90 protein-coding genes, 2 tRNA genes, 4 pseudogenes and 1 riboswitch (1 of these 97 running past the window's edge) are annotated in these 115,343 nt (G+C 70.9%); of the genes and pseudogenes, 39 read left to right on the plus strand and 57 right to left on the minus strand.

Annotated features, from left to right (window positions below; genetic code table 11):
* Positions 1-401 precede the first annotated feature (401 nt).
* Positions 402-614, plus strand: a complete 213-nt coding sequence (locus ACZ5NH_RS30570; RefSeq protein ID WP_468779764.1) for a hypothetical protein — start codon at positions 402-404, stop codon at positions 612-614.
* Positions 615-630: 16 nt separating this feature from the next.
* Here the strand turns inward: ACZ5NH_RS30570 and ACZ5NH_RS30575 are convergent.
* Both ACZ5NH_RS30575 and ACZ5NH_RS30580 read right to left on the minus strand, forming a co-directional pair.
* Positions 631-1,844, minus strand: a pseudogene (locus ACZ5NH_RS30575) (IS110 family RNA-guided transposase).
* Between the two features lie 413 nt (positions 1,845-2,257).
* Positions 2,258-3,517, minus strand: a complete 1,260-nt coding sequence (locus ACZ5NH_RS30580; protein WP_468779766.1) for a zinc-dependent alcohol dehydrogenase family protein — start codon at positions 3,515-3,517, stop codon at positions 2,258-2,260.
* An 886-nt stretch (positions 3,518-4,403) separates the two neighbouring features.
* Between ACZ5NH_RS30580 and ACZ5NH_RS30585 the strand changes: the two genes are divergently transcribed.
* On the plus strand, positions 4,404-5,057 hold the full coding sequence (locus ACZ5NH_RS30585) for a delta-60 repeat domain-containing protein (RefSeq protein WP_468779768.1): 654 nt from the start codon (positions 4,404-4,406) through the stop codon (positions 5,055-5,057).
* Positions 5,032-5,742 (plus strand): hypothetical protein, encoded by a 711-nt coding sequence (locus ACZ5NH_RS30590; RefSeq protein WP_468779770.1) that lies wholly within the window; start codon positions 5,032-5,034, stop codon positions 5,740-5,742. Before ACZ5NH_RS30585 ends, ACZ5NH_RS30590 begins: the two co-directional genes overlap by 26 nt.
* 68 nt (positions 5,743-5,810) lie before the next feature.
* Here the strand turns inward: ACZ5NH_RS30590 and ACZ5NH_RS30595 are convergent.
* Together ACZ5NH_RS30595 and ACZ5NH_RS30600 are read right to left on the minus strand one after the other, a co-directional pair.
* Positions 5,811-5,985 (minus strand): annotated as a pseudogene (locus ACZ5NH_RS30595) (site-specific integrase); the annotation flags it as partial.
* Positions 5,986-6,052: 67 nt separating this feature from the next.
* Positions 6,053-8,350: a hypothetical protein gene (locus ACZ5NH_RS30600; RefSeq protein WP_468779772.1), complete on the minus strand. Its 2,298-nt coding sequence runs from the start codon at positions 8,348-8,350 to the stop codon at positions 6,053-6,055.
* A 222-nt stretch (positions 8,351-8,572) separates the two neighbouring features.
* On the opposite strand from ACZ5NH_RS30600, the gene ACZ5NH_RS30605 reads away from it, so the two are divergent.
* On the plus strand, positions 8,573-8,929 hold the full coding sequence (locus tag ACZ5NH_RS30605; protein ID WP_468779774.1) for a hypothetical protein: 357 nt from the start codon (positions 8,573-8,575) through the stop codon (positions 8,927-8,929).
* Between the two features lie 662 nt (positions 8,930-9,591).
* Here ACZ5NH_RS30605 and ACZ5NH_RS30610 read toward each other — a convergent pair.
* Positions 9,592-9,678 (minus strand) — tRNA-Leu (locus tag ACZ5NH_RS30610).
* Positions 9,679-10,125: 447 nt separating this feature from the next.
* Between ACZ5NH_RS30610 and ACZ5NH_RS30615 the strand changes: the two genes are divergently transcribed.
* Both ACZ5NH_RS30615 and ACZ5NH_RS30620 read left to right on the plus strand, forming a co-directional pair.
* Positions 10,126-10,896, plus strand: a complete 771-nt coding sequence (locus tag ACZ5NH_RS30615; protein WP_388631970.1) for an ABC transporter ATP-binding protein — start codon at positions 10,126-10,128, stop codon at positions 10,894-10,896.
* On the plus strand, positions 10,896-13,424 hold the full coding sequence (locus ACZ5NH_RS30620; protein WP_468779776.1) for an ABC transporter permease: 2,529 nt from the start codon (positions 10,896-10,898) through the stop codon (positions 13,422-13,424). Before ACZ5NH_RS30615 ends, ACZ5NH_RS30620 begins: the two co-directional genes overlap by 1 nt.
* A 59-nt stretch (positions 13,425-13,483) precedes the next feature.
* Here ACZ5NH_RS30620 and ACZ5NH_RS30625 read toward each other — a convergent pair whose 3' ends face one another.
* A complete protein-coding gene (locus ACZ5NH_RS30625) occupies positions 13,484-14,776 on the minus strand; it encodes a class I SAM-dependent methyltransferase (protein WP_468779778.1) in 1,293 nt (430 codons plus the stop codon).
* A gap of 252 nt (positions 14,777-15,028) precedes the next feature.
* Here ACZ5NH_RS30625 and ACZ5NH_RS30630 point away from each other — a divergent pair, with 252 nt between their 5' ends.
* Positions 15,029-15,625: a hypothetical protein gene (locus tag ACZ5NH_RS30630; protein ID WP_468779780.1), complete on the plus strand. Its 597-nt coding sequence runs from the start codon at positions 15,029-15,031 to the stop codon at positions 15,623-15,625.
* 105 nt (positions 15,626-15,730) lie between these two features.
* Here the strand turns inward: ACZ5NH_RS30630 and ACZ5NH_RS30635 are convergent, their stop codons facing one another.
* The 9 genes and pseudogenes from ACZ5NH_RS30635 to ACZ5NH_RS30675 form a co-directional block, all read right to left on the minus strand.
* Positions 15,731-17,110, minus strand: coding sequence for an NAD(P)/FAD-dependent oxidoreductase (locus tag ACZ5NH_RS30635; protein WP_388631982.1), 1,380 nt, complete (start codon positions 17,108-17,110; stop codon positions 15,731-15,733).
* 443 nt (positions 17,111-17,553) lie between these two features.
* Positions 17,554-18,510 carry a Ppx/GppA phosphatase family protein gene (locus ACZ5NH_RS30640; protein WP_468779950.1) on the minus strand — a complete coding sequence of 319 codons (957 nt, stop codon included), beginning with the start codon at positions 18,508-18,510 and terminating at the stop codon, positions 17,554-17,556.
* A gap of 204 nt (positions 18,511-18,714) precedes the next feature.
* A pseudogene (locus ACZ5NH_RS30645) lies at positions 18,715-19,116 on the minus strand (DUF501 domain-containing protein); the annotation flags it as partial.
* Positions 19,117-19,146: 30 nt separating this feature from the next.
* Positions 19,147-19,623, minus strand: coding sequence for an FtsB family cell division protein (locus ACZ5NH_RS30650; RefSeq protein ID WP_468779782.1), 477 nt, complete (start codon positions 19,621-19,623; stop codon positions 19,147-19,149).
* A 118-nt stretch (positions 19,624-19,741) separates the two neighbouring features.
* Complete coding sequence (eno, locus tag ACZ5NH_RS30655; RefSeq protein ID WP_388631987.1) at positions 19,742-21,049, minus strand: phosphopyruvate hydratase; 1,308 nt, start codon at positions 21,047-21,049, stop codon at positions 19,742-19,744.
* 349 nt (positions 21,050-21,398) lie between these two features.
* A complete protein-coding gene (locus ACZ5NH_RS30660; RefSeq protein ID WP_388631990.1) occupies positions 21,399-22,079 on the minus strand; it encodes a transglycosylase family protein in 681 nt (226 codons plus the stop codon).
* 4 nt (positions 22,080-22,083) lie between these two features.
* Positions 22,084-22,256: riboswitch (cyclic di-AMP (ydaO/yuaA leader) on the minus strand.
* Between the two features lie 182 nt (positions 22,257-22,438).
* Positions 22,439-23,509 carry a transglycosylase family protein gene (locus ACZ5NH_RS30665; protein ID WP_468779785.1) on the minus strand — a complete coding sequence of 357 codons (1,071 nt, stop codon included), beginning with the start codon at positions 23,507-23,509 and terminating at the stop codon, positions 22,439-22,441.
* 320 nt (positions 23,510-23,829) lie between these two features.
* Positions 23,830-24,942 (minus strand): serine hydrolase domain-containing protein, encoded by a 1,113-nt coding sequence (locus tag ACZ5NH_RS30670; protein WP_468779787.1) that lies wholly within the window; start codon positions 24,940-24,942, stop codon positions 23,830-23,832.
* Between the two features lie 72 nt (positions 24,943-25,014).
* Entirely contained in the window at positions 25,015-25,683 is a 669-nt protein-coding gene (locus ACZ5NH_RS30675) for a DUF4097 family beta strand repeat-containing protein (RefSeq protein WP_468779789.1), read from the minus strand.
* Positions 25,684-25,925: 242 nt separating this feature from the next.
* Here ACZ5NH_RS30675 and ACZ5NH_RS30680 point away from each other — a divergent pair, with 242 nt between their 5' ends.
* Positions 25,926-26,660, plus strand: coding sequence for a GbsR/MarR family transcriptional regulator (locus ACZ5NH_RS30680; protein WP_468779791.1), 735 nt, complete (start codon positions 25,926-25,928; stop codon positions 26,658-26,660).
* 117 nt (positions 26,661-26,777) lie between these two features.
* Positions 26,778-27,497: a DUF899 family protein gene (locus tag ACZ5NH_RS30685; protein ID WP_468779793.1), complete on the plus strand. Its 720-nt coding sequence runs from the start codon at positions 26,778-26,780 to the stop codon at positions 27,495-27,497.
* On the opposite strand, the gene ACZ5NH_RS30690 is transcribed toward ACZ5NH_RS30685, so the two are convergent.
* From ACZ5NH_RS30690 to ACZ5NH_RS30720, 7 genes are all read right to left on the minus strand, one after another.
* Positions 27,491-28,801, minus strand: a complete 1,311-nt coding sequence (locus tag ACZ5NH_RS30690) for a cytochrome P450 family protein (RefSeq protein WP_468779795.1) — start codon at positions 28,799-28,801, stop codon at positions 27,491-27,493. The genes ACZ5NH_RS30685 and ACZ5NH_RS30690 overlap by 7 nt on opposite strands.
* Positions 28,798-29,877 (minus strand): nucleoside triphosphate pyrophosphohydrolase, encoded by a 1,080-nt coding sequence (locus tag ACZ5NH_RS30695; protein WP_388632010.1) that lies wholly within the window; start codon positions 29,875-29,877, stop codon positions 28,798-28,800. The genes ACZ5NH_RS30690 and ACZ5NH_RS30695 overlap by 4 nt, the downstream gene beginning before the upstream one ends.
* 148 nt (positions 29,878-30,025) lie before the next feature.
* Positions 30,026-30,679, minus strand: a complete 654-nt coding sequence (locus tag ACZ5NH_RS30700; protein WP_451555028.1) for a SurA N-terminal domain-containing protein — start codon at positions 30,677-30,679, stop codon at positions 30,026-30,028.
* Between the two features lie 215 nt (positions 30,680-30,894).
* A complete protein-coding gene (locus ACZ5NH_RS30705) occupies positions 30,895-31,722 on the minus strand; it encodes a glycoside hydrolase domain-containing protein (protein WP_468779798.1) in 828 nt (275 codons plus the stop codon).
* Between the two features lie 121 nt (positions 31,723-31,843).
* A complete protein-coding gene (locus ACZ5NH_RS30710; RefSeq protein WP_468779951.1) occupies positions 31,844-33,358 on the minus strand; it encodes a protein kinase domain-containing protein in 1,515 nt (504 codons plus the stop codon).
* A gap of 17 nt (positions 33,359-33,375) precedes the next feature.
* Positions 33,376-34,032, minus strand: a complete 657-nt coding sequence (locus ACZ5NH_RS30715) for a hypothetical protein (RefSeq protein WP_468779800.1) — start codon at positions 34,030-34,032, stop codon at positions 33,376-33,378.
* Positions 34,033-34,143: 111 nt separating this feature from the next.
* A complete protein-coding gene (locus ACZ5NH_RS30720; protein WP_468779802.1) occupies positions 34,144-36,456 on the minus strand; it encodes an N-6 DNA methylase in 2,313 nt (770 codons plus the stop codon).
* Between the two features lie 185 nt (positions 36,457-36,641).
* Here ACZ5NH_RS30720 and ACZ5NH_RS30725 point away from each other — a divergent pair, with 185 nt between their 5' ends.
* From ACZ5NH_RS30725 to ACZ5NH_RS30740, 4 genes are all read left to right on the plus strand, one after another.
* A complete protein-coding gene (locus ACZ5NH_RS30725; protein WP_468779803.1) occupies positions 36,642-37,346 on the plus strand; it encodes a hypothetical protein in 705 nt (234 codons plus the stop codon).
* A gap of 184 nt (positions 37,347-37,530) precedes the next feature.
* Positions 37,531-38,241, plus strand: a complete 711-nt coding sequence (locus ACZ5NH_RS30730) for a hypothetical protein (protein WP_468779805.1) — start codon at positions 37,531-37,533, stop codon at positions 38,239-38,241.
* Between the two features lie 69 nt (positions 38,242-38,310).
* Positions 38,311-40,095 carry a M48 family metallopeptidase gene (locus ACZ5NH_RS30735; protein ID WP_468779807.1) on the plus strand — a complete coding sequence of 595 codons (1,785 nt, stop codon included), beginning with the start codon at positions 38,311-38,313 and terminating at the stop codon, positions 40,093-40,095.
* A gap of 74 nt (positions 40,096-40,169) precedes the next feature.
* The gene (locus tag ACZ5NH_RS30740; RefSeq protein ID WP_468779809.1) at positions 40,170-41,294 is read left to right on the plus strand and encodes a hypothetical protein; all 1,125 of its coding nucleotides are present in this window, start codon (positions 40,170-40,172) and stop codon (positions 41,292-41,294) included.
* Between the two features lie 62 nt (positions 41,295-41,356).
* On the opposite strand, the gene ACZ5NH_RS30745 is transcribed toward ACZ5NH_RS30740, so the two are convergent.
* The 4 genes from ACZ5NH_RS30745 to ACZ5NH_RS30760 all read right to left on the minus strand — a co-directional run bounded on the left by ACZ5NH_RS30745 (position 41,357) and on the right by ACZ5NH_RS30760 (position 49,522).
* Entirely contained in the window at positions 41,357-42,070 is a 714-nt protein-coding gene (locus ACZ5NH_RS30745) for an HNH endonuclease family protein (RefSeq protein ID WP_468779811.1), read from the minus strand.
* Positions 42,071-42,327: 257 nt separating this feature from the next.
* On the minus strand, positions 42,328-45,861 hold the full coding sequence (gene mfd, locus ACZ5NH_RS30750; RefSeq protein ID WP_468779813.1) for a transcription-repair coupling factor: 3,534 nt from the start codon (positions 45,859-45,861) through the stop codon (positions 42,328-42,330).
* Positions 45,862-46,157: 296 nt separating this feature from the next.
* A complete protein-coding gene (locus tag ACZ5NH_RS30755; protein WP_468779815.1) occupies positions 46,158-48,737 on the minus strand; it encodes an ABC transporter permease in 2,580 nt (859 codons plus the stop codon).
* On the minus strand, positions 48,734-49,522 hold the full coding sequence (locus ACZ5NH_RS30760) for an ABC transporter ATP-binding protein (protein WP_468779817.1): 789 nt from the start codon (positions 49,520-49,522) through the stop codon (positions 48,734-48,736). Before ACZ5NH_RS30760 ends, ACZ5NH_RS30755 begins: the two co-directional genes overlap by 4 nt.
* A gap of 429 nt (positions 49,523-49,951) precedes the next feature.
* On the opposite strand from ACZ5NH_RS30760, the gene ACZ5NH_RS30765 reads away from it, so the two are divergent.
* From ACZ5NH_RS30765 to ACZ5NH_RS30775, 3 genes are all read left to right on the plus strand, one after another.
* Positions 49,952-51,457 carry an MFS transporter gene (locus ACZ5NH_RS30765; protein ID WP_468779819.1) on the plus strand — a complete coding sequence of 502 codons (1,506 nt, stop codon included), beginning with the start codon at positions 49,952-49,954 and terminating at the stop codon, positions 51,455-51,457.
* Between the two features lie 210 nt (positions 51,458-51,667).
* Complete coding sequence (locus tag ACZ5NH_RS30770) at positions 51,668-52,174, plus strand: DUF485 domain-containing protein (RefSeq protein ID WP_468779821.1); 507 nt, start codon at positions 51,668-51,670, stop codon at positions 52,172-52,174.
* The gene (locus ACZ5NH_RS30775; protein WP_468779823.1) at positions 52,171-53,850 is read left to right on the plus strand and encodes a sodium/solute symporter; all 1,680 of its coding nucleotides are present in this window, start codon (positions 52,171-52,173) and stop codon (positions 53,848-53,850) included. The genes ACZ5NH_RS30770 and ACZ5NH_RS30775 overlap by 4 nt, the downstream gene beginning before the upstream one ends.
* A 6-nt stretch (positions 53,851-53,856) precedes the next feature.
* Here ACZ5NH_RS30775 and ACZ5NH_RS30780 read toward each other — a convergent pair whose 3' ends face one another.
* The 6 genes from ACZ5NH_RS30780 to ACZ5NH_RS30805 form a co-directional block, all read right to left on the minus strand.
* Positions 53,857-54,744 carry a DivIVA domain-containing protein gene (locus tag ACZ5NH_RS30780; RefSeq protein WP_388632050.1) on the minus strand — a complete coding sequence of 296 codons (888 nt, stop codon included), beginning with the start codon at positions 54,742-54,744 and terminating at the stop codon, positions 53,857-53,859.
* Between the two features lie 150 nt (positions 54,745-54,894).
* Positions 54,895-55,212: an EthD family reductase gene (locus tag ACZ5NH_RS30785; RefSeq protein WP_388632052.1), complete on the minus strand. Its 318-nt coding sequence runs from the start codon at positions 55,210-55,212 to the stop codon at positions 54,895-54,897.
* On the minus strand, positions 55,209-55,766 hold the full coding sequence (locus ACZ5NH_RS30790; RefSeq protein ID WP_468779826.1) for a dihydrofolate reductase family protein: 558 nt from the start codon (positions 55,764-55,766) through the stop codon (positions 55,209-55,211). The genes ACZ5NH_RS30785 and ACZ5NH_RS30790 overlap by 4 nt, the downstream gene beginning before the upstream one ends.
* Positions 55,767-55,877: 111 nt before the next feature.
* Positions 55,878-56,804 carry an RNA polymerase subunit sigma-70 gene (locus tag ACZ5NH_RS30795; protein WP_468779827.1) on the minus strand — a complete coding sequence of 309 codons (927 nt, stop codon included), beginning with the start codon at positions 56,802-56,804 and terminating at the stop codon, positions 55,878-55,880.
* A 64-nt stretch (positions 56,805-56,868) separates the two neighbouring features.
* Positions 56,869-59,880 carry an SUKH-4 family immunity protein gene (locus ACZ5NH_RS30800; protein WP_468779829.1) on the minus strand — a complete coding sequence of 1,004 codons (3,012 nt, stop codon included), beginning with the start codon at positions 59,878-59,880 and terminating at the stop codon, positions 56,869-56,871.
* A gap of 10 nt (positions 59,881-59,890) precedes the next feature.
* Positions 59,891-60,919, minus strand: a complete 1,029-nt coding sequence (locus ACZ5NH_RS30805) for an SMI1/KNR4 family protein (protein ID WP_388632063.1) — start codon at positions 60,917-60,919, stop codon at positions 59,891-59,893.
* Positions 60,920-61,217: 298 nt separating this feature from the next.
* On the opposite strand from ACZ5NH_RS30805, the gene ACZ5NH_RS30810 reads away from it, so the two are divergent.
* Positions 61,218-61,733 (plus strand): YwqJ-related putative deaminase, encoded by a 516-nt coding sequence (locus ACZ5NH_RS30810; RefSeq protein ID WP_468779831.1) that lies wholly within the window; start codon positions 61,218-61,220, stop codon positions 61,731-61,733.
* Between the two features lie 62 nt (positions 61,734-61,795).
* Positions 61,796-62,290, plus strand: a complete 495-nt coding sequence (locus tag ACZ5NH_RS30815) for an SUKH-3 domain-containing protein (RefSeq protein ID WP_451006573.1) — start codon at positions 61,796-61,798, stop codon at positions 62,288-62,290.
* 53 nt (positions 62,291-62,343) lie between these two features.
* Here ACZ5NH_RS30815 and ACZ5NH_RS30820 read toward each other — a convergent pair whose 3' ends face one another.
* Positions 62,344-63,657 (minus strand): sensor histidine kinase, encoded by a 1,314-nt coding sequence (locus tag ACZ5NH_RS30820; RefSeq protein ID WP_468779833.1) that lies wholly within the window; start codon positions 63,655-63,657, stop codon positions 62,344-62,346.
* A gap of 166 nt (positions 63,658-63,823) precedes the next feature.
* On the opposite strand from ACZ5NH_RS30820, the pseudogene ACZ5NH_RS30825 reads away from it, so the two are divergent.
* The 7 genes and pseudogenes from ACZ5NH_RS30825 (at position 63,824) to ACZ5NH_RS30855 (ending at position 69,557) form a co-directional block, all read left to right on the plus strand.
* Positions 63,824-64,683, plus strand: a pseudogene (locus tag ACZ5NH_RS30825) (helix-turn-helix domain-containing protein).
* Positions 64,684-64,698: 15 nt separating this feature from the next.
* Positions 64,699-64,774 (plus strand) — tRNA-Gln (locus tag ACZ5NH_RS30830).
* A gap of 130 nt (positions 64,775-64,904) precedes the next feature.
* A complete protein-coding gene (glmU, locus tag ACZ5NH_RS30835) occupies positions 64,905-66,353 on the plus strand; it encodes a bifunctional UDP-N-acetylglucosamine diphosphorylase/glucosamine-1-phosphate N-acetyltransferase GlmU (protein ID WP_468779835.1) in 1,449 nt (482 codons plus the stop codon).
* 153 nt (positions 66,354-66,506) lie between these two features.
* On the plus strand, positions 66,507-67,487 hold the full coding sequence (locus ACZ5NH_RS30840) for a ribose-phosphate diphosphokinase (RefSeq protein ID WP_451554220.1): 981 nt from the start codon (positions 66,507-66,509) through the stop codon (positions 67,485-67,487).
* 209 nt (positions 67,488-67,696) lie between these two features.
* Positions 67,697-68,293 carry a 50S ribosomal protein L25/general stress protein Ctc gene (locus tag ACZ5NH_RS30845; protein WP_388632078.1) on the plus strand — a complete coding sequence of 199 codons (597 nt, stop codon included), beginning with the start codon at positions 67,697-67,699 and terminating at the stop codon, positions 68,291-68,293.
* A 90-nt stretch (positions 68,294-68,383) separates the two neighbouring features.
* On the plus strand, positions 68,384-68,989 hold the full coding sequence (gene pth, locus ACZ5NH_RS30850) for an aminoacyl-tRNA hydrolase (protein WP_388632081.1): 606 nt from the start codon (positions 68,384-68,386) through the stop codon (positions 68,987-68,989).
* 52 nt (positions 68,990-69,041) lie between these two features.
* Positions 69,042-69,557 (plus strand): hypothetical protein, encoded by a 516-nt coding sequence (locus tag ACZ5NH_RS30855; RefSeq protein WP_388632367.1) that lies wholly within the window; start codon positions 69,042-69,044, stop codon positions 69,555-69,557.
* 571 nt (positions 69,558-70,128) lie between these two features.
* Here ACZ5NH_RS30855 and ppc read toward each other — a convergent pair.
* Positions 70,129-72,861: a phosphoenolpyruvate carboxylase gene (gene ppc / locus ACZ5NH_RS30860; protein WP_468779838.1), complete on the minus strand. Its 2,733-nt coding sequence runs from the start codon at positions 72,859-72,861 to the stop codon at positions 70,129-70,131.
* Positions 72,862-73,161: 300 nt separating this feature from the next.
* Between ppc and ACZ5NH_RS30865 the strand changes: the two genes are divergently transcribed.
* Positions 73,162-74,169, plus strand: coding sequence for an acyl-CoA desaturase (locus ACZ5NH_RS30865; RefSeq protein ID WP_388632089.1), 1,008 nt, complete (start codon positions 73,162-73,164; stop codon positions 74,167-74,169).
* The gene (locus ACZ5NH_RS30870; protein WP_067049993.1) at positions 74,166-74,843 is read left to right on the plus strand and encodes a TetR/AcrR family transcriptional regulator; all 678 of its coding nucleotides are present in this window, start codon (positions 74,166-74,168) and stop codon (positions 74,841-74,843) included. Before ACZ5NH_RS30865 ends, ACZ5NH_RS30870 begins: the two co-directional genes overlap by 4 nt.
* Positions 74,844-74,859: 16 nt before the next feature.
* Here the strand turns inward: ACZ5NH_RS30870 and ACZ5NH_RS30875 are convergent, their stop codons facing one another.
* Together ACZ5NH_RS30875 and ACZ5NH_RS30880 are read right to left on the minus strand one after the other, a co-directional pair.
* Entirely contained in the window at positions 74,860-75,243 is a 384-nt protein-coding gene (locus tag ACZ5NH_RS30875; RefSeq protein ID WP_388632092.1) for a VOC family protein, read from the minus strand.
* 2 nt (positions 75,244-75,245) lie between these two features.
* Positions 75,246-76,058, minus strand: a complete 813-nt coding sequence (locus ACZ5NH_RS30880) for a trans-aconitate 2-methyltransferase (protein WP_468779841.1) — start codon at positions 76,056-76,058, stop codon at positions 75,246-75,248.
* Between the two features lie 87 nt (positions 76,059-76,145).
* Between ACZ5NH_RS30880 and tamR the strand changes: the two genes are divergently transcribed.
* Positions 76,146-76,643, plus strand: coding sequence for a MarR family transcriptional regulator TamR (gene tamR / locus ACZ5NH_RS30885; protein ID WP_353599108.1), 498 nt, complete (start codon positions 76,146-76,148; stop codon positions 76,641-76,643).
* Here tamR and ACZ5NH_RS30890 read toward each other — a convergent pair.
* The 4 genes from ACZ5NH_RS30890 to galT form a co-directional block, all read right to left on the minus strand.
* Positions 76,602-77,375, minus strand: coding sequence for a LuxR C-terminal-related transcriptional regulator (locus tag ACZ5NH_RS30890; protein ID WP_468779843.1), 774 nt, complete (start codon positions 77,373-77,375; stop codon positions 76,602-76,604). The two genes, tamR and ACZ5NH_RS30890, sit on opposite strands and share 42 nt — an antisense overlap.
* 364 nt (positions 77,376-77,739) lie before the next feature.
* Positions 77,740-78,894, minus strand: a complete 1,155-nt coding sequence (gene galK / locus ACZ5NH_RS30895) for a galactokinase (RefSeq protein WP_450984086.1) — start codon at positions 78,892-78,894, stop codon at positions 77,740-77,742.
* A complete protein-coding gene (galE, locus tag ACZ5NH_RS30900; RefSeq protein WP_468779845.1) occupies positions 78,894-79,856 on the minus strand; it encodes a UDP-glucose 4-epimerase GalE in 963 nt (320 codons plus the stop codon). The genes galK and galE overlap by 1 nt, the downstream gene beginning before the upstream one ends.
* Positions 79,853-80,914: a galactose-1-phosphate uridylyltransferase gene (gene galT, locus ACZ5NH_RS30905; RefSeq protein WP_468779847.1), complete on the minus strand. Its 1,062-nt coding sequence runs from the start codon at positions 80,912-80,914 to the stop codon at positions 79,853-79,855. The genes galE and galT overlap by 4 nt, the downstream gene beginning before the upstream one ends.
* Before the next feature lie 180 nt (positions 80,915-81,094).
* Between galT and ACZ5NH_RS30910 the strand changes: the two genes are divergently transcribed.
* Together ACZ5NH_RS30910 and ACZ5NH_RS30915 are read left to right on the plus strand one after the other, a co-directional pair.
* The gene (locus ACZ5NH_RS30910) at positions 81,095-82,786 is read left to right on the plus strand and encodes a sodium:solute symporter family protein (RefSeq protein ID WP_468779849.1); all 1,692 of its coding nucleotides are present in this window, start codon (positions 81,095-81,097) and stop codon (positions 82,784-82,786) included.
* Positions 82,787-82,807: 21 nt separating this feature from the next.
* Positions 82,808-83,152: a hypothetical protein gene (locus tag ACZ5NH_RS30915; protein WP_468779851.1), complete on the plus strand. Its 345-nt coding sequence runs from the start codon at positions 82,808-82,810 to the stop codon at positions 83,150-83,152.
* Positions 83,153-83,244: 92 nt separating this feature from the next.
* Here the strand turns inward: ACZ5NH_RS30915 and ACZ5NH_RS30920 are convergent, their stop codons facing one another.
* From ACZ5NH_RS30920 to rsmI, 10 genes are all read right to left on the minus strand, one after another.
* Positions 83,245-83,928, minus strand: coding sequence for a helix-turn-helix transcriptional regulator (locus ACZ5NH_RS30920; protein WP_468779853.1), 684 nt, complete (start codon positions 83,926-83,928; stop codon positions 83,245-83,247).
* A gap of 237 nt (positions 83,929-84,165) precedes the next feature.
* Entirely contained in the window at positions 84,166-85,974 is a 1,809-nt protein-coding gene (locus tag ACZ5NH_RS30925) for an outer membrane protein assembly factor BamB family protein (protein WP_468779855.1), read from the minus strand.
* A gap of 111 nt (positions 85,975-86,085) precedes the next feature.
* Positions 86,086-87,948 carry an outer membrane protein assembly factor BamB family protein gene (locus ACZ5NH_RS30930; protein ID WP_468779857.1) on the minus strand — a complete coding sequence of 621 codons (1,863 nt, stop codon included), beginning with the start codon at positions 87,946-87,948 and terminating at the stop codon, positions 86,086-86,088.
* Positions 87,949-88,256: 308 nt separating this feature from the next.
* Positions 88,257-90,065 (minus strand): ABC-F family ATP-binding cassette domain-containing protein, encoded by a 1,809-nt coding sequence (locus tag ACZ5NH_RS30935; RefSeq protein ID WP_468779859.1) that lies wholly within the window; start codon positions 90,063-90,065, stop codon positions 88,257-88,259.
* A 188-nt stretch (positions 90,066-90,253) separates the two neighbouring features.
* The gene (locus ACZ5NH_RS30940) at positions 90,254-91,147 is read right to left on the minus strand and encodes a 4-(cytidine 5'-diphospho)-2-C-methyl-D-erythritol kinase (protein ID WP_468779861.1); all 894 of its coding nucleotides are present in this window, start codon (positions 91,145-91,147) and stop codon (positions 90,254-90,256) included.
* Positions 91,144-92,013, minus strand: coding sequence for a 16S rRNA (adenine(1518)-N(6)/adenine(1519)-N(6))-dimethyltransferase RsmA (rsmA, locus tag ACZ5NH_RS30945; protein ID WP_468779863.1), 870 nt, complete (start codon positions 92,011-92,013; stop codon positions 91,144-91,146). The genes ACZ5NH_RS30940 and rsmA overlap by 4 nt, the downstream gene beginning before the upstream one ends.
* Before the next feature lie 102 nt (positions 92,014-92,115).
* Entirely contained in the window at positions 92,116-93,468 is a 1,353-nt protein-coding gene (locus ACZ5NH_RS30950) for a ubiquitin-like domain-containing protein (protein WP_468779865.1), read from the minus strand.
* Between the two features lie 151 nt (positions 93,469-93,619).
* Complete coding sequence (locus ACZ5NH_RS30955; protein ID WP_388632134.1) at positions 93,620-94,516, minus strand: TatD family hydrolase; 897 nt, start codon at positions 94,514-94,516, stop codon at positions 93,620-93,622.
* 47 nt (positions 94,517-94,563) lie between these two features.
* Positions 94,564-94,965, minus strand: coding sequence for a hypothetical protein (locus tag ACZ5NH_RS30960; RefSeq protein WP_388632136.1), 402 nt, complete (start codon positions 94,963-94,965; stop codon positions 94,564-94,566).
* Positions 94,966-95,310: 345 nt separating this feature from the next.
* Complete coding sequence (gene rsmI, locus ACZ5NH_RS30965; protein ID WP_468779868.1) at positions 95,311-96,159, minus strand: 16S rRNA (cytidine(1402)-2'-O)-methyltransferase; 849 nt, start codon at positions 96,157-96,159, stop codon at positions 95,311-95,313.
* A gap of 124 nt (positions 96,160-96,283) precedes the next feature.
* On the opposite strand from rsmI, the gene ACZ5NH_RS30970 reads away from it, so the two are divergent.
* Entirely contained in the window at positions 96,284-98,032 is a 1,749-nt protein-coding gene (locus tag ACZ5NH_RS30970) for a dolichyl-phosphate-mannose--protein mannosyltransferase (RefSeq protein ID WP_468779870.1), read from the plus strand.
* Positions 98,033-98,045: 13 nt separating this feature from the next.
* Here the strand turns inward: ACZ5NH_RS30970 and ACZ5NH_RS30975 are convergent, their stop codons facing one another.
* The gene (locus ACZ5NH_RS30975; protein WP_468779873.1) at positions 98,046-98,819 is read right to left on the minus strand and encodes a DUF4389 domain-containing protein; all 774 of its coding nucleotides are present in this window, start codon (positions 98,817-98,819) and stop codon (positions 98,046-98,048) included.
* A gap of 178 nt (positions 98,820-98,997) precedes the next feature.
* On the opposite strand from ACZ5NH_RS30975, the gene ACZ5NH_RS30980 reads away from it, so the two are divergent.
* The gene (locus ACZ5NH_RS30980; protein WP_468779875.1) at positions 98,998-99,351 is read left to right on the plus strand and encodes a VOC family protein; all 354 of its coding nucleotides are present in this window, start codon (positions 98,998-99,000) and stop codon (positions 99,349-99,351) included.
* 397 nt (positions 99,352-99,748) lie between these two features.
* Entirely contained in the window at positions 99,749-101,416 is a 1,668-nt protein-coding gene (locus tag ACZ5NH_RS30985) for a penicillin-binding transpeptidase domain-containing protein (RefSeq protein WP_468779877.1), read from the plus strand.
* 45 nt (positions 101,417-101,461) lie between these two features.
* On the opposite strand, the gene ACZ5NH_RS30990 is transcribed toward ACZ5NH_RS30985, so the two are convergent.
* On the minus strand, positions 101,462-101,800 hold the full coding sequence (locus tag ACZ5NH_RS30990; RefSeq protein WP_388632186.1) for an SsgA family sporulation/cell division regulator: 339 nt from the start codon (positions 101,798-101,800) through the stop codon (positions 101,462-101,464).
* Positions 101,801-101,976: 176 nt separating this feature from the next.
* Between ACZ5NH_RS30990 and ACZ5NH_RS30995 the strand changes: the two genes are divergently transcribed.
* The 3 genes from ACZ5NH_RS30995 (at position 101,977) to ACZ5NH_RS31005 (ending at position 104,289) form a co-directional block, all read left to right on the plus strand.
* The gene (locus ACZ5NH_RS30995) at positions 101,977-102,441 is read left to right on the plus strand and encodes a MarR family winged helix-turn-helix transcriptional regulator (protein WP_468779879.1); all 465 of its coding nucleotides are present in this window, start codon (positions 101,977-101,979) and stop codon (positions 102,439-102,441) included.
* Between the two features lie 139 nt (positions 102,442-102,580).
* Complete coding sequence (locus tag ACZ5NH_RS31000) at positions 102,581-103,045, plus strand: organic hydroperoxide resistance protein (RefSeq protein ID WP_451555894.1); 465 nt, start codon at positions 102,581-102,583, stop codon at positions 103,043-103,045.
* 83 nt (positions 103,046-103,128) lie between these two features.
* The gene (locus tag ACZ5NH_RS31005) at positions 103,129-104,289 is read left to right on the plus strand and encodes a serine hydrolase domain-containing protein (RefSeq protein WP_468779953.1); all 1,161 of its coding nucleotides are present in this window, start codon (positions 103,129-103,131) and stop codon (positions 104,287-104,289) included.
* Between the two features lie 9 nt (positions 104,290-104,298).
* Here ACZ5NH_RS31005 and ACZ5NH_RS31010 read toward each other — a convergent pair whose 3' ends face one another.
* The gene (locus ACZ5NH_RS31010; protein ID WP_468779881.1) at positions 104,299-104,574 is read right to left on the minus strand and encodes a DUF1876 domain-containing protein; all 276 of its coding nucleotides are present in this window, start codon (positions 104,572-104,574) and stop codon (positions 104,299-104,301) included.
* Between the two features lie 71 nt (positions 104,575-104,645).
* Positions 104,646-105,575 carry an NAD(P)-dependent oxidoreductase gene (locus ACZ5NH_RS31015; RefSeq protein WP_468779883.1) on the minus strand — a complete coding sequence of 310 codons (930 nt, stop codon included), beginning with the start codon at positions 105,573-105,575 and terminating at the stop codon, positions 104,646-104,648.
* 574 nt (positions 105,576-106,149) lie between these two features.
* Here ACZ5NH_RS31015 and ACZ5NH_RS31020 point away from each other — a divergent pair.
* Complete coding sequence (locus ACZ5NH_RS31020) at positions 106,150-107,562, plus strand: arylsulfotransferase family protein (protein ID WP_468779885.1); 1,413 nt, start codon at positions 106,150-106,152, stop codon at positions 107,560-107,562.
* Positions 107,563-107,598: 36 nt separating this feature from the next.
* Positions 107,599-108,282 (plus strand): maleylpyruvate isomerase N-terminal domain-containing protein, encoded by a 684-nt coding sequence (locus ACZ5NH_RS31025; RefSeq protein WP_468779887.1) that lies wholly within the window; start codon positions 107,599-107,601, stop codon positions 108,280-108,282.
* Between the two features lie 34 nt (positions 108,283-108,316).
* On the opposite strand, the gene ACZ5NH_RS31030 is transcribed toward ACZ5NH_RS31025, so the two are convergent.
* From ACZ5NH_RS31030 to ACZ5NH_RS31040, 3 genes are all read right to left on the minus strand, one after another.
* Positions 108,317-108,832: a YbaK/EbsC family protein gene (locus ACZ5NH_RS31030; protein ID WP_468779889.1), complete on the minus strand. Its 516-nt coding sequence runs from the start codon at positions 108,830-108,832 to the stop codon at positions 108,317-108,319.
* 129 nt (positions 108,833-108,961) lie between these two features.
* Positions 108,962-111,187, minus strand: a complete 2,226-nt coding sequence (locus tag ACZ5NH_RS31035; RefSeq protein WP_468779891.1) for an MMPL family transporter — start codon at positions 111,185-111,187, stop codon at positions 108,962-108,964.
* Between the two features lie 109 nt (positions 111,188-111,296).
* Positions 111,297-111,902, minus strand: a complete 606-nt coding sequence (locus ACZ5NH_RS31040; protein ID WP_468779893.1) for a TetR/AcrR family transcriptional regulator — start codon at positions 111,900-111,902, stop codon at positions 111,297-111,299.
* A gap of 196 nt (positions 111,903-112,098) precedes the next feature.
* Here ACZ5NH_RS31040 and ACZ5NH_RS31045 point away from each other — a divergent pair, with 196 nt between their 5' ends.
* Positions 112,099-115,343: the 5' portion of a S41 family peptidase gene (locus ACZ5NH_RS31045; protein ID WP_468779895.1), read on the plus strand. Its footprint extends 253 nt past the window's final position; only the first 3,245 of its 3,498 coding nucleotides appear in the window; the start codon lies at positions 112,099-112,101; its stop codon lies off the right edge, out of view.

Here is a 115,343-nt window from a genome sequence, read left to right on the forward strand (position 1 = left end):
CTACGAGCGCAAAGCCGAACACTTCATGGCCTTCACCGCCATCGCCTGCAGCCTCATCTGCTACCGCAGACTCACCAAATGAGACGAGGTCTTAATGACGCAGTCAAGCGTCGTTGCCCACGTCGAGGGGCACCACCTGGTCCAGAGCTGACCGACGTCGATGGTCCGCCGAGGTCGGCTCGACTACCCTGCGCGTGTGCGTGCTGAAGAGATCTCCCGCTGGATCGCGGATCACGATGCTTCGATTCAGCACGATCGAGCTTGCTTCAGCGTTCGATGCTTACCTCTGCACCCTCCCGTGGGCGGGCAATGGCATTGACTGGCGAGACTTGCCGTGTCGGTCCCTCGGGCTTCATGGCGTCTCAGATGATGAGGCAGTGGAGTGGGCAAGAGTGACTCCTATGGGCGCCCACGATCACGTCCTGTTGATCGACTCCGCGTCCGAGCCGGGCGTCATCTGTGCTTTCGACGATGCGCTGCGCGACTTCGAGCTGCTGTCGAATCGTCCAGAGCTCTACATGTGCGGAGTGGATCTCGTGGGCGGGCAGCCCGAACCGACCTTTGGACACTTCATCGAGCGGCGCGCGTTCATGACCCTCAACGCGCGACTGTGAGGCGCAGCCGGCGAGCTCAGCCTTCCGTGGAGGCGACCGCCCTTGCCGGTGGTGTGATTGTGAAGGGCCGGTTGTCGCGGAGCAGGGCCCACAGGACATCGACTCGTCGGCGGGCGAGGGCGATGACGGCGGGGATGTGCTTGTGGCCCTCGGCTCGCTTCTTAAGGTAGTAGGTGCGGTTGGGGCCCTCGCGGATGATGCTGGTCTGGGCAGAGAGGTAGAACACGCGGCGAAGGCGGCGGCTGCAGCGCTGGGATCGGTGGAGGTTGCCGGTGCGACGTCCGGAGTCTTTGGCGACCGGGACCAAGCCGACGGTGGAGGCGAGATGTCCGGCGTCGGGGTAGCTCGCCAGGTCGCCCGCGGCAACGAGGAACTCAGCTCCAAGGATCGGCCGCATGCCTGGCATCGACTCTATGACGGCGGCCTGCGGATGGGTGGGGAAGGCGTCGCTGATCTGCCGGTCGAGCTGCTTGAGCCGTTCGTCCAGGGCCAGTATCTGCGCGGCGAGGTCTGCGGTGATGCCCGCGGCCGTGTCCTGGCCGGGCAGTTGGATGCGTTGGGCGTGCGCCGCTGTGAGGGCGGTGGCGGCGACCGTTTCGGAGTGGCGCACGCCTCGGGCGGCGAGCCAGCGGGTCAGACGGGTTTGGCCGCAGCGGCGTAGGGCGGTGGGGGTCTGGTAGCCGGTGAGTAGGACCAGGGCGCCCTTGTGGTCGGCGTAGTCGAAGGCCGCTTCCAGAGCGGGGCTGAGGCCGGTGAGCACGTCGTGGAGGCGGTTGAGCAGACGGACCCGGTCGGCGATCAAGTCGGAGCGATGGGTCGTGAGCAGGGCCAGGTCAGCGGCGAGGTTCGTGGGGACCTCGACGGGGGCGAAGTCCCGTCGCAGGCGAGCGGTGTCGGCGATGACGTAGGCGTCGCGGGCGTCGGTCTTGGCCTCGCCCCGGTAGGCGCCGGACATGCGGTTGACCGTCCGACCAGGACGTAGACGACCGGCTGCCCGTGGCCGGCGAGCAGGGCCAGCAGCAGGGCGGGCGCGGTGCCTGTGAGGTCCACCGCCCATCGAACCTCGCTGGACAGTGCGAGGATTTCACTCAGGCCGGCCAGGATGACGGCCTCGTCGTTGCTGACTTTCCGGCTCCAGACGGTGGTGCCCATGTCGTCGATGGCGACCCACCAATGGTGGGCCTTACTGGCGTCGATACCGACCCATAAACGGGGCCTTTGTGTCGTCATGTGGGGTCTCCTCGGGCTGCGGAACAGCGTGCCGTTGGGCCGAGGACACCCCGCCGTCAGCTCCGTAAACAGCGACCGATTCGCACATCTCGATCAGCGGCCCGGGCGTCCCGAAGAGCAGGGCGGCCACTCCACCGGAGCCACCGGGGGCAAGCGACTTTAGAGCCACACCCCACTCTTCCGGACCGCCAAACACCTTACGGAGCGGCTTTGGGCTGGAGTTTCAATGACCGAGTCAAGCCGATGAGGCACCGTCCAACAGCGAGGACGGCGCACGTTCCCAGGGGCGTCTGTGCCTCAGCCGACGAACGTCAGCCACGACGGCGGCTACACCGGCCGATCACGCGCGCGTGTGCCTCTCTCCACCCTCACGGGCCTCAGCCACGCTGCCGGTGCACCGGCCGGGCCGCGTCCTACCTGTCGCCTTCGTCCCGGCCATCCTCGAAGACGAAAAGCGGTTTTGCGCCATGTGCGGGTGCTTCGGCGAACGAGATGGCTTCAGTGAAGCGTTCGAGCGGGAACGGCTCGCCTTGGGGGATGCTCAGCACTTCATCAGCGACGAGACTGCAAACCTCGGATAGCGCGCGCAGCGCATCCGCAGGTGAGGCAGTGCCGAACCAGCGGTTCAGCCAGAAGCCACGGACTGCTTTGGTCTCGTAGATGACCGAGCGTGCCTGCAGCGGGATCGTCAGTGCTGCCGGGTCAGTCTGCCGATGGGTGGAGAGCGCGCCGTAGACCACCACCTCTCCTCCCGGAGCCAACGCCTGGGACACCTGGGCACCCACGTGGCCCGCGACACAGTCGATGGCTTTGCGCACGCCAGCTGACCCTGCAATCTCGGCCACACGCTGCACCAGGTCCTCGTCCTCAGTGCAAATGACCTCGTCACCACCAAGCGCCCTGATCTCCTCGACGGCATCGCGCCGCCGCACGACATTGATCGTGCGAATACCCAGATGCCTGGCCAGCTGAATGACAAGCCGGCCGACGGTGGAGCCCGCGGCCGTCTGCAACAACCATTCACCCGGCTGTACGTCGAGTTCGCGAGTCACCAGGAGCAGCGCGGTCAACGGGTTGACGGCGAGCTGACAGGCGCTGGAGTCGCTCAGATGATCGGGGACCGGCAGGAGCCTTCGTGTATCGGCAACAAGGTATTCCTGCCAAGTGCCGGCCACATGCGGCCCGGGTACCGCCGGGACAACAACGGCCACCACGCGCTCGCCGATCTTCAGTCCCTCGGTATCCGGGCCCAGGGCCTCAATACGGCCCACGCATTCCATGTGACCCCCGACAGTGGGAAACTCGGGGGAGAAACCGTAGCGGCCACGCAGCACGTGCAGATCACTGGCGTGAATCGGAGTCGCCTTCACGCGGATCAACGCCTGACCGGCCTCTGGCGCGGGAACAGGACGAGATTCCAGCCGCAGGACATCGGCTGGCTCGCCAACCTTTCCGGCTACGAGCGCGCGCATGGATTGTGGCATGAGTGACCTTTCGTCTCTCAGCGCCTGACGAACTCGGCGGGCGTTCTGGACAGGAACAATGCCGGTGGCGGCAACCTCGTCGGCGACCAGGCTCCGGACCTTTCTTTCTAGACGGAGCAGGCCCGTGCGCAGAGCGTCATCGGCGTCAGGTCGCCTCTGGGCCTTTACCGACTCGCCCAGCATGATCATGTGAGCGAGCTGGGTTCGTGCGGCCTACTGAGGTCCGTTGATCAGGACCGCTCGCCGCAGCGAACTGATCTGAGGTCAGAGTGGAGGATCGGCGAACGGATCGGATGCCTGAAGGTGTCGGCGAGATTCTTGACGAGCGTCTGTGTGCTGTCAGTCATCATTGATCACCTCGATGGACTGAACCCCGGGCGCATGCCCTGCCAAGTCCGCCGCACGCACCGCACCCGAGATCCCCTGGAGTCCCCGACATCACGCTAAGCGCCACTGACAGGCTCTGCAATTCAGCCTCCGACGGCTCCACCTGGTCGCCAGTCCGTATTGCCGCAGGCGAAGGCGCGAGGTCGGCGGAGTCTTAATGACCGAGTCAACCCGTCGGAGTGCTGGTTCCTTCTTCCCATCCCCCCGCGTCGTCGCGTTCCCCAATGACGTCGGCCAAGCCAAGTCAGAGGGGCCGGAAGCGGCCATGGGCACTATCGCGGCATGGGCGGATGGGCACGAAGAGGGTGCCTGGGCCGATCAAGCGCCGTCTGGGCGAGCTTGGCCGGACCAAGGCGCGCCATTGGGGACACGAAGAGAAGAAGCGGTAGTTGTCTAGGCGCCAGGTCGCCGGGACGACCTGCGTTCGCCCCGTCCCCGCCATGAATGGGCGCACGAGGTACCCCCCGAGGAAAAGTCGCCGCTGCGATGACCGCTGGATGTGGGTGGCCTACGGCGGCCGGAAGATGAAAGGCAGCTTGAAAGGAGATGCCCAGGTTTCTTCTCGACCTGCTCTTCGCGTTCAGACGTACCAGATGCGCAAGAGGCGGGCAGCGGGTGAGACACAGCCGGGTTGGGGTAGTAGCGGGCCCTGGGTGCGGCGCTGGTGTTGTTCTGCCCTGGGGTCGCGGTGGCCGCTCCGGGCGATCTGGATCCCACTTTCGGCACCGGCGGCAAAGTCCTCACCGACTTCGGCGGCAACGACTTTGCCACTGCAGTGCAGGCCGACGGCAAGATCATCGCCGTTGGCCAGAGCGACGGGGCCGGCGACTTCGACTTCGCGCTGGCCCGCTACAACACCGACGGCAGCCTGGACACCACTTTCGGCACCGGCGGTAAGGTCACCACCGACTTCGGCAGCACCGACGGGGCTCGCGCAGTAGTGGTGCAGCCCGATGGCAAGATCGTCGCCGTCGGCTTCACCCTCGCGGGTGGCATCTCCGACTTCGCGGTGGCCCGCTACAACACCGACGGCAGCCTGGCCCCCACCTTCAACGGCACCGGCGCCCTGACCACCAACTTCGGCGGCAACGACACGGCTTCAGGGTTGGCGCTGCAGAGCGACGGCAAGATCGTCGCCGTCGGCACGACCGATGCGTTCGGCGGCGAGGACTTCGCGCTGGCCCGTTACAACACGAACGGCAGCCTGGATTCCACCTTCGGCACCGGCGGCAAGGTCATCACAGACTTCGGCACCCGCGGCAACGACGTGGCTTCGGGGGGCGCTGCAGACCGACGGCAAGATCGTCGCCGCCGGGTTGACCACCGCGGGCGGCAACGCTGACTTCGCGCTCGCCCGCTACAACACGAACGGCAGCCTGGATTCCACCTTCGGCACCGGCGGCAAGGTCATCACAGACTTCGGCACCCGCGGCAACGACGTGGCTTCGGGGGTGGCGCTGCAGACCGACGGCAAGATCGTCGCCGCCGGCCGAAGCAACGCAAGCGGCACCTTCGACTTCGCGCTGGCTCGTTATCAGGGCGGTGGCGTCCCCCAGCCCTCCCTGACCATCAGCAAGACCCACACAGGGAACTTCATCCCAGGCAGGGTGGGCGTCTACACCATCACCGTCGGCAACAACGGGACCGCCCCGACCAACGGCACCACAGTCACCGTCCACGACGCCCTCCCGGCAGGACTCACCGCCACCGCCATCACCGGCAACGGCTGGCGCTGCACCCAGTCGACTCTCACCTGCACCCGCACCGACGTGCTGGCCGCCGGGAGCAACTACCCACCCATCACCCTGAGGGTCCGCGTCGCCCGCACCGCCACCGACACGGTCACCAACACCGCGACCGTCAGCGGAGGCGGCGACGGCACCGCTACCGCCACCGATCCGACTGTCATCGACCCGGATCCGTGCCACCCCAGGCCAAGCCACCACAAGCCCCACCACCACAAGCCGAGCCACCACAAGCCGAGCCACCACAAGCCGGGCCACCACGCGTCCCACGGCAGGAAGTAGCCCACACGGAAGAAGCCCCCTACCTGCGGGTTCGCCGCTGGTAGGGGGCTTTTCGGTGGGCGTGGGCCGTGTCTTGGGGCGTGCATGCCGTTCTCACGGGACTCGGCGTACGACTCGACCGGCTTCCTCTCGGGGATCAGCCCAGCCTTGGCGAGTGCCCGCTTCCATATCTCTCGTCGAGGACGTACGCGATACGTGGCCGCCGCGCGGTCCGGTGAAGATCAGCCACTTGGTCATGGGAGGCCGGACCGCTTTTACTCGGGTGCCATGGACCGGAGCCGGCCACCAACCGTCACCGCACTGCCCGGCCTCATGAGGGGCTGCCGGGGCGGACGGTGAGGTAGGTCCACTGGCTCCACACGCTGCCGGTCTGTGCGCCCCTGGCTGGCGGCGTGTAGTGGCCGCGGATGCGGTAGTGGTCACTGCTGGCGAAGAGCTTCAGAGCCCGGCCGTAGCCGTACCAGCCGTCGGAGTACAAGGGCACACAACTCTGCAAGGTGACCTGGTGCCAGGCCCCCGAGTAGTAGTGCTCGACGTACACCGACATACAGCCGCCGGACTGATGGGGAGTGACCTGCAGGTTGAAGCCCATGTTGACTTCGGACTTGTAGAAGACCTGGTAGGTGGTGGATCCGATGCGTGTGGTCTCCGTCGGCCACTGCATCTCCGTCCGGACCGTCGGCGTGAGGGTCGCACTGGTGGTCACCGTGCGCGGCGCGTAGCGGTAGTCCCCCGCGAAGGCCGCGCTGAAGACGGTGTTGCGGGTGATCTTGTAGTACGCGACGAGGTTCCCGTGCGCGTCGACCTTGCCGCTCTTGAGCTGCGTCCGCGACTTGCCCGCGGGCTGGTCGTACAGCGTCACGGAGCCGGAGTTGTATGTGGTCCCCAGATGCGCGGTGACCTTGACGGTCGCGCCGGAGTGGTACGACTTCGCGTCGGTCGCCACACTCAAGGTCGGATTGGCTCGGGACACCTGCACCTTCGCCGACGCCGTGACCGGGAGGTAGGAGGTGCCACCGTCGTAGGTGAAGGCGTACGTGTTCGCGCCGCCGAACTGCGGGGTGTCGTGGAAGGCGAAGTTGCCGTCGGCGGCGACGGGCACGGTGCCCACCGAGTAGCCGGAGGGGTGCGCCAGGTCGGTCTTGACGACGTGGACCGCGCCGGTCGTCACATGCGCATGCGGCCAGGTGAGGTGACCGGTGACGGTCATCGGTGCGGCACGGTCGCCGGCGGAGGGAGCAGTCAGCGCCATGGTGGGCGCGTACTTCGCGATGGGGATGTCGAAGGTCTGGCCGGCCGGGGCGTAGTGGCCACTTCCGGAGTAGTCGACGCGGAAGCTCAGTTGACCGGCGAGGGGGGCGGTGCCGGTGACGTGGTAGACGCCGAACCAGTCGGCCGCATTCGCCGGGGTCGTCGTCGGGTCTGGAATGAGCACGCCGTCCGGATCGGCGTCGTCGTAGCGCGTGATCCGTACAGTGCCGGGAATCATGGATTCTCCGGCTCTGAGGCTGAGGGGCGAATCGAACCCCGCCCGGAACGAATAGGCCTCGCCGGGGGCGATCGGATCGGTCGCGCTTCCGTAGAGCCTGACCGACGCGATTTCCGGGGTACGAGCGACGTGGAGCGTCGGTGTTCCCCCGGAGGCGTCCACGGCCACACCATAGAGCCGGCTCTCGTCCGGTGCCCAGGCAACGCCATGTGCGGCCGAGCTCAGCGGATAGCCGAACTCGTACTCGTTGTAGTAGCCCACGCCCGTCTCCGGAAGCGCCTCGAGCCCGTCGTCGCCGCCCGCTACGGTGCCGTCCGGGGCCACGGCGACAGACTTGGCGGGCACCACCGTGGCGAAGAATCCGTCAACCGCCAGATCCGAAGTGCGGTACCGACCGATGCTCGCATTCTGCGATGACGACACCGCCAGGTGCAGCCCGTCCGCAGTGACCGCGAGGTCGCCCAAGTCGGGGAAGGGCAGCGCCTTCGCCGCCTGCCGGGTCAGGGCACCCCCCTCCGCCCGGTACGTGACGAAGGCGGACGTGTCGCCCGTCTGCACGGCAGCCGCGAGTACGCCGGAGGGCATCGGGGTCGTCGCCAGCAGCGGCGACCCTGCCCAACTGTCTGAACCCTGCGCCAAAGTGACCGTACCGGCTCTGTCGACGGATCCGATGCCGCCAACGCCTGCTGTGCCGTAGCCGAACCAGAGGGTGCCCCCGGCGACGGCCAGCGAGTCCGGATGGGTGCCCGCGCCCGTGCCGTAACGAGCCGACTCGGTCAGGTTCTCCGTGTTGATCGCCGCGATCGCGTCCTGGTCCGGGAGAGCCGCGTACAGCGCGGATCCGTCGTCGGAGAGGGCGAGACCGGTGGCACCCGGCTCACCACTGATCATCGTCGGGTTCCCGCCGTCGAGGTCTGTGACGAGGATGCCGTCGGTGCCGGCGCCGCCGCTGATGAACAGGTGTCCGTGCGGAGCGTCCACGACCATGTGAGCGAAGTGCGCGATCGGCAGCGGTATGTCGGACGCCGCGTATGAGTCGACCGCGCCGGGACCGATGACAGTCGTCAGTCCCACGAGCAGCGCTGCGGCGGTTGGCGGCGAGAATCGCGCCAGCTTCATGAAAGGCCCCCACATGACTTTCACGATCAAGGGGCGCAACCTAGCACGGGGAAGGTCGGGCCCCGACAGCGGGTGGGGTGGAGGTCAGGAGCCGGTTCGCGGCACAAGTGCCGTCGCTTCCCAAGCTGATGGTGCCCTCGGCTGAGAGACCGTCCATTGTGCCTACCTTGCCTGTTCTACCAGCAATGCCGGCCTGTCAGTGCGGTGTGAGAGCCTCCGGGCATGAGCTACGACTTGGCTGTGTGGGAGGGCGCGCGCCCGGCGGACGACAGGGCGGCCGGGCGAACTTTCACGGCCCTCTATGACCGCTACGTCGACACGGAGGATGAACATCCCCCGACCGAGCGCATTGCGGCTTACGTCGCCGCGCTCCTGGAGCGGTGGTGCGATTTGACCGAGGACGTCGAGGACACCTCCCCCTGGTCGACGGGGCCGCTGATCGGAGAGGCAAGCGGCCCGCTTGTCTACTTCCCGATGCGGTGGAATATGGCTGAGGAGTCTTCCACCTATGCGGCGGCCCTCGCGGACTCCATGGGCCTGATCTGCTTCGACCCCCAATACAACAGGCTCAGGCCTTGAAGTTGGGAGGCGGCTTGGGGCGCGCTGCTGTCTCAGTTTCCATTCTCTCTAGGGTCATGGATCGGAAGACTTCTGACATCCACGGCTGACATTGAGGTGGTGCTCCCGCGCCTCGGCGTCTGCGACGTCTGCGGCGAACCCCCCGAAGCACACCCCTGGGTGTTCGGCCGTCACCACGGCGACCGCCGCCGGGCCTCGTAAGGCGCGGCCGCACAGCATCGAAAAGAGGGCGCGATGACGCCTTGCTCAACGCAGAGCACGCCGTCCGGCCATACGAACGCTCCCAGGGCCCGGCCGGTCTGACGCACCTGCGCGTAACGCAGGGCGTTGCCAGGCCGCCGGGGAGTCTCTGGAGATGTTGTCCGAGTCTGCTCCACCACGTGGCGCCCAACGGTCGACCATGGCCTGTGTCGTGGGGCCGGGGGTCGACAAGCCCCGTAGCTGCGCGGTGCGCCCCCGGCGCTGCCCTTAGCGCACCGTAGGAGCGACTGCCTCTGTCGGTCACTAAGCGTCACCGAATCAGCGGGGCGCAAGCTGACGAAGGATGCCGCGAAACGGCTCGGCGGCGCGCTGCGGGAACCGTAATTGCAACCAGAACTGCAACCAGCGGGCCACTTCCGGGTCACCCCGAGGGCGGCCCGCCTCCTGCGTAGCAGACGAGGTGGTGCCCGGAGCCGGACTTGAACCGGCACGCCCGCGAAGGGGCAGCGAGGTTTAAGCTCGCCGTGTCTGCATTCCACCATCCGGGCAGGCCATGGGCTCCGCTACGAGGTTCGAGCCTATCGGGACGCATCCCCCGAACAGCGGAAGGGCGGACCGATGTTGTCTTATTTTATTGACGTCTGAGGGTGCATCAGCCCGTGGAACGGGCCATCCGCACTTGCCAACAGCCTGACGTGACGTGGGTACGGCCGTACGTGGAATGACGGAATTTCACCGTCCGAACGAGGGTGTTCCACCCGTTCTCGACATCGTCGGACAGCGGTTCGAGGGCGAGTCGAGGGCGAGTCGACGGCGATCCGGGGCGGTGCCGGTCTCAGGGTCCGCCGTCCTCCCCAGGTATGACGCCGCGCTCTTCCGTCCGACCCGAGTCGGCCTCCGGAACCGGAACAGCGACTGACTACACGCGCGCTGTGTGCCGGGACGATGGAGCGGTCCCCTTGGAACACACGTCGTCCTGACAGGAGCACCGTCCCGTGACCACCACACCCACCGCCGGCCGGACCACCGCCGTGGCCGCACGCGCCACGGAGCTGTCGAAGATCTACGGGCAGGGTGAGACCCGGGTGGTCGCCCTGGACCGGGTCTCCGTCGACTTCCGGCAGGCCGAGTTCACCGCGATCATGGGCCCGTCCGGCTCCGGCAAGTCCACCCTGATGCACTGCGTGGCCGGCCTCGACACCTTCTCCTCCGGCTCGGTGCGGATCGGCGAGACCGAGCTGGGCTCCCTGAAGGACAAGCAGCTCACCAGGCTCCGCCGGGACAAGATCGGCTTCATCTTCCAGGCCTTCAACCTGCTGCCGACGCTGACCGCCCTGGAGAACATCACCCTGCCGATGGACATCGCCGGGCGGAAGCCGGACAAGGCCTGGCTGGACCGGGTGATCTCGATGGTCGGCCTGTCCGGGCGGCTCAGCCACCGGCCCTCCCAGCTCTCCGGCGGCCAGCAGCAGCGTGTCGCCGTCGCCCGCGCCCTCGCCTCCAAGCCGGAGATCATCTTCGGTGACGAACCGACCGGAAACCTCGACTCGCGCTCCGGCGCCGAGGTCCTCGGCTTCCTGCGCAACTCCGTGCGCGAGCTGGGCCAGACCGTCGTCATGGTGACGCACGACCCGGTGGCGGCGGCGTACGCGGACCGCGTGGTCTTCCTGGCGGACGGCCGGATCGTCGACGAGATCCACGGGCCCACGGCCGACTCCGTCCTCGACCTGATGAAGCAGTTCGACGCGAAGGGCCGTACCTCCTGATGTTCCGCACCGCCCTGCGCAACGTCCTCGCGCACAAGGCCCGGCTGCTGATGACGGTGCTCGCCGTCATGCTCGGCGTGGCCTTCGTCTCCGGGACGCTCGTCTTCACCAACACCATCTCCGACGCCTACCAGAAGAGCTCCGCCAAGGGCTTCGACCGGGTCGACGTCGCCGTACAGCCCAAGTACCAGGATTCCAGCGGCGACAAGGTCGGCAAGCTGTCCGACCTGACCCGGGCCACGCTGGACAAGGCCGCGAAGCTCCCGGGCGCCGCCTCCGCGACCGGTGTCGTCAGCGGCTTCACCGCCGTCGCCGGCAAGGACGGCAAACTGGTCGGCGGCGACTGGCAGTCCAACGGCGGCAACTACTGGGGCACCAAGGACGCCCGGTACCCGCTGGTCAGCGGCCACGCCCCGCGCGGCGCGGGCGAGGTCCTGCTCGACTCCAGGACCGCGGAGCGGGCCGGCTACCGGGTCGGCGACACCGTGCGCCTGTCCGTGAACGGCCCGGTCCTCACCCCGACCCTCGCCGGCATCTTCACCACCGACGACGGCAATGTGTCGGCGGGCGGCAGCCTCGCGCTGTTCGACACACCGACCGCGCAGCAACTGTTCGGCAAGAAGGGCACCTTCGACGAGATCGACGTCAAGGCAGCGGCCGGCACCAGCCAGACCGCGCTGAAGGCCGAGCTGGACAAGGCCCTGCCCGCGCAGATGGTGGAGACCACCACCGGCAAGCAGCTCGCCGACGCCCAGGCGAAGCAGATCGCCGACTCGATGAGCGGCCTGAAGCAGGCGCTGCTGGTGTTCGCGGGTATCGCGCTGTTCGTCGGCACGTTCATCATCGCCAACACCTTCACCATGCTGGTCGCCCAGCGCACCCGGGAACTGGCCCTGCTGCGCGCGGTCGGCGCCTCCCGCCGCCAGGTGACCCGCTCGGTGCTGATCGAGGCGTTCGCGGTCGGCGCGGTCGCCGGGGTGGCGGGGCTCGCCGCCGGCATCGGCATCGGCGCGGGCCTGCGCTCGCTGCTGGGCTCCTTCGGCGCGAGCGTGCCCGACGGGCCGCTGGTGATCAGCCCCGGCACCGTGGTGGCCGCCCTCGCGGTCGGCATCCTCATCACCATGCTGGCCGCCTGGCTGCCCGGCCGCCGGGCCGCGAAGATCCCGCCGGTGGCGGCGATGAGCAGCGTGCACGCCAAGGCCACCACCAAGTCGCTGGTGCTGCGCAACACGCTCGGCGCGCTGTTCGCGGCAGCCGGCGTCGCGGTGGTCCTCGCGGCCACGACGATGAACACCGACTCCGCCCAGGGTCCCATGGGCATCGGCGCGGTCCTGCTCATCATCGGCGTGTTCATCCTGACCCCGCTGCTGTCCCGCCCGCTGATCGCGGCCGCCGCCCCGCTGCTGCGCGCCTTCGGCGTCTCGGGCAAGCTGGCCCGCCAGAACTCGGTGCGCAACCCGCGCCGTACGGCGGCCACCGCGTCCGCGCTGATGATCGGCCTGACCCTGATCACCGGGATGACGGTGATGGCGGGCAGCCTGCAGACCGCCATCGACAAGATGGCGTCCTCGGCGATCCGCGCGGACTACGTCGTCTCGATGGCCAACCGCTCCCCGCTCTCCCCCGACGTGGCGACCAGGCTCGCCGCCGCCGACGGCGTCACCGCCAGCAGCCCGCTGCGCAACGCCGCCTCCCGCATCGACGGCAAGACCGAGTTCCTGACCGGGGTCGACGGCTCGTCCATCGGGAAGCTGACCGATCTGAAGGTGGACGAGGGCACGTTCGAGGTGGGCGGCTCGCAGACCGTCGTGGACAAGGACCGGGCCAAGGAGTACGGCTGGACGCCCGGTTCGCACTTCACCGCGCACTTCGAGGACGGCAAGGCCCGGACGCTGACGGTCGCCGGTGTCTACGAGGGCAACGACATGATCAACGGCATCATGCTCGACAACAAGGTCCTCACCCCGCACCTGAAGGACCCGGCCGACATGCAGGTCATGGTCAAGACGGCGAACGGCCCCTCCGACGCGACGAAGACCCGGCTGACCAAGGTCCTCGGCACCAACCCGGCGATCAAGATCCAGGACAAGCAGGACATCTCCAACAGCATCGCGCAGATCTTCACCACGATGCTGAACATGCTCTACGGCCTGCTCGGCATGGCGGTGATCGTCGCGGTCCTCGGCGTCATCAACACGCTGGCCATGTCGGTGTTCGAACGCGCCCAGGAGATCGGCATGCTCCGCGCGATCGGCCTGGACCGCAAGGCGGTCAAGCGGATGGTCCGCCTGGAGTCCCTGGTGATCTCCCTGTTCGGCGGCGTGCTCGGCATCGGCCTCGGCGTGTTCTTCGGCTGGGCGGCCGGTCAGCTGCTGGGCACGAAGATGCCGACGTACGAACTGGTCCTGCCCTGGGGCCGGATGGCGGTCTTCCTGCTGCTGGCGGGCACGGTCGGCGTCCTCGCCGCGCTGTGGCCGGCCCGGCGCGCGGCCAGGCTGAACATGCTGGCGGCGATCAAGGCCGAGTAGCGGTGGTACGACGGTGAAGGGGGCCCCGGGCAACGGGGCCCCCTTCTGCCGTACCCGGTTCAGGTGTTCCAGGTGCGGGTGCGCAGCGGCAGCCCGGACGCGCCCGACTCCGGGGTGCGGACCGCCAGGACCTGGTTGACGCCGATCCGGTTGCGTTCGAAGGCGAGCGCGGAGGCGGCCATGTACAGCCGCCAGACGCGGGCGCGGCCGGGGCTGGTGAGGCGGACCGCGCGGTCCCACTCCCCCTCCAGGTTGGCGACCCAGCGGCGCAGGGTGCGGGCGTAGTGCTCGCGGATCGACTCCACGTCCCGCACCTCGAACCCGGCGCGCTCCAGCTGGGTGACGGTGGTGCCCACGGGCGCGAGTTCGCCGTCGGGGAAGACGTAGGCGTCGATGAACGGGTCGACGGCGTACGCCGACTCGTCGTGCTGGGGGCGGCGGGCGATCTGGTGATTGAGCAGCCGCCCGCCGGGCTTCAGCAGGTCGTGCAGCCGGCGGGCGTACTCCAGGTACCGCTCGGCGCCGACGTGTTCGGCCATGCCGATGGAGGAGATGGCGTCGAAGGGGGCGTCCTTGACGTCCCGGTAGTCCTGGACCCGGATCTCCACCCGGTCGGTCAGCCCCTCGTCGGCGACCCGCTTTCGGGCGTACGCCGCCTGCTCCTGCGACAGCGTGACCCCGACGACGCTCACCCCGTGCTCACGGGCCGCGTGGATCGCCATCGAGCCCCAGCCGCAGCCGACGTCCAGCAGCCGTTGACCGGGCTTCAGGCCGAGCTTGGCGCAGACGAGTTCGAGCTTGTCCCGCTGGGCGGTCTCCAGGGTGCCGGCGTCCTCCCAGTAGGCGCACGAGTACACCATCGAGGGGCCGAGCACGATCTCGTAGAAGTCGTTACCGACGTCGTAGTGGTGGCTGATCGCCTGCTTGTCGGTGCGCCGGGTGTGCAGATGCCGGCGCGGTCTGCGGACCTCCTCGCGCGGCGGGGCGGGCGGCAGCGGCGGCCCGGCCAGCTTCAGCAGTTCGCGGCCGGCGGCCCGGACGGCGGGGTCGCGCAGGGACCGGAGCAGGCCGGGGGCGTCCTCGCCGCGCTCCCAGACGTGGCCCGCCAGGGCGTCGAGCGCGCTGTACAGGTCGCCTTCGATGTCCAGGTCGCCCGCGACCCAGGCGCGGACGAGGCCCAGCTCGCCCGGTTTGAACAGCATGCGGCGCAGGGCCCGGCGGTTGCGCAGGACGAGCGCCGGCGCGTCCGGCGGCCCGGCCTGCGACCCGTCCCAGGCACGGATCCGTACCGGGAGCGGGGCTCCCAGCCCTTGCTCGGCAAGACTCCTCAGCCGCGACGCGGCGTCAGTCATGGCGCACACCTCCAAGACGAGATCCCGGATGCCGGTAACCACGTAAACACCGTTGGCCCTCCGGCGCAGTCCCGCAAAGGAGTTACAAGTGGGAAAAACAGCTGTATGGGCCACGCGGATGGGGGCGGAGTGTGCGCGAAGCCGCGCCGTCGGTCAAGCCACGACTTGCAGGGGCATGACGCGTACCGGAAGGCCGGGCCGTAATGGATGGCGTACCCGGCTTCCCCTTCTCCTCATCGGATGTGCATTGCCATGGTTCGTCTTTCCAAGTTCCACCGTCTCGCCCTGCTCACCGCCTCGACGGCGGTGATCACCGGAGGTGTGCTGTCGCAGGGCAGCGCGTTCGCCGCCACGCAGTGGCAGAAGATCACCGACTCCCCGAGCGGCATCACCGTCCGGCTCCCCGGAAAGCCCGTGGTGCAGAAATACAGCGATCACGGAGTCAACAGCCGCGACTACGTGGTGCCGACCGGATACGGAGCCCTGGGCTTCTCGGTCTTCGACGGGCCCGGCAAGGCCCCGGACAAGCCGTGGGATCTCAGAACGGGTCTCAAGGCCGCGGTGGACGGTTACAACAGCGGCGACACCAGCGCCCGGCTGCACAGCACCGACGTCCATGCCGGCACCAAGGACGGCGACCGGTATCTGGAGGCCAGGCTCGTCGGCGCCGAGGGCAGGGTGGGGCACATCCGCCTCGTCGACCACGGCAAGCAGTCGATCGTGGTCATGACCGTCGGCACCGGCAGGCAGCGGGCCGCCGTCGACCGGGACTACCGGCAGGTGCTCGACAGCATCAAGACCCCGCACCACGCGCCCCGGCAGGTCGCGGAACCCGCCGTGTCCACCTGACCGGAGTGTGTCGCCGGCCTCGGCGGCAGGCGCGCCGGCACGCCGAAGGGGCCGCCCGCACCACGGATGGCAGGCGGCCCCTTCGGCGTGTTCACCCGACCGGGGTCAGGAGGCCTTGGCCTTCTCCTCGGTCTTGGCGGCGGCGACCGGCGCCGGCTTCGCGGCCTCGTAGAACTCCTCACGCGGGTTCTCCATGGCGCCCAGGGAGACGACCTCGCGCTTGAGGAACATGCCGAGCGTCCAGTCGGCGAAGACGCGGATCTTGCGGTTCCAGGTCGGCATCGCCATGCCGTGGTAGCCACGGTGCATGTACCAGGCGAGGCGGCCCTTGAGCTTGATCTTCATCTTGCCCATGACGATCATCGCCACGCCCTTGTGCAGGCCGAGACCGGCGACCGCACCCTTGTTGGCGTGCTCGTACTCCTTCTGCGGGAAGCCCCGCATACCGGAGACCACGTTGTCGCCGAGGACCCTGGCCTGGCGCAGCGCGTGCTGGGCGTTCGGCGGGCACCAGGCGTTCTCGTTGCCCGCCTTGCGGCCGACGAGGTCCGGGACCTGTGCGTTGTCACCGGCGGCCCAGATGTAGTCCGTGCCCTTGACCTGGAGGGTCGGCTCGCAGTCCACGTGGCCGCGCGGGCCGAGGGGCAGACCGAAGCGGGCGAGGGCCGGGTTCGGCTTGACGCCGGCCGTCCACACGATCGTGTTGGCGTCGACCTCGAGGCCGTTCTTCAGCACCACGTGGCCGTCGACGCAGGAGTCCATGGAGGTGGAGAGGTAGATCTCCACGCCCCGGCTCTCCAGGTGCTCCTTGCCGTACTGGCCGAGCTTGGGGCCGACCTCGGGGAGGATCTTGTCGGCGGCGTCGACGAGGATGAAGCGCATGTCCTCACGGGACACGTTCTTGTAGTACTTGGCCGCGTCCCGGGCCAGGTCCTCGACCTCGCCGATGGTCTCCGCACCCGCGAAGCCACCGCCGATGAAGACGAAGGTGAGCGCCTTGCGGCGGATCTCCTCGTCGGTGGTGGAGTCGGCCTTGTCCAGCTGCTCGAGGACGTGGTTGCGCAGACCGATGGACTCCTCGATGCCCTTCATGCCGATGCCCTGCTCGGCGAGGCCGGGGATCGGGAAGGTGCGGGAGACCGCGCCGAGCGCGATCACGAGGTAGTCGAAGGGCAGCTCGTACGCCTCGCCCACCAGCGGGGCGATCGTGGCGACCTTGCGGTCCTGGTCGATGGTGGTGACCCGACCGGTGAGGACCTCCGCCTTCGGCAGCACGCGTCGCAGCGGGACGACGACGTGGCGAGGGGAGATGTTGCCGGCGGCGGCTTCGGGGAGGAAGGGCTGGTAGGTCATGTACGACCGGGGGTCGACGACCGTGACGGTCGCCTCTCCGTAGCGCATCTTCTTGAGAATGCGCCGAGCTGCGTACAGGCCTACGTACCCACCGCCTACTACGAGGATCCTGGGACGCTCCGTGGTGCTCATGCCATCGAGTATCCACCCGCCTTGGAGGGGGTGCTCGTGCGCCCCTTCACAAGGTCTGACAGGGGCTGTGCTACACTCCGCGACCCACGTGACTCAGGTCATGGCGGGCGAGCGGAACCGCAGCCCCCTTTGGGCCATTGTCAATGCCGCGTGAGCTGCCTCTCCGGGTCGGCGGGGCGGCGGTGAGGGTGCCGTGACATCCCCGGAACGACCCTTTCCGCGGCCGCCCGCATCCTCCATCTGAACATGTTCAAACGACCTTTGGGCCCCCGGAAGGGCCAACCGGCACCCTTTCGCGGCCCGACCGGGCCGAATTCCTTGTGAAGAACTTCACGAACTTTTCCGGAGCGGTCGCGACGAAGGGGCCCCGAAGGGCCCCCCATGCCGCTCAAACGTTATCCGACCTGCTCAGCAGATGACTACCCACGGGTAACAAAAGAGAGCTACGCCACCGACCACGCGATGCCGTCGAGGATGTCGTGCTCGCTCACCACGACCTCCTCGGCGCCGGTCCGCTCCATGATCGCGAGCAGTACGAGGGCGCCCGCGCCGATGACGTCGACCCGGCCCGGATGCATGGACGGGATCGCGGCGCGCTCGGCGTGCGTGGAGCGCAGCAGCCACTCGGTGATCTCGCGCACCCGGTCGCGGGAGACACGGGAGTGGTGGATGCGCGCGGAGTCGTACTCCGGCAGTTCCTGCGCGATGGCCGAGACGGTGGTGACGGACCCGGCGAGGCCCACCAGCGTGCGCGCCTCGCGCAGCGGGACGGTCTCCTCGGCGAGGTCCAGAGCCGCCTCGATGTCCGCCCTCATGGCGGCGATCTGCTCCTCGGTGGGCGGGTCGCTCACCTTGCCGTCGTGCACCAGGTGCCGCTCGGTCATCCGCACACAGCCGACGTCCACGGACCGCGCCGCCCGGACCTGCTCGTCGCCGACGACGAACTCGGTGGAGCCGCCGCCGATGTCCACCACCAGGTACGGCTTGGCGAGGTCGGCCCGTCCCTCGAGTTCCTTGGTGGCCCCCGTGAAGGAGAACCCGGCCTCCTGGTCGCCGGAGATCACCTCGGGCTCGACGCCGAGGATGTCCACGACTCCCCGTACGAAGTCGTCCCGGTTCTCGGCGTCCCGGGAGGCGGAGGTGGCGACGAACCGCACCTCGGCGGCGCCGAGTTCGCGGATGACCCCGGCGTACTCCCGGCACGCGGCGAAGGTCCGCTCCAGCGCCTCCGGTACCAGCCGGCCGGTGCGGTCCACGTCCTGGCCGAGCCGCACGATCGTCATGCGCCGGTCCAGCTCCAGCAGTTCGCCGGTGGCCGGGTTGACGTCGGCGACCAGCAGCCGGATGGAGTTCGTGCCGCAGTCGACGGCGGCGACCCGGGAGAAGCCCTCCGGAACCATCGGCCGGTGGGCGAAGAAGCCGCTGCGGACCTCTGCGGGGTCCCACACAGCACCCTCCTCACCGGGGTGCTCGTCCGCCGGATCGGGAGCCTGGAGCGGCTGCACGCACGGTCCCTTGCGCCACCACTCCGGCAGCATCGCGATCGCCTCGTCGCCGAGCGGGTTCACGCCCGGACCGGCGGCCAGCGAGTGCGCCACCAGCACGTGCAGGCACTTCACGCGGTCGGGCATGCCGCCCGCGCTGGGGAAGCCCTCCAGGACCTCGATCTCGTCCCGGCGCCGGATGTAGTCCTCGTGCGCGGCCCGGTAGGCGGCGGCCAGTTCCGGGTCGGTCTGCAGCCGCTCCGTCATCTCCTTCATGACGCCGTCCGCCTCCAGCGTCCCGATCGCCGAGGCGGCGCGCGGGCACGTCAGGTAGTACGTCGTCGGGAAGGGCGTGCCGTCGGGCAGCCGGGGTGCCGTCTCCACGACGTCCGGCTGACCGCACGGGCAGCGGTGTGCGATGGCCCGCAGGCCCCGCGGCGGGCGGCCGAGTTGCTGCTGGAAGGCCTCGACGTCGGCGTCGGTGGGCTCGGTGCGCTCAGTGGGCGGCGGGGGCGTTTCCATGACTGCTTTCTCGTCAGGCTTTCTGTCGGTTCACTGGTCGGAGGCGTCGGACTTGTCGACGCCGTCCCAGACGTTCGCGTACCAGGGCCGGCGGGCGGCCCCGAGGTCGGCGCGGGACTGCTTGGCCGCGCCCGGGTCGATCACCACGTACCCGGTCTCCCCCGGCATCACGTAGTGCAGCCGGCGCCGGATCTGCTGCTCGGCGTAGGAGTCGTCCTGCCAGCGGGCCTTGAGGTCGCGCAGCTGCTCGACCCGCTTGCTGGCCTGCTCCTGCTGTTGCTGGAGGTCGGAGATCTGCGCGCGCTGGGAGACGTACTGCCGCATCGGATACGCGAGCGCGACGATCAGGGAACACAGCACCAGCGCGAGCAGCGCCGCACGCCCGGTGAGCCGGGAGCGGCGGGCCTGGCGCCTGGTCTGGGAGCGGTACACGCGGGCCGCCGTCTGCTCGCCGAGCAGCCGCAGCCTGGTCGTGGTGGAGAAACGGTCCCGGTCCTTCACGGCCATCTGGCTTCTCCCGCCTCCCCTTGCCGGTGTCCTTCACACGTGCGTACGTCCCCGGACACGGTACGGGACCGGGTACGGGGACGTACGTACGACTGGCTAAGACTTGGCCCGGGTCGGCTCAGCCCTTGGAGATCTCGTGGTTCCCCTTGAAGCGCGGGAAGGCGCTGCGGCCGGCGTACACCGCGGCGTCGTCGAGGATCTCCTCGATGCGCAGCAGCTGGTTGTACTTGGCGACGCGCTCGGAGCGGGCCGGGGCGCCGGTCTTGATCTGGCCGCAGTTGGTGGCGACGGCGAGGTCGGCGATGGTGACGTCCTCGGTCTCGCCGGAGCGGTGGGACATCATGCACTTGAAGCCGTTGCGCTGGGCCAGCTCGACGGCGTCCAGGGTCTCGGTCAGCGAGCCGATCTGGTTGACCTTGACCAGCAGGGCGTTGGCGGTGCCCTCCTCGATGCCGCGGGCGAGGCGCTCGGGGTTGGTGACGAACAGGTCGTCGCCGACCAGCTGGACCTTGTCGCCGAGGCGGTCGGTGATGACCTTCCAGCCGGCCCAGTCGTCCTCGAACAGCGGGTCCTCGATGGAGACGAGCGGGTAGGCCGCGACGAGCTCCTCGTAGTACTCCGTCATCTCGGCGGCGGAGCGCTCCTTGCCCTCGAAGAGGTACTTGCCGTCCTTGTAGAACTCGGAGGCGGCCACGTCGAGCGCGAGGGCGATCTGCTCACCGGGGACGTACCCGGCCTGCTTGATCGCTTCGAGGATCAGGTCCAGGGCGTCACGGTTGGAGCCCAGGTTCGGGGCGAAGCCGCCCTCGTCGCCGAGGCCGGTGGACAGGCCCTTGGACTTCAGGACGGACTTGAGGGTGTGGTAGACCTCGGCGCCCCAGCGCAGGGCCTCGGAGAAGGACTCCGCGCCGATCGGGGCGATCATGAACTCCTGGATGTCCACGTTGGAGTCCGCGTGCGAGCCGCCGTTGAGGATGTTCATCATCGGCACCGGCAGCAGGTGCGCGTTGGGGCCGCCCAGGTAGCGGAAGAGGGGGAGGTCGGACGCCTCGGAGGCGGCGTGGGCGACGGCGAGGGAGACGCCGAGGATGGCGTTGGCGCCGAGGGAGCCCTTGTTGTCGGTGGCGTCCAGGTCGAACATGGCCTGGTCGATCAGGCGCTGCTCGGTGGCGTCGTAGCCGACCAGCTCCGGGCCGATCTGCTCGATCACGGCGAGGACGGCCTTCTCGACGCCCTTGCCCTGGTAGCGGTTGGGGTCGCCGTCGCGGAGCTCGATGGCCTCGAAGGCGCCGGTGGAGGCGCCGGACGGGACGGCGGCACGACCCGTGCTGCCGTCGTCGAGGCCGACCTCGACCTCGACCGTGGGGTTGCCTCGGGAGTCCAGGATTTCCCGGGCTACGACGACGTCGATGGACGGCACGAGCATCTCCTTCTGGGATGTGACGCTGGAAGTGCGGGGGCGTTCTGCCTTACGGCTGTGCCTTGCGACTAGAGCCTAACCGTCCCCGGGGCGCCGGCCACCGACCGACCGTCCCGTGGACAGGAGGGACACGCAGACGGTACCCATTGTTCACCCACGGAACAAAGGGGCCTGCCGATGAGGCCCGGCCGAAGAGTGGGGAAACAGCGCGCGGAAACGAAAGACCCCGCCCCGGCGCGTACGGGGGAACACGCGCCGGGGCGGGGAGCCCGTGGGGACGGGGGTGGCCCTCACGGGGCCTTCAGTGTGCGGGCCGGGGATGTGAGGGCACTGCGGGTCCGTTCGGAGCCAGGTGTCACTTCAGGTGCAGCTGCTGGCCCGGGTAGATGAGGTTCGCGTCCTGGACGATGCCCTTGTTCAGCTGGAAGAGCTTCTGCCAGCCGCCCTTCACACCGTGCTTCTCGGCGATGGCGCTGAGGGTGTCACCCTTGACGACCTTGTACTCGCCGTCGCCCTTCTTGACCTTCTTGCCGGTCGGCGTGGTGACGGTCTTGCTCGCCTTCGGCGCCGTCCGCGTGGTGGAGCGGGTGGCGGCCTGCTGGTCGGTGGAGCGGGTGGCGGTGCTGCGGGACTTGGTGGCCGTCGGGGCGGAACCGTTGTAGGCGGCGCTGGTCAGGCCCGTGCCGCAGACCGGCCAGGCGCCCTTGCCCTGGCCCGCGAGGACCTTCTCGGCGATGGCGATCTGCTGCGCCTTGGTGGCGAGGTCGGCACGCGCGGCGTAGGCGGTGCCGCCGTACGCGGCCCAGGTGGAGTTGGTGAACTGCAGGCCGCCGTAGAAGCCGTTGCCGGTGTTGATGGACCAGTTGCCGCCCGACTCGCACCGGGCGACGGCGTCCCACTGGGAGGCGGTGGCGGCGGAGGCGTTGCCGGCCGCCATCAGCGGGGCGGCGACAGCGGCGCCGGTGACACCGGCGAGCGTGATGGCGCGGACGGTCTTGGACGGACGACGGTGCTTGCCCTTGCCGGAGAACAGCATGGATCGATCCCCTCACCGACGCCTGCGAGGTGAGCTGTCGGGTTCGGGCCGGTTGAGTTGCCCGGCCGCGCACTCGCTCATGCGAGGCGCGGCTTCACCCCAAGCCGGTCCAGCGTCAACCGCTGGGCCCGGCGCTTACCTTGGGTCCCCCGCTCCTGCCTACGGCGCTTGACGCGACGACTGTTCCCGGGCAGTCGCTGGCAGGATTCGGCGTTGCGACGGCCGGGGCTCGTGGTGACGAGCGGTCCTGACCGTAGACATGCGATCGTCGGATTTTCAAAGACGATCAGGGCTTCTGAGACTCATCCCACACTTTCGCCAAAAGGGACATCAGCCGCGAAACGGGGCGTCAACTGCCCCTACTCGCCGCCCTTTTCGCCCCCGACTTTCAGGGTCTGACCGGCGGTGATGTGATTCGGGTCGGCGCCGATGGCCATCTTGTTGGCGTCGTAGAGCGCCCGCCACCCGCCGTCGACGCCAAGGGAGTCGGCGATGGAGGCGAGGGAGTCGCCCTCGCGGACGGTGTAGGTGCCCGCTTCAGGACTGGCGTGACGGCCGGAAGATGTGGCGTTCTGACCGTTTGTCACGCTTTCGTCCGCACTCCCGCCACGGTGACGTCCGCCACTGCTGAGCGCGCCGGTGTCGACCAGGCTCCAGGAACCGGCGCTCTGCTGGTATTTGTCCGGGTTGTCGGCGCTCGGGGTGGCTGTGGGAGAGCTGTCGCCTCCCTGTGAACTTCCGCCGTCGGGCGAGCCGGACTTGTCAGTCTTGTCGGACTTGGGGGTGCTGGTCCCGATGGAGCCGCCGATGCCGTCCGGGGTCCCGGCGGTGTGCCCGCTCGGGGTCGGCGTGGCGCCCTCGCCCGTGGGGGAGCCGGTCGAGTCCGAGCCGGAGGAGTTCGAGGCGGAGTCGGAGGCAGAGCCGGAACCGGAGTCCGAGGAGGACGAATCCGGCAGACCGGACGAGTCGGAGCCGCCGGCCGAGCCGGACGCGTCACCCGAAGCGCCGCTGTCGCCGGAGCCGCCGACACCGGGGTCGACGTCGACCGAACCGGAGTGGGAGGTCAGCCCGGCGGTCAGCGCGCACATGGCCCACGGCTTGGTGCCCTGGTCGGCGAGGATCTTCTCGGCGACGGCTATCTGCTGGGAGCGGCTGGCCTGGTCGGCGCTCTCGGCGTACCGCGTGCCGCCGTACTTGTTCCAGTCGTCCTGCGAGATCTGCAGACCGCCGTAGTAGCCGTTGCCGGTGTCCGCGCTCCAGGATCCGCCGCTCTCGCACTCGGCGACCTTGTCCCAGGTGGTGCCGTCGGCCGCGTTGGCGCTGGCGGCGCCGAGCAGGGGGATGGCGATGGCGGAGCCGGTCACGCCGGCCGCGACGAGGAGGGCCGGAGCCTGACGGGGGCGACGGTGACGACCGTTCCCGGAGAGCATGCGGAAGCCTTTCGTGCGACAGCGGGACCCGCGCGGCGAACTCGTGCCTCTCGCCACGCTGATGGGTGAACGTATCGGCAGACGATCACTTGTCACAAGTTCATGCCGCGCAGATCACGTGAAGATCACAGAGTTGAATGTTTATCATCTCGCCCTCGCGCGGCACCGACACTCCCGTCCTGTCCGCTTTGTCCCCGGGGCCGGTGAACACGAACGAACGGCGCACTCCGACGCGGTGCCGGAGTACGCCGCCCGTATGTGGCCCCGCGGATCCACGCCGCCCGTACGTGGCCCCGCGGATCCACGCCGCTCGGCCCCTGCTACCGAGCCTGGCCGTCCTGCCCGCCTCCGAACACCTCCTGGACGAGCCTTTGCGTCGCCTCCTGGAACGCCATCGCCATGGACAGGGCGGCGTCGTCGACGTAGTTCAGCGCGGCGGTCAGGGTCTTGCCGCCGTCGGGCGTGCTGTACATCAGCGCCGCGTGGCCCGCCATGCCGCCGTTGTGGGTGATGACGGTGCCGCCGTTGTCGCCCGCGTCCTGCACGAACACCCCCAGGCCGTAGCCGGCCTTGGGATGCGGCTTGCACATCTCGGCCAGCAGCGGGGCCGGCAGCAGCTTGCCGCTCATCAGGGCGGAGATGAAGGTGTGGAGGTCCCGGGTCGTCGAGATCATGTCTCCGCCGGTGGAGATCCAGGAGGGGTTCTGGCGGGTGACGTCGACCGTCTTCTGCTCGCCGTCCTCCTCGTAGCGGTAGTAGGCGTGGGCGTGCGGCTCGGGGATCTCCGGGCCGGTGCCCGGCAGCACGGTGCCCGACAGCCCGAGCGGCCCCAGGATCCGCCGCTGCATCTCCTCGGCGAGCGAGTGGCCGGTCACCTTCCCGACCAGCAGCCCGGCCAGCACGTAGTTGGTGTTGGAGTAGCTCCAGTCCGTCCCCGGCTCGAACCGCGCCGGCCTGGAGGACGCCAACCGCGCCAGTTCTTCCGGCCGGTAGGTCTTGAACCGGTTGTCCACCCACTCCCGGCCCGCGGTCGTGGCGGGGATGCCCGGCGCGAACGTCCCGTCGTAGTAGTACTCGCCGGTGAAGTTGAACACCCCGCTGGTGTGCTGCAGCAGCATCCGCACCGTGATCCTCGGGTCCAGCCCGAACTCGGGCAGGCAGTCGGCCACCGGATCGTCCAGCCCGATCGTGTCCTCTGCGGCCAGTTGCAGCACCACGGTCGCGGTGAAGGTCTTGGTGTTGCTGCCTATCCGGACATGCCCGTCCACCGGCGGTTTCGCGCTCTCGCCCAGCTTGCGCCTCCCGGCGCCGCCGGCCCATTCGCCCCGCTCGTCGTGCACGCGCACCGTCACCCCGGTGAAACCGGACTCGACCATCTCCTCGATGGCCTTCCGCAGCTCCGGACGGTCCTGGCCGGTGAGAGTGAGGGACATGGATGTGCTCCTTCGGAACTGTCGCGGAAGTCAACTGGACGGACGGGATCGCCTGGCCTGAGGGTGCCCCTCTTACAGGCTGTGGGCGCTGATGTCGCCGTAGGCGGTGGTCGCGTGGATGTCCAGAACGGCGGCGCCGTCGGTGTTCCTGAGCGCGTTGTGGATCCGGCCGTAGGAGGTGCCGGCGTCCAGCGAGGCGGAGACTCCGCGGGCGGCGCCGATCGAGATCGCGCCGTGCTCGGTGCGCAGGGTGACCGTGCCGCGCGCGGCCTCGGCGATGCGGAGGTCGCCCTTCTGGGTGCTGATCCGTGCGGGGCCGCCCAGGCGGCCGACCGTGATGTCGCCGGACTGGAGGGTCAGGTCGGCGCTCGCCGTCTCGTCGAGCTTGACCGTGCCCTGCGCGCCCTCGAAGGTGACGTCGCCGAGCCGTCCGACGCCCCGGAACTCGCCGAGGGCCGCCTTGCCCTCGACGCGGGAGCCGGCGGGCAGCTGGACGGTCAGCTCGATGGCTCCGGAGTTGCCGAGGATCCGGTTCTTCGCCTCCAGGGCCTCGATCCGCAGGACGCCGTCGCCGTACGCGACCTCGATCCGCTCCGCCGCCTTCACGTCGCGGCTCCTGGAGGCGTCCGCGGGCAGGACCTCGACCGTGGTGTCGGTCCGGTCGGCGGCGATGAACCTGATGTGTCCGGCGGGGACGTCGAGGATGACCGAGACCGGGGCGGGGGTGTCGAACTTCTGCATCGTGCGCTCCTTCTGCTGTATCGCGGGCCCCTTCGGCCCGTTGTTTCCGACAACAGAAACGCTACGTTGCATTCGCATGTCTGGCAACGAGTTCGTTGCGCTCCCTCTCTATAACTGCAGCTAGATGCCGTGAAATCATTGCAATGGTCTTGGATTCAACGCAACAGCGCCCATCTGTTCGTTGCACTTGGTTGAAAATGAACGCTACGGTGGAGACACCACGGACCACGAAGGAGACCGCGATGCCGGGAGGCAGACTCACCCAGCAGGAACGCCAGCAGATCGCGCTGGGACTGGCCGACAGCCTCGCCTACGCGGAGATCGCCAGACGCCTCGGCCGCCCGACCTCGACCGTCACACGCGAGGTCATGCGCAACGGCGGCCCCACCGCCTACCGCGCCGACCTGGCCCACCGTGCCACCGAACGCCGCGCCCACCGCCGTCGAAAGGCCGCGCCCCGGGACACCGACACGCCCCCACAGGCCCACGGGCGCGATGCCGAAGCCGTACGCGAGTACGAGGAGACGTTCACCACCGTCTTCATGCAATCGGGCCTGCCCAGGATGACGGCCCGGGTGCTGGCCGCTCTCTACACCACCGACGCCGGCAGCCTCACCGCCGCGGAACTCGCCGGGCACCTCCAGATCAGCCCGGCATCCGTCTCCAAGGCGGTCGCGTTCCTCGAAAGCCAGGGCCTCCTCCGCCGCGAACGCGACGAACGCCGCCGCGAACGCTATGTCGTCGACGACGACGTCATGTACCAGTCCACGATGGCCGCCGCCCGGTCCACCGCCCAGCTCGGCGAGATCGCCCGGCAGGGCGTCGGCATCCTCGGTCCCGGCACCGCGGCCGCCGCCCGCCTGGAGAACATCGCCCGCTTCGTCGACTTCGTCTCCGAGAGCATCGCCCGCGCCGCGGACCAGGCCCGCGAGATCCTCCACACGAAACCCGAGACGGCCTCGGGCAGCGCCACCTGAGCCACCCTCGGGTCGCGGCCGGCCGGCCCCGCTCGGTTCTCGCCGTCCTTGTCACCCGTCGGAAACGGCGGCGCCTCACGCCCGGCGCGCGGGGCGGCCCCGACCATGGACCCCGACATGACCCACGGAGGGCTTCCCGTCCAGGAGGACACGATGGCGCGGCACACCCGGCTGGCGGGCGAGTCCGCGGAGTACCTCGCCGCACGCGAGGAACTCCGCGACGCAGAGATCGACCTCATGCGCCACCGCGAGAGGGTCGCGGCCCTGCGCAGGGCGCTTCCGCAGGGCGCCGCCGTCGACGACTACGTCTTTCTCGAGGACCCCGCCGACCTCGACGCGGGCGACACGCCCGTCCGCGAGGTCAGGCTGAGCGAGCTGTTCACCGGCCCCGGCCGGCCGTTGATCGTCTACCACTTCATGTACGGCAAACGGCAGACCGACCCGTGTCCGATGTGCACTCTGTGGATCGACGGCTTCAACGGCGTCGCCCACCACGTCGCCCGGAACGCCGACCTCGTCGTCGTCGCGGCCGCCGACCCGCCCACCCTGCGCCGGCACGCCCGGGGCCGCGGCTGGTCCCGGCTGCGGCTGCTGAGCACCGGGGACAGCACCTTCAAGTACGACCTGGGAAGCGAGGACGAGGACGGGGTGCAGGACTCCACCGTCTCCGTCTTCACCCGGGACGCGGACGGCACGGTCCACCACTTCTACTCCGCCCACCCGCGCATGTCCGAGGACATCGACCAGCGCGGCATCGACCTCCTCAACCCCGTCTGGCACCTCCTCGACCTGACACCGGGCGGCCGCGGCGACTGGTTCGCGGGCCTGGACTACTGATCGCCGGTGCCTGCCGGGACCGGCGTGAACTCCACGGGCAGGGTGCGCAGGCCCCGCATGATGAGCCCGCCGCGCCACCGCAGGTCGGCCGGATCGGCGGCGAGCCGCAGGTCGGGCAGGCGGGTGAGCAGGGTGGCGAGGGCGGTCTGGCCCTCCAGCCGGGCGAGCGGCGCGCCGAGGCAGTAGTGGATGCCGTGGCCGTATCCGAGGTGCTGGTTGTCGCGGCGGGCGAGGTCCAGCACATCCGGGTCGGCGAACCGCTCCGGGTCCCGGTCCGCCGCCGCGAGCACCACGAGCACCGGGTCCCCCGGCGCGATGTGCTGTCCGCCGATGCTGAGCGGCTCGGTGGCGAACCGCCAGGTGGCCAGCTCCACCGGGCCGTCGTAGCGCAGGAGTTCCTCCACTCCGGTCTCCAGCAGGTCCCTTTCCTTCCGGGCCAGGGAGTCCTGGAGGCGCTCGCGCTGCCCGGGGTGGGTGAGCAGGGCGTAGGTGCCGTTGCCGATGAGGTTGACGGTGGTCTCGAAGCCGGCGAACAGCAGGATGAAGGCCATCGCCGCAGCCTCGTTCTCCGTGAGGTGCTCGCCGTGGTCCGAGGCGCGGATGAGGCCGGAGATGAGGTCCTCGCCGGGCGCGGGCTCGGCGGGCAGCGCCTCGCGCTTCTTGTGGATCAGCTCGGCGAGGTAGCCGCGCATCTTCTTCACGGACCGGGCGACCCCGCCCCGCGGCCCACCACCGTGGCGGATCATCATCCCGGCCCAGTCCCGGAAATCGTCCTGGTCCTCGCGCGGGACGCCGAGCAGGTCGCAGATGGCGTAGATGGGCAGCGGGAAGGCGAACTCGTGGATGAGGTCGGCGGAGCCCTTCGCCGCGAACCGGTCGATGAGGTGGTCGGTCAGCTCCTGCACCCGGGGCGCGAACTCGGCGACCCGGCGCGGGGTGAACGCCTTGCTGACCAGCCGGCGCAGCCGGGTGTGGTCCGGCGGGTCGATGTTCAGCAGATGGGTCATCAGCTCGGCCTTGCGCTCGCCGGGGATGCCCGTCTTGCCCTTGGCGTGCGCGGGCTCGTCGTGATGAGCCGGGTTCTTGCTCAGCCGCTGGTCGGCGAGGGCCTGCTTGGCATCGGCGTACCGGGTGACCAGCCAGGCCTCGACACCGCTGGGCAACCGCGTCCGGTGCACCGGCGCATGCTCGCGCAGCCAGGCGTAGGCGGGGTACGGGTCGGTGGCGAACTCCCAGGTGAACAGGGCGGGTGCGGAGTCCGGGGCCGGGCCGGGGGCGGACTGGGGTTGGGGCTGGTCGGTCACTCCTCGACGGTATCCGGATCCGGGTGGGCCTCCACGTCCCGGTGGGCCTCCGCGTCCCGGTGGCCGCCGGGGGCCGCGCCTATCGCCTCGGGGGCGACTCCCTCCGCCTCCCGGATGGCGTCCCGGTACGCACGCGCCGCCGCGCGCAGGGCCGCCTCCGGGTCCACGCCCTCTGCCTCGGCGCGGGCCGCCAGGGCCAGCAGCTGGTAGCCGATGCCCTCGCCCTGCGGGAGCGGCACGTCCAGGCCCGCCGTGCGCGCGCGGGAGGCGAGCTTGGCGGCGAGGGCCAGGCCGGGCTGGCCGAGCGGGACACCCTCGGTGACCGAGGTGCGCCGCTTCTCCTCGGCCTTGGTGCGCAGCCAGTGCGCCTTGACGTCCTCCGGTGTCTCGGCCTTCTCGTCGCCGAAGACATGCGGGTGGCGGTGGACGAGCTTGGCGACGATGCCGCCGGCCACGTCGTCGACGGAGAACGGCGTCTCCGGGTGCTCCTCGGCGATCCGGGAGTGGAAGACGACCTGGAGCAGGACGTCTCCCAGCTCCTCGCGCAGCTCCTCGCGGTCGCCGGCCTCGATCGCCTCGACCAGTTCGTACGACTCCTCGATGGCGTACTTGGCCAGGCCCTCATGGGTCCGCTGGGAGGACCAGGGGCACTCGGCGCGGATGCGGTCCATGACCTGCACGAGGTCCAGCAGCCGGGCACCGGGCAGGTCGTAGGAGGCCGGGAGCAGTTCCAGCTCGGGCATGGCGACGCGGCCGGAGCCGGCCAGCCGGGCCAGGCCGTCGGTGAGCGCGGGCTCCCCCTCACCGGTGGCCACGACCACCACCGTCCGCCCGCCCGTGCAGGCGTCGACGAGCTCCTGCGCGGTGGGGGACGCCTCCTCGACCGCTATGCCGGCCTCGCGCAGATACGGCAGCTGCGGATGCGCTCCGTCCGCGCACAGCACGGCGTCCGCGGTGCGCAGGGCCTGCCAGGCGGGCCAGGACAGCAGGCCGGGCGCGACGCGGTGGCTGGTGGTGAGCAGGACGATGCGACCGGGGCCGGCGGCGGGGACGAGATCGGGGCTGGATGCGTTCACGATCCGAACGTAACCCACGGCGGCGGGAAGCGGATTCGGTTGTCCACAGGGCGGGGACGGACGTGTGATCGTATGACCGGGCCTGCTCGGCTGCCCGAGCCGGCCCGGCTGCCCGCCGTACCGTTCCGGCGCCCTGACCGGCCCCTCGCTACGCCGTCACCGGCTGCCCGCCCGACGCCGTCGTGACCTCCCGCACCCAGGGTGTCCTGGCGTCCACGCGGCTGCTCTTCTGCACGTCCCAGGTGCCGTAGCGCGGGTTGAGGTCGATGTGGAGTTCCTGGGACGCCTTCGACAGCGCCTTCCAGAAGGCGGGCTGGCTGGTGTCGGTGCCCAGCTGCCGGGCCAGCTTCTGCGCCTCCAGCTGGAGCCGGAGGTTGTCGTTCAGGCGGGCGGGCGCGATGCCGTACTTCTGCAGCCAGGCGGTCTGCAGCCCCTTGGCGCCGCCGGCCTGCTGCTCCAGCCCGGTGCGCATCTGCTGGACCTCCTCGCGGCTGACCGTGATGCCCGCGTCCCGCGCGGCGCGGTGCAGCACCCGGTCGAGGACCATGTTGTGCAGGGTGTCCCGGGTGAGGCTGCTGGTGGAGGCGAGGACCTGCTGGTACTGGGTCTCGTCCGGCACCGCGGCCCGCTGCGCCCTGCGGACCTCGTTGACCCGGCTCTCCAGCTGGGCGACGCTGATCCGCTGCCCTCCCACGACGGCCGCGGCGCCCGGGTGCGCATCGTTTCCGCAGGCGGTCAGCAGGGGTGCCGCGGCGGCGATCGCGGCGGTGAGGACGAGCGCGGTGCGACGGCGGCGGTGCAAGGAAACCTCCCGAGGAGATTGTGCGACGGTGCACAAAGTCTTGCGGTGATCGATGGTAGGCAGCGCCTCAGCTCAGGCCAACCCATTCGACCAACGATTCACCGCGACTTCGGGCACCGCCGCACCGGCGGAACGCCCCCATGTGACGGCCGCACGCCCCGCAGCAGGGCGGGCACGAGGGACGGCAGAGGGCTTGTCCCGCGCGGCGACCGGCCTCAGCCGACGATGGCGACGGGCCCGTCCCACGCGTCACGGTCCACGGTGATCGTGTAGCCGTTGCGCGTCTCCTTGCTGTTCACCATGTACTGGTGACCACGGCTGTGATCGGTGAACTGGGTGGAGCCCCACGGCCAGTCCGTGGTGGTGGTGTACTGCTTGTCCCACAGCGCGTACCAGAGGTTGCCCGGCAGGTCCGTCTTGTCGCCGGCGGTGGCGATCGCCTTGGCGCTGGAGCTGGTGAAGCCGTAGAAGCCGGTGCGGTAGATCTTGGCGCGCAGTTCCTTGTCGAAGGCCCGCACGTACGTCAGCACGGCGTTGTTGCACGACGTGTTGGTGACGTCGTACGGCTCCATGTCGAGGAAGACCGGGCTGCCGGCCTTCATGCCGAGCCCGGACGCCTTGGCCGCCGCGTCGTCCGCATCGGTCTTGCCGAGGGAGGCGGCGGTGGTGGCGCTGAGCTTCTCCGGGTTGGAGCCGGACTGGCAGGGCGGCTGGGCGCCGACGTAGATCGGGATGAGCTTCCAGCCGGTGGAATCGACCGACTTCACCCAGGAGGCGGTGAGGTTGGGCTGGCTGCAGCCTCGGTTCCTGCCGCCGATGTAGACCGCCGCCGCCCCGTAGAAGCCGGTGTGCCAGGCCTTCATCGCCGACAGGGAGGGCGCGGCGCAGGTGTCGAACGCGTGGCCGGTGAACGTCTTCTGCGCCGGCCAGGTGGTGGCGGCCATGGAGGTCTGCGCGGCGATTCCGGCGCCGGCGACCACGGCTGCTCCGGCCACCGCCCACGTGATGAATCTGCGCTTCTTCGACTGCCGATGGCCGGCCATGGAATCCACCCCTGTCGTACGTGCCTGGCAAAGAGAAGCGCAACCTATCCGGCGCCGATCAAGCCTTCGGGCAACCCAATCCCCTGACGATCACAAAGTTCTGCCAGGGAACGGTAAAGAACTATCCGCGCACCTGCCCGAGCCACTGCAGGGTGCGCCGGATCTCCATGGCCATCGGATAGCCGGGGCCGTGCAGCCGCTCGACGTCCATCAGCAGCCGGGCGAGGGTGTCGTGGGCGGACGGCCGGTCGCCGAGAGCGAGCAGGAGATGGCCGATGCGCCGGCGGACGTCGTGGGCGAGCTGCGGGTCGCCGGAAACGTACTGGTTCTCGTAGTACGGCAGCAGCGCGCGGTACTCGGCGAGGGCCGCCGCCGGCTGGCCCAGCTGCTCCAGGCACTGCGCGGCCTCGTAGCGGTAGCGCAGGGACTGCGGGTCGGCCTGGCCGGCCTCGGCGGCGCGTTCGTCGGCGAGCCTGCGCAGTTCGGGCAGCGCGCGCCGGTACTGGCCGTCGTCCATGAGCGTGGCCGCGTACTGCTTGCGCAGGGTGCGCACGACCGGGGAGTGCTCGCCGTGCTGCTCGGCGGCGGCGGGCAGGATCGCGCCCAGGATGTCCACGGCCTGGGTGATGCGCCCCTCCCCGAGCAGGCGCTTGACCTCGTCGACGGCGGCGGCGACATCGGGCTTCCCGGCCACCTGCGGGGCCGGCGCAACGGGGGCGGGCTGGGGCGCGGGGGTCCGCGCTCGGTCCGGCCAGGGGGCGTGTGGGCGCAGGAAGGGGCGCGTGGGATCCAAGGGCGCCCCGGTGGGCGTCCCCCGCGCGGGCAGGAGCGCCGCCAGGTCCTCGTACACCTCCTGCGCGGACGCCGGCCGGTGCTGCGGGTCCTTGGCGAGCAGCCGCAGCACGAGCGTCTCCAGCGCCTCAGGGACCTCGGGGCGGATACGCCGCACGGGCAGCGGGGGCTCGTACAGGTGCCGGTGCAGCACCCCGAGCGCCGTGGAGCCCGCGAACGGCACGTCGCCGCTGAGCAGTTCGTGCATCAGCACACCGAGCGCGTACAGGTCGGTGTACGGGCCGACCGCGCCGCCCATCGCCTGCTCCGGCGCCATGTACGCGGGCGAGCCGATCGGGGAGCCGGTGTGGGTCAGGCGGGTGGTGTCCGTGTCCATCACCGAGGCCACGCCCAGGTCGAGCACGGTGACCGTGCCGTCCTGCTTCACCATCACGTTGCGCGGCTTGAGGTCGCGGTGCACGATCGGCACCGCGTGCACGGCGCTCAGCACGGCGCACAGCTGCGCGGCCACCGCGACCGCCCACTGCCACGGGTACGGGTCGTGCTCGGCGAGATGGTCGGACAGGTCGGCGCCGTCGACGTACTGCATGACGAGGAACAGTTCCTCGCCCTCACTGCCCGCGTCGTGCACGGTCACCAGGCCTGGGTGGTCCACCTGCGCGGTCACCCGGCACTCGCGCATGAACCGGCGGCGCAGCTCGTCCGCCTCCTGGCCCGCCACCTTGTCGGGGCGCAGCAGCTTGACCGCCACGCGCCGGTCGAGCCGCCGGTCGTACGCCGTCCACACCTGGCCCATGCCGCCCTGACCGATGAGCGTGGACAGTTCGTACCGGCCGGCGACCACACGTCCTGCCGCCCCGCTCACCTTCCGCCCTCGTGACCGTCGTGCCGCCCGTCGTGCGGGCCGTCGTGCCGGCCGTCGTGCCGACCGTCGTGTTGGCGCAGGTAGTCGCTCAGCTCGTCCAGTTCGGCGCGGACCTGCTCGATGTGGGTGGGCGCCGGGCGCTGGGGCGGATGGGGCGCGGGTATGTGGGGCATCGGGGGCGCGACGTACGGGGGTTGCGGCGTGCTCGGCGTGCTCGGCCTGCTCGGCCTGCTCGTAGCGGTGAACGGCGAGGCGGGCTGGGGGTACCCGTAGCCCGGACCCAACGGCACCTGCCCGGCGTGAGCCTGGCGGAGCCGATGGAAGTGGCCTATGTCCGCGTAGAGGTAGTAGGCGACGCAGGCGACGGCGTTCAGTAGCAACATGCTCATGCCCAGCGAGCCGTTCGCCGAGCTGAAGTCGTCGGTGTGGTCGGTGCTGAAGAGCGCGAAGCAGATGCCGAGGACGGTCACGGAGGCGCCGAAGAACCACCACTCGGCGGGCCTGCGGGTCACGATGGCCGCGCGCAGCGGCGCCACCCACGCCAGGAATCCGATGCTGAGGAGCGCCACCGCCACGAAGATCACGCGCAGCACGACCAGCACCCCGGTCGAGGGTGGCTGCGGCGGAGGCGGCGCGTAGCCGGGGCCTTGCATGGCTGCTCCTGGAGGCCTGATGCGTGCGGACGTGTGTGCTGAGTCCGAGCGTATAGGCCGCCGAGGACAGCCGGTCCCGGGTGTACCGAACCGTTGCCGCGCTCCGGGTCCTCAGTCCGGTGCCACCGTCCCGTCCGTCAGCCCGTCGTACATCCCGCGCACGAGTTGTTCCCCGAGCCGGCTCGCGTGGCGCAGTGCCCGCTCGAACTCGTCGAGTGCGCGGAAGCGCGCGCCGTAGCGCCGCTGTTCGTCCAGCGGGAGCCGGGGCAGCTGCAGACGGCGCACGTCCAGGCGGGTCGCGGTGGAGGCGTAGCTGCTGGCCTGCCGGTTGTTCGCGGTGCCGCGCAGGAACCCGGCGAGGAACCACGGGTCGAGCGCCGTGCGATCGGGGCGCAGCAGCACGAGGTTGCGCCCGAGGGCGGCGCCCCCCGTCGCGTCGTCGATCACGCGGGCCATCGAGCCGCCGCCCATCACCGGTACGACGACGTCGCCCGGCTCGGTCAGCACCGCCTCCTCCTCGCTCTCCGGAAGCGTCCCGGAGGGCGCCGTGCCGACGAGCACGTCGTGGTCGGTGAGCACGGGCACGCGCGCGTGACCGCCGTTTCCGCCGGTGCGCATCATCAGCGCGCCCCCGCGCGCGAGTTCACCGATGGTGGTGAGCGGCCAACGCCCGCCCGGCGCGGGGGCAGCGGGCGGCGGCGTGAGCTCGGCGGTCAGGCGCAGGGTCTCACCGAGGCGCTCGCGCACCGCCGAAAGCTGCTCCGCGCCGTCGGCCACGGCCGCCGGCGGCAGATGGCGGGCGGGGGCGAGGTCGACGTCGTCGTCGAGGAGTTCGATGACCGGCACGGAACGCGCGAGCCCCGGCCGCTCCGCCAACCGCCCCCCGCGCTCGAAGGCGCGCCAGGCGTCCAGGACGGTCTCGCGCACCGCCGGCCAGTCCGGGCCGCCGCGCCCCTCCCCGGCGAACCTCCCGGTGTCCACGAGCAGCACCTCGGGCGACGCCGGCGTCCGGTCGGGCCGGCGCAGCACCCACACGTGCAGCGGGATGCTGTACGGCGGTGCCGCCCCGACCGGCAGCGCGACCACGGCCCGGAGCGCGCCCCGGCGCAGCAGATCGGCGCGGATCCGGCGCCCGGAACGACGGGAGGCGGCGGCCGGCGGCATCAGCAGGACCGCCGTACCGCCGTCGGCCAGCCGGGCGAGCGCGTGCTGCACCCAGGCCAGTTCGGACTCGGTGCGGGCCGGGAAGCCGTACTCCCAGCGGGGGTCGTAGGCGAGTTCGTCGTGGCCCCAGTTGCGCTCGTTGAACGGCGGATGGCACAGCACCGCGTCGGCGCGCAGCTCGGGGTGGGCGTCGGCGCGCAGGGTGTCACCGGCGGCACCGCGCACGTCGGCCCGGGAGTGCAGCGCGAGCCGCAGCGCGGTGAGCGCGGCCAGGTCGGGTGCGCTGTCCTGGGCGTAGAGCTCCTGGTCGGGGCGGGTGTCGACGGCTCGCAGCAGGGCGCCGGTGCCGCAGGCGGGGTCCAGCACGGTACGGGCGGGGCCGGCCAGGTCGGCCATGAGACCGGCGAGTTCGGCTGGGGTGAGCGTGTACTGGCGGGGGTTGGCGTCCAGGTGCCGGCCGAGCAGGAACTCGAAGGCCTGCCGCGCCCCGATCTCGGCGGCCAGTTCGGCCGCGCCGCGCAGGAGCGGAGCGGAAAGGAGGAGCTGCGGGCCGGTGGGGGTGCGGAGGGCGGGGGTGTGCGGGGCGGGGGTGCCTGGGGTGGCCGTGGGGGTGCCCGCGGTGGTTGTGGGGGTGGCGTCAACGGCGGCGGGGTTGTGAACGACTGGTGGGGTGTTCACAGGCTGGCCGGGCGGTGAGAAGTTCACACCGGATGTCGTGAGCGCCGGATTCACACCGCGCCCCGACGCATCCGCGTTCACACCGGCTGCCGCGGAGCCTGCGTTCACGCCTCCCACCTCGCCGGACGTGTTCACAGCAGAACCCGCGCCCGCGGACCGCCGGCCGTGCGCCGCCCGCCCCGGCACGCTGCCGAAACGCGCTGTGAGCACCTGCTCCAGCGCGCCCGGCAGCATCGCGGCGAGGCGCGCGTCGGAGCCGGCGCTCGCGTCGAGCCAGACGGTGGGGCGCTCGTGGATCAGCAGCAGGGCACAGCCCGCGCGCACCAGGGCGGTCAGCGGGCCCTCGGGATGTCCCACGAGCTGTTGCCAGACGCGTTCGCGCAGCGGGACCTCGGCGAGTTTGCCCTGCTTGCGCAGCCAGGCCTCGACCTCGGCGAGCGCGAAGGAGGGACTGGCCTCGGTGCCGCCGACCGGCTTGGGGAAATCGGCGTGCCGGCGGCGCCAGTTGCTGACGGCGGCCCGGCCCACTCCGGCGAGCCGGGCGATTCCGGCCGCGGTCACCTCTGTCGCGTTGTCCTGCACCGGCCCGCTCCCCTCGTCCCGTGTGACGCCGAGCATACCGGCGTACACAAGATACATGCATTCACGGCGTGTACGCATCCTATTCCGTGAACCGTGTTGACTCGGTTAACAGGCTCTGTTCTTATTGACCCAGCGAACGAGCGGCCACCGGAGGGGGAGGCCGCCGCTTTGGGGAGGGATTCGCCATGGGCATCAAGGCCAAGGTCTCGCTGGGCGCCGTCGTGGGGGTCGCGGTCATCGCTGCCGTGTCGGCGAACGCCGGCAGCAAGGGCAAGGACGGCGGTTCCGGCGGCAGCGACAAGGGCTCGTCCGCCTCCGCCGAGCACGCCCCCGGCGGCGCGAAGGGCAAGAAGGACTCGGGGGCCGGCCAGGCGGCCGGGAAGAAGAAGGCCGCCATCGCCGGCGACGGCGAGTACCAGGTCGGCTCGGACGTGAAGCCGGGCACGTACCGCACGACCGGCAACTCCGACGACATGTGCTATTGGGAGCGCGCCAAGAACGCCAAGGGTGAAACGGACTCGCTGCTGGCCAACGACAACGTCACCGGCACGAGTTATGTGACCATCAAGCCCACCGACAAGATCTTCAAGTCCAGCGGCTGCAAGGACTGGGAGGCCGTCGACCCGAAGGCGAAGGGCACGCCCGCCTCCTCGGTGGACGGCGACGGCGGCATGTACAAGGTCGGCACGGACATCGCGCCGGGCACCTACAAGTCGACCGGGAACACCGCCGACGACAACTGCTACTGGGAGCGCACCAAGGACGCCGAGCACGGCCTGAACTCGCTCATCGCCAACGACAACGTGACCGGCACGGCCGTCGTCACCATCAGCCCGGGCGACGCCTACTTCAAGACCACGGGCTGCGGCGAATGGAAGAAGGCGGGCTGAGCCGGCCCTTCCCATCGCCGCTCACCCCACATCGCCACCGCCGCTCACCCCCACATCGCTCACCGCACCTGTCCCACCGGCTCCGGCTGCCCGGGCACCGCCCCGCGCGGCCGGACCCGGTTCCGGGCCCCGTACGGCATGCCGTACACACTTCCCCCGTCACACCACCTGCTGAAGGACTGTCATGCGTCTCTCCCCCCGTGCCGCCACCCTGCTCGCCGTCGCGGCGCTCCCGCTGGCCCTCACCGCCTGCTCCGCCGGCTCCTCCTCCGGCACCGGCGGCGCGGGCGCCAAGCCGGCCGAGGCGAAGGACCTGAACGCCGGTCTGCCCACCGGTACGCGGTTGAAGGGCGCGCTGGCACCCGCGCCGGCCTTCCCCGCCGGGCTCAAGCTGGAGTCCGACGGCTCCGCGGACACCGGCAGCCAGTTCCTCTCGCCGTCCGCCAGGCGCACCGCGAAGCCGGACTGCACCAGGCTGGGGGGCACCTCCTGGATCCAGGTGACCGGTTACAAGGGGGGCGTGTCGTTCGCGCAGAACGACTACGCGAACCACGACAAGACCCAGGAGGTCGCCCAGGAGATAGACGCGTTCCAGGGCACCACCGCGAGCTCGGTGCTGAAGCAGCTGCAGACCGTCGCCGGCGAGTGCGCCACGTTCACGGACACCGACACGCACGCCACGGTGAAGGTCACGGGCAAGTCCACGTCCGGGCTCGGGGACGAGGCCTACACGATGACGCTGACGAGCGGCGCCTGGCAGAACGGCACCACGCTGATCGCGGCCCGCTCCGGCAACTCCTTGGTCACCGTGCTGTCCACGGCGGGCACCGACAACGGCGCCGCGTCCGCGAAGAAGGTGACGACGACGGTCCTCGCGGCGCTGAAGAAGGGGTGAAGCCGGGCGGCCAGGCCTGACCACCGGCTCTCCAGTCCCACGACCGTTCCGTCCCTGTGAAGGATGCACATGCGTCCGACGTCCCGCCTCGTCGGCCGGGCGGCCGCCGAGGAAGCCGCCGTACGGGGCCGCGGCGTACCCGCGACCTCGCTGCGGGCCGCGCTCGCCCTCGGCCTGCTGATCGGGTTCTATCTGCTGGCCGTGCTCATCCTCGTCGCACTGGCGGTCCTGGACGTCGTCCTGGCCCGGGGCCCGGGCTTCACGGTCATGGCGCTGGAGGGCTACCTGGGCTCACTGGCGATCGCCTGGTGCGTGGTGCGCGTCGTGCTGCTCAGCCGTGACCGCGGGGATCGGCGGGACGGGCCTTCCGGTCTGCCGCTGACGCCGCGGGAGCAGCCGGAGCTGTGGCGGCGCGTGCATGACCTGGCCGAGCGGGTGGGCACTCGGCCGCCCGCGGAGATACGGGTGATCCCGGGAGCCGGTGCCATGGTTCAGGAGGACGCCCGGTGGCTCGGGCTGGTGGCGGGCGAACGCCGGCTCTTCCTCGGCGTGGCGCTGCTGATCGGCCTGCCGGAGGACGAGCTGGACGCCGTACTCGCGCACGAGCTGGGGCACTACGCGCACGACGACACCCGGCTGGGCGGTCTGCTGTGGGCACTGCGCAGCAGGCTGCTGGACACCGTGCGCACGTTGCGGCACCGGGCCGCCGTCGATGAGGCCGGGCAGAAGGCGACGTTCGCGGCACGGGCCGCCCGGCGCCGGGCGGCCGGCGAGCCGCCACCGGTGAAGCGGGACCCCACACGGGGCCCGGACCACTATCTGGCCATCGTCTTCTCCGCGTACGCCAGGCTGTGCCTGCGCCTGACCGAGGCCGTCAGCCGCCGGCAGGAGTACGCGGCCGATCTGGTGGCCGCCCGGATCGCCGGACGGGACACCACGGCCGGCGCACTGCGCCGCATCCCCGTGCTGGAAGCCGCCGACGACCTCTACTTGAACGGTTACGCCCTGCTGGGATGGGAGGCCGGGCTGCTGCCGCCGGAGGGGCAGTTCTACGGTGGGCTCGCCCTCCTCATCGCGGACGGCACACGCCGGGCGGAACTGAAAGCGCTGGCCGAGGGGCCGCTCCCGGAGGAGGTGCCCCAGGAGAGGTCTCCCTACGACACCCACCCGCCCACGGCCGACCGCATCGCGGCACTGGAGGCACTCCCCGACGACGGACGCACCCCGGCGTTCGCACGCCGCCCCGCTTCCGTACTGCTCCGGGCGCCCGACAGCCTCCTCGCCGAGCTGGAGCGGGTCGTACTGAGCCCACAGGCGCTGGCCCGGCGGCGGGTGCCCTGGGCCGAACTGCCCTCGCAGACCCGGCGTGCGGGCTGGGCGCGCGGAGCGGAGCCGTTGCTGGGGGCCATGGCCCAGGTGTCCGGTGCGAGGGGCTTCGCCCCACCCGGAGTGCCACACCTCGCCCACCTCCTGGCCCTGCTCGACCACGGCCTGCTGTTCGACATCGCCGACCGGCTGCCCAAGTCGGAGGAGGCGGGCCGGAGCAGTGGACGTGCGTCGCGCGAGTTCGCCCGGACGGCTTTGCGCTCGGCCCTGCGCCAACTGGCCCTGCTCACCGCGCTGGACGCGGGGCTGTGCCGGTGGGAGCTGTGCTGGGCGGGCCCCCCGGCGCGCCAGGTGGCACCCGATGGGCTCGCCGAGGCACTGGAGGAGGCGCTGGACCACGCGGTCGCCGATCCACCCCGCACAGGACCGCTGCGCGCTCTGCTGTTCGGCGGCGAAGGTTCCCCGTTCGACGGCATGGCACCCCCGCCCACCACGTCGGCCTGGCCCCCGCCCCACGCCCCGTCCTGACAGCCTTCGCTGCCCTGTTCCGACAGCCTCAACGGTCGCCTCTTCCTGCGGCCCCGACCCCGAAAAGACCCGGTATGAACATCCTGATCGACATAGCCGGCGCCGGCGCCCTCGTCTACGCGGCCGTCACCATCCCCCGCAATGCCCGCAAGGCGCGCGCCGCTCGGGCCGAGGCGAAGGCCAAGGCGCCGGTCAACATCGATCCCGCCAAGTACGGGCTGGTGCCCGCCGCGCAGCTCGACACCCGTTCCGCGGGTCCCGATCCGGAGGCGGACGCGGTCGCGGCGGCCGCTCTCGCCGGTGACTGGCGGCAGGCCGCCGTGTACCTGGCCGGGGCGGGCCGCGACTGGGACCTGCGGTGGTACCGGCTGGGCATCCTCGCGCGCGCCGCCGCCGAGGACGACTCCTGGCTCAGGGCGTGGAGGACCGAGTACCCCGACGACCCGTCCGCCGCGCTCGTGCACGCCGACGCGCTCGTCTCCCTCGCGGGCAAGGTCCGCGGTGCGAAGCAGGCGAAGCACACCACGGCCGAGCAGTTCGAGGGCTTCCACCGGCTGCTGGCCGAGGCGCTGCCCGCCTGCCGGGAGGCCGCCCGGATGGCGCCCGAGGACCCGTGCCCCTGGATCGCGCAGATCACCATCGCCCTGGGGCTCGGCTGGCCGCACGACGACTTCCGTGCACTGTGGGCGGAGATCACCGCACGCGATCCGCACCACTTCGGCGCGCATGTCAGCGCCTTGCAGTACTGGTGCGCCAAGTGGCGCGGTTCCCACGAGCTGATGTACGCCTTCGCCGAGCAGGCCGCGGCCTCCGCTCCGCAGGGCAGCCTGTTGCCCGTGATCTACCTGTACGCGCTGATGGAGCACGCGTTCCGGGACCCCAAGGCGCCCGTGTACAACCAGCCGTTCGTGCAGCCGGCCGTGGACGCCACCCTGGACGCCGTGGACCGGACGCCGGCCGGGCACCACCGGCTTCCGCTGGTCCGGCACCTGCTGGCGGACACCCTGTTCCAGACGAAGCGGTACGCGGACGCCGTCGAGCAGTTCCGCGCGGTCGGCGGATACGTCGGCAGCGTGCCGTGGACGTACTCCGGCAACCCGGTCAAGGCCTTCGTCTTCGCCCGTACCAACACCTTCGTCTCCTGGGAGAAGGCGGGCCGCCCCGCCCCCGCGCCACGCAGCCACGTCACCGGGAGCTGACGAACACCGGAGGCGGGCCCGGCAGGCGGCGCGCACCCGGCCCGGTAACGGATTTCGCCGGGTCAGCGGGCGCGGAAGCGCTCCGGTGCCGTGGTGGGGTTGCCGCCCGTGGGGAGTTTCTGCTGGGGGCAACCGGAGAGGACCTTCTTCATGGCGGCTTTCTCGGCGGCGGTGACCCACAGGCCGTACTTCTTCTTCACCGCGACCTGGTCGGCCACATACGTGCAGCGGTACTTCGTGTTGGGCGGCAGCCAGGTGGCCGCGTCGCCGTCACCCTTGCCGCGGTTGGTGCTCGCGTCGACCGCGATGAGGTTGAGGGGGTCGTTGGCCAGCGCTATGCGCTTGCTCGGGTCCCAGTACTTGGCGCCCTTCTGCCAGGCGTCGGAGAGCGGGACGACATGGTCGATGTCGACCTGGCTGCTGCCGCGCCGGTAGGTGATCTCCTTGCCGGAGTAGGGGTCGGGCTCCAGCAGCCCGTAGGAGACCTTGCAGGTGCCGCCGGTGAACTTCACGGCCTTCAGGTCTCGTTTGAGTATGTCGTCCCGGGTGTCGCAGGAGTTGGAGTCGGTGTCCGCCCAGGCGGTGCCGAACCGGGCCCGGGAGTAACCGGTCTTCGGTGCGCGGCCCTTGACGGCCAGTGAGTCGACGGCGGCCAGGACCGCGCCGTTGCCGCCGCCCCGGGACCCGGAGGATCCCGTGCTCTGCCCTGACTTGCAGCCGGTCACGGCGACCAGCACGGCCACGGCGGTGACCGCCCCACCCCTCAGACGCGCCACGATGCGTCCCCCCTCACTCGCCCGGGTCCGCCCGTCGGACAGGGGCGGAATCGTTCCGTCCCTTACGGTAACCGCCGCGCGGCCCACGCCCGATAAGGATTCAAGGGGCACTCCCGGGCAATCCGTCGACGAGTTGGGGCAGAGGGCGCCCGGCAGGGGGAGTACGGCGAGCGAGCGCGTACGCCCGCTCACCTCGTGCCTCCGTGGAGCGTGGCCCGGTGCGGCCCAGCGCCTCCCGCCTACGAGCTCTACGCCGCCTACGACCCCAGGATCGAGGCCAGGAACTCGCCCACCCAGCCCAGCAGTTCGCGGCCGACCAGCGGCTTGCCGCCGACCTTCGCGGTCTTCGGGCGCGGGACCAGCACCTGGTGGACGGCCGGCTTGATGACCGTGCCCGGGTAGAGGCGCTTGACCCGCAGTTCCTGCGACTCGCGCAACTCCACCGGCGCGAAGCGGATGTTGGTGCCCTGGAGCACGATCTCGCCGACGCCGCACGCTCGCGCGAGCATCCTGAGGCCGGCCACCAGCAACAGGTTCTCCACCGGTTCGGGCAGCTTGCCGTAGCGGTCCGTGAGTTCCTCGCGGACGGCCTTGATGTCCTCCTCGCTGTTGGCGGAGGCGATGGCGCGGTAGGCCTGGAGGCGCAGGCGCTCGCCGGGCGCGTAGTCGTGCGGGACGTGCGCGTCGACGGGCAGCTCGATCTTGACCTCGAGCGGCGGCTCCTCCTCGATCTCGCCGGTCTCCAGCTGGCGCCGGTAGTCCGCGACGGCCTCGCCGACCATGCGGACGTACAGGTCGAAGCCGACGCCCGCGATGTGCCCGGACTGCTCGCCGCCGAGCAGGTTGCCCGCGCCACGGATCTCCAGGTCCTTCATCGCCACGTACATGCCCGCGCCCATCTCCGTGTGCTGGGCGATGGTCGCAAGCCGCTCGTGCGCGGTCTCGGTCAGCGGCTTCTCCGGCGGGTACAGGAAGTACGCGTAGCCGCGCTCCCTGCCCCGGCCGACGCGGCCGCGCAGCTGGTGCAGCTGGGACAGGCCGAAGGTGTCGCCGCGCTCCACGATGAGCGTGTTGGCGTTGGAGATGTCGATGCCGGACTCGACGATCGTGGTGGAGACGAGGACGTCGAACTTCTTCTCCCAGAAGTCGACGACGACCTGCTCCAGCGCCGACTCCGACATCTGGCCGTGGGCCGTCGCGATGCGTGCCTCGGGGACGATCTCGCGCAGCCTCGCCGCCGCGCGGTCGATGGACTCGACGCGGTTGTGGATGTAGAAGACCTGGCCCTCGCGCAGCAGTTCACGGCGGATGGCGGCGCCGATCTGCCTCTCCTCGTACGGCCCGACGAAGGTGAGCACCGGGTGCCGCTCCTCCGGGGGCGTGGTGATCGTGGACATCTCGCGGATGCCGGTCACGGCCATTTCGAGGGTCCGGGGGATCGGGGTCGCGGACATCGTCAGCACGTCGACATTCGCGCGGAGCTTCTTCAGCTGCTCCTTGTGCTCGACGCCGAAGCGCTGCTCCTCGTCGACGACGACCAGGCCCAGGTCCTTGAACCTGGTCTCGGCGGAGAACAGCCGGTGGGTGCCGATCACGACGTCCACCGCGCCCTCCTTCAGCCCCTCCAGGACGGCCTTGGCCTCGGTGTCGGTCTGGAAGCGGGACAGCGCCTTCACGCTCACCGGGAACTGCGCGTACCGCTCGGAGAACGTCCCGAAGTGCTGCTGCACCAGCAGGGTCGTCGGTACGAGGACGGCGACCTGCTTTCCGTCCTGTACGGCCTTGAAGGCGGCCCGCACCGCGATCTCGGTCTTGCCGTAGCCGACGTCGCCGCAGATCAGGCGGTCCATGGGGACGGACTTCTCCATGTCCTCCTTGACCTCGGCGATGGTGGTGAGCTGGTCCGGGGTCTCGGCGTAGGGGAAGGCGTCCTCCAGCTCGCGCTGCCAGGGCGTGTCGATGCCGAAGGAGTGGCCGGGGGCGGCCATGCGGGCACTGTAGAGCTTGATCAGGTCGGCGGCGATCTCCTTGACCGCCTTCTTCGCGCGGGCCTTGGTCTTCGTCCAGTCGGCGCCGCCGAGCCGGTGCAGGGTGGGTGCCTCGCCACCGACGTACTTGGTGATCTGTTCCAGCTGGTCGGTCGGGATGTAGAGACGGTCGCCGGGCTGGCCGCGCTTGGCGGGCGCGTACTCCACGACCAGGTACTCGCGGGTGGCGCCCTGCACCGTGCGCTGCACCATCTCGATGTAGCGGCCGACGCCGTGCTGTTCGTGGACGATGTAGTCGCCCGCCTCCAGCGTGAGCGGGTCGATCGTCTTGCGGCGGCGGGCCGGCATCCGGGCGCCCTCGCGGCCGGTCGCGCGCTGGCCGGACAGGTCGGTCTCGGTGAGAACGGCGAGCTTGAGCGCCGGGTCCACGAAGCCGTACTCGATCGAGCCGCAGGAGACGTGCACGACCGACGGGCTCAGCTCGCCGAGGTCAGCGTCCAGGCGGGCGGCGATGCCCTCGCCGCCGAGCACCTCGGCCGTGCGGGCGGCCGGGCCGTGGCCCTCGGTGACGTACACCGCGCGCCAGCCGTCGGCGAGCCAGCCCTTGGTGTCGGCGAGGGCCCGCGCGGTGTCGCCGCGGTAGGTCTCGGGCGCGTGCATGCCGAGCTTGAGCGTGTCCGCGTCCAGTTCCTCGTCGGCGGCGAAGGGGGACACCGACCACCACATCATGTCCAGCTCGCGCGCTCGGTCGCGGACGTCGGCGATGGACCACAGGGACGCGGCGCCGACGTCGATCGGGGCTTCGCCCCCGCCGGCGGTGGCCGCCCAGGAGGCCTGCAGGAACTCCTGGGAGGTGGCGACGAGGTCGGCGGCACGCGTGCGCACCCGCTCCGGGTCGCAGACCACGGCCATCGCGCCCTTGGGGAGGACGTCGAGGAGCAGTTCCATGTCGTCGACCAGGACGGGGGCCAGGGACTCCATGCCCTCGACCGCGATGCCCTCGGCGATCTTGTTCAGGAGTTCGCCCAGCTCCGGGTGCTCCTCGGCGAGCGCACGCGCGCGTGCGCGGACGTCGTCGGTGAGCAGCAGTTCGCGGCACGGCGGGGCCCACAGGCCGTGCTCGGCGACTTCGAGGGAGCGCTGGTCGGCGACCTTGAAGTAGCGGATCTCCTCGACGTCATCGCCCCAGAACTCGACGCGCAGGGGGTGTTCCTCGGTGGGCGGGAAGACGTCCAGGATGCCGCCGCGTACGGCGAACTCGCCACGCTTCTCGACGAGCTCCACGCGCGCGTAGGCGGCGGCCGCGAGGGCTTCCACGACGTCGTTCAGGTCGGCGGTCCGGCCGGTCCTCAGGGACACCGGCTCCAGATCGCCGAGGCCCTTGACCTGCGGCTGCAGCACGGAACGCACGGGCGCGACGACGACGGAGACGGGGCCGGTCTCGGGGTCGTCGGGGCTGGGGTGGGCCAGGCGCCGCAGGACGGCGAGACGGCGGCCGACGGTGTCGCTGCGCGGGCTGAGCCGCTCGTGCGGGAGGGTCTCCCAGGAGGGGTACTCCACGACGCCCTCGGCGGGCAGCAGGGAGCGCAGGGCCGCCGCCAGGTCCTCGGCCTCGCGGCCGGTCGCGGTGACCGCGAGCACCGGACGGCCCGCCTCGCGGGCCAGGGCGGCGACCGTGAAGGGGCGGGCCGCCGGGGGGCCGACGAGGTCGATGTGCATGCGGTTGCCGTCCGCGGCCGCCGTGATCGCTTCCGCGAGGGCGGGGTCCTTGACGACGGCGTCGAGCAGGCCGTGCAGGCTCATGGGGGCTTTTTCCGTCCAGGGGTGGGCAACGCAAGTAGCCCGGTGCGGGTGGCAGCCGGGGGTGTCCAGCGTACGACTCCGTCGGGGGTGGCGTCGGAGCCTGTGGACAACTCCGCGTCCTCGTGCCCGGTACTGCTGTGGGCCATCCAGGGAGCTGCGCCCACCCGGACCCCCGTGGATTCCGGCTCGGTCGGACGCAAAAGGACCCGGTGCCGGAGAGCCCCAGGACTCCCCGGCACCGGGTCTTCCCCCGCAACCCCCGTATGCGGTGGTCGTGACGTCGGCCCAGCGCGCGGCTAGTCCGTCGCGATCGCGTTCAGCACATTCATCCGGCCCGCCCGGAACGCCGGGACCAGCGCGGCGAACAGGCCCACGAAGGCCGAGCCGATGAAGACCGTGATGATCGTCGGCCAGGGGATGTCGAGAACCTTCAGGCCCTGCAGCGCCAGGAGCTTCTGGGCAGTCGCGCCCCAGCCCATGCCCAGGCCGAGGCCGAGCAGGGCGCCGAAGACGGCGATCACCACGGACTCCAGGCGGATCATGCGGCGCAGCTGGCGGCGGGAGAGGCCGATGGCCCGCATGAGGCCGATCTCCCGGGTCCGCTCGACCACCGACAGGGCCAGGGTGTTCACGACACCCAGGACGGCGACGATGATCGCGAGCGCGAGCAGGCCGTAGATCATGTTCAGCAGCTGGCCGATCTGGTCCTTCAGCGCCTTCTTGTAGTCGGTCTGGTCGCGCACGGTCAGCTCCGGATACCTGTGCAGCGCGGTCTTCAGCGCCTTGTAGGCGGCGGCCTGCTGTCCGTCCTTGGCGGAGGCGAAGACCAGCTCGTCCAGCGGCATCCTGTCGGCGGGGATGTACTTGGCCATGGTGGCCAGGGAGGTGTACATCGCGCCCTTGTCGATGACGGTGTCGTCGCTGGTGATCGCGCGCACCGTCAGGTGGGCCGTGGAGCCGTCCCGGAAGGCCACGGAGATCTTGGAGCCCAGGTGGATGCCGTGGTCCTCGGCGAACTTCTGGTGCACCGACATCGAGTCGGGCCGGTAGGCGTCCTTGAGGTCACCGGCGACCGTCTTGGTGCGCAGGTCGGTCGCGTAGGTCGGGTCCGCGCCCGTGATGGCGGTGTCCTTGAGCGTCCTGCCGTCCGGGGTGGTGAAGTCGGCCTGGGTGGGCCGGTACTCGGTGACCCGCGCGAGGCCCGGGGCGGACTTGACGGCCTGAACCTCCTGCGGCTTGATCAGCTGCTGGTTGTCGGGCGAGATGATGAAGTCGGTCCCGACGGTCTTGTCGAGCTGGTCGGTGGCCGAGGCCACCATGGAGGAGCCGACCACCGACAGGCAGGCCACCAGGGCCAGGCCGATCATCAGGGCCGCGCCGGTGGCGCCGGTGCGGCGCGGGTTGCGCAGCGCGTTGCGCTCGGCCATGCGGCCCACCGGGCCGAAGATCCGCAGCATGACCGCGCCGAGGACCCGGACCAGTCCGGCGGCGAGCAGCGGGCCGATGACGACGAAGCCGATCAGCGTGGCGACCACACCCAGGCCCAGCCAGCCCGAGCCTGCCTTGGCCTTGTCGGCGGTCGCGGCGACGTACAGGCTCCAGCCGCCGGCGGCGGTGAGGAGCAGCCCGATCACGGCGCGGACGGTGCCGGCCTTGGCGTCGGCCGGAGCGCCGGCGTCGCGCAGGGCGGCCATCGGGGAGACCTTGCCGGCCCGCCGGGCGGGCAGGTAGGCGGCCAGGACGGTGACCACGACACCGAGGAGCAGGCCGACGGCGGGGGTCGTCCAGGCGACGGTCAGGTCGTCGGTGGACAGATGCATGCCCATCCTGCCCATGAGCTTCATCAGGCCGACCGCGATGCCGACGCCCGCGCCGACGCCGAGCACGGAGCCGATCACGCCGAGCAGCAGCGCCTCGATCAGCACGGACCGGTTGACCTGCTTGCGGGAGGAGCCGATGGCGCGCATCAGGCCGATCTCGCGGGTGCGCTGGGCGACCAGCATGGAGAAGGTGTTGATGATCAGGAAGATGCCGACGAGGAAGGCGATCCCGGCGAAGCCGAGCATCGCGTACTTCATGACGTTCAGGAAGCTCTCGACGCTCTTCTGGTTGGCGTCGGCGACCTCCTTGGCCGTCTGCACCCTGTAGCCGTGGCCGAGGGCGGCCGTGACGTTCTTCTTCAGCTGGTCGTTCGTCACGCCCTGGGCGGCGGTGACGTTGACGTTGGTGTAGACGCCGGTCCTGCCGATCAGGGTCTGCTGGGCGGTCTTGGTGTCCAGGTAGAAGATCGCGGCGCCGGGGTTGGTGACCTTGAAGGCGGCGATGCCGGACACGCGCGCGTGGTGCGTGCCCACGACCGAGATCATGCCGATGTCGTCACCGAGCTTCAGGTGGTGCTTGGCGGCGGTGTCCTCGTCGACCATGACCTGGTCCGGGCCCTGGGGCGCCGCACCGGAGGTGATCTTCATGGTGCGGGCGTCGTTGCCGTTCCAGCTGCCGACGATGGTCGGGGCGCCGCTGCTGGGCGAGAGCTTGTCCTTCTTGGCGTCGACGACGGTGACCGAGGTGGAGAACACCGTGCCCTCGGCCTTCCGCACGCCCCGGGCGCCGCGGACCTCGCCGACCACGGAGGCCGGCATGACCGGCGGCTTGCCGGTGCGGGAGGTGGTCTGCCCGGTGTCGGAGGAGCCCTTCGCGCTGACCGTCACGTCCGAGGCCGTGGCCTGGAACAGCTTGTCGAAGGTGGTGTTCATCGTGTCGGTGAAGACAAGGGTGCCGCTGACGAAGGCCACCGACAGCAGGACCGCGATCGCGGAGAGCGCCATCCGGCCCTTGTGCGCGAAGAAGTTGCGCAGCGAGGTCTTCATGACGGTCATGACGTGCGCCCCCGGGCGTCGAAGTCCTTCATGCGGTCCAGGACCTGATCGGCCGTCGGCTGGTGCATCTCGTCAACGATCCGGCCGTCGGCGAGGTAGAGCACGCGGTCGGCGTAGGAGGCGGCGACGGGGTCGTGGGTGACCATCACGATGGTCTGGCCGAGTTCGTCCACCGAGCGGCGCAGGAAGCCGAGGACCTCGGCGCCGGCGCGCGAGTCGAGGTTTCCGGTCGGCTCGTCCCCGAAGATGATCTCCGGGCGGGCGGCGAGGGCGCGGGCCACGGCGACGCGCTGCTGCTGGCCGCCGGAGAGCTGGGCCGGCCGGTGCTTGAGCCGGCCGGCGAGCCCGACGGTCTCCACGACGCGGTCCAGCCAGGCCTTGTCCGGCTTGCGCCCGGCGATGTCCATGGGCAGCGTGATGTTCTCGATGGCGTTCAGCGTCGGCAGCAGGTTGAAGGCCTGGAAGATGAACCCGATCCGGTCCCGGCGCAGTTGAGTGAGCTTCTTGTCCTTCAGCCCGGTGATCTCGGTCTCGTCCAGGTAGATCTTGCCGCTGGTGACGGTGTCGAGCCCGGCGAGGCAGTGCATGAGCGTGGACTTGCCGGACCCCGAGGGGCCCATGATGGCGGTGAACTGGCCCCGCGCGATGTCCACGTCCACGTGGTCGAGGGCGACGACACGGGTCTCGCCGGACCCGTACGCCTTGACGACCTGCCGCGCCCGCGCGGCAACGGCCGTAGGCCCTCCAGTGCCCCCGTGCCTGGGAATGGTCACAGCCGATGTCACGGTATGTCTCCTATATCGGTTGGCAAATCGGTGAGTTGTGCCCCGGCGTGCTCCGGCTTGCCAGGGCGTCGTCTTGAGTACGTCGTCGAGTCTCGCGGCCGGCGGGCTGTGGCGCGCTGGTGCGAAGCCCCCTCTTTCCCGGGGGAAAACCCCACCCCGCCGGTGCGGTCGGCCGCCCCCCAGCGGCGTAAAGCCAGGTTAAGGACCGGGCCCCGCCCCTCTCGTCCTCCGCCGGAACGAACCCTCCCCGAGACGTAGTACGGAGGTACCCCTAGGGGTGGTCCACCCCCGGGCGGAGATCCCCTCGGGGTCGTCTCCACCCTTCGGTGCGGAGAGCCTCCACCCTGCCGTTGCGTCAGGGTCAAGTTCCGGCTGCCGTGGGAAGCTGTCGTACCGGACATAGGTGCAAGGGGCACGGGAGGGGATCCGATGGGGGGCACGACACCCGCGATACGCGGCGGCAAGGTCCACAGGCAGGACACCCGGCGCCGGGGCGCCGTCGTCGCCGCGCTGATGCTGGCGATGGCGCTGGCCGCGCTGGACGCCACCATCGTCTCCACGGCCGTACCGCAGATCGTCGGCGACCTCGGCGGGTTCTCCGTCTTCTCCTGGCTCTTCTCCGGCTATCTGCTCGCCGTGACCGTCACGCTCCCCGTCTACGGCAAGCTGTCCGACACCTTCGGCCGCAAGCCGGTGCTGATGACGGGCGCGGTCGTGTTCCTGCTGGGCTCGCTGCTGTGCGCGGGCGCCTGGAACATGGCGGCGCTGATCGCGTTCCGGATCGTGCAGGGGCTCGGCGGCGGGGCGTTGCAGGGCACCGTGCAGACCCTCGCGGCCGATCTGTATCCGCTGGCCGAGCGCCCGAGGATCCAGTCCAGGCTGTCCACGGTGTGGGCGGTGTCGGCGGTGGCCGGGCCGGGGCTCGGCGGGGTGCTCGCCGCGTACGCGGACTGGCGCTGGATCTTCCTGATCAACCTGCCGATCGGCGCCGCCGCGCTGTGGCTGATCGTCCGTCATCTGCACGAGCCCGAGCGGGAGAATCCGGAAAACGGCACCCACGCGCGCGTGGACTGGGCCGGCGCGCTCGCGGTGTTCGCGTGCGGCGGGGTACTGCTGACCGCGCTGGTGCAGGGCGGGGTCGCCTGGCCGTGGCTGTCGGCGCCCTCGCTCACGCTGTTCGGCACCGGTCTGGCGCTGGCCGGTGTGGTGGTCGTGGTGGAACGGCGGGCCGCGCAGCCGATCATCCCCGGGTGGGTCTGGCGGCGCCGGACCATCGCGGCCGTGAATCTGGCGCTCGGCGCGCTGGGCCTGCTGATGGTGGCGCCGAGCGTGTTCCTGCCGACGTACGCGCAGTCGGTGCTCGGACTCGCGCCGGTGGCCGCCGGTTTCGTGCTGTCGGTGTGGACGCTCAGCTGGCCGGTGTCGGCGGCGCTCAGCCAGCACGTCTACCGCCGCATCGGCTTCCGGGACACCGCGCTGCTCGGCATCGGTGTGGCCGCGCTGGTCCTGTGCGCGTTCCCGTTCCTGCCCTACCCCGGCTCGTGGTGGCAGCCGACGCTGCTGATGCTCCTGCTGGGCGCGGCGCTCGGGCTGTTCCAGCTGCCGCTGATCGTCGGGGTGCAGTCGACGGTGGGCTGGTCGGAGCGGGGCACCACGACCGCGTCCGTGCTGTTCTGCCGGCAGACCGGACAGACCCTGGGCGCCTCGCTGTTCGGCGCCGTCGCCAACGGGGTGCTGGCCGCGCGGCTGGGCGGGGCCGGCGACCTGGACTCCGTCACGCGCGCGTTGGACGCCGGTACGGCCCCCGAGGCGACCCGGCGCGCGATCGCCGACGCGGTGCACGCGGTGTACCTCGGCGCGGCGGCCGCGGCGGCCCTGGCTTTCCTGGTGCTGCTGCTGGTGGCGCCGCGGCGGTTCCCGGTGCGCGAGGAGTGACCCCGCCCGTCGGCGTGTGCCGCGAGAGCGCAGGTTAACGCCGGTAACACGCCCTCTCGGCGCGGGTTTTCCGTAGTAAGCGCATACCGACTGGCCAGTTTGGTGAAAACGTCGCACGGCCCGGAAGGCGCGAGTAGCGTGCGTGGCTCCACGCCCCCCACCTCCCTGCGGTCCGCCGCCACGGACCCGAGCCACGCAAGGAGCCCCGGGATGTCCTACGACCCGCCGCGCCCGTCGTACACCCCGTCCCATCCGCCCTACGAGCCGCCCCGCCCGCCGTACCGACCGCCCCACCCCGCCCACGGCGCACCGTCCCCCTACGACCCACCCCCCTCCGCCTCCCTCACCTACCCCTGGCAATCCCCACCCCCGCAGCCGGTTCGCCCGGACCGCCGGCCGCCCCGTGAACCCCTCGGTCACCACAGCGACCTGCGGGTGCTGCGGAGCGCCTACCGCTGGCAGCGGCGTACGGCCACGCTCACCGCGCTGGGCTACTTCACGCTGTTCCTGGTGCTGTCCGCGACCGCGCCCGGCGTGATGACGCGCACGGTCGCCGACGGCATCCCCGCCGGCCTGCTGCTCGCCGTGATCCAGATCCCGGTCACCTGGCTCGCGATCGCCCTCTACGAGCACACCGCGCGCCGGCACGTCGATCCGCTCGCGGACCGCATCCGCAAGCAGGCCGAACTGAACGCCCGCCGAGGAGCGGTCCGATGAGCGGCGCCGGCACTCCGGCCGTGGGAGGCTTCGCCGGTTTCAGCGGCACGGCCCAGTCCATGTCCCTGGTCGCCTTCTCCACCGTCGCCACGGTGACCCTGCTGCTGTGCGTGATGACCGGCCCCGACCGCGACGACCTCGACGAGTTCTACACCGGCTACGGCTCCCTGTCCCCGCTGCGCAACGGCCTCGCCATCGCGGGGGACTACATCTCCGCGGCCACCGTCCTCGGCACCGGCGGAGTGATCGCCCTGTGCGGCTACGACGGAGTCGTCCTCGCCCTGAGCACCGCGCTGTCGCTGATGCTGCTGATGTTCCTGCTGGCCGAACCCCTGCGCAACGCGGGCCGGTTCACCATGGGCGACGCACTCGCCCGCCGGCTGCCGGGACGCTGCGTGCGCATCACGGCCTGCGCGGTGACGATCGCCGCGCTGCTGCCGCTGATGCTGGTCCAACTCGCCGGAACCGGGCAGCTGATGGCGTTCATCCTGGGCTTCACCGACGAGTCGCTGAAGACCGCGTGCGTCGTCGGGCTGGGCGCCCTGATGATCGCCTATGCGGCGATCGGCGGCATGAAGGGCACCGCCCTCATCCAGATCCTGAAGATCGTGATGCTGGTCGGGTCGGGCGCCGTGGTCGCCGTACTGATCCTGCGCCGCTTCGACTGGGATCCGGGCGCGCTGTTCACCGCGGCCTCGCGGCAGAGCGGCGCCGGGCCTGCCTTCCTGCGCTCCGGGCTGGAGTTCGGCACGTCGGGCAGGTCCCGCCTCGACATGATCGCCTCGGAGCTGACGGTGGTGCTCGGCGGCGCCTGTCTGCCGCACATCACCATGCGCATGTACACCGCCTCCAGCGCCCGCCAGGTGCGCCGCTCGATGTCCTGGGCGGTGTCGATCGTCGCGTTGTTCGTGCTGGTCATCACCGTGGTCGGGTTCGGCGCCACGGCGCTGGTCGGCCGTGCCGTGATCGCCGGGGCCGATCCGCAGGGCAACACCGCGTACCTGCTGGGTTCGCGGGCGGCCTTCGGCGCGGACGTGTCCACGGCGGAGACCTTCCTGTTCACCATGGTGACGACGGCGATCTTCCTGACCCTGCTCGCCTCGGTCGCCGGGATGATCCTCGCCTGCGCCAACTCCCTCGCCCACGACGTGTTCGCGGCCCGCGTGCAGGAGATGCCGGCCCCGCGCGAGATGGCCCTCGCCCGCGTCTCGGCGCTCGCCATAGGCGTGCCGACGATCCTGCTCGCCACCATGGTGCAGCACCACAGCCTGCAGCCCCTGGTGACGCTCTCCTTCTGCCTGGGCGCCTCGGCCATAGCGCCGGCCCTGGTGTACGGGCTGTTCTGGCGCCGCTACACGCGCAGCGGGCTGCTGGCGACGCTGATCGGGGGCACGCTGACCGTGCTGCTGCTCATGCCGGGCACCAACCTGGTCTCCGGCTCACCGGTCTCGGCGTTCCCGCACGCCGACTTCAACTGGTTCCCGTTCACCACGACCGGCATCGTCTCCATCCCGGCCGGCTTCCTCTTCGGCTGGCTCGGCACGATCGCCTCGGGCCGCACCAAGGCGGAGCAGCAGCGGCACCAGTACGAGGCGGTGGAGGGGTGGATCCTGGCGGGGGCCGTCCGGGAGGGGGGTGAGCCGACCGGAGCGGGGCTCGGGAGCCGGCGGCCGTGAGGGACGCTATTCCAGGGCCGCTTTGCCGGTCAGTGAGATCAGGCTGCTGCGGACCTGGTCCATGTGGGCCCGCACGTGGTCCCAGGTCTCGCCGTGCTCGCGCAGCACCTGCTCCGTCTCCCGGGCGATGTGTTCCTCGCGCACGCGCGCGTCGGCGAGGATCTCGACGGCACGCGCGCGTGCCTCCTCCTGGCTGCGGCGCGCGTACTCCTCGGCCTCCCCGAGGGCGCGCTCGGCGTCGGACAGCGCGGTCTCGGCCCGGCTCACCCGCTCGGCGTGCCGGGCGTCCAGCTCGGCGGTCCGCTCGACCTCCTCGCGCTCGGCCTCGGCCCACCGCTCGGCGTGCTCCCGGGACTGCTCGGCGAGCATGCCGGTGGTGCGCTGCCGTACCTCGCGCAACGCGGCGAGCGCCTCCGAGCGCCCTTCCTTCACCTCGCGCCGGGCGCCGACGCGGATGTCGTCGGCCTCGGCGCGCGCGGCGAGGAGCCGCTGGCGGGCGCGTTCGTCGGCCTCCGCGCGGAGCGCGTCCGCCGCTTCCTGCGCCGTGCGGCGTACGCTCTCCGCGCGCGCTTCGGCCTGCGCGAGGTGCTGTTCCGCTTCACACCGCGCGCGCTCGCGCAGGTCCGCCGCCATCTCCAGCACGAGCTGGTACACCCGCCGCGCGCCCTCCCCGAGCGACTCGTACGTCTGCGGTGCGAGCCGGGCGACGACCTCGCGCATCCGCGCGGCCTCCGCCTCCATGTCCTTGGCGAGCACGGTCAGCCGCGCGGCCCGTTCCCACGCGGCGTCACGGTCCTGCGACAGCTCCTCCATCCAGGCGTCGACCTGCTCGGGGCGGTAGCCGCGCCCCCGGACGGTCACGAAGCCCTGCGGCGACACCGATGCGCTGCTCACCCTGGGAACCCCTCTCCACCGGACGTACACGACAGGATGATTTCGTGCATATCTTGATGGATTGGGTGTAAGTGTTCATAACGCGACACTCCGCAGTCACAGCACGCTCGAAACCCCGCACTTCGCGATCGGTGTGGCGGGTGGGACCGGCTACAGCACGTCCTCCTCAAGGGTGACGATCACACTGCGAACGGGCGCCAGTTCCGCCAGACGCGCCGCGTCCGCCGCCGTCGCGCGCCCCTCGGGCGAGGCGAACGCCGCGCGCAGCCCGTCCAGCGAGTCCCACTCCAGCGACGCGACCAGGTAGTACGGCACACCCCCGCGCACCGGCGCCGTCTCCCGGCCGAGCGTGTAGCGGCGCAGCCCGGGCAGCCGTCGGCCGAGCGGGATGTGCACCTCGCGGTAGTGCCGGTCGAATGCCTCGGGGTCGGCAGGAGTCTCGTACAGGGCGAGGAAACGGACCGTCATCGGGCGGCCCTCCCATGGCGCGTGAGAACGGCGGCGCCCACCCGTTCGGCCGACAGGCACTCCAGATCGGCCGGCTCGCTCCCGGCCGGAAACAGCCGCCGGCCCTGCCCCAGCACGACCGGGAAGGTCAGCAGCCGGTACTCGTCGACCAGGTCCTGCTCCCGCAACGCGGCCACGACGGCGAGGCTGCCGCTGACGACCACGTCCCGCCGCTCGGCGCGCACGGCATCCGCCAACTCACCCTTCAGCAGATGGGAGTTGTCCCATGCGGACACGTCCGGGTTGCCGCGGGAGGCCACCAGTTTCGGTACGGCGTTCATCCGGGCGGCGAAAGGGTCGTCGCGGCCCGGCCACAGCCGCGCGAACAGCTCCCAGGTGGTACGGCCCAGCAGCAGGACCCCTTCGTCCAGCACGCGGCCGAGCCGGAACTTGTCCCCGGCGACCCCCTCCGGGCCGTGCCGGAAGATCCAGCCGCCGTACGGCGTGCCCGCGGAGCCGTCCGGGTCGGACACGATCCCGTCCAGGCTGATGAACTCGATGACGACGACACTCATGACGACGGTCCCTTCGCTCGGTTGCTCACCGGTACCTACCGGCGGAACCGGCCGGACTCATCGCCCGCACCCGGAAATTCGCGTCGAGTTGCCGTCGGAGGGCCTGTCAGCTCACTCGGCGGCGGGCGCCGGGGGCGCGAACGCGGCCAGGACGCGCGGATCGGCGAACACCACGTTCCGGGCGACCCGGCCGCCGGTGACCGTCAGCACCTGCACGGTGTGCAGCGCATGGCCACCGCCGGGCTCCGGCGCGTACGCCGCGAGCGCCGGCTGCCCGTTGGCCGCCACCCGCTCCACCCGCCAGCCCGTACCGCGCAGCGCGAACACCCGCTCCATGAACAGGCCGTAGTCCCGCCTGCCCCGGTACCACAGCGGCACCGGCGGCATCTCCAGGACGGCGTCCTCGGTGAGCAGCCGCACCAGCGCCGGCACATCGGCCGCCTCGAAGGCACGCATGTAGCGCAGCACCACCGCCCGCACCTCGGGATCCGCCGGTTCGCCGACCGCGTCGATCGCGACGTACCCGCCCCCGCGCGCGAGGGCGGCGCGCGCCCGCTGCAACGCGCTGTTGACCGCCGCCACCGACGTCTCCAGCTGCTCGGCGACCTCGGCGGCGGAGAACTCCAGCACCTCGCGCAGCACCAGCACGGCCCGCTGCCGCGCCGGCAGCAGCTGCAGCGCCGCCACCAGCGCCAGCCGCAGGTCCGCACGCGCCTCCACGTCGAACCGCGCCTCGGGGAACGGCTCCAGCCACGGCACCTCGGGCGCGGGCGTCAGCGGCGCGCCGGGATCGCCGGAGGGCGCTCCCAGCCCGGACGGCAGGGGACGGCGCGAACGGCTCTCCAGAGCGCTCAGACAGGCGTTGGTCGCGATGCGGTACAGCCACGTCCGCACGGACGCGCGCGTGGCGTCGTAGCGGTCCCGTGCCTTCCAGGCCCGCAGCATCGTCTCCTGCGTCAGATCCTCGGCCTCGTGGAACGAGCCCAGCATGCGGTAGCAGTACGCCACCAGCTCGCCCCGGTACGGCTCGAAGTCCACCGGTCCATCGTGCCCTTCACGCGCGCGTGAAGGGCACGATCCGCTCACACCGGGCCGGCGTCGCCTACAGAAGCCCGTCCCACATCTGCTCCAGCAGCACCGACCACCAGCTCTCCGGCGAACCGAGCGCCGCCGGGTCCAGGGCGGCCAGCTGCGCCTGGAAATCGACGGTCCAGCGGCCCGCCTGCTCCTGATTCAGCCCGTACCGCAGGCGCCACATCCGGCCCAGCAGCGCCAGACAGCGCGCGAACTCCGGCAGCCCGGTGTTCACGAACTGCGGCGGCACCGGAGCCCCGCCCGGCCCCGCCTCCACCGGCACGGCCACGATGTTCGCCGTGCCGTACTGCACACAGATCGCCTTGCCGAAGTCGGTGCCCATGACGAGGTACGCGCCCGCGTCCGAGGCCGGCTGCACCCCGCGCTCGGCCGCCAGCTCCGCCAGCGTCGGCACCGGCCGGCCCGGCTGGGCCTGCGCCCAGAAGAACGGGCCCATGTCCACCGGCAGACCGGCCACGACCAGCGTGTGCGCCACGATCGGCGGCACCCCCTGCCGCGACACCGCCTGCTGCTCGAACCGGAAGACCCCCGGCCCGAACGCCGCCGCCAGCTCCTGCGCGATGCCCTCCGGCGGGACGGCCGGCGCGGCCTGCACCGGCGGCAGCGGCGCCCGCACCGGCGCGGGCCGCGCCGGCCCGTCCGCCACCTGGTGCAACTCGCCCTGGTGCGCCAGCAGTTGTCGCATGCCCTGCTGCCGGCTCGCATGGTCCGTGCCGTACGGCGCGATGCTCGTGATCCGCGCCTGCGGCCACTGCTCCCGGATCATCCGCGCGCAGTATGCACCCGGCAGCTCGCACGACTCCAGCTCCGTGTGCAGCTCCAGCACCTGGTCCGGCGGCACGTTCATCGCCCGCAGCTCGTGGAAGATCTGCCACTCCGGGTGCGGCGTACCCGGCGCCGAACGCCGGATCAGCTGCTGCTCCGAACCGTCCTGCGCGCGATAACGCAGCACGGCCTGATAGCCGGGACCCACCGTCGGCTGCCCCTGCTGCGGATACCCGTACGCCGGCGGCTGCCCGGGCGCGCCCGGCGGCGGCATCGCACCCGGCGGCATCGGCTGCGGGGCACCCGGCACGCCCGGCGGCATACCCGGGGCGCCCGGCGCACCGAGTGCGCCGGGGGCGGGCGGCGGCGGGGGTGCCCCCGGGCCGGTCACCGGGGGTGCTGCCAGCACGGTCTCCGCGTGGTGCACGGCCCCGCGCCCGCCACCCGGCACACCGGGCGCACCGGGCGCACCGGGCGCACCAGGACCGGCAGCGGCGCCCGGAGGCTGCGGGGCGCCGGGGAAGCCGGGAGCCGCGGGGGCGCCCGGAGGCAGCGGCGCGCCAGGCACCGGAGGCACACCCGGGGCGCCCGGAACCGGGGGAGCGCCGGGCGGATTCGGCATGCCGGGGGCGCCCGGAGGCTGCGGGGCGCCGGCGCCCATCTGGCTGGGGTCGGCCAGCACCGTGGCCGCGTGGTGCACATTGCCCGAAGGCGCGGCAGGCGGATTGGGGGCGCCCGGCGCATTCGGCGCGCCCGGCGCCTGCGCGCCATCCGCACCACCGGGACCCTCGGGCCCCTCCGGCCCGAGCGCCGACACCAGCTGTGTCGGCACATACCCACCGGCAGGCGCACCCGGCGCGGGAGGCGTCGCCGCGCTCCCCGGGCGCGCGCCCGGCGCACCAGGGGCACCCGGCGGCGGAGGCGGCGCACCCACACCACCGCGCGCCTTCTTCGGCGGCGGCGCGGCCTTGCTCGTCGCGGCATCCGCGATGTCCCCGGCATTCGGCGCGAGCCGCCGCGCCGCGGCACCCGTGTCGGCCGGAGGCTGCGGCACACCCGGCGCGGGCGCCTGCGGATAGCCGTAACCCGGAGCACCCTGCGGAGCGCCGGGACCCTGCGGATAACCGTAGGTCGGCGCGCCCGGGGGCGGCGGCGGGGGCGTGCTGCCCTGCGGAACACCCGGCGCACCCGGAGCCGGCGGGTACGCGGACACGCCCGGCGGAGGCGTACCGGGGGCCGCCGGCGGCTGCGGCTGGCCGTACGGCGGCATACCGGGCGGCGGAGGGGGCGTGCTGCCCTGCGGAACACCCGGCGCACCAGGAGCGGCGGGTGCCCCGGGCACGCCGGGCGCGCCCGGCGCGTATGCAGTGCCAGGCGTCACCGGCGCACTCCCAGGGGCGGATGGGACACCCGGCGCGCCCTGCGGGAAGCCCTGCGCGCCCGGCGTGTTCGGAGTATCGAGCGCCGGCGCGACCGCCGTCGGCGGCAGCTGGCTGCCCCCCGACATCAACGCCGTCTTCGCATCGGGCACGCTCACCGGCGGCCGCGGAGCCTCGTCCTCGGGATCGCTCAACGGCGGCGCGAACACCGTCGCGGGCAACGGCACCGAACGGTCGTCCTCACCGGAGTCCGCGTTCGTGTCCGTACCGGCCCAGGGCGTGGCCCCCACTGGCACCTCCGCGGAAGGCGCACCCACAGGAGCAGCCGCCCCGGACGCGCCCGCCGGCACCCCGGCCCGCGTCTCCGCCGGCCCCGCCCCACCGGACGAAGCCCCACCACCGGCACCGGCACCGGCACCGGCACCACCGCTCGCGTCGGCACCAGAAGACCCGGCACCCGCACCCGAACCGTCCTCGCCGCCCGGCCGCCGGTCCCCGATGCCCAGCTTGTCCGCCGCCTCCTGCAACCACTCCGGAGGAGTCAGCAGGAACGACGTCTGATTCAGATCCATCCGGGCGGCAGCCGGCGCCGGAACCGCGTCCTGCGGCCCCTCCGCACGGCCGTACTCCTCCTCGTACCGGCGGATCACCTCACCCACCGGCAGCCCCGGCCACAGCGTCGCCTCCCCGCTGTCCCGGGCGATCACCAGCCGCTGCGCACCCGCGTCCGAACGCGGACCCTCCGCCCGGTCCTCGCCCCACACGACGAAACCCAGCTCGAACTCCCGCACCCGCACCTCACGATGCTGGTACGCGGGCACGTCACCGTTGATCCACTCCTCGGCGCGCTCCTGCGCCTGCGCGTAGGTCACCATCGCCTGAAGCTCACTCCCCCACCGGGCCGGAAGACGCCGCACCGGAAGAACCGGAAGCACCGGAAGACACCGGGACGACACGCGCGAAGCCGCCGTCCACCATCAGATTCGCCACCGTCTCCAACTCCGGCGGACTGCCCGCCAGCCGCGACAGAAAGGCGTCGAAATCGTCACCGCACGGCAGCAGCAGACGCTCCACCCGCTCCGCCGGCGACCACGACGGATCCACATCACGCACATCGTCGTACGCGCAGAACCACACCGAACCCGGCCGCTCGCCCTTCACCTTCACCGCGAGCAACCCGCCCTGCACGAACGCCACCCCGAGGTAATCCTTCGTCAGATGGTCGCGCAGACACTTGTTCACATACACCAGGTCATTGACCGCCGCCTCCTCACGCACCGTGAAGAACGGCTGGTCCAGCAGCAGACCCAACTCGGCGTCCAGCGCCGTACCCACCGGCGCACACCCGCCCGCCGCCTTCAGGAACGAGCGATACGCACCCGGAAGCCGGTAACCGAGATCCTCCTCGACACCCTGAACCTGCGCCTCCGACACCGCCACACCCGACTTCGGCAGCCCGAAATGCGCCGGCCGCGTCTCCTGCAACGGCCGCGTCCCCCGCTTGCCGTGGTCCACCGCCGCCGTCGCCACCCCACCGTGATGCCGCAGCAACGCCTTCACCTCGACCGGAACCAGCTCCAGCCGCCGCGTCCCTGCCACGTGATGCCACGTCCAGCCGTGCGGCGTCGCCACATCCGGCACCGTGTCCCACAACTCGTGCCGCTGCGCCGCCAACGCCGCGTTCGCCGACACATAGTCCGTCAGCCGCAACTCGTCGACGCCGAAACCCTCCGGCGGCTCGGCGATCTCCACCGCCACGCGCGCGTACGGAGAGAAATCCGGGTAACCACGCTCATCGACCCGTACCCCTCTCGGGTGACGCGCCGCCCGGACCGGATCCGGAAAGTGCACGACCTGCCCGGCGTAGGCCGCGTTCGGCGGCGCGGCTTGCTGCCCGAGCCGACCTGTCGTCATGGCGGTAGCCCCCTGCGGCGTTCTCTCTGGCCTCAAATCGGCGGTGTCGATCGCGGATGCCGACAGCCTATGCGGTACGCCAACCCCGGTCACCGGCCCACCACCTCCCCGGACCGACCACCCCTCCCCTCACCCCGGACACCACCCTCCACCTCCGTGACCAGCCGTCACCCCACCGTGACGACCAGCCCCGACCCGGGCGTGTCGCACCGCCCCAGCTTCCGCACCGGCCACGGCATTTGGCACCCTGTGTCCTTCGGGGGAAGCCGGGGGACGCCCGGGGAGGGGACAAACGATCATGAACATCTTGCGAAGCGGAGGTACCGACGTGCGGTCCGGCGACCCACGCATCGGCTGGAGCGGCACCGACACACCCCCCGCCCCCACCCTCCGCCACCGCCGCGACGGCATCCTGCCCACCGTCGCCGCCGCCCTCTCCGTCCGCGGCACCACCCTCACCGGCACCGCCGCCCGCAGCGACCAACCCCCGCCCCTGCACCCCCTCGTCCAGGACTTCCTCGACACCCTCACCAGCGGCGAACGCGACCGCTTCACCGGCCGCTGCGCCGAGACCATTCTCATCTCCCGGCACCTCAGCGCCGCCGACGCCGCACGCAGCAAACGCGCCGCCCGCAAACCCATGACCAACGGCGAAGCCCGCAAAGCCCTCAAACACGCCAAACTCACCGCCCGCCGCATACGCGAGGACGGCGACCCCCTCCACGGCAGCTTCGCCACCCCCTGCCGCGCCTGCACCGCCCTCAGCGCCCACTTCGGCGTCCGCATCGTCGACCCCACGGCAACCGACGACTGACAACCCCCCGTCAACACCAGCGACACCGCACCACCAGCGGACTCGACGAGAACGAAGGGCAGATGCACCCCGACCGCACCTCCACCACGCGCTTCCCCGTACTCGTCGACGCCGCCCTGCGCGCCGCCGGCTGGCAACCCGGACGCTGGGACATAAAGCAGGCAGAGATCTGGGCCGACACCCTGCGCGAACACACCTCACCCGCCGGACACCGGCACACCGTCTTCCCCGCCGCCGTCGAAGCCTGGGCCGAATTCGGCGGCCTCACCATCACCCCCGGCGGCCCCGGCCGCCAGATCGCCCCCGCCACCCTCCACCTCGACCCCCTCCACGGCCTCCACCACGCCCGCACCCTCGGCGACCTCGGCCGCGCCCTCGGCACCGAACTCTGCCCCCTCGGCGAAGAGACCGACACCGCCGCCGTCCTCGCCGTCGACACCGAAGGCCGCGTCTACACCCTCGACCACACCGGCGACTGGTACGCGGGCCCCGACATCGACCACGCCCTCACCACCCTGATCACCGGCATCGAACCGGTACGACTCACGGCGGGCTGACACACCGAGAACCGGCCCACGCCGCGAGACCGGCCCACGCCGCGAAAACCGGCCTAAACCGCCGGAATCACCGCCGACACCCGGAAACCCCCCGCATCCGTCGGCCCCGACACAAACACACCACCCAGCGCCACGACCCGCTCCCGCATCCCGAGCAGGCCGTTCCCACCCGACGGCAACCGCGCCGCCGACGCCGACCCCGGCTCCGGCGGCGGCTCGTTCTCCACCTGCATCGCGATCTCCGACACCCGATGCGCCAGCCGCACATGCGTCTTCGCACCCGCCGCATGCTTGTGCACGTTCGTCAACGCCTCCTGCACCACCCGGTACGCCGTCTGCTCGATCTCCGCCGCATACGACCGAACCTCCCCCTCCACCGACAGCATCACGACCATCCCCGCGGCCGCCGACTGCCCGACCAACTCCTCCAGCTCCGACAGACACGGCCCCTCCACCCCGCCGTCCGCCTCGGCCACCCGGGAAGCCGCAGCCGCAGCCGCCACCCCCACGGCCACCAACGGCACCCCCGGAGCCCGCCGCACCGGAGCCTCCCCCGCCCGCAGCACCCCCAGCATCTCCCGCAACTCGGTCAACGCCTGCCGGCCCATGTCCCCCACCAGCGCCGCATTCCGCACCGCCTTCTCGGGATCCTTCCGCGCCACCGCCTGAAGCGCGGCGGCATGCACCACCATCAGACTCACCCGGTGCGCGACCACGTCATGCATCTCCCGCGCGATCCGCGTCCGCTCCTCGTTACGCGCCCACTCGGCCCGCTCCTCCGCCCGCTCGGCCAGCAGCTGAAGCTCCCGCTCCAGACTGTCCGCCCGCTCCCGCAGGCTCTCCATCAACCGCCGCCGCGCCCCCACATACAAACCCAGCAGCACCGGCGGAGCCGTCAGCCCCAACGCCGTCGTCACCGCCGCGAACGGCACGAACCAGTCACCCAGCGTCAGGTCACCCCGCGCCATGTCCTGCCGCACCCGCACGAACGTCACGACCGCCGTGCCCACCAACGACATCCCCGCCAGCGCCGCGATGATCCGGCGCGGCAGCTCACACGCGGCGAGCGTGTACAGGCCGACGATCGCCAGCAGGAACCCCATCTGCGCCGGCGTGATCGCGATGGCGACCAGCACGACGGCGATCGGCCACTTGCGCCGCACGAGCAACACGGAGCCGGCGATCACCCCGAAAACGATCCCCACCGGCATCGGGATGCCGGCATCCCGGGCGAAGGCAACACCCTCCGCTCCGCACTCCACGGCGGACACCAGCGCGAGACTCCCGTCGAGCACCGCACTGCGCCACCTGGCCCACCACCAGGGCCCGGTCAGGGCCGTGGTGTGCTCTTCCCCCGTCGTGGTCATGCCTCCAGCCTAAGGGCGTCGGCTGCGGCTTTTCCGGTGACTTTCACCGACCTCCACACGCCACACTCCGTAACCGAACGGCGTCGAAACCCACCGGAATCACTCGAACTGGTGAACCCTTCCTGTACGAACCCGGAACGGATCATTCCGGCCGGACGGTATGCCTATGGCGCATTCACCTGGCCGGTACGCCGACTTCGAGAGCCTGCGGGAGCGGGCGGTGACCCTGCGACGGGCAGGGCTCAGCCTCCGGCAGATCCGCGACGAGCTGAAGACCTTCAACAACGACATCCTCAACCAGTTGGTGAAGGGGGAGCCGCCGCCGGAGTGGACGAAGCGACCGAACGCGAAGGACGACCTGCGGGCGAAGGCGCGTGAGCTACGGCTCCAGGGGTGGACCTACGACCAGATCGAGGCGGAGCTGGGGTGCTCACGGAGTTCGGTTTCACTGTGGGTGCGCGATCTGCCGAGGCCCGAGCCCCGGTACACACCGGAAGAACAACGCGCGCTCATGCAAGAGGGCCTGGCACGGCGCAGGGCCACAGAGAGGGAGAAGCACGAGGAGACCAAGGTAGCCGCGCTGCGGGAGATCAAAGAACTCACCGATCGCGACCTTTTCATGGCGGGTATCGCGCTCTACTGGGCCGAAGGGTCGAAGAGCAAACCGTACGACCGCCGCGAGGCGCGGTTTTCGTCAACAGCGACCCCGGCGTGATCAAGACCTATCTGGCTTGGCTGGACCTGCTCGAGGTGGGCCGCGAGCGCCTGACTTTCCGGCTGCTCATCCACGAGTCGGCAGACGTCGAGGCGGCTCACCGCTTCTGGGCGGCCGTGGCCGACGTCGACACCTCGATCTTCGCCAAGCCGACGCTGAAGAAGCACAACCCGAAGACGGTCCGCAAGAACACGGGAGACGACTACCACGGTTGCCTGGTCATCGTTGTGGCCAGGAGCGCCCACTTGTACAACCGCATCGACTGCTGGTGGAACGGAATCTTGGCCCAGGCCGAGGCACGTCTCGGGTAAGGTCTGAAGCGCTGTTCCCCCGTGGTGTAACAGGCAGCACACTAGATTTTGGATCTAGCAGGACAAGGTTCGAATCCTTGCGGGGGAGCCACAGCACACAAAACCCAGGTTCGGGCCCTGACCGGCGAAAGCCCCGTCAGGGCCCGCTCTCACCTCCCCCAAGCAGCACCCCGGTATCCTGCGGCTGTCACCCCACTCACCCACAGCCGAAGGGCAACCCCGTGAGCGCCATCCGCCCGGCAGCCGTAGTCGTTCTCGCAGCGGGTGAGGGCACCCGTATGAAGTCGGTCACACCGAAGGTCCTGCACGAGATCTGTGGCCGGTCCCTCGTGGGCCATGTGCTGGCCGCCGCCCGAGAGTTGGATCCGGAGAATCTGGTCGTGGTCGTCGGCCACGCCCGTGAGCAGGTCACCGCTCACCTCGCCGAGATCGACCCGGACACCAGAACCGCCGTACAGGCGGAGCAGAACGGGACCGGGCACGCCGTACGGATGGGCCTGGAGGAGCTGGGCGGGGCCGTCGGCGGGACCGTCGTGGTCGTCTGCGGGGACACGCCGCTCCTCACCGCCGACACGCTCAGGCAGCTCGCCGAGACGCACGCCACCGACGGCAACGCGGTGACCGTGCTGACCGCCGAGGTTCCGGACGCCACCGGGTACGGCCGGATCATCCGCGACGAGGCGACGGGTGCCGTGACCGCGATCGTGGAGCACAAGGACGCGACCGACGCCCAGCGGTCGATCCGGGAGATCAACAGCGGGGTGTTCGCGTTCGACGGGCAGCTGCTGGCGGACGCGCTGAAGCAGGTGCGGACGGACAACAGCCAGGGCGAGGAGTACCTCACCGACGTGCTCGGGATCCTGCGTGAGGCGGGGCATCGGGTCGGGGCCTCCGTGGCCGGGGATCACCGGGAGATCGCGGGCATCAACAACCGGGTGCAGCTGGCCGAGGCGCGCCGGATTCTCAACGACCGGCTGCTGACCGCGGCGATGCTGGACGGGGTCACCGTCGTCGACCCCGCTTCCACCTGGGTGGACGTGACCGTCTCCTTCGAGCGGGACGCCCTCGTTCATCCCAACACGCTGCTCACCGGGTCGACGCACATCGGTGAAGGTGCCGAGGTCGGGCCCAACAGCCGGCTGAAGGACACCACGGTCGGTGCCGGGGCGCGGGTGGACAACACGGTGTCCGACGGGGCCGTGGTCGGGCCGGAGGCGTCCGTGGGGCCGTACGCGTATCTGCGGCCCGGGACGCGGCTCGGTACGAAGGGCAAGATCGGGACGTACGTCGAGACGAAGAACGCCTCGATCGGTGAGGGCACGAAGGTGCCGCATCTGTCGTATGTGGGTGACGCGACGATCGGTGAGTACACGAACATCGGCGCGGCGAGTGTGTTCGTGAACTACGACGGTGAGAGCAAGCACCACACGACCGTCGGGTCGCATTGCAAGACGGGGTCGGACAACATGTTTGTGGCTCCTGTCACGGTCGGGGACGGTGCTTACACCGCCGCCGGGTCTGTGATCACGAAGGACGTGCCGCCCGGTTCGCTGGCCGTGGCCCGTGGTCAGCAGCGGAATATCGAGGGTTGGGTGGCTCGGAAGCGTCCGGGGAGCGCGGCTGCGAAGGCGGCCGAGGCGGCGTCCCGGAGCGGTGAGAGCGAGGACTGACCGGAAACGGGTACGTCAAACACGGCGTACCGTGATAAGTGCACATCGCACGCGTGCACCCGCACCCCTACCAGCTGGTTCGGCCTCTCATGCCCAGACGGGAGGTCGGAGTAGCAGCCGGCTGGCTGAGACAACCTCTGAGGAGACTGTGCTGTGACCGGGATCAAGACGACCGGCGAGAAGAAGTTGATGTTCTTCTCCGGCCGCGCCCACCCCGAGCTTGCCGAGGAGGTCGCCCAGCAGTTGGGTGTCGGGGTCGTCCCGACGAAGGCCTTCGACTTCGCGAACGGTGAGATCTACGTCCGTTATCAGGAGTCGGCGCGTGGTGCGGACTGCTTCGTGATCCAGAGCCACACGGCTCCGATCAATCAGTGGATCATGGAGCAGTTGATCATGATCGATGCGCTGAAGCGTGCGTCGGCTCGCTCCATCACGGTGATTGTGCCGTTCTACGGTTACGCGCGGCAGGACAAGAAGCACCGGGGTCGTGAACCTATTTCGGCGCGTCTGATCGCGGATCTGATGAAGACGGCGGGGGCGGACCGGCTTCTGACCGTGGATCTGCACACGGATCAGATCCAGGGTTTCTTCGACGGGCCGGTGGATCATCTGTTCGCGCTGCCGCTGCTTGCCGATTATGTGGGCGAGAAGGTGGACCGGGACAAGCTGACGGTGGTGTCGCCGGACGCGGGGCGTGTGCGGGTGGCGGACCGGTGGTGTGACCGGCTGGGTGCGCCTTTGGCCATCGTGCACAAGCGGCGGGACAAGGATGTGGCGAACCAGGTGACCGTCCACGAGGTCGTGGGTGAGGTCAAGGGGCGTGTGTGTGTTCTCGTCGACGACATGATCGACACGGGTGGGACGATCTGTGCCGCCGCCGATGCGCTGTTCGCGCATGGTGCGGAGGATGTCATCGTCACGGCCACGCACGGTGTGTTGTCGGGTCCGGCCGCGGACCGGCTGAAGAACTCGCGGGTGAGTGAGTTCGTGTTCACGAACACGTTGCCGACGCCGGCGGAGCTGGGCCGGGATCTGGACAAGATCACGGTGTTGTCGATCGCTCCGACGATCGCGAGTGCGGTGCGTGAGGTGTTCGAGGACGGTTCGGTGACGAGCCTCTTCGACGAGCAGTGAGGTTTCTGCGGCCCCGCTGTGTGAGGTAGCCGAAGATCCTTTTGGGTGCGGCCTCCTGGTCCGAGTAGACTGCTGCAGTTGCTCGGCGAGGGAGGCCGTTCTCCGTTTCTGACGGGGTTCGGCGGTCCGTTATCGACGCGCTCTTCGTAGCAGGCCGTTCGTGGCCGGGTGACCACGTCCGTTCCCAGTTCCTACGAGGAGTGATCATCATGTCCGAGGTGAAGCTCACCGCCGAGACCCGTACCGAGTTCGGCAAGGGTGCCGCGCGCCGCATCCGCCGTGACAGCAAGGTTCCGGTTGTTCTCTACGGCCACGGCACCGAGCCGCTGCACCTGACCCTGCCGGGTCACGACCTGCTGCTGGCGCTGCGTACGCCGAACGTCCTGATCTCCCTGGACATCGACGGCAAGACCAGCGAGCTGGCGATCCCGAAGGCCGTGCAGCGTGACCCGCTGAAGGGCTTCCTGGAGCACGTCGACCTGCTGCTGGTCAAGCGTGGCGAGAAGGTCACGGTCGAGATCCCGGTGCACACCGAGGGCGAGCTGGCCCCGGGTGGCAACCTGCTGGAGCACGTCCTGAACACGCTGCCGGTCGAGGCCGAGGCGACGCACATCCCCGAGGCTGTCACGGTCTCCGTCGAGGGTCTGGCGGCCGGTGACTCCGTGCAGGCCAAGGACATCACGCTGCCGAGCGGTGTGACCCTGGCCGTCGAGGAGGACGCGGTCGTTCTGCAGGTGCTGCAGGCCCAGGCCGAGGAGACCGAGGGCGAGGCCGCCGAGGCGGGCGAGGAGCAGGCCGAGGCCTGAGCCGCCGGCGTCAGCCTCTGACGTCGTCATCATTCGTTCAGCCGCTGCTCTCCCTCGTGGGGAGTGGCGGCTGGCGCGTATCGAGGAGAGATGGACGTGACCACCCCCGCCAGCAGTGACCCCTGGCTGATCGTCGGGCTCGGGAATCCCGGGCCGGAGTACGCCATGAACCGGCACAACGTCGGTTTCATGGTGGCGGACCTGCTCGCGGGGCGGATCGGGGGGAAGTTCAAGCGGGCGGGCAAGGCGCAGGCGCAGGTGCTGGAGGGGCGGATCGGTCCGGCGGGGCCGGGCAGCCGGCGGGTGATCCTGGCGAAGCCGATGTCGTACATGAATCTGTCCGGTGGTCCGGTGAACGCGCTGAGGGACTTCTACAAGGTGCCGGTGGCGAACATCGTGGCCGTGCATGACGAGCTGGACATCGACTACGGCACGCTGCGGCTGAAGCTGGGCGGTGGGGACAACGGGCACAACGGTCTGAAGTCGATGACGAAGGCGATGGGTTCGGACTATCACCGGGTGCGGTTCGGGATCGGCCGGCCTCCGGGTCGTATGCAGGTGGCGGACTTCGTGCTGAAGGACTTCTCGTCGGCGGAGCGCAAGGAGCTGGACTACTTCGTGGACCGTGCGGCGGACGCGGTGGAGTGTCTGGTGATCGAGGGGCTGGAGCGGGCGCAGAGCGCGTACAACTCCTGACATGTGCTGGTACGGCGGACAGCGAGGTTGACCGCTCGTGCGGGTATGGCCAATGATCCCGGCCATGCCTGCCACAGCCAGCTCTGCTCGCCAGGCCTCCGTGACCGCGTTGCGGTGGGGGCGGGTCGCGGCGACGGGCGCGCTCGCCGCGTTGATCCTGTTCGCCGGGGTGTGGGGTTCCTGGGGGACCGCGCAGCACGTGATGCTGGCCAAGGGGCGGGAGCAGGGCACGGTGCGGGTGACCTCCTGTGCGGACGACACCTGCAGCGGTCCTTTTTCGCCGACGTCGGCGGGGGCTCGGGCACGCGCGCGTGTGGAGATCGCGGAGTCGGTCGCGGTGCGCAAGGGGCGGACGTACGACGTGGTGTTGAAGCCGGGTACGGCGGACGCGGTGCGCTCCGGTCCGGCGGGGATGCTGTATGCCTGGGTGCCGTTGGGCGGGGCGTTTCTGCTGGCCTCGGTGGTGGTGGCGGGCGGGTTGCGGCGGACGCGGGTGGCGTGGGTGCTGGCGGGGTGCGGGGTGGCTTTGCTGACGGGGGCTTTTCTGGCGGTGTCCGCGGGTTCGTGATTCCGTGGACCACCGGCGCACGGTGACGGCCGTGGCCGGACGGCGGACATGACGCTGCCCGACGGGCACTGCAAGCTGTTCTGGAACTTCGTGGGGAAGACAGGGTCGGCCGGGCACCAGGTGTTCTGGACCGACTGCCAGGGCTCCGGCGGCGGTGACGGTACGCCGTCGTCGGGTCCGTCGTCCGGTTCGTCGTCGAGTGGGTCCCCCGCGCCGTCCGCGACCTCGTCCACGTCGCCGTCGGCGTCCTCGTGGCCGTCCGTGTCCTCGTCCACGTCGCCGTCGCCGTCCTCGTCCGCGTCGCCGTCCGCGTCGGCCCCTGGCTAGGCGTCCTCGTCGTCGCCCGTTCCCGCTGTGTCCTCCTCGCCCGTCCGCGCAGGGTGGTGGCGGTCTCGCCGAGAGGGGTAACGGCGTTCCGGTGGGTGCGCTGTCGGGTGCCGCGGCCCTGCTGGTCGCTGCGGGCGGCTGTCTGGTGGTGCGGCGCCGGAGGGCGCGTGGCTGACCGGTGCCGGAAAGGGCGGTGCCCCCGGGGTCGTACGGCCTCGGGGGCACCGTCTGTTCCGGCGGCGGGTCAGCCGGTGTTGCGCAGGCCTGCCGCCACGCCGTTGACGGTGAGGAGCAGGGCGCGGGCGAGCAGCGGGTCGGGCTCGGTGCCCGCGGCCGCCGCGTCGCGCTGGCGCTTGAGCAGGGTGACCTGGAGGTAGGAGATGGGGTCCAGGTAGGCGTCGCGGATGGTGAAGGTCTGCTTGAGGACGGGCTGGGCGTCCAGCAGTTCCTGTTCGCCGGTGATCCGCAGGACCTCACGGACGGTCAGCTCGTGTTCGGCCCTGATGGTGTCGAAGACGTGCTTGAGGTCGTCGGGGACGAGGGTGTCGACGTAGTGCTGGGCGATCCTGAGGTCGGTCTTGGCCAGGGTCATCTCGACGTTGGAGACGAAGTTCTGGAAGAAGTGCCACTGCTGGTGCATCTCGTCGAGGACGGTGTCCAGGCCCGCCTCGCGCAGGGCCTTCAGTCCCGAGCCGACGCCGAACCAGCCGGGGACGATCTGCCGGGACTGGGTCCAGCCGAACACCCAGGGGATCGCGCGCAGGCCGTCGAGGCCGGCGCCGGAGTCGGGGCGCCGGGAGGGGCGGGAGCCGAGGTGGAGTTCGGCGAGCTGGTCGACCGGGGTGGAGGCGAAGAAGTAGGCGGGGAGGTCGGGGTCCTCGACCAGGCGGCGGTAGGCGGCGTGGGCGGCGTCGGAGACGACGTCCATGGCGGCGTCCCAGCGGGCGAGTGCCTCGTCGGACTGGCGGGGGGCGGTGTGCAGGGCGGAGGCCTGCAGGGTGGCCGCGACGGTCAGTTCCAGGTTCTCCCGGGCGAGGGAGGGGATCAGGTACTTGTCGGAGATGACCTCGCCCTGCTCGGTGACCTTGATCTCGCCCTCCAGGGTGCCCCAGGGCTGGGCGAGGATGGCGTCGTGGGAGGGGCCGCCGCCGCGGCCGACGGTGCCGCCGCGGCCGTGGAACAGCCTCAGCCGGACCCCGTAGCGGTGGGCGACGTCGCGCAGCCGCCGCTGGGCGCGGTGGATCTCCCACTGGCTGGTGGTGATGCCGCCGAACTTGGAGGAGTCGGAGTAGCCGAGCATGACCTCCTGGACGTCGCCGCGCAGCGCGACCAGGCGCCGGTAGCACGGGTCGGAGAGCATGTCCTCCAGGATGGTGTCGGCGGCGCGCAGTTCGTCGGTGGTCTCCAGCAGGGGGACGATGCCGATCTTCGCCCAGCCGGCGTGGAGGTCCATCAGTCCGGCCTCGCGGGCGAGGACGGCGGCGGCGAAGACGTCGTCGGCGCCCTGGCACATGGAGATGATGTAGGACTCGACAACCTCGGGGCCGAAGACCTCCAGGGCCTTCTTGACGGTCTCGAAGACGCCGAGGGTCTTCTGACCGGCGGCGTCGACGGGGGCCGGGGTGGGGGCGAGCGGGCGGCGGGAGCGCAGTTCCTTGGCGAGGAGCTTGGCGCGGTACTCGCGGGGCATGTCGGCGTACCGCCAGGACTCCTCGCCGAGGCGGTCGAAGAGCTGGCCGAGGGCGTGGTGGTGGGCGTCGGCGTGTTCGCGGACGTCCATGGTGGCGAGCTGGAGGCCGAAGGCGGCGAGGGTGCGGATGGTGCGGGCCAGGCGGCCGTCGGCGAGCAGGCCGCCGCGGTGCTCGCGCAGCGAGGCCTGGATGATCCTGAGGTCGTTCAGCAGTTCGCTGGTGCCGAGGTAGTCGCGGCCCGCCTCGTGCGGGATGCCCCTGGCGAGGCGCTGCTTGGTGTTCTCCAGCTTCTGCCGGATGCAGGTGGCCTTGAGCCGGTAGGGCTCCTCGGCGTTGAGGCGCTTGTAGCGGGGGCTGATCTCGGGGAGCACCTCCAGGTCCTGGGTGAGGGACTCCAGGAGTTCTTCGGTGGCGCCGGTGTAGCGGATGGAGTTGGAGAGCAGTCCGCGCAGCTCGTCGATCATCTCCAGGGCGTCGTTGATGCCGTGCTCGTGCTGGAGGATGAGGACGTCCCAGGTGACCTGGGGGGTGACGTTGGGGTTGCCGTCGCGGTCGCCGCCGATCCAGGTGCCGAAGGTGAGGGGGCGGGTGTCGTCGGGCAGCTTGACGCCGACGCGCTCCAGTTCGGCCGTGAGGTCCTCCAGGACGTCGCCGACGGCCTCGGCGTGCAGTTCGTCGAGGTAGTAGATGGCGTTGCGGGCCTCGTCGGCGGGCTCGGGGCGGACGACGCGCAGTTCGTCGGTCTGCCAGACGAGGTCGATGTTCTCGGCGAGGCGGACGTCGTGGCGGCGGCGGTCGGAGCCCTGGACGGGGGTCTCCAGGAGCGCGGCGATGCGCCGGAGCTTGTTCAGCACCGAGCGGCGCGCGGCCTCGGTGGGGTGTGCGGTGAACACCGGGCGAACGTTCAGGTTCTGGACGGTCTGCTTCAGGTGTGCCGGGTCGGCGTCCTTGAGCCGGTCGGCGGTGCGGGCGAGGAGGCCGCCCTCGGCGGCGCGCCGGGCGCGCAGTTCGCGGCCGCGGTGCACCTGTTCGGCGACGTTGGCGAGGTGGAAGTAGGTGGAGAAGGCGCGCACCAGCTTGGCGGCGGTCTCCAGTTCGGTGCCGCGCAGCAGTTCGGCGGCGGCCTCGCCGTCCTCGCGAGTGAGGCGGCGGACCTTCTCGACCAGGTCGAGGAGCTCGGGGCCTTCCTGCCGTACGAGGGTCTCGCCCAAGAGATCACCCAGTCGGCGGATGTCGGCGCGCAGCTCGCTGCTGGTCGTGGTGGTCTGGTCGTCGGCACTGCTCACAGGTGCGGCTCCTTGCAGTGTGGAAGCTCTCTGGGAGGGAACCCGGCCGGCTGCCGCGCGGCGGGCGCCGCATACGGGCCGGAGCGTCCGGGAAGGAAACTTCAGCGGACCGCGCTGTCCGACCGAGTTCAAGGATAGGTGTCGATGGGGACGCGCAGGCTCCGGGGCTCTTGCCGCCGCTCGACACGCTGCCATACTTACGACGCCGTAGGTTACGGAACCGTAGGAAGTGCCGTCGCCTTCCGTGCGGTCCCGGCGACCCGGCAACTGCCTCGACCCTCGACCCCACAGGGGACGCGCATGACCTCAAGTTCCGATGTGATCGACGAAGCCCGTAAGGCCGACGACAGTGCGACCGCGTCCGCCACGCTGGGTGGCGAGCAGAAGCGTTCGATCGAGCAGATCACGCTGCTTCTGTTCATCACCGTGCCGTTCCTGGCGCTCGTGGCGGCCGTGCCGCTGGCCTGGGGCTGGGGGGTGAGCTGGCTCGATCTGGGCCTGCTGGTGTTCTTCTACTTCCTGGGGTGCCACGGCATCACGATCGGTTTCCACCGGTACTTCACCCACGGTTCGTTCAAGGCCAAGCGGCCGCTGAGGATCGCGCTGGCGATCATGGGTTCGCTGGCGGTCGAGGGGCCCCTGGTGCGCTGGGTGGCCGATCACCGCAAGCACCACAAGTTCTCGGACGCGGAGGGCGACCCGCACTCTCCGTGGCGGTTCGGCGAGACGGTTCCGGCGCTGATGAAGGGACTGTGGTGGGCTCACATCGGCTGGATGTTCGACGAGGAGCAGACCCCGCAGGACAAGTACGCGCCGGATCTGATCAAGGACCCGGCGATCCGGGCGATCTCCCGGCAGTTCGTGTACTGGACGGGCGTCTCCCTGCTCCTGCCGCCGCTGATCGGCGGTCTGGTGACGATGTCCTGGTGGGGCGCGTTCACCGCGTTCTTCTGGGGTTCACTCGTACGGGTGGCGTTGCTGCACCATGTGACGTGGTCGATCAACTCGATCTGTCACGCGGTGGGCAAGCGGCCGTTCAAGTCGCGGGACCGTTCGGGCAATGTGTGGTGGCTGGCGGTGCTGTCGTGCGGTGAGTCCTGGCACAACCTGCACCATGCCGACCCGACCTCGGCGCGGCACGGTGTGATGCGCGGCCAGATCGACTCCTCGGCCCGGTTCATCCGCATCTTCGAGCTGCTGGGCTGGGCGTACGACGTGCGCTGGCCGTCACGCTCGCGTATCGATTCGCGCCGGAACACCGACCAGGGCGGCTCCCGGCGCCGGACGGAGACCGCGAAGGCGGCATGATTGACGCCGTGGCGACCGACTCCAGCAGTACCTCCAGCAACGACAAACCGCGGCGGACCCGCCGGACCCGTATGACCGGTGCGGAGCGCCGCCAGCAGCTGCTGGAGATCGGTCGTACCCTCTTCGCCGCGAAGGGTTTCGAGGGCACCTCGGTGGAGGAGATCGCGGCGAAGGCCGGGGTGTCCAAGCCGGTGGTGTACGAGCACTTCGGCGGCAAGGAGGGCCTGTACGCGGTGGTGGTGGACCGCGAGATGCGCCGCCTGCTGGACATGGTGACCAGCTCCCTGACCGCAGGCCATCCGCGTGAGCTGTGCGAGCAGGCCGCGTTCGCTCTGCTGGACTACATCGAGGAGTACACGGACGGCTTCCGCATCCTGGTCCGTGACTCCCCCATCCCCCAGTCCACGGGCTCCTTCGCCTCGCTCATCTCCGACATCGCCACCCAGGTGGAGGACATCCTGGGCCGCGAGTTCAAGTCCCGCGGCTTCGACCCGAAGCTGGCCCCGCTGTACGCGCAGGCGCTGGTCGGCATGGTCGCCCTGACCGGCCAGTGGTGGCTGGACGTGCGCCGCCCGAAGAAGGCGGAGGTCGCCGCGCATCTGGTGAACCTGGCGTGGCACGGGCTGGACGGGCTGGAGCAGAAGCCGCGGCTGATCGGGCACCGCAAGGCGTAGCCCAGGGGCCCCGCGGTCATCGGGGCTGGAGGAACTCCAGCCGGTTGCCGACGGGGTCCTGCGAGTAGAAGCGCAGGTGGCCGGGGAGGTTGTCGTCCCAGGTGACCTGCGCGCCCTTGGCGGTGAGGCGGGCCGCGTACGCCTCGATCTCCGTGACCCTGAGCCCCGGATGGGCCTTCTTCGCCGGTCGCCAGTGACATTCTCCGCCTCCGGCGGGGGCGTCTTCGATGCCCAGGTGGAGCTGCACGGCCCCCGCCTGGAACCAGCAGCCGCCGCGCGCCGCGAGCACCGGTGGCTTCGGGATCTCCGTCATCCCCAGAACGTCGACGTAGTACGCCCGCAGTGCGTCCTCCGACCCGGGCGGGGCCGCCAGCTGCACATGGTCGACCGCGGCGAGCATGCTCAGGCCTCCTTCACGGCGACGGCGAACAGCCGGCGGAAGGGCAGGACCGTGCCGTACGGCGCGCTGGGGTAGGCCTGCCGCAGCAGGTCCCGGTACTCCGCCAGGAACGCGTCGCGTGCCTCGGGGTCGTCGGCGAGCGCGGTCAGTGCGGGCCTGAGGCCGGTGCCCTTCACCCAGTCCAGGACGGGATCCTCGCCCTGCAGGAGGTGGAAGTACGTCGTCTGCCACACGTCGGTCGCGCAGCCCAGGCGGGCGAGGCGGTCCAGGTAGGCGCCGGGGGTGTGCACGGAGTCGGTGCGGCGCAGGACGTCGGCGAGCCGGGACTTCCAGCGGGGGGTGCCGGCGAGTTCGCGCATCAGGGCGTGCAGCGGGGCGTCGATGTTGTCGGGGACCTGGAAGGCGAAGGTGCCACCGGTCCTGAGGCCGGCGGTCCACTGGGCGAAGCGGTCGGCGTGGTCCGGCACCCACTGGAGGGTCGCGTTGGAGACGATCAGGTCGTACGGCTCCCCGGGCACCCAGGTGCGTACGTCGGCCGGGGCGAAGTCCAGCCGTCCGCCGCCCGCGGTGGGGCCTTCGTGCTCGGTGTGGGCCCGGTCGAGCATCTCGGGCGAGTTGTCGTAGCCGGTGACATGGGCGGCGGGCCAGCGTTCGGTGAGCAGCGCGGTGACGTTGCCCGGGCCGCAGCCGAGGTCGGCGATGCGAGGCGCCCGCGTGGGGAGCGCGGGGACGCGGGCGAGGAGGTCGGCGAAGGGACGGGCCCGGTGACCGGCGTGTCGCAGATACTGCCCGGGGTCCCAGATCGGTGTCGTCATACCACCACTGTCCTCCGGGCTTATCTCGACGTCAAGAGGCTTGATGTCAAGAGACTTCATGTCGACACAACCACTACACTGATCTCCATGGAGGACGAGGTCGATCGGCTGGTCGCAGCGTGGCGCCGGGAACGTCCGGACCTCGACGTGGAGCCGCTGGAAGTGCTCAGCCGGGTGAGCCGACTCGCCCGGCATCTGGACCGTGCGCGCCGGCTCGCCTTCGCCGAGCACCAGCTGGAGCCGTGGGAGTTCGACGTGCTGACCGCGCTCCGGCGCGCGGGCACGCCGTACCAGCTCTCCCCCGGTCAGCTGCTGACGCAGACCCTGGTCACTTCGGGCACGATGACCAACCGCATCGACCGGCTGGCCAAGAAGGGCCTGGTGGAGCGGCTGCCCGACCCGAGCGACCGGCGGGGCGTGCTGGTCCGGCTGACCGGGACCGGCCGGGACCGCGCCGACCAGGCGCTGGCCGGCCTGCTGGAGCAGGAGCGGGCGATCCTCGCCGAGCTGTCCCGCGCCCAGCGCGCCGAACTGGCCGGTCTGCTACGCCAGTTGACCGCCCCGTTCGACAACATCCCCGGTTAGCTCGGCCGGTCCGACCCCCGCCCGGCGGGCGAGGGCGACGGCGGCCAGTGTCGAGTGGACACCCAGCTTGCCGAGGACGTTCTGCATATGGGTGCGCACGGTGTGCGGGGAGAGGAACAGCCGCTCGGCGACGGCCTTGCGGCCGAGGCCCGCGACCATGCAGCGCAGCACCTCCCGCTCGCGCGGGGTGAGGGACTCCACCAGCCGCTCGCTCTCGGTGCGGTGCCGGCGGGCGGCCGTCAGCTCCCTGAGCACACCGGTGAGCAGGGCGGGCGGCAGATGGGTCTCGTCGCGCAGCACACCCCGGATCACCGTCAGCAGCCGGGACAGCGAGCAGTCCTTGGCGACCCACCCCGAGGCACCGGCCTGCAGCGCGAGCGCCGCCCGCCGGGAATCGTCCTTCTCGGCGAGCACCACGATCCGCACGGCGGGCTGGGCGGCGCGGACCCCGGCGACCAGCGAGAGCCCGTCGACCAGGCCCTCCTCGTTCCCCTCCTGCACGGGCACGGGAACCGTCGGACGGCTGCCGGGCACATGGCCACCGAGGTCGGCGTCGACCAGCAGCACATCGAAACGGCGGCCCTCACCGGCCGCCCGCTCCAGACAGCGCAGCGCGGCGGGGCCGCTGCCGGCGGCGGAGACCTCGACGTCCGGCTCGGCGGCCAGGGCGGCAGCGAGCGACTCGGCGAAGATACGGTGGTCGTCGACGACCAGGACTCGGATACGAACCACGAAACCCCTCCCGGACCGGGCCTGGTCCACTGGAGAACGACGACCCGCGCGGGTACGGACACCCACGGAAAGGACGCACGCCGCGCGGCCGCCGCCGTCGCGGAAACTGCTACCCCCACCGCGGGCGCCGTACCCGCCTGTCTCGCCCCCTGATCAGCACCGGCCCCCACCGGTGCTGTTCCACAGAGTACGGACGGGAGCACGCAGCGGAAGGAGATTTGCAGAACTGGCCGTCCAGCGCGTTTCTCGTGTGCCGCAAGTTTCATTTCGAGACGGAAGTCGACAATCCCCGACGTGATCTGCTTCCCTCACGGCACCGGGATCATCGCTGACGCCCGGTGCCGCTGCATCCGGGGCGGTGGGTTCAGACCTCCCGCCGCGCCCCCGCCGACGGCACTGCCTCGAAGACCCGGGGGGCCGTGAAGCCCGCCGCTGCGAAGGCTTCTTCGATCGCCTTGGTGAGGGTGTCGACGTCCGTGGCCTCCGCCAGGACGATCGCCGAGCCGCCGAAGCCGCCGCCGGTCATGCGGGCGCCGAGCGCGCCGTTCGCCAGGGCCGTGTCGACGACCAGGTCCAGCTCGGGGCAAGAGATGCGGAAGTCGTCGCGCAGGGAGGCGTGGCCCTCGGTGAGGACCGGGCCGATGGCGCGGGTCTCACCGGCGCGGAGCAGGCCGACGACCCGCTCGACCCGGTGGTCCTCCGTCACCACATGGCGGACCAGGCGGACGACCTCCTCCTCGTCGCCCAGGCGGGCGAGCGCCGCGTCCAGCTCGGCGTAGGGGACGTCCCGCAGGGCGTCGACGCCGAGCAGGGCCGCGCCCTTCTCGCAGCCGGCCCGCCGCTTGCCGTACTCGCCGCCGCTGTGGGCGTGCTTGACCCGGGTGTCCACGACCAGCAGGCGCAGGCCCTCGGCCGCGAGGTCGAAGGGGATCTGCTGCTGGGACAGGTCGCGGGTGTCCAGGAAGAGCGCATGGCCCTGCTCGCAGCAGGCCGACGCGGTCTGGTCCATGATGCCGGTCGGCGCACCGACGTAGACGTTCTCGGCGCGCTGGCACAGCCGGGCCAGCTTCCAGCCCGGAAGGCCCAGGTCGTAGAGGTCGCGCAGCGCGAGCGCGATCACCACCTCCAGGGCCGCCGAGGAGGACAGGCCGGCGCCGGTCGGGACCGTCGAGGACAGGTGGACGTCCGCGCCGGTCACACCGTGGCCCGCCTCGCGCAGCGCCCAGACCACGCCCGCCGGGTACGCCGTCCAGTCGTCGTCGCTCTGCGGGGCCAGGGCGTCCAGCCGCAGCTCCCTGACGCCGCCCTCGACGTCCGCCGAGTGCAGGCGCAGGACGCCGTCGGTGCGGCGGGAGACCGCCGCGATCGCCCGGTGCGGCAGCGCGAACGGCATCACGAAGCCGTCGTTGTAGTCGGTGTGCTCGCCGATGAGGTTGACGCGGCCGGGTGCCGCCCACACGCCCTCCGGCGCGGCCCCGTACAGCTCGGCGAAGCGCTCCGCGACCTGCTGTGCCCCCACTAGTGCTCCTTCGTGATGCTCTGCGTGAACTCCCACGCATCCGCGACGATGCCCGCGAGATCCGCGCGGGTCGGGTTCCAGCCCAGCTTCTCGCGCGCCGTGTCCGCCGAGGCGACCAGGACGGCCGGGTCGCCGCCGCGGCGCGGGGCCACGATCTCGCGGATCGGGCGGCCGGTGACCTGCCGGACCGTCTCGATGACCTCGCGGACGGAGAAGCCCTCGCCGTTGCCGAGGTTGCAGATGAGGTGCTCGCCCGGCTGCGCGGCCGCCAGGGCCAGCAGGTGGGCCTCGGCCAGGTCCGCGACGTGGATGTAGTCGCGGACGCAGGTGCCGTCCGGGGTCGGGTAGTCGTCGCCGTAGACGGAGATCGCGTCGCGGCGGCCCTGGGCGACCTGGAGGACCAGCGGGATCAGGTGGGACTCGGGGTCGTGGCGCTCGCCGTGCGCGCCGTAGGCGCCGGCCACGTTGAAGTAGCGCAGGGAGACCGCCGCCAGACCGTGGGCGCCGGCCTCGCTGGTGATCATGTGGTCGACGGCCAGCTTGGAGGCGCCGTAGGGGTTGGTCGGCCTGGTCGGCGCGGTCTCCACGATCGGGACCTGCTCCGGCTCGCCGTAGGTGGCCGCCGTGGAGGAGAAGACGAGCTTGCGCACGCCCGCCTCGCGCATCGCGCCGAGCAGCGCCATGGAGCCAGCGACGTTGTTGTCCCAGTACTTCTCCGGCTTCACCACCGACTCGCCGACCTGCGAGGACGCGGCGAAGTGCAGCACGCCGTCGTAGGAGGGGTCGAGCCACTTGGCGGCGTCGCGGATGTCGCCCTCGACGAAGGCCGCCCCGGCCGGGACGCCCTCGCGGAAGCCGGTGGAGAGGTTGTCGAGGACGGTGACCTCGTGGCCGGCCTCCAGCAGATGCTGGGCCACGACACTGCCGACGTAACCCGCGCCACCCGTCACCAGGTACTTCATGAACTCGCTACCTCTCGCAGTCGCTCGGCCGCGCGCTCCGGCGGCACGTCGTTGATGAACACGCTCATGCCGGACTCGGAACCCGCGAGAAACTTCAGCTTGCCGGAAGTGCGGCGGATGGTGAAAAGCTCGAGGTGGAGCGCGAAGTCGTCCCGCGTGACCCCCTCGAACTCCTCCAGCGCGCCGAACGGGGCCTGGTGCCAGGCCGCGATGTAGGGCGTGGGAGGTTCCCCCTCGCCGAAGATTCGGTCGAAGCGCCTCAAGAGTTCCAGATAGACCTGGGGGAATTCTGTGCGCGCCGCCTCGTCGAGGGCGAGCAGATCGGGCACGCGGCGCTTGGGGTACAGGTGTACCTCGTACGGCCAGTGCGCCGCGTACGGCACGAAGGCCGCCCAGTGTTCACCCTCGAGGACGACCCGTTCCTCGGCGAGCTCCCGCTCCAGGACGGTGTCGAAGAGGTTCTCGCCGCCGGTCGCCTCCTTGTGCGAGGCGAGCGAGCGGAGCATCAGCCCGGTGCGCGGGGTGGTGAAGGGGTAGGCGTAGATCTGTCCGTGCGGGTGCTGGAGGGTCACGCCGATCTCGGCACCGCGGTTCTCGAAACAGAACACCTGCTCGACGGAGGGCAGATGCGACAGCTCCGACGTTCGGTCCGTCCACGCGTCCAGCACCAGCCGGGCCTGTTCGACGCTCAGGCCGGCGAAGGAGGCGTCGTGGTCGGAGGTGAAGCAGACGACCTCGCAGCGGCCGGAGCCGCCGGCGAGGGAGGGGAAGCGGTTCTCGAAGACGACGACGTCGTACGACGAGTCCGGGACCTCGCTGAGCCGGTCGCCCCGCGTGGGGCACAGGGGGCACTCGTTCGCCGGCGGGTGGTAGGTGCGGCCCTGCCGGTGGGAGGCGACGGCGACCGAGTCGCCGAGCAGCACGTCACGGCGGATCTCGGAGGTCGTATGGGTCCGCTCCAGCGGGCGGCGGTCGACGGCGTCCCGCACGGTGTCGTCCCGCAGGTCGTAGTAGATGAGCTCACGACCGTCGGCCAGCCGTGTCGAGGTCTTCTTCAACGCCGGACTCCTCTACGTCCCGCACCCAATCACTCAACACAATCAAACATAACAGACCACAACTCGACAACAGTGGGGACGATCACAATCAAACAAAGGACACCAACAGAAGTGTTCAATTTCTGAACGCGGAGGCGTAGGTTCCGCTCTGGATCAGTTCGCGCAACGAAGCGAGTACTCATGCAAACCCCCACAGACAGCCCCCTGTATATGGCGGCGGCGCTACGGCTCCCCACGAACTGGCTGGACTACACGATCCTGGTGATCTACTTCGTCGTCGTGCTCGGCATCGGCTTCGCGGCCCGCCGCTCGGTGAAGACCAGCCTGGACTTCTTCCTCTCCGGACGCTCGCTGCCCGCCTGGATCACCGGCCTCGCCTTCATCTCGGCGAACCTGGCGGCCACCGAGATCCTGGGCATGGCCGCGAACAGCGCCCAGTACGGCGCGTACACCGTGCACTGGTACTGGATCGGCGCCATCCCGGCGATGGTCTTCCTGGGCCTGGTGATGATGCCGTTCTACTACGGCAGCAAGGTCCGCTCGGTCCCCGAGTTCCTGCTGCTGCGCTTCGACCGGGCCGCCCACCTGCTCAGTTCGATCCTGTTCGCGTTCGCCGCGATCCTGATCGCGGGGGTCAACCTGTACGCCCTCGCGATCGTCGTCGAGGCCCTGCTCGGCTGGCCGCAGTGGGTCGCGATCGTGGTCGCCGGCGCGTTCGTGCTCGCGTACATCACCCTCGGCGGCCTGTCCTCGGCGATCTACAACGAGGTCCTGCAGTTCTTCGTGATCCTGGCCGCCCTCATCCCGATCACCGTCCTCGGCCTGAAGAAGGCCGGCGGCTGGAGCGGGCTGACCCACAAGCTCACCGCGACGCACGGCGCGAACTTCAGCACCGCCTGGGGCGGCACCGGCATCGGTCATGTCAACCCGCTCGGCGCGAACTGGCTGACCATCGTCCTCGGCCTCGGCTTCGTCCTCTCCTTCGGCTACTGGACGACCAACTTCGCCGAGGTGCAGCGCGCCCTGTCCGCGAAGAACCTCTCCGCGGGGCAGCGGACCCCGCTGATCGCCGCCTACCCGAAGATCTTCATCGTCTTCCTGGTGATGATCCCGGGCCTGGTCGCCGCCGCGCTCATCCCCAAGTTCGGCACCGCCGGCTCCGGTTACCAGTACAACGACGCCATCCCGTACCTGATGCAGGAACTGCTGCCCAACGGCGTGCTCGGCATCGCCGTCACCGGTCTGCTCGCCGCCTTCATGGCCGGCATGGCGGCCAACGTGTCGTCCTTCAACACCGTGTTCACCAACGACATCTGGGCGAAGTACGCGATGCGCGGCCGCGAGGACGCCTACTACGTCCGGTTCGGCCGCCTGATCACCGTGATCGGCGTCCTCGCCTCCATCGGCACGGCGTTCCTGGCCTCCTCGTTCTCGAACATCATGGCCTACCTGCAGACGCTGTTCTCCTTCTTCAACGTGCCGATGTTCGTCGTGTTCATCGTCGGCATGTTCTGGAAGCGGGCGTCCGCCAAGGCCGGCTTCTGGGGCCTGCTCGCGGGCACCGTGACCGCGATGATCAACTACTTCGTCTTCTACAAGAAGGGGATCATCTCCATCCCCTCCGACCAGGGCGCCAACTTCGTCTCCGCGATCGCGGGCTTCGTCGCCGGCGCGGTCGTGATGGTCGCGGTGTCCCTGTTCACCAGTCCGAAGCCGGCGCAGGAGCTGCAGGGCCTGGTCTACGGCACCCGCTCCCCCGGCATGTCCGAACCGCCCGCACCGGGCGACGAGGCCTGGTACCGCCGGCCGGCCCTGCTGGGCTGGGGCGCGGTCGTGCTCGCCGCCGTCTGCTACATCCCGTTCTCGTTCTGACGCGGGAGGATCGAGGAAACCATGTCCGAACACCCCGAGCACCCTGACCGTCGCCACCACTACACCGAGGACGAGGTGGCGCGGGAAGTCACCGAGCTGGAGGGCAAGTCCGCGACGGCCGCCCGCATCTTCGACCTGCGCCGCATCATCGGCGGCCTGTTCGTGCTGTACGGCGTCATCGTCACGATCACCGGTATCACCGACTCCCAGGCCGCCATCGACAAGGCCCAGGGCGTCAACATCAACCTGTGGACCGGGATCGGCATGCTCCTGCTGGGCATCTTCTTCCTGGCCTGGCTGAAGCTCCGCCCGACTCCACCGCCGGTTCCTCCGGAGGGCCTGCCGGAGGAGACGCGGGGGGACTGAAGCGCCGTTCCCGTGTGCGGGTGCGTGGGGGCTGGTCGCGCAGTTCCCCGCGCCCCTGCGGGGCGCACCCGGCCGGCACCGGCGCAGGGCGCCTATTCCGTACTGGAACCCAACGGTCCCGCCCGGTCCAGCAACCCTGTGCGCGCGGCCAACGCCGCCGCTTCCAATCGCGACCCGACGCCCAGCTTCATCAGCACCCGCTGGACATGGGTGCGGGCCGTGCTCGGCGCGATGCCCATCCCCGCCGCGATCAGCCGGGTGTCCTCCCCGTCGGCCACCCGCACCAGCACCTCCACCTCCCGCGGCGTCAGCATCGACAGCAGCCGCTGGGCCTCGTCATCGGGCTGCGCCGCCGGGTTGAGCAGCTCCCCGAACGCCCCCTGCAGCAACTGGGGAGCCACCGCCGCCTCCCCGGCCCGCGCCTTCATGATCGCCCGCTCGACGCCCTCGATCCGCTCGTCGTGCCGCACGTACCCCGACGCCCCCGCCGCGAACGCCGCCGCGATCCCCCGCGGCGACGGCACCGGGCCGAGCACCACCACCGCCACCTGCGGCCGCTCCCGCTTGACCTTCACCACCGGGTCGAAGACACCCGGTTCGGCCGGCGCCGCCGTACCCAGCAGGCACACCTCCGGCGCCCGCGCGATCACCAGGTCCGCCGCGCCCGCGGCCGGCGCCGCCGCGGCGAGCACCCGGTGCCCGCGCAGCTTGAGCGCCGACGCGAGCGCCTCCGCGAGCAGGCGATGGTCGTCGACGACCATGAGCCGCACTCCCATAGAGCAACCCCCCAGTCCCCCCCATGGATGCCCCACTATGGACGCCCACCGGTCCGCACGGACAGAGGGCCCCCCGGCTCCTCGTCCTTCATGCCCCCGGAAGCTACACGCTTGTTCGACGGAGCGCTGCCCCTATTCATGAGAAGTGCCCCGGATCGATGAAATCCGGGGCACTTCTCGGTAAGTCACCCATTCGGGCGAGACCGCCGCGGTGGCCGCGCGGCGGGTCGTACGGCGTCAGCCGCCCGTGCCGAACGCCAGCACCAGGTCCTCCTCGCCGATCGACGATTCGCCCTTCCGGCGGGCGAAGACCTGCGCCATGTACAGGCGGCCGTCACGGAAGAGGAGCTCCCCGCTGTCGGGCAGGATGTTGCTCTCCGCCTCCCGCACGTTCTTCACGGCGGGGTTCTCCAGCAGCTTGGTCGCCTTGAAGCTGCCGCCGTCGATGCTGACGATCTGACCGCCCTTCTGGTACGTCGGCGGCTTGTAGGCGAGCAGATTGCTCCCGTCCATGCGCAGCGGGGAGAGCGTGGTGTCGTCTCCGGCATCGGCGCGCTGGCCCGTCGGCTTTCCGGTGGTCAGGTCGAAGGCGACGATCGAGTTGGTCCGGCTGAGGCCGGAGGAGCCGTCGTGCTCCGCGGTCGGCAGATACAGCTTGCCGTTGCCGACGACGATCCCGTGGCAGTCCTCGACGCGGGTGATGCCCTCGCACTTGCCGGCGTAGGTGCTGGACGGCGCGGAGATGTGCGCGAGCAGCCTGCCAGTCCTGTCGTCGATGGAGAAGTAGTCCGTGATCGCGGTGCTGTCGCCCGCGGCGGCCGCGACCACCAGCGGGTCGGTGGAGACGACGGAGGCTTCGTCGAGGCCCGGGTCCATCTTGTACTCCGAGATCACCTTCCCCGTCTTCGGGTCGAGGGTCTGGATGTCCACCTGGGCGTTGTCGGACCCTCCGCAGCTGCGCACCGCGACCAGCTTGGCACCGCCGCCGTACCCCGCGTCGTAGCAGTCGTCGCCCGGCTTCGGCAGCCACAGCGGCTTGCCGGAGTCGATGTCGAAGGCGGCACCGCCGCTGGTGTCGCCGACCGCGACCGTGCGCTGACCAACCGTCACATTCTGGTAACTGACCGGGTAGTCACCGGACTTGACCGTCTGCGTCCACAGCTTTTTCCCGGCGTCGAGATCGAGGGCGGCGATCTGCGTACATCCGGCGAAGCTGTTCTTCGTGTCCGTCCTGGGCTCGTAGGTGATCGCGGTCCTGCCGTCCGACGTGACCTGCTTGCTGGCCGCGCAGACCGGGCCGGGCAGCTTGATCGTCCACAGCTTGGTGCCCTTGACCGGGTCGTAGCCGACGATCTCGGCGACGCCGCTCTTGGCGTACACCTTGTCGGTCAGCCATGCGCCCACGGTGCTCACCACGTCGTCCGTGGTGGGCAGCGGGACCTGGAACAGCACCTTGGCCGCGGGATCGGCCGGCACCTTCTCCTTGCCGCCGCCCGTGGTCCCGCCGCTGCCGTTCTTGCCGCCCGTGCCGCCGCTCGACGAGGCGGTGCCGTGCTGCCTGCCGTCGCCGCCGGAGTTGGCGTACCAGATGCCGCCGCCGACGATCAGCGCGATCGCGACGACCGCCGCGACGACGATGAACAGCACCGTGTTGTTCCGCCCGCCGCCGCCCTGCACGGGCTGCGGCGGCATCGGGGCCGGCGGCTGGCCCGGATAGCCGTAACCCGGCTGCGCGTACGGGTTCTGCGGCTGGCTCCCGTAGGGAGCGGAGGGCGGCTGCCCGTAGGCCGGGGACTGCCGGCCGTAAGGGTTCTGCTGCGCGCCGGGGTAGCCGTAACCGGGCTGCGGCGGCTGCGGGGCGGACGCCGCTTGCGGGTAGCCGTAGCCGGGCGGCGGCTGCGGCGGCTGCGGGGCGGATGCCGCCTGCGGGTAGCCGTAGCCGGGCTGCGGCTGCGGAGGCTGCTGTGGCGGTTGGTTCGGGCTCGGGGGGCCGAAACCGGCCTGCTGCGGGGGCTGGTTGGGCGGCGGAGGGGGCGGCTGGGTCATGGGACGGGTACCTCGGTGAGGCCGAAGCGGCCGGACGGCGAAGGGATTCGGTGGGGACGGCGCAGAGGCCGGAACTGGCGGGCCGGGACCGGGAGCGCCCGGTACGGCGGCTCAGTTGCCGAAGGCCATGATCAGCTTCTCCTTCGTCTGGTCGCCGCCGGACAGCCGGCCGTTGGAGATGAAGAACCGCCCGTCGGCCCAGTCCACGACGGACTCGAAGAAGGTGTCCTCGATCTCGGCGGTGCCCTGCGGGTTCTGCAGCAGCCTGGTGGTGCTGTGGGAGGAGCCGGTGGTCGGGATCGACACCACCTGGCCGCCCGTGTCGTACGACGGCTGCACATAGGCGACGAGCTTGCCGCTCTCGGCCTTCAGCGGGTACATCGGCTCGGCGGCCGGGGACTTGACCCGCCACTTCGCCTTGCCGGTGACGAGGCTGATGGCGACGATCTCGTTGGCGCTGCTCGTGGTGTCCGTCGGCAGGTACAGCGTGTCGGCGTCGACCACGACACCCTGACAGCCCTGCAGATCCCGGTTGAGGAAGCCGCAGCGGGGGGCGAACTTCTCATCGACCGTCACCTGGGAGCGGATCTTGCCGTCCTTGGTGAACGTGGAGATGTTCCAGGCCTTCTTGTCCGGGTTGGTCAGGTACACCACGAGCGGGTCCAGGGAGTACACCTTGGTCACCTGCCAGCCCTTCTTGACCGGCAGGCTCCACTTGACCCTGCCGGTGGCCGGGTCCAGTTCCTGGATCTCGTCGTGCTCGTTGGGGGCGTACGCGGCGCAGCCGGACGCCTGGATCAGCCGGCCGGCGCCGCCCGCGTACGCGCTCGGATAGCAGGACCCGCCGTACTTCCCCTTGTCGTACAGCTTCTTGCCGCTGTCGATGTCGTACGCCGTGCCCGACTCCCCGCGGCCCACCATCAGCGTTTTGCCGCTGACGGAGAGGTTGATCTCGACCGCGTTGTCGAACAGCGCGCCGTCGGAGACCTTGCCGCTCCAGCCCTTCCGGCCGGTGTTCAGGTCGATCTGCTGCAGCTGGTTGCACTCGGTCTTGTCGCCGGTGCCACTCTCGTAGGCCACGACGACCTTGTCGTCAGTGGACTTCTGCGGGGTGATCGCGCAGATCTTCTGCGGGAGGGTGATCGGGGACCAGGCGGGCCTGCCGTCGCCGACGCCGTAGCCGAAGACCTGCTTGTACGCCGCCTTCACCACGGTCGTGCCGGTGACCCACAGGCCGGGCGCGTCGGCACCCGAACCGGGCGCGTCCGGCGCCGACTTGTACCAGAGCACCTTCGCCTCACCGGCCTTCCGGCCCGCGTTGAGGTTCTCCGGGTCGTCACCGCCGCTCGACGGGTTCGGCGAGCCGGAGCCGGACGGCTCGGGGCCGTCGCTCTGCTGGGCGACCGGCTTCTTCTTACCGCCCTTGTCCCCGCCGCTCGTGACCGCGTACACCGTGCCGCCTATGAGGAGCAGCGCGGCCACCGCGGCACCGATGATCAGCGCGGTCTTCCCCCTGGGCCGCCCCCCGGGCGCGGCACCGGGCGCACCCGGGTACGGCGGCTGCTGCGGCCGCACGAACCCGGGCTGGGGCGCCGCCCCGTAGGGCCCCGGTTGCTGCGGATAGCCGTAGGGGCCCGGGGTGCCGGGTGGGGTGGGGGCGCCGTACGGTCCCGGCTGCTGGGCGCCGTACGGTCCCGGCTGCTGGGGATAGCCGTAACCCGGCTGGGGCGGCTGCGGCGGGACGGCGGGCGGCTGGGCCGGCGGCGGGGGCGGGGGCGTGGGAGGCACGCCGGGTGCGCCGGGCGTACCGGGTACGCCCTGGGGGGCGCCCGGGGTGTTGTACGGGGCGCTCGGGGCGCCGAAACCGCCCGGGGCCGGTGGCGTCTGCGGGGCGCCGAATCCGCCGCCCTGCGGCGGCTGGTCCTGCGGCGCTCCGAATCCACCCTGCGGCGGCTGGTTGGGCGGCTGGGTCATCAGCGCTCTTCCCCCTCGTTCACTGATTTTTCGCCACGCCCTGAGGTTCTTGACGGACCCTGGGTCGTTACTCAGACGGTTCTCAGACGGCCCTTTGTATCACCCGGCACCGACAGCACACGGGCCCGGATCCGCCGCTGTTCCCAAGGGACGACCGGCCCGTGATGCCGCCGTTACGCGCCTTCACGCCCCCTTCACGCGGCGCACGCAACGGCCCCGCGCGCCGGGGGCGGGCGGGGCGGTTGGGGGGTGGGGTGGTGAAGTGGGGGTGCGCGCTGGCTGGTTCACGCCAGGGCGCACCCCTCGCACTACGCGTCCTCCGCCAACTCCAGCCAGCGAAGTTCCAGTTCCTCGCGTTCGCCGGTGAGGTCGCGCAGTTGGGCGTCCAGGCCGGCGACCTTGGCGAAGTCGGTGGCGTTGTCGGCGATCTGGGCGTGCAGCCTGGACTCCTTCTCGGAGATCTTGTCCAACTGGCGCTCGATCTTCTGGAGTTCCTTCTTGGCGGCGCGCTGGTCGGCGGCGCTCTTCTCGGCCGTGGCCGGCTTGGGCACCGCGGCGGCGGCCTGCGCGGCGACCGCCTCCTCCATGCGCCGGCGCCGCTCCAGGTACTCGTCGATGCCGCGCGGCAGCATCCGGAGGGTGCCGTCACCGAGCAGGGCGAAGACCCGGTCCGTGGTGCGCTCGACGAAGAAGCGGTCGTGGGAGATGACGATCATCGAGCCGGGCCAGCCGTCGAGGATGTCCTCCAGCTGTGTAAGGGTCTCGATGTCGAGGTCGTTGGTGGGCTCGTCCAGGAAGAGGACGTTGGGCTCGTCCATGAGGAGCCGCAGCAGCTGGAGCCGCCGGCGCTCACCGCCCGACAGGTCCCCCACCGGCGTCCACTGCTTCTCCTTGCCGAAGCCGAACGTCTCGCACAGCTGCCCGGCGGTCATCTCGCGCCCCTTGCCGAGGTCGACGCGCTCGCGGACCCGCTGCACGGCCTCCAGGACCCGCCAGGTCGGGTCGAGTTCGGCGACCTCCTGGGAGAGGTAGGCGAGCTTGACGGTCCTGCCGACGGCGATCCGGCCGCCCGCCGGCTGTTCCTCGCCTCCGGTGCGGGCGGCGTCGGCCATGGCACGCAGCAGCGAGGTCTTGCCGGCGCCGTTCACGCCGACGAGACCGATCCGGTCGCCCGGTCCGAGCTGCCAGGTGACGTGCTTGAGCAGCACCTTCGGCCCGGCCTGCACGGTGACGTCCTCGAGGTCGAAGACGGTCTTGCCGAGCCGCGAGGAGGCGAACTTCATCAGCTCGCTGCTGTCCCGGGGCGGCGGCACGTCCGCGATCAGCTCGTTGGCGGCCTCCACGCGGAAGCGCGGCTTGGACGTACGGGCGGGGGCGCCGCGCCGCAGCCAGGCCAGCTCCTTGCGGATCAGGTTCTGCCGCTTGGCCTCCTCGGTGGCCGCGATCCGCTCGCGCTCGGCGCGTGCGAAGACGTAGTCGGAGTAGCCGCCCTCGTACTCGTGCACAGCGCCGCGCTGCACGTCCCACATCCGGGTGCAGACCTGGTCCAGGAACCAGCGGTCGTGGGTCACGCACACCAGCGCCGAGCGGCGGCTCTGCAGGTGCTTCGCGAGCCAGGCGATGCCCTCGACGTCGAGGTGGTTGGTGGGCTCGTCGAGGACGAGGAGGTCCTGTTCCTCGATGAGCAGCTTGGCGAGTCCGATCCGGCGCCGCTCGCCACCGGACAGCGGTCCGATGACCGTGTCGAGCCCCTTGGGGAAGCCGGGCAGGTCGAGCCCGCCGAACAGCCCGGCCAGCACGTCCCTGACCTTGGCGTTCCCGGCCCACTCGTGGTCGGCCATGTCACCGATGACCTCGTGGCGGACGGTGGCGGCGGGGTCGAGGGAGTCGTGCTGCGTGAGCACGCCGAGCCGCAGCCCGCCGGAGTGCGTGACGCGCCCGGTGTCGGTCTCCTCCACCTTGGCGAGCATCCGGATGAGGGTGGTCTTGCCGTCGCCGTTGCGTCCGACGACCCCGATCCGGTCCCCTTCCGACACGCCGAGCGAGACGCCGTCCAGCAGTGCACGGGTGCCGTACACCTTGCTGACGTTCTCGACATTGACGAGGTTGACGGCCATTTCACTCCTGTGCGCGGGGCTGTGTCGGCGTGCGGCTCCGCCGCATGGGTCAGCCTTCTAGCGTAGGGCCTCGGGAGGTGGGGACGGACTGCGAGGGGATGGTCACTCTTTGTGGTGACGCGATCCCTCGTCCGCGGACCGTCCCGCACTCCGTCGCGGTGGACGTCGACACCCTCCGAGCCCCGCCGTCAGAGAACCGTCGCCCCCGCCACCGGCCCCGCCGCGGTCCGCACCGATCTGCACGTGCCGGACGCCCGCAGCACCGCCGCCACCTTCTCCGCCGACCCGGCATCACGCGCGAGGAACGCCGTCGTAGGCCCGGACCCGGAGACCAGCGCGGCCGGCGCGCCCGCCCCGCGCCCCGCCTCCAGGGTGTCCGCCAGCTCCGGGAACAGGGACAGGGCCGGGGGCTGAAGGTCGTTGGAGACGGAAGCCGCCAGCGCCTCCACGTCGCCCTTCGCCAGCGCCTCCAGCAGGTCCGCCGAGGCCACCGGCTCGGGGATCTCCCGCCCCTGTGCCAGCCGGTCGAACTCGCGGAAGACGGCCGGGGTGGACAGCCCGCGCCCGGCCATCGCGAACACCCAGTGGAAGGTGCCGCCGACCTCCAGTGCGGTCAGTCGCTCGCCCCGGCCGACGCCGAGTGCGGCGCCGCCGACCAGGCTGAACGGGACATCGCTCCCCAACTCGGCGCAGATGGCGAGCAGTTCGGCCCGCGAAGCCCCCGTGCCCCACAGTGTGTTGCAGGCGAGCAGCGCGCCCGCGCCGTCCGCGCTGCCGCCCGCCATGCCACCGGCGACCGGGATGTCCTTGGCGATGTGGATGTGGACGTTCGGTTCGATGCCCCGGCGCGCGGCCAGCGCGATCGCGGCGCGTGCGGCGAGATTCGTGCGGTCCAGGGGGACCTCGGCGGCGTCCGGGCCCGCGCAGGTGATCCGGAGTTCCTCCGCCGGGGTCACCGTCACCTCGTCGTACAGGCCGACCGCGAGGAAGACGTTGGCGAGGTCGTGGAAGCCGTCGGGGCGCGCGGCACCGACCGCGAGCTGGACGTTGACCTTGGCCGGGACCCGTACCGTGACGCTCACTTGCCGGACTCCTTGTGCTCGGCGATCCGCGCGAACTCCTCCACCGTCAGCGACTCCCCGCGCGCCTGCGGCGAGACCCCGGCCGCGACCAGCGCTGCCTCGGCCGCGGCGGCGGACCCGGCCCAGCCGGCGAGCGCCGCCCGCAGGGTCTTGCGACGCTGCGCGAAGGCCGCGTCGACGACCGCGAAGACCTCCCTCCTGGAGGCCGTCGTCTTGATCGGCTCGGCCCGGCGGACCAGCGAGACCAAGCCGCTGTCGACGTTCGGCGCGGGCCAGAAGACGTTACGGCCGATCGCCCCGGCCCGCTTCACCTCGGCGTACCAGTTGGCCTTCACCGACGGCACGCCGTACACCTTCGAGCCGGGTGCGGCGGCGAGGCGGTCGGCGACCTCGGACTGCACCATGACGAGGGTGCGCTCGATGCTCGGGAAGGTGTCGAGCATGTGCAGCAGCACGGGTACGGCGACGTTGTAGGGCAGGTTCGCCACCAGCGCGGTCGGCGGGGGGCCGGGCAGTTCGGTGACGTGCATCGCGTCGGAGTGGACGAGCGCGAACCGGTCGGCGCGCGCCGGCATGCGCGCCCCGATGGTCGTGGGCAGGGCCGCGGCGAGCACGTCGTCGATCTCGACCGCGGTGACCCGGTCGGCGACCTCCAGCAGCGCGAGCGTGAGGGAGCCGAGCCCCGGGCCGACCTCGACAACCACGTCGTCGGGGCGGACCTCGGCGGTGCGGACGATACGGCGGACCGTGTTGGCGTCGATCACGAAGTTCTGGCCGCGCTGCTTGGTGGGTCGGACACCGAGCGCTGCCGCCAGCTCACGGATGTCGGCGGGGCCGAGGAGGGCGTCGGGGGTGGGGCTGCTCACGGGACAAGGGTACGGGGGTCTGCCCGACCGGTTCGCCAGGTGCCCGGCGCCGCGAGCGCCCCGAAGGGGGGGCTGACCATGCAACCGCGCCCCGCAGCGGGGCTAACCGTGCAGCCGTCTCCCGCAGTGCGGCCAAGGCGCCGACCCCCGCCGCCGGTACAGCTTCTTCGCGCGGAAGGTCTGTTCCGCCGCCGAGGCGTCCTGGGGGCGGCCGGAGCCGCCGAGGCTGTGCCAGGTGTGGGCGTCGAACTGGTAGAGGCCCCCGTAGGTGCCGGAGGGGTCGACCGCGTCCGGGCGCCCGCCGGACTCGCAGGCGGCCAGACGGTGCCAGTTGAGGTCGTCGCCGCCGTCCGCGAAGGCCGGCAGGGGCTTGGTGCCCACCTTCACGATCTGTTTGCGCGGCTCGCGCACCACCTCGGAGGTCTCCCGGTGCGGTCTGTCGCGGACCCCGTTGACGGTGCGCAGGAGGTAGGTGTCGCGGCGCAGGCCGGGCTGCCCGGGCTGCGCGACGACCTCGGTGCCCTTGAAGAGGGTGGGGTCCTCGGTCCGCTCGGTCTCGAACGGGATCTGCTCCTCGCGGACCTCCCGCATGCCGCTGATCCGGAGCACGGTCACCGTCTGCCCGTCCCGGGGGAAGCTGTCGGGCGGGACGGAGGTGGTGTCCTGGCCGTTCAGGCCGATCCCGGCCTCCTCGACGGCCTCGCGGACGGTGGCCGCGTTGGTGCGGATGGACCGGGTCCGGCCGTCGGCCATGATCGTGACGGCGCGCTCGGTGCGCACGTCGAGCGCGAGCCCGGAGCGTCCGATGGGCTGGGAGCGCGAGGCGGACAGGTACGCACCCTCCGCACGCACCCCCAGCTCGTCCAGCGCCCCTTCCACGGTGTGCGCCGTCGTCCACACCTCGCGCCGCGTGCCGTCCAGAGTGAGCCGGACGGGGCGCCCGTAGCGCACGGCGACGGCGTCTCCGCTGCTGAGCGCCGTGCCGGGGGCGGGCGCGACCATGTCGTGCACCCCCACGCGCACGCCCTGCTCGGTGAGCAGCTCGTGCACGTCGTCGGCGAAGGTGTGCAGGGTGCGCGGCCGGCCGTCGACGGTCAGCTCGATCGCCTTGTCCTGGGCGACGAACGCGGTGGTGCCGCCGGCGAGGAAGGCCACGACCAGCGCCTGCGGCAGCAGACGGCGCACGGCGGACTCGTGGCGCTCGGCGCAACGGGACCTGCGCCGGCGTCCGGCATCCCCGTCCACGCCCTCGGGTGGTCCGGGGTCCTCCGCGTGCACCGGCTCGGGCACGCTCACCACCTGGCGGGACGGCACCGGCTCGGTGACGAAGTAGGCCTGCGCCTCGTAAGCGGGCCGGTAGGTGTCCCGGTACAGCCCACAGGGCAGCGTCTCCGCGTTGTGCACGGAGGTGTCATGGCCGTACGGCTCGTACGTCTCGTACTGCGACTTGCTCACGCCGACACGCTCCAGAGATGCCAGAGGGGTCCGGATCGGGCCCCCAGAACCTAGCGGAGCGGTCGTCACTCTCCAAAGCGACGCGACTACGCACTGTTGCCCGTCGAGCGTGCGCCCAGCACTCGAACGCGGACTCGGCGGACCGCGGAACTCAGTAGCCGAAGGCGCGGGCGGTGCTGGCGGCGAGGGCCGTGGCCAGCGCGTCCTCGTCGATGCCGCGCACGGCGGCCATCGCGCGCACGGTCACCGGGATCAGATACGGCGCGTTGGGGCGCCCGCGGTACGGCGCCGGGGTCAGGAAGGGCGCGTCGGTCTCCACGAGGACCAGCTCCAGCGGGGCGACGGCGAGGGCGTCCCGCAGGTTCTGGGCGTTCTTGAAGGTGACGTTGCCGGCGAAGGACATGAAGTAGCCCTCGCGGGCGCAGATCTCCGCCATCTCCGCGTCGCCGGAGTAGCAGTGGAAGACGGTGCGCTCGGGGGCGCCCTCCTCCTTCAGGACACGCAGGACGTCGGCGTGCGCCTCCCGGTCGTGGATGACGAGTGCCTTGCCGTGCCGCTTGGCGATCTCGATGTGGGCGCGGAAGGACCGCTCCTGCGCCGCCTTGCCCCCCGGGCCGGTGCGGAAGTGGTCCAGCCCCGTCTCGCCGACGCCCTTCACCTGGGGCAGCGCGGCGAGCCGGTCGATCTCGGCGAGGGCCTCGTCGAGCGCCGTCTCGCCGCCCGGCTCCCGGGCGCCCTGCCGCGACCAGCCGTCGGGGTCGCCGTGGACGATGCGCGGGGCCTCGTTGGGGTGGAGGGCGACGGTGGCGTGGACGCTGTCGTGGGCGGCGGCGATCTCGGCGGCCCACTGCGAGCCCTTGATGTCGCAGCCGACCTGGACGACGGTCGTCACCCCCACCGACGCGGCCTTCGCGAGGCCCTCCTCGACCGTGCCGGACTGCATGTCGAGGTGGGTGTGCGAGTCGGCGACCGGAACCCGCAGCGGCGGCGGAAGCGGCGGTGCGGCGTTCTTGTCGCCCTTGGAGGTCTGGCCGGCGTTCGAAGGCATGCCCCGATCCTACGAAAGGGCCATGCCGGCACCGTCCGGTGATCCGCTCAGCCGGCCTTGCGCTGGAACGGGTGCAGAAGATCGGACAGGTGCCAGTGGTGCGGTTCGCGGGGCTCCGCGGGCACCTGAGGGGCCTCGACCGGGCCCGCCTGCGGCACGGCGTGGTGGTGCCCGGCGACCCCGCGCACCGAGGAGACCTGCCCCGCACGCATGATCCGCACGACATGACCGTCGCAGTTGTGGCAGCCGGGCCGGCTCAGCGGCGACGGCACGACCCGGCCGTCGGCCACGTACAGCACGAACTGATGCCCGTCGGCGTCCGTGTGGTGCTCTATCTCGTACGACTGCTCCCAGCCGTGGCCGCATCGCATACAGGCGAACGAGTACGACTCGTGAACGACGGCGGTGGGCGTACCACGGAGGCCGGTCTGCCCTGCGATCTCGCTCATGCCAGCTCCTCTTGTCCGCTGGACAAACGCCCCGCAACGGGGCGTCTCTTCAACCAGTGGACGCCTTCACCAGCGCGAACGCACCAGGGCTGTCGAGTGTTGGCAGCGATTTGAGTCTTCCTTGCAGAAAAGGCCCCGATCGGCGGCGTTTCCCTTTGCCATCGGCGACAGCCCTTTGCCGTCCCATGGCCCGCCCGCTCACCCGAGAACAGCCCTGCTCAGAGGGGTTGTCAGGCAGGCCGGGGGCAGCGCCCCGCAAGGGGCGCGGAGAACTGTGCGACAAGCCACGACGGACCCGCGGTCCGCCGCGAAACCAAAGCCCTCACGGCGCTGCCCGGCCCCGGCTCACCCAGCGGAACGCTTCGCTGCAACTACCGCGTCAAAAACAATCCGCTTCGGCACCCCCGCCTCCACGGCCACCGCCGCGATCGCCTCCTTGCGCCGCTCCCCCGCCTCCTCACGCGCGCGTACCCGCCGTACGAGCTCCTCGTCGTCCAGTTCCTCGGGAGCACGCTCCGGCGCCCCCTCGACCACCACGGTGATCTCCCCGCGGACCCCCTCCGCGGCCCACTCCGCCAGCTCGGCCAGCCGGCCGCGCCGTACCTCCTCGTACGTCTTGGTCAGCTCCCGGCACACGGCGGCCCGCCGGTCCGCGCCGAAGACCTCGGCCATGGCGGCGAGGGTGTCGTCGAGCCGGTGCGGGGCCTCGAAGTAGACCAGCGTGCGCCGCTCTGCCGCGACCTCCCGGAGCCGGGACAGGCGCTCGCCGGCCTTGCGCGGCAGGAAGCCCTCGAAGCAGAAGCGGTCGACGGGCAGCCCGGACAGCGCGAGCGCGGTGAGCACGGCAGACGGCCCCGGAACGGCGGTGACCCGGATGTCCTTCTCCACCGCGGCCGCGACCAGCCGGTAGCCCGGGTCGGAGACGGACGGCATCCCGGCGTCGGTCACGAGCAGCACGCGCGCGCCGCCGAGCAGTTCCTCGACGAGTTCCGGCGTACGGGCGGACTCGTTGCCCTCGAAGTACGACACGACGCGGCCCTTGAGCGTGACGCCGAGGGCCTGGGTGAGCCGGCGCAGCCGCCGGGTGTCCTCGGCGGCGACCACGTCGGCGCCGGCGAGCTCCTCGGCCAGCCGGGGCGGCGCGTCCGCGATGTCGCCGATGGGGGTACCTGCCAGGACAAGGATTCCAGTCACACCCCCATCCTCCCAGCCCCCGGCCCTCGCGCGGCCCGCCCCCGCACCCGGGAGAACGACCACATCCCGACCGGTACCCCACATGCACGGGACGCGCACAGAACGGTTCCCTACCATGGCGCGAGTGACCAGTACCGCGTCCTCCATGGACCTCCGGCAGGGCCAGGCGCCGCACGACCAGCGGCCGTCGTGGCAGCAGCGGCTGCGCCGATTCGGGTACGTACCGGCCAAGGACGCGCCCTCGGGCGACGTACGCGGCCGGCTGGTGCCCCCGTACGCCGAGCCGGGCCCCCGGCTGTGGCAGGTGCTCGGCGTGCCGCCGGTCCTCGCCGAGCGGATCACCCGCTGGTCAGGCTGGGGCGGTCCACTGCTGGTGACGCTGATGGCGGGCCTGATGCGGTTCTGGAACCTGGGCAGCCCGCGTGCGGTGATATTCGACGAGACGTACTACGCCAAGGACGCCTGGGCGCTCGTCCACCGTGGTTTCGAGGTCAACTGGGACAAGAACGCCAACGACCTGGTGCTGCGGACGCACGGCCACCTCGCCATCCCGACGGACGCGGCGTACGTCGTGCATCCGCCGGTCGGCAAGTACGTCATCGGGCTCGGCGAGCTGATGTTCGGGTTCGACCCGTTCGGCTGGCGGTTCATGACGGCGCTGCTCGGGACGCTGAGCGTGCTGCTGCTGTGCCGGATCGGGCGCCGGCTGTTCCGCTCGACGTTCCTCGGCTGCCTGGCGGGCACGCTGATGGCGGTGGACGGCCTGCACTTCGTGATGAGCCGGACCTCGCTGCTCGACGGCGTGCTCATGTTCTTCGTGGTGGCCGCGTTCGGCTGTCTGGTCATCGACCGGGACCGGTCGCGGGAGAGGCTGGCCGCGGCGCTGCCCGTGGCCGCCGACGGCCGGGTCCGCCCGGACTGGCACGTCGCCGACAGGTTCCGTTTCGGCCTGCGCCCATGGCGCTGGATGGCCGGGCTGATGCTGGGCCTGGCCATCGGCACCAAGTGGAACGGCCTGTACATCCTGGCCGCCTTCTGTGTGATGGCGGTGCTGTGGGACGTGGGGGCGCGCAAGACGGCCGGCGCGCGGCACCCGTACACGGCGGCCCTGAAGTACGACACGGGCATCGCCTTCCTGGCGACGGTGCCGGTGGCGATCGCGGTCTATCTGCTCTCCTGGCTCGGCTGGATCCTCTCCCCGGCGGACGGCACCGGCGGCTACTTCCGCAACTGGGCGGCCACCGACGGCAGGGGCGGCAGCTGGACCTTCCTGCCGGACTGGCTGCGCAGCCTGTGGCACTACGAGCACGAGGTGTACAAGTTCCACGTCGGCCTGACCTCCCCGCACACCTACCAGTCCAACCCGTGGAGCTGGATCGTGCTGGGCCGCCCGGTGTCGTACTTCTACGAGTCACCGAACCCCGGCGCCGACGGCTGCCCGGCGGACGCGGGCCAGAAGTGCGCCCGTGAGGTGCTGGCGATCGGCACGCCGCTGCTGTGGTGGGCGGCCTGCTTCGCGATCCTGTACGTGCTGTGGCGGTGGGGGTTCCGCCGCGACTGGCGCGCCGGTGCCATCGCGTGCGGCATCGCGGCGGGGTACCTGCCCTGGTTCCTGTACCAGGAGCGGACGATCTTCCTCTTCTACGCGGTCGTCTTCGTGCCGTTCCTGTGCCTGGCGGTGGCCATGCTGATCGGCGCGATCATCGGCCCACCGGGCTCCTCCGACACCCGCCGAGTGATCGGCGCGTCGGCGGCGGGCGTCCTGGTCCTGCTGATCACCTGGAACTTCATCTACTTCTGGCCGCTGTACACGGGCACGGCGATCCCGATCGACAGCTGGCGGTCGCGGATGTGGTTGGACACCTGGGTCTAGCCGGGCAGGCGCGTCAGGGCGGTGGCGCCTGTGAGGTGGTGCTGGTGTCGTAGGTGGCGCTGATGAATTCGTCGAAGATCAAGAGCACGGCCCCAAGGACGAGGAACACGACGACCAGGGCTTTGCCCGCGCCGCTGAGCAGCAGCGGGCGGGTAGCTGAGCGGGGTTGCTCGCCGGGGGCGGGCGCGTCGCCGAACAGCCGCTTGGGGTAGGCCGCGGTGAGCATCATCAGGTAGGCGTACAGACGCATGTCGTAGCGGGCGGTCGCGGCGGTCGCCTCGAACAGCGGGCGCGGCATCCGGCCGCGGATCAGCACCATGACCCAGAAGACGGGGCAGATCACGTACCAGCCGAGGATGAGCAGCTCCACGACGACGGCGGCGGGGATGAGCAGAATGATGCGGAACAGGACGGCGAGGCGGTTGAGCTTCCCGGGATGGACCTCGACCTGGACGGGGTGGTCGGGCGCCAGGAAGGCGAACGGCGGGTAGGCGTCGACCAACAGCATCGCGTAGGCGGTGACGCGGGTCGAGTAGACGAGGTAGCCGGTCAGGAACGAGGCGATCGGTTCGGGCAGCCGTCCGGTGATCAGGGCGGCGAACCAGCCGACGACCATGACGACGGACGCGGCGATCCACAGGAAGAGCAGGGCGATGTATTGGGGGATCACCAGGAGCCAGCGCAGCAGCACGGTCCAGCGGCGCTGCCGGCCGGGCTCGGGGAGATCCAACTCCGGGAGTACCTCCGGCGGGGGAGCGGGGTGCGGCGCCCACGTGTGGTCTGCCATAGCCAGCTCCTGTCAGGTCCGCGCCTGTCGCTCGGCTCAGAGCTTCAGGATCACGCCGGTCGGCCCGGTGCACGCGCGGTGAGGGCCAACCGGGTGACCGGGGTGCTCGCAGTTGAGGGTGCGAACCGCCCCGGCGCCGGAGCCATTGCTCGACATCCTGGCGGGCTAAGGTCTGCGGATGACCTTGGAATGGGAACAGGTAATCGTTCACTCGGAGGACCCGGTAGCTCTGGGGCAGTGGTGGGCGGAGGCTCTTGGCTGGGTCGTGGTCCACTCCACCGATGAGGAGTTCGAGATCCGCCCGGCGCCGGATCGCCTGCCGGGGTTGGACTTCGTCCGGCTCGACGAGAGCAAGAAGGCCAAGAGCCGGCTGCACCTCGACTTCAGGCCCGATGACCAGGACGCCGAGGTGGCTCGTCTGCTGGCTCATGGCGCACAGCGTGTCGACATCGGCCAGGGTGAGCAGTCGTGGGTTGTCCTGGCAGACCCCGAGGGCAACGAATTCTGTGTCCTCGGCCAGCGGCGTCAGTGAGGCTCAAACGCATCGGCCGGACGGGGACAGCGTCCGAGTCCACCGCATGCATGACGACGGCCCCGCCCCGGCGATCCGGTGCGGGGCCGCTGTACGCCCGATGTTCAGCCGCGGAAGTCGTCGCCGATGACCCCACCACGCCACCACGATCAGGACTCGCACCCCCGTGCCCACCACGCCGAAGGGGATGAGCGCGGGCTCGACGATCAAGGCGATCGCTCCGGTACACACCCTGACCCGAATCCACGCGAACCGGGAGCGGCCGTGAATTGTCGCAAGCGTGCTACGGATTTGCCCCGGACATCACCCGCCGAGGCGGGGACCTTATCGTGAGTGCCGTCGTTGGGGAGTGTGAGGGCTACGGGGACCCTGGGGAAGGCACGGAGGATCTGAGGCTGTGGGCAAGAGAAGGCGCGTCGCCGAGCGACGCATGAGTCCCGGTCCCGCCCTGGTCGGCGGGGTGATCGTCCTCGCCGTCGGCGGTGCCGGCTTCGCCGGCTACGTGCTGACCGACGGCGGTGCCGCCGCCGACGAGCGGACGTCCGCCTCGGCCGACCACAAGGCCGTCAAGACCGGCCCGCTCAGCGCCGCCGAGATCCGCACCGCCTCCACCCGCTTCCTCACCGCGTGGCAGCAGGGCAGGATCGGCGAGGCGGCCGCCGCGACCGACGACGCCTCCGCCGCCACCGGGCTGCTGACCGGCTACACCAAGGACGCCCATCTGAAGGACGTCACCCTCACCGGCGGCACGCCCACGGGCGCCAAGGTGCCGTTCTCCGTCAAGGCGACGGTGTCGTACCGGAACCTCAGCAAGCCGCTGGCGTACGGCAGTTCGTTCACCGTGGTGCGGCGGGCGAGCGACGGCAAGCCGCTGGTCGACTGGCACTCCTCGGTGGTCCACCCGGATCTGAAGGACGGCGACACGCTCGTCACCGGCGAGTCCGGCACCCCGCCCATCAAGGCGCTGGACCGTGACGGCGGCGAGGTGACGGCCGCCAAGTACCCGTCCCTGGGGCCGGTGTTGGACGGTCTGCGGGAGAAGTACGGCAAGACGGCGGGCGGCAAGGCGGGCGTGGAGCTGCGTGTGGTGCGCGGCAAGGCCTCGCAGAAGGCAGGGCTGTCCGACAAGACGCTGGTGGAGCTGAGCAAGGGCACGCCGGGCACGGTGAAGACGACGCTGAGTCCCACCTTCCAGGCGGCAGCCGAGCAGCAGGTCGGCAAGCGCTCGCAGGCCTCCGTGGTCGTCGTACGGCCCTCGACCGGCGAGATCCTCGCGGTCGCCAACAGCGAGCACGGCTTCAACGTCGGCTTCCAGGGCTCCCTCGCCCCCGGCTCCACGATGAAGATCGTGACGTCGACCATGCTGTTCGAGAAGAAGCTCATCACCCCGGACGCCTCGCACCCCTGCCCCAAGACGTACAAGCTGGCCGGCTGGACGTTCCACAACGACGGCGACTCCGAGATCAAGAAGGGCACCTTCGAGCAGAGCTTCGGGGCCTCCTGCAACAACGCCTTCATCGACTTCGCGCCGAAGCTGTCCAACAGCGACCTGACGAAGGAGGCCCAGGAGGTCTACGGCCTCTCCATGAACAACTGGGCCATCGGCGTCCCGTCCTTCGACGGCACCGTCCCGGTGCAGAGCGGCGCGCAGATGGGCGCCTCGCTGATCGGGCAGGGCGGGGTGCGCATGAACCCGCTGAACATGGCGTCGGTGGCGGCCACGGTGGAGTCGGGCGCCTTCCACCAGCCGTACCTGGTGTCCCCCGAGGTGGACCACCGCACGCTGGCGAAGGCGTCGCGCACCATGTCCGCGAAGACGCAGTCCCAGCTGAAGCAGGTCATGCGGTTCACGGCGGACTACGGCACGGCGGCCAAGGCGATGGCGGGCATGAGCGGGGACTACGGCGCCAAGACGGGCTCCGCCGAGGTCGACGGCCAGAAGAAGCCGAACGGCTGGTTCACCGCGTTCAAGGGCGACCTGGCCGCCGCGGGTGTGGTCCAGGCGGGCGGCCACGGCGGTGACACGGCCGGGCCGATCGTGGCGACCCTGCTGAAGATGGGCTGATCAGACGAGCTGATCAAGCCCGCCTCAAGCCCGTACCGACTCCCCTCAAGCCCGTACCGGCTCCGCGGTGTACGTCCGGCGCAGAAATCTCACCAGCGTCTTGGACTCGAACTGGACCACCTCGACACCGTTGTCGGAGTGGAACTCGACGACGGCCTGGACACGCCCGCACGGCCACACCCGTACCGCGCCGCTCTCCACCGGTGCGCGCAGGCCCCGTTCGAGCAGCGCGCGCGAGAAGGTCCACTCGTGCGGGCCCGGCAGGCCGACCCGGACCGACCGTGGATCGGAGTCGGGGTCGTATCGCAGCACCACCGGTACAGCCCCCGGGTCCTCCTCGTCCGTGACGATATGGGCGCGCGCGTACTGCTCGACCACAGACATCGAATCGCCCTTTCACCCTGAGTGACCTATCCGAAAGCCACGCTTCCGCTTTCTCTCTAATGTCCCATATTTTCCGATTTGCGCCTCGCCGGGATGCGAGACCTCGCTACTCGTCTACCCGGGATGGATTCCCGTCCTCGCCGCTCGGCTTCGATCAAGTCCGTGACAATGGGTGCGTGACGAACCAGGACCGCGCCGCCGAGGGGTCGCTGCTGCTGGACGACCAGCTGTGCTTCGCGCTGTACGCCGCACAGCGGGCCGTGACCGCCGGATACCGTCCACTTCTGGACGACCTCGGACTCACCTACCCGCAGTACCTCGTGCTTCTGGTGCTGTGGGAGCGCGGCGAGACCAGCGTGAAGGAACTGGCGCGCGCCCTGCGCCTGGACTACGGGACCGTCTCGCCGTTGCTGAAGCGGCTGGAGGGGGCGGGCCTGGTGCGCAGGGAGCGCGCGGCGGCCGACGAGCGCTCGGTACTGGTCGCGTGCACCGGGCGCGGAGAGCAACTCAGGGAGCGCGCGGCACGCATACCCGGCGCCCTTCTCACCACGACGGGCCTCGGCGCGCAGGAGGTCGCGTACCTGCGCGAGGCGTTGTGGCAACTCACCGAGCGCGCCGACGCGGCGGCCGAGCGGCGCTGATCCCCCGCGCCGGTCCACCGATCCCACTCCGATCCCGCGTTACCCACGGTTGCCAGCCCCTGGTGCCACCCGCTGACGTACCGGCCAGTACCTTGTGCACGATGTACTTGTGCGCCACTTGTTCCGGGGGAGGCCGGCCATGACCGAGGACACCGCTGTCGACACCCGTCCGACCGTCGACACCCGTCCGACGAAGATCATGTACGTCGCCGAGGCCACCGCCCACGGCGGCCGCGACGGCTATGTCACCAGCCAGGACGGCCAGATCGAGCTGAAGGTCGCGATGCCTCCGGAGCTGGGCGGCCACGGCAACGGCACCAACCCGGAACAGCTGTTCGCGGCCGGCTACAGCTCCTGTTTCCACAACGCGCTGATCCTCGTCGGCAACCGGGAGGGCTACGACCTGACCGGCTCCACGGTCGCCGCCAAGGTCGGCATCGGCCCGAACAGGCACCGCGGCTACGGCCTCGCGGTCGCCCTCAGCGTCTCCCTGCCGGTACTGGACGCGGACGTCGCGGCCCGGCTGGTGGACGCGGCGCACGAGGTCTGCCCCTACTCCAACGCCACCCGCGGCAACATCGACGTAACGATCCTGCTGGGCTGACCCCACCGAGGAATCACAGGCGCGCAGCCCGCGTTGCACCCACAGTCGCAGGCGATGGGACAGTGACCGAAGGGACGGCGGACGTGGACGTGAACGGCGCAGTGGCCGAGGGCTTCGAGCCGGTCAGGGAGGCGTTCGCGGCGAACTTCGCGCTGCTCGGGGAGCGCGGCGCTGCCGTCGCCGTGTACCGCGACGGGCACAAGGTCGTCGACCTGTGGGCCGGCACCAGGGATGTGGACGGTACGGCGCCCTGGGAGCCCGGGACCGCGCAGATCGTGCGTTCCGCTACCAAGGGTGTCGCCGCCGCCGCGCTGCTGCTCCTGCACCAGCGCGGCGAACTGGACCTGGACGCCCCGGTCGGCGCGTACTGGCCCGAGTACAAGGCGGCCGGCAAGGAGCACACCCTCGTCCGGCACCTGCTCGCCCACCGCGCGGGTGTGCCCGTGCTGGACCGCCCGCTGACCCCCGCCGAGGCCGCCGACCCCGATCTCGGCGCCGCGGCCGTCGCCGCGCAGGCGCCGGTGTGGGAACCGGGCACGGACCACGGCTACCACGCCCAGACCTACAGCTGGCTCACCGGCGAGCTGATCCGGCGGATCACCGGACGCCCGGTCGGCGACTGGATCGCGGACGAGATCGCCGGCCCGGTCGGCGCGGACCTGTGGCTCGGCCTGCCGGAGTCGGAGCACGCGCGCGTGGGCCGTGTCGGCCCGGTCGAGGCGGCCGAGGCCGTGGGCGGCCTGAAGACCCGCCCCAAGCGCGCGGTGGCCGAGGCCTACGCCGACCCGGACTCGCTGACCCGGCGCGCGTTCGCCGCGATCACCCCGCTGCCCGACGAGAACGACCCCGCCTACCGCGCGGCCGCCCTGCCCGCGTCCAACGGCATCGCCACGGCCGAGGGCCTGGCCCGCTTCTACGCCTCGCTCATCGGCGAGGTCGACGGCGGCAGACGGCTGTTCACGCCGGAGACGGGGGAACTGGCCCGCGCTGAGCAGTCCGCCGGACCGGACCGGGTCCTGGTGGTCGGCACCCGGTTCGGCCTCGGCCCCATGCTGCACAGCGCTGCGTCCCCGCTGCTCTCCCCCGGCTCCTTCGGCCACCCGGGCCGGGGCGGCGCCCTCGCGTTCGCCGACCCGGAGACCGGGATCGCCTTCGGCTATGTCACCAACGGCTTCCGGAAGAGCGTGACGGCGGACCCGAGGGCACAGGCGCTGGTACGGGCGGTACGCGCGGCGCTCGCGTAGGTTGCGCCGTCACACGTTGATCGGGTGCGAGATCCGTCCGGACGCCTCGTCGATCTCGCCATGGGCCTTGCTCAGCAGTTCCATGGCCAGCTCGTTCAGGGCGCGTGCGCCGGCCACCTCCTCGCCGACCCGTGGCTGATTGGCGTCGACGCGGTGCCGGGTGGCGTGCCCGTGCGCCCGCACCTCCGTACCGTCGGGCAAGCGCAGCAGGGCCGCCGCATCCGTGTGCTGATCGTCCTCCTTGAACTCCAGCTCGACATGCCATCCGACAGCGGTATGCGTCATGACGATCACCTCCGAAAACCGCTGCTTCCAGGGTGCCCCCCGGTACCCCGCCCCGTCATGTCGACGCCTCGTCACCCGCGCGGAGTCCGGCTCTGCTCGCCCTTCCCTCCCTCCTGCCGCCCGTCCTGGTCGAAGCTGGCGAAGTACGCGGCGGCCATGTCCTCGTCCGCGTGGCCCTGGGCGGCGGCACGGGCGAACCGCTGCGCGGTCGCGGCGGCGACGTCCAGCCGTACCCCGCCGCGCTCGCCCGCCTGGACGATGAGCCGGGCGTCCTTCTCGGCGGTGGCCACCGCGAACGACGGCGGGGTCAGCTTGCCGTCGAGCACCAGCGCGGACTTCGCCCGCAGGTATCCCATGTCGAGCGGACCGCCCTCGATGAGCTCGAAGAACCCCTGCGGATCCACGCCGAGGGCCCGGGCGAGGGCGAGCACCTCCCCGGTCGCCGCGGTGACCGAGAGCACCCAGCTGTTGGCCACCAGCTTCAGCCGGCTGGCGCTGCCCGCGCCGCCGTCGGACCCGGTCCACATGGTCTTCGCGCCGACCGCGTCGAACACGGGCGCGACCGTCTGTCGCCCCTCCTGCGGCCCGGCGGCCAGTACGGTCAGCTGACCGGCCTCGGCGGGCTGCCTGGTGCCGAGGACGGGTGCGTCGTAGAAGACGAGTCCGTGCTCGCCCGCGAAGGCGGCCAGGTCGGTGACCAGGTCGATCCCGGCGGTGGTGCACTGCACCCACACCGTGCCCGGGGTCAGGGCCGGTGCGGCCTCGCGCATGACGTCCAGGACGGTGTTGCCGTCGTACAGCATCGTCAGGACGACGTCGGCGCCCTCGACGGCCTCCGCGGGTGTGCCGGCGATCCGTGCGCCGTCGGCGGCGAGCGGCTCGGCCTTCGCGCGCGTACGGTTCCACGCGCGGACCTCGAGCCCGGCGCGGCACAGGTTCCGGGCCATCGCGGCCCCCATGATGCCGGTGCCCAGAACGCTGACGGTCGGCTTGTCGGTCATTGACGGCTCCCTGTCGTCCGGTTGCTGCCCGGTGGTTCTCACTACCGGTACCCGACTACCCGGTATGCGTCATCACCCCGAGACCCACCAGCCGCCCGGGGCCGCGATCCGGGTGACCGCCGCCTGTCCGGGTGAGGCCGCGTCTGCCGAACGGCTTACCTGCGTGGCTTTCAGCAGGTCCGGACGGCTCTTGTCGCTTACCGTCGCCCGAGGAATGCCCCCTTCTTGATCCTTCTGGGTCAAAGGGGTGAACCGGACGAAGCGTTCGAAGACCAGTGGCACCGCCAGGGGGAAAGGGTGCCGGGAGCCCAGGAGGCCGGCCATGGCGACGCGACAGCTGCGGATTCGCCGGACACGAAGGCGGTCCTGGCGCCCTGTCGGGGCCGGCATGCTCGCGGCCGGGTGCGTCGTCGCGATCGGTCTGCCCCCGGCGGCGGCGAGGCCGCAAGCGGGCGACCACCTGTGCGCGACGGAGCCCTTCCCCCCGACGAAAAGTTCTCCGCCCCCGGTCCTCTCGGGCAGCGATGTGTGGAGCTTCGTCTCCGAGCCGGGCCTTCACCCCATGCGGGTGACCGTGACCGCGAACAGACCGGGAACGGCCCGCGGAGACATCCTCGTGGGCCCGTTCAGCGCGGACAGGATGATCGGCCAGACCGGGGCGTTGATCAACGACAACTCCGGTGATCCGGTCTGGTTCCGCCCGCTCCCCTCCGTGAACCTCCAGAACGCCGACATCAGGGTCCAGACCTATCACGACGGCCGCAGGGGCCGGGGAAAGCCGGTGCTGACCTGGTGGCAGGGAACCCTCGCCCTGCCGCCGTCATACACGAACCTGCCGGCGGGTGCCCCGGAACCGGGCGGGTGCTACTACATCTACGACACCCATTACCGCCTGCTCAAGACGGTCTTCGCGCATCACGGCTACTACCCGGACGAGCACGAGTTCACCCTGACCCGCCGGGGTACCGCGCTGTTCATCGCGTCCAAGCCCGTGCCCATGGACCTCACGCCCTACGGTGGGCCGAAGAACGGCGCCATCGAGAACAGCGAGGTCCAGGAGGTCGACCTCGCCACGGGCAGACTGCTCTTCTCGTGGAACGCGCTGGACCACCTGGACCCCGCGGATTCCGAGGAGCCGGTGTCCAGCGCGTCGTCGTCCGACGGCGTGTGGGATGCCTTCCACATCAACTCCGTCGACGAGGGTCCTGACGGCCGACTGCTGATCTCGGCCCGGAACATGTGGGCGATCTACGACGTCACCAGGCGATCCGGGAGAATCCGCTATCAGATCGGAGGAAAGAAGAGCGACTTCGCCTTCGGGCCCAACGCGGACTTCTACTGGCAGCACGATGCCCGGTACCGGCCGGGACACCGGATCAGCATGTTCGACGACGGCTGCTGCGACCTGCCCGACGGCGCCCCCGAACAGGTGTCGCACGGCCTGATCCTCAACCTCGACTTCCGCAGCCGGAAGGCGACCGTGGACAGGACCTACTACCACCAGCCTCCGCTCGAGTCACCGACCCAGGGAAACACACAGGCCCTTTCGAACGGCAACGAGTTCATCGGATGGGGCCAGAGCCCGTACTACTCCGAGTACGCGGGCGAGGGAAACACCCAGGGCAACGGCTTGCGAAACCTGCTCTACGACGCGGAACTGCCGGGCTCCGACATCTCCTACCGGGCGTTCCGGAACGAATGGATCGGCACTCCGTACTACCCCCCGAGTGCCGCGGCACGCTCCGGCGCCGAGGGCAACGTCGTCTACGCCTCCTGGAACGGTTCGACGCGGACCAGAGCGTGGCGTGTACTGGCCGGGTCCGACCCCCACTCCCTGTCGGTCGTTGTCGGACACGCCCCACGCTCCGGATTCGAGACAGCCGTCACCACGAGCGCTCCCGGACCGTATTTCCAAGTGAAGGCGCTCGATGCGCGGGGCAAGGTGCTTGGGACCTCACGCGTCGTGGGACTCATCCAAGCCCCCTGAACAGCCGGTTGCCCCAGGCCGGGTAGCTTGATCCGCGTGGATCAGGGGCGGGTGGTCGAAGCGTTTCGTCTTGAGGCGGGTCAACTCGCGCGGGCGATGACCGGCGTCTCGATCGCCGAATGGCTTCTGCCGACGAGGTGTGCGCCGTGGAAGGTGCGCGACTTGCTGGCTCATGTCCGGGTGGTGATCGCCTGGCTGCCGGGCATGCTGGCGGCGCCGGCGCCGACCCGCGCCGAGGTCTCGGCGGTGGAGTACTACCGGCCCGACGACCGTTTCGCTCCGGACACCGACGCGGCTCGGATCGCTCTGGCCCAAGTGCACGCGGCCGAACAGCTCAGCGGTGCCGCGCTCGCCGACGACTTCGACACCACCTGGCAACAGGTGGACCGACTGTGCCGGGCCGAGCCCGAAGGGCGTGTGGTGCGCACCCGGCACGGCGATCCGATGCTCCTGTCGGAGTTCCTGTTGACGCGCGTGGTCGAGGTCGCCGTGCACGGCCTGGACCTGGCCGACGCCCTGGGGCGCGAGCCGTGGCTGACTTCCCAGGCCGCAGATTTGGTGCAGGACCTTCTGCTCGGCCCGGACGGGGCAGCCGCGCTGGAGAAGCTGGGCTGGGATCAGCTCCGCTTCCTGCGCAAGGCGACGGGGCGCGAGCCGATCACGAGGGAGGAGGCATCGGACGTCGGTCGCCTGGGCATCCGATGGCTCACGCTGGGGTGAGAACGTCGCCAGCAGACGCCGGCGGCCACAGCCGTCAAGTGCGCTGCTCGCGCACGTCCACCAGGTCGGCCCCGGCGTGGGCCACCAGTGCCTTGGGCTCGATCGGGAAGACGGTGTGCGGTGTTCCGGCGGCCGCCCACACCACGTCATGGGCGAGCAGCGAGCGGTCGGCGAGGACGCGCGTGCGGGTGCGGTGCCCGAAGGGCGGCACGCCGCCGATGGCGTACCCGGTGGTCTCGCGTACGACGCCTGCGCCGGCCCGGGTGACCCGGCCGGCGCCCAGCTCCTCCCGCACCCGGTCCACGTCCACGCGCGAGGCCCCGTCCATGAGGACCAGCACCGGCACCCCGTCGGCGGCAAAGATCAGCGACTTGCAGATCTGGCTGAGCTCGCACCCGATGGCCGCGGCGGCCTCGGCCGCGGTCCGGGTGGCCTCCGGGAACCTCCTGGTCCGTGCGAGCACGTCGTCCAGGCCGAGCGCGCGGAGCGCTTCGGCGAACCGGGGGTGGGCTCCGGACCCGTCGGCGTCAGTGGCGGCTGTCGTCGTCATGCCGGGCACGCTACGCCATCGCCCGAGGCCCGCTCGCGAGGTTTTCGAGGGAGAACCGGAAAGCCGGTGAGGGTGCAGCCCCGTCCCCACGGGCACCCTCACCGGCCGCTCCGGCTCGGGAGCGGTACGTCAGACCCGTACCAGCTCCCTCTCCTCGTCGGGGTCGGCGTCCTTGCCGACCGCGGCGGGCTCGGTGCGCAGTCCCTCGCCCTCGACGTCCACGTTGGGCAGCGCGCGGTCGAGCCACTTCGGCAGCCACCAGGCCCTCTTGCCGAGCAGGGCGAGGACCGCCGGGACGATGGCCATGCGGACGATGAACGCGTCGAAGAAGACGGCGATCGCGAGGCCGAAGCCGATCATCTTGACCATCGCCTCGCTGGAGCCGATGAAGCCGGAGAAGACGGCGATCATGATCACGGCCGCGGCGGTCACCACCCTCGCCCCGTACTTGAAGCCGGTCACCACGGCCTGGCTGGGCTTCTCGCCGTGGACGAACGCCTCCCGCATCCGGGTCACGAGGAAGACCTCGTAGTCCATCGCGAGACCGAAGACGACACCCACCATGAAGATCGGCATCATCGACATGACCGGGCCGGTCTGCTCGACGTTCATCAGGCCGGACAGCCAGCCCCACTGGAAGACCGCGACCACGGCGCCCAGGGCCGCCATCACGCTGAGCAGGAAGCCGAGGGCCGCCTTCAGCGGGACGAGGACCGAGCGGAAGACCACGATCAGCAGCAGGAACGCGAGACCCACCACCAGCGCCAGGTAGGGCAGAAGGGCGTCGTTGAGCCTCTGCGAGACGTCGATGTTCATCGCCGTCGTACCGGTCACCAGGACCTTGGAGTCGGTCTTCGCGGTGATGCCCGCCCCCTTGTCACGGATGGCGTGCACCAGGTCCTCGGTCGTCTTCGAGGACGGCTTGGACCTGGGTACGACGGTGATCGTCGCGGTGTCGCCGGCCTTGTTGGGCACGGCCGGGGTGACCGTGACGACGTCCTTCAGGCCCTTGATCTCGTCGCCGACCTCGCTGAACGCCTTCTTGGGGTGGGCGCTGTCCTTGGCGTCGACCACGACCATCAGGGGGCCGTTGAAGCCCGGTCCGAAGCCCTCGGACAGCAGGTCGTAGGCGCGGCGCTGAGTGGTGGAGGTGGGCTGGGAACCGTCGTCGGGCAGCCCCAGTTCCAGGGACGCGGCAGGGACCGCCGCCGCGCCGAGGCCGAGCACCCCGAGCAGCAGGACGGCGACCGGGCGCCGTACGACGAAGCTCGCCCAGCGGGTGCCCATGTTGGGGCGGCCGGGCTTCTTCGGCGTACGGCCGCCGCAAAGCAGCTTGCTCTTCTGGCCGGCCGGCTTGACCCTGCGGCCCGCGTAGCCGAGCAGCGCCGGGATCATCGTCAGCGCGATCAGCACGGCGATGGCGACCGTGCCCGCCGCGGCGATGCCCATCTTGGTCAGCATCGGGATGTTGACGACCGACAGGCCGACCAGGGCGATGACGACGGTGAGGCCGGCGAAGACCACCGCCGAGCCCGCCGTGCCGACGGCGCGCCCGGCCGCGTCCTCGCGCTCGCGTCCCTCGGCGAGTTCGGCGCGGTAGCGGGAGACGATGAAGAGGGCGTAGTCGATGCCGACGGCCAGGCCGATCATCGAGGCCAGGGTGGAGGTCGTGGAGCCGAGGTCCAGGGCGCCGGCGAGCGCGGTGATCGTGGACACGCCGATGCCGACCCCGATGATGGCGGTGAGCAGCGGGAATCCGGCCGCGAGCAGCGAGCCGAAGGTGATGACGAGGACCACGGCGGCGATCCCGATGCCGATGACCTCGCTGGATCCGGTCTCGGGAGTCGCGGTGAGCGCGTCACCGCCGACCTCGACGCTCAGCCCGGCGTCACGCGCGTGCTGGGCGGCCTCCTTCAGGGCGTCCTTGGAGGAGTCCTTCAGCTCCATGCCGGAGACCTTGTACTTCACCGAGGCGTAGGCGATGGTGCCGTTCCTGCTGACGGCGTGCCCGGCGTAGGGGTCGGCGACGGAGACGACCTCGGAGCCGCTCCGCAGCTCCTTGACGGTCTTCTCGACGGCCGTCTTGTTGTCGTGGTCGGTCATCTTCTCGCCGCTCGGGGCCTTGAAGACCACGCGCGCGGTGGCCCCGTCGGCGCTCATCCCGGGGAAGCGCTGTTCCAGCAGGTCGAAGGCCTTCTGGGCCTCGGTGCCGGGGATGGAGAAGGACGTGCTGCCGGCGGGCGGCGCGGAGGCGGCGCCGACCCCGGCGAGGGTGAGCAGCGCGACCCATATGAGGGCGACGAAGTGCCGTCGCCGGAAGGCGAGACGGCCTGCTTTGTACAGAAACGTGGCCACGGAGGCGTACTCCCGGTCAGGTCGTGGGGTTCATCAGGGCAGGGGTGATCGGCCCGACGACGTGAGCGGTGACGTCAGACGGTGGGCTTGCTCGGGGATCGGAGGATGATCAGCTGGTGGGTGCGCCGAGGGCGGGGAGGACCACGGCGTCGATGTACGACAGGAGGAAGGCCTGCGTCGGCGGCTGCTCGTCGATGAGCGAGCGGGCGGCGAACCCGCCGATCATCATGTGCATCCCGTAGTCGATCGCGGGGTTGTCCGCACGGACCTCGCCCCGGTCGATCGCCCGCTGCAGCACACGGCGGAACTCGGCCAGCTCCGGCTCGATGAGATGCTCCTTGAACGCCTTCAGGAGGTCCGGGTTGCCGTGGACGGCCATCGCCAGACCCCGCATCAGCGCGGAGTTCTGCTCCATCTCGCAGTCGTCGGAGCGCAGGGTGAGGGCGTGCAGATCGCCTCGGAGCGACCCGGTGTCGACCCCGTCGGCGGAGCCGCCCGGCTTGCTGTGCCGCACCGCCTTCGCCACCAGCTCGGCCTTGCCGCCCCACTGGCGGTAGAGCGTGGCCTTGCTGGACCGGGTGCGGGCGGCGACGGCGTCCATGGTGAGGGCGTCGTAGCCGACCTCCCGGAGCAGGTCGAGCACCGCCTCGTACAACTCGGCCTCGCGCTCGGGCGTGATCCGGCTGCGCCGTGACGTTGCGACAACCTCGGTCATGCCACTCGCCTTCCCACTCCGGAGCTTCCTGCTTCGTACCACCATGAAGATACCCTGAGACCATTCGAAACGAAACGGTTTCGTACGTGTGCTGGGTCACGAACGTGAGAGGCGCATAAGTTCGCGGCCGCGAGGACCGCACAAGGAGCGGCCTCGCGGGCCGCACGAGTTGCTGGCCCCCAGCGGGCGGAAAAGCATGGGGAGGGTGAGCTATCTGCGCTTTCCCCACCTCAGCGGCGACCTGGTGTGCTTCGTGGCCGAGGACGACGTCTGGCTGGCCCCACTCGACGCCCCGGGCCGGGCCTGGCGGCTCACCGCGGACCGCACGAAGGACGGGCACCCGCGCTTCTCGCCCGACGGCCGCCAGATCGCGTTCACCAGCTGGCGCAGCTTCGTCCCCGAGATCCACCTCGTCGGCGTCGAGGGCGGTCCCGCCCGGCAGTTGACGTACTGGGGCAGCACCGACACCCAGGTCTGCGGCTGGACGCCCCCGGACGAGGACGGGACGCACCACATCCTCGCCGTCGCCTCCCACGGCGAGCCCTTCTCGTACTTCACCTGGGCCTACAAGGTGTCCCCCGACGGCGACCCCGGGCGCAAACTGCCCTGGGGCCCGGTCGCCGACATCCAGGTCGCCGACGTCGCCGGCGGGCACAAGACCCTGCTGCTCACCGGCACCCCGCCGCACGAGCCGGCCTCCTGGAAGCGGTACCGGGGCGGCGCCATGGGCCGCCTCTGGCTGCACGGGCAACGCCTGCTGCCCGGCATCGAGGGGCATCTGGCCTGCCCCATGTTCGTCGCGGGCCGCATCGCCTTCCTCTCCGACCACGAGGGCGTCGGCAACCTCTACTCCTGCGCCTACGACGGCACCGACCTGCGCCGCCACACCGACCACGACGCCTTCTACGCCCGGCACGCCTCCAGCGACGGCACGCGGGTGGTCTACCAGTGCGCGGGCGACCTGTGGATGGTGGACGACTTCTCCCCGGCCGCCCTGCCGCGCAAGCTGGACATCCGCCTGGCCGGGCCGGCCACCGGGCGCCGCCGCTACCAGGTGCCGGCCGCGCAGCACGTCGACGGCATCTCCGTGGACGAAACCGGCCGGGCCAGCGCCGTCGTCGTACGCGGCAGCTTGTACTGGCTCACCCACCGCGACGGCCCCGCCCGCACGATCACCGACACACCCGGCGTACGGGTACGGCTGCCGGAGATGCTGGGGACGACCGGCCAGGTGGCGTATGTGACGGACGCCGAGGGCGAGGACGCCGTCGAGATCGCCCAGCTGCCCCGCGCGAGCGGCGACCGCGCGCCCCGCCGGCTGGCCTCCGGCAGGCTGGGCCGCGTCCTGGAGATGGCCTGCGACCCGGAGGGCGAACGGCTGGCGGTCGCCTCGCACGACGGACGGTTGCTGCTGATCGATGTGGCGGAGGAGACGGAAGGAACGGAGGGTCAGGTCACCGAAGAGGCGGTGGACGCTGGGAGCGACTCCGGTGGCTCAAGTGAGTCAAGTGGCTCTGAGAGTTCCGGCGACTCCGGTGACTTGGGCGACTCCGGTGACTCAAGTGGCTCTGAGAGTTCCGGCGACTCCGGTGACTCGGGCGACTCGAGCGACTCTGGTGACTCGGGTGACTCCGGTGACGGCGGCTCAGGTGGCTCAGATGCCGCCGACGTCGGCGAGCACGTGACCGAGCTGATCCGGTCCGTCAACGGCCCCGTGCGCGACCTCGCCTTCTCCCCGGACGGCGCCTGGCTCACCTGGTCCCACCCGGGCATCGGCCGCTCGCTGCGCCAGATCAAGCTGGCCCGCATCAAGGACCGGCTGATCGTGGACGTGACCAACGGCCGCTTCGAGGACGAGAACCCCGTCTTCACCCGCGACGGTCGCTATCTCGCCTTCCTCTCCTGGCGCGGCTTCGACCCGGTGTACGACGTCCACACCGGCGACCTGTCCTTCCCGCTCGGCTGCCGCCCCTACCTCGTCCCGCTGAACTCGGCGACCCCCTCCCCCTTCGCCCTGAATCCCGAGGGCCGTCCGGCGGCCGGCGGCCTCGACCCGGCCGAGGAGGAGGCGACCGGCGAGGCCGGCACGGTGACCGTGGAGGTCGAGGGCCTGGCGATGCGGGTCACGCCGTTCCCGGTGATCGCCTCCAAGTACTCCGGGCTGTCCCCGGTCGCCGGCGGCGGACTGGTCTGGCTGCGCTGGCCGATCTCCGGCGCGCTCGGCGAGACCTTCGCCAACCCGGCCGACATCAGCGGCCGCCCGACCCTGGAGTACTTCAACCTCGCCAAGGCGAAAAAGTCCGAACTGGTCGACCACCTCGACTGGTTCGCGGTCAGCGGCGACGGCACCCGGCTGGTCGTCGTGGACGAGGGCGAGCTGCGCGCGGTGCCCTCCACGGAGATGGGCGACAGCGACACCACCGTCTGGATCGACCTGCGCCGCATCCTGCACGTGGTCGACCCGCCCGCCGAGTGGCGCCAGGCCTACGACGAGGCCGGCCGCCTCATCCGCGCCTACTTCTGGGACCCGGGCATGTCCGGCATCGACTGGGACGCGGTGCTCGACCAGTACCGTCCCCTCGTCGAACGGGTCGCCTCACCCGACGAGTTCGCCGATCTCCTGCGGGAGGTCCTCGGCGAACTGGGCACCTCGCACGCCTACGTCACCGCCGCCCGCCGCAACGAGGGCCCGCCCCACTACCAGCGCTGGCAGGGCCTCCTCGGCACCAACTTCGCCCACCGGGAAGAGGGTTGGATTGTCAAACGCATCCTGCCCGGCGACTCCTCCGACTCCAAGGCCCGCTCACCACTGGCCGGCACCGGCATCCGCGAGGGCGCGATCCTCACCCACGTCGACGGCCGCCCGGTCGATCCGGTGACCGGCCCGTATCCGCTGCTCGCCGGCTCCGGGGGTACGACCGTGGAGCTGACGTTCCTTCCGGCACAGGGCGAGCCGGACCGGGCGCGCCGGGTCGCCGTCGTCCCGCTCATCGACGAACGGCCGCTGCGCTACCAGGACTGGGTCGCCAAACGCCGCGCGGTTGTACGGGAGTTGAGCGGCGGCAAGTGCGGCTATCTGCACATCCCCGACATGGGCGGCTCCGGCTGGGCCCAGTTCAACCGCGACCTGCGCATGGAGGTGTCCCGGCCCGCCCTGATCGTGGACGTGCGCGGCAACGCGGGCGGACACATCAGCGAGCTCGTCATCGAGAAGCTGACCCGGACGATCCTCGGCTGGGACCTGACGCGGGACGCGCAACCGGTGTCGTACACCTCGAACGCGCCGAGGGGACCGGTGGTGGCCCTCGCCGACGAGGCGACCTCCTCGGACGGCGACATGATCACGGCCGCCTTCAAGCTGCTGAAACTCGGCCCGGTGGTCGGCCAGCGCACCTGGGGCGGCGTGGTCGGCATGACCGGCCGGCATCGCCTGGGCGACGG

Source organism: Streptomyces sp. NPDC031426, assembly GCF_055581585.1.

Bases quoted from the DNA above. Each gene is read 5' to 3' on its own strand.
- ACZ5NH_RS30650 (WP_468779782.1), bottom strand. From the start codon at position 19,623: ATGGCCGTGAAGGACCGGGACCGTTTCTCCACCACGACCAGGCTGCGG.
- ACZ5NH_RS30855 (WP_388632367.1), top strand. From the start codon at position 69,042: ATGATCCCGGCCATGCCTGCCACAGCCAGCTCTGCTCGCCAGGCCTCC.
- ACZ5NH_RS31030 (WP_468779889.1), bottom strand. From the start codon at position 108,832: ATGACGACGACAGCCGCCACTGACGCCGACGGGTCCGGAGCCCACCCC.
- ACZ5NH_RS30620 (WP_468779776.1), top strand. From the start codon at position 10,896: ATGTTCCGCACCGCCCTGCGCAACGTCCTCGCGCACAAGGCCCGGCTG.
- ACZ5NH_RS30935 (WP_468779859.1), bottom strand. From the start codon at position 90,065: ATGGCCGTCAACCTCGTCAATGTCGAGAACGTCAGCAAGGTGTACGGC.
- ACZ5NH_RS30665 (WP_468779785.1), bottom strand. From the start codon at position 23,509: ATGCTCTCCGGGAACGGTCGTCACCGTCGCCCCCGTCAGGCTCCGGCC.
- ACZ5NH_RS31000 (WP_451555894.1), top strand. From the start codon at position 102,581: ATGACCGAGGACACCGCTGTCGACACCCGTCCGACCGTCGACACCCGT.
- ACZ5NH_RS30740 (WP_468779809.1), top strand. From the start codon at position 40,170: ATGAACATCCTGATCGACATAGCCGGCGCCGGCGCCCTCGTCTACGCG.
- ACZ5NH_RS31040 (WP_468779893.1), bottom strand. From the start codon at position 111,902: ATGACCGAGGTTGTCGCAACGTCACGGCGCAGCCGGATCACGCCCGAG.
- ACZ5NH_RS30960 (WP_388632136.1), bottom strand. From the start codon at position 94,965: ATGAGCGAGATCGCAGGGCAGACCGGCCTCCGTGGTACGCCCACCGCC.
- ACZ5NH_RS30785 (WP_388632052.1), bottom strand. From the start codon at position 55,212: ATGACGGTCCGTTTCCTCGCCCTGTACGAGACTCCTGCCGACCCCGAG.
- ACZ5NH_RS30685 (WP_468779793.1), top strand. From the start codon at position 26,778: ATGACCCACGGAGGGCTTCCCGTCCAGGAGGACACGATGGCGCGGCAC.
- ACZ5NH_RS30975 (WP_468779873.1), bottom strand. From the start codon at position 98,819: ATGGCAGACCACACGTGGGCGCCGCACCCCGCTCCCCCGCCGGAGGTA.
- ACZ5NH_RS30875 (WP_388632092.1), bottom strand. From the start codon at position 75,243: ATGCTCGCCGCGGTCGACCATGTGCAGCTGGCGGCCCCGCCCGGGTCG.
- ACZ5NH_RS30925 (WP_468779855.1), bottom strand. From the start codon at position 85,974: ATGACCCAGCCGCCCCCTCCGCCGCCCAACCAGCCCCCGCAGCAGGCC.
- ACZ5NH_RS30600 (WP_468779772.1), bottom strand. From the start codon at position 8,350: ATGAAGCTGGCGCGATTCTCGCCGCCAACCGCCGCAGCGCTGCTCGTG.
- galE (WP_468779845.1), bottom strand. From the start codon at position 79,856: ATGAAGTACCTGGTGACGGGTGGCGCGGGTTACGTCGGCAGTGTCGTG.
- ACZ5NH_RS30765 (WP_468779819.1), top strand. From the start codon at position 49,952: ATGGGGGGCACGACACCCGCGATACGCGGCGGCAAGGTCCACAGGCAG.
- ACZ5NH_RS30870 (WP_067049993.1), top strand. From the start codon at position 74,166: ATGATTGACGCCGTGGCGACCGACTCCAGCAGTACCTCCAGCAACGAC.
- ACZ5NH_RS30770 (WP_468779821.1), top strand. From the start codon at position 51,668: ATGTCCTACGACCCGCCGCGCCCGTCGTACACCCCGTCCCATCCGCCC.
- ACZ5NH_RS30990 (WP_388632186.1), bottom strand. From the start codon at position 101,800: ATGTCTGTGGTCGAGCAGTACGCGCGCGCCCATATCGTCACGGACGAG.
- ACZ5NH_RS30805 (WP_388632063.1), bottom strand. From the start codon at position 60,919: ATGACGACAGGTCGGCTCGGGCAGCAAGCCGCGCCGCCGAACGCGGCC.
- ACZ5NH_RS30845 (WP_388632078.1), top strand. From the start codon at position 67,697: ATGTCCGAGGTGAAGCTCACCGCCGAGACCCGTACCGAGTTCGGCAAG.
- tamR (WP_353599108.1), top strand. From the start codon at position 76,146: ATGGAGGACGAGGTCGATCGGCTGGTCGCAGCGTGGCGCCGGGAACGT.
- ACZ5NH_RS30980 (WP_468779875.1), top strand. From the start codon at position 98,998: ATGACCTTGGAATGGGAACAGGTAATCGTTCACTCGGAGGACCCGGTA.
- ACZ5NH_RS30580 (WP_468779766.1), bottom strand. From the start codon at position 3,517: ATGATCATGCTGGGCGAGTCGGTAAAGGCCCAGAGGCGACCTGACGCC.
- ACZ5NH_RS30725 (WP_468779803.1), top strand. From the start codon at position 36,642: ATGGGCATCAAGGCCAAGGTCTCGCTGGGCGCCGTCGTGGGGGTCGCG.
- ACZ5NH_RS30680 (WP_468779791.1), top strand. From the start codon at position 25,926: ATGCCGGGAGGCAGACTCACCCAGCAGGAACGCCAGCAGATCGCGCTG.
- pth (WP_388632081.1), top strand. From the start codon at position 68,384: ATGGACGTGACCACCCCCGCCAGCAGTGACCCCTGGCTGATCGTCGGG.
- ACZ5NH_RS30915 (WP_468779851.1), top strand. From the start codon at position 82,808: ATGTCCGAACACCCCGAGCACCCTGACCGTCGCCACCACTACACCGAG.
- ACZ5NH_RS30755 (WP_468779815.1), bottom strand. From the start codon at position 48,737: ATGACCGTCATGAAGACCTCGCTGCGCAACTTCTTCGCGCACAAGGGC.
- ACZ5NH_RS30735 (WP_468779807.1), top strand. From the start codon at position 38,311: ATGCGTCCGACGTCCCGCCTCGTCGGCCGGGCGGCCGCCGAGGAAGCC.
- ACZ5NH_RS30675 (WP_468779789.1), bottom strand. From the start codon at position 25,683: ATGCAGAAGTTCGACACCCCCGCCCCGGTCTCGGTCATCCTCGACGTC.
- ACZ5NH_RS30955 (WP_388632134.1), bottom strand. From the start codon at position 94,516: ATGCCTTCGAACGCCGGCCAGACCTCCAAGGGCGACAAGAACGCCGCA.
- ACZ5NH_RS30715 (WP_468779800.1), bottom strand. From the start codon at position 34,032: ATGCAAGGCCCCGGCTACGCGCCGCCTCCGCCGCAGCCACCCTCGACC.
- ACZ5NH_RS30705 (WP_468779798.1), bottom strand. From the start codon at position 31,722: ATGGCCGGCCATCGGCAGTCGAAGAAGCGCAGATTCATCACGTGGGCG.
- ACZ5NH_RS30820 (WP_468779833.1), bottom strand. From the start codon at position 63,657: ATGACCACGACGGGGGAAGAGCACACCACGGCCCTGACCGGGCCCTGG.
- ACZ5NH_RS30865 (WP_388632089.1), top strand. From the start codon at position 73,162: ATGACCTCAAGTTCCGATGTGATCGACGAAGCCCGTAAGGCCGACGAC.
- ACZ5NH_RS30810 (WP_468779831.1), top strand. From the start codon at position 61,218: ATGAACATCTTGCGAAGCGGAGGTACCGACGTGCGGTCCGGCGACCCA.
- ACZ5NH_RS30660 (WP_388631990.1), bottom strand. From the start codon at position 22,079: ATGCTGTTCTCCGGCAAGGGCAAGCACCGTCGTCCGTCCAAGACCGTC.
- ACZ5NH_RS30670 (WP_468779787.1), bottom strand. From the start codon at position 24,942: ATGTCCCTCACTCTCACCGGCCAGGACCGTCCGGAGCTGCGGAAGGCC.
- ACZ5NH_RS30910 (WP_468779849.1), top strand. From the start codon at position 81,095: ATGCAAACCCCCACAGACAGCCCCCTGTATATGGCGGCGGCGCTACGG.
- ACZ5NH_RS31015 (WP_468779883.1), bottom strand. From the start codon at position 105,575: ATGACCGACAAGCCGACCGTCAGCGTTCTGGGCACCGGCATCATGGGG.
- ACZ5NH_RS30930 (WP_468779857.1), bottom strand. From the start codon at position 87,948: ATGACCCAGCCGCCCAACCAGCCGCCGCAGGGTGGATTCGGAGCGCCG.
- ACZ5NH_RS30635 (WP_388631982.1), bottom strand. From the start codon at position 17,110: ATGAGCACCACGGAGCGTCCCAGGATCCTCGTAGTAGGCGGTGGGTAC.
- ACZ5NH_RS30775 (WP_468779823.1), top strand. From the start codon at position 52,171: ATGAGCGGCGCCGGCACTCCGGCCGTGGGAGGCTTCGCCGGTTTCAGC.
- ACZ5NH_RS30880 (WP_468779841.1), bottom strand. From the start codon at position 76,058: ATGACGACACCGATCTGGGACCCCGGGCAGTATCTGCGACACGCCGGT.
- ACZ5NH_RS30800 (WP_468779829.1), bottom strand. From the start codon at position 59,880: ATGGTGACCTACGCGCAGGCGCAGGAGCGCGCCGAGGAGTGGATCAAC.
- ACZ5NH_RS30815 (WP_451006573.1), top strand. From the start codon at position 61,796: ATGCACCCCGACCGCACCTCCACCACGCGCTTCCCCGTACTCGTCGAC.
- eno (WP_388631987.1), bottom strand. From the start codon at position 21,049: ATGCTCGTGCCGTCCATCGACGTCGTCGTAGCCCGGGAAATCCTGGAC.
- ACZ5NH_RS30570 (WP_468779764.1), top strand. From the start codon at position 402: ATGGGCGCCCACGATCACGTCCTGTTGATCGACTCCGCGTCCGAGCCG.
- mfd (WP_468779813.1), bottom strand. From the start codon at position 45,861: ATGAGCCTGCACGGCCTGCTCGACGCCGTCGTCAAGGACCCCGCCCTC.
- ACZ5NH_RS30790 (WP_468779826.1), bottom strand. From the start codon at position 55,766: ATGAGTGTCGTCGTCATCGAGTTCATCAGCCTGGACGGGATCGTGTCC.
- ACZ5NH_RS30730 (WP_468779805.1), top strand. From the start codon at position 37,531: ATGCGTCTCTCCCCCCGTGCCGCCACCCTGCTCGCCGTCGCGGCGCTC.
- ACZ5NH_RS30630 (WP_468779780.1), top strand. From the start codon at position 15,029: ATGGTTCGTCTTTCCAAGTTCCACCGTCTCGCCCTGCTCACCGCCTCG.
- ACZ5NH_RS30625 (WP_468779778.1), bottom strand. From the start codon at position 14,776: ATGACTGACGCCGCGTCGCGGCTGAGGAGTCTTGCCGAGCAAGGGCTG.
- ACZ5NH_RS30640 (WP_468779950.1), bottom strand. From the start codon at position 18,510: ATGGTTCCGGAGGGCTTCTCCCGGGTCGCCGCCGTCGACTGCGGCACG.
- ACZ5NH_RS31010 (WP_468779881.1), bottom strand. From the start codon at position 104,574: ATGACGCATACCGCTGTCGGATGGCATGTCGAGCTGGAGTTCAAGGAG.
- ACZ5NH_RS30605 (WP_468779774.1), top strand. From the start codon at position 8,573: ATGAGCTACGACTTGGCTGTGTGGGAGGGCGCGCGCCCGGCGGACGAC.
- ACZ5NH_RS30920 (WP_468779853.1), bottom strand. From the start codon at position 83,928: ATGGGAGTGCGGCTCATGGTCGTCGACGACCATCGCCTGCTCGCGGAG.